Source organism: Mucilaginibacter sabulilitoris (genome assembly GCF_034262375.1).
GTDB lineage: Bacteria > Bacteroidota > Bacteroidia > Sphingobacteriales > Sphingobacteriaceae > Mucilaginibacter > Mucilaginibacter sabulilitoris.
Window position 1 is genome coordinate 7,320,136 of record NZ_CP139558.1, and the last position, 115,343, is coordinate 7,435,478.

96 protein-coding genes and 1 tRNA gene (1 of these 97 running past the window's edge) are annotated in these 115,343 nt (G+C 42.1%); 19 read left to right on the forward strand and 78 right to left on the reverse strand.

Annotation, left to right across the window (positions count from 1 at the left end; genetic code table 11):
* Nucleotides 1-352 precede the first annotated feature (352 nt).
* The 8 genes from SNE25_RS30860 to SNE25_RS30895 all read right to left on the reverse strand — a co-directional run bounded on the left by SNE25_RS30860 (nt 353) and on the right by SNE25_RS30895 (nt 16,944).
* Complete coding sequence (locus tag SNE25_RS30860; RefSeq protein WP_321562856.1) at nt 353-2,185, reverse strand: glycoside hydrolase family 35 protein; 1,833 nt, start codon at nt 2,183-2,185, stop codon at nt 353-355.
* Between the two features lie 63 nt (nt 2,186-2,248).
* On the reverse strand, nt 2,249-3,358 hold the full coding sequence (locus SNE25_RS30865) for a glycoside hydrolase family 43 protein (protein ID WP_321562857.1): 1,110 nt from the start codon (nt 3,356-3,358) through the stop codon (nt 2,249-2,251).
* A gap of 15 nt (nt 3,359-3,373) precedes the next feature.
* Nucleotides 3,374-4,360: a family 43 glycosylhydrolase gene (locus SNE25_RS30870; RefSeq protein ID WP_321562858.1), complete on the reverse strand. Its 987-nt coding sequence runs from the start codon at nt 4,358-4,360 to the stop codon at nt 3,374-3,376.
* Nucleotides 4,361-4,366: 6 nt separating this feature from the next.
* Nucleotides 4,367-5,701 (reverse strand): BNR repeat-containing protein, encoded by a 1,335-nt coding sequence (locus SNE25_RS30875; protein WP_321562859.1) that lies wholly within the window; start codon nt 5,699-5,701, stop codon nt 4,367-4,369.
* A gap of 243 nt (nt 5,702-5,944) precedes the next feature.
* Entirely contained in the window at nt 5,945-10,012 is a 4,068-nt protein-coding gene (locus SNE25_RS30880) for a hybrid sensor histidine kinase/response regulator transcription factor (protein WP_321562860.1), read from the reverse strand.
* A gap of 217 nt (nt 10,013-10,229) precedes the next feature.
* Nucleotides 10,230-11,855, reverse strand: coding sequence for a RagB/SusD family nutrient uptake outer membrane protein (locus SNE25_RS30885; protein WP_321562861.1), 1,626 nt, complete (start codon nt 11,853-11,855; stop codon nt 10,230-10,232).
* A gap of 16 nt (nt 11,856-11,871) precedes the next feature.
* A complete protein-coding gene (locus SNE25_RS30890) occupies nt 11,872-14,925 on the reverse strand; it encodes a SusC/RagA family TonB-linked outer membrane protein (protein ID WP_321562862.1) in 3,054 nt (1,017 codons plus the stop codon).
* 810 nt (nt 14,926-15,735) lie between these two features.
* Nucleotides 15,736-16,944 carry an ATP-binding protein gene (locus SNE25_RS30895; RefSeq protein WP_321562863.1) on the reverse strand — a complete coding sequence of 403 codons (1,209 nt, stop codon included), beginning with the start codon at nt 16,942-16,944 and terminating at the stop codon, nt 15,736-15,738.
* A 72-nt stretch (nt 16,945-17,016) separates the two neighbouring features.
* Here SNE25_RS30895 and SNE25_RS30900 point away from each other — a divergent pair, with 72 nt between their 5' ends.
* On the forward strand, nt 17,017-17,277 hold the full coding sequence (locus SNE25_RS30900; RefSeq protein WP_321562864.1) for a DUF6922 domain-containing protein: 261 nt from the start codon (nt 17,017-17,019) through the stop codon (nt 17,275-17,277).
* Nucleotides 17,278-17,853: 576 nt separating this feature from the next.
* On the opposite strand, the gene SNE25_RS30905 is transcribed toward SNE25_RS30900, so the two are convergent.
* The 6 genes from SNE25_RS30905 to SNE25_RS30930 all read right to left on the reverse strand — a co-directional run bounded on the left by SNE25_RS30905 (nt 17,854) and on the right by SNE25_RS30930 (nt 26,980).
* The gene (locus tag SNE25_RS30905) at nt 17,854-19,563 is read right to left on the reverse strand and encodes an FAD-dependent oxidoreductase (RefSeq protein WP_321562865.1); all 1,710 of its coding nucleotides are present in this window, start codon (nt 19,561-19,563) and stop codon (nt 17,854-17,856) included.
* Nucleotides 19,564-19,622: 59 nt separating this feature from the next.
* Complete coding sequence (locus tag SNE25_RS30910; protein ID WP_321562866.1) at nt 19,623-21,191, reverse strand: RagB/SusD family nutrient uptake outer membrane protein; 1,569 nt, start codon at nt 21,189-21,191, stop codon at nt 19,623-19,625.
* Entirely contained in the window at nt 21,124-24,510 is a 3,387-nt protein-coding gene (locus tag SNE25_RS30915) for a TonB-dependent receptor (RefSeq protein WP_321562867.1), read from the reverse strand. Before SNE25_RS30915 ends, SNE25_RS30910 begins: the two co-directional genes overlap by 68 nt.
* A gap of 144 nt (nt 24,511-24,654) precedes the next feature.
* A complete protein-coding gene (locus SNE25_RS30920) occupies nt 24,655-25,866 on the reverse strand; it encodes a FecR family protein (protein WP_321562868.1) in 1,212 nt (403 codons plus the stop codon).
* Nucleotides 25,867-26,163: 297 nt separating this feature from the next.
* Nucleotides 26,164-26,790: an RNA polymerase sigma-70 factor gene (locus SNE25_RS30925; RefSeq protein WP_321562869.1), complete on the reverse strand. Its 627-nt coding sequence runs from the start codon at nt 26,788-26,790 to the stop codon at nt 26,164-26,166.
* Nucleotides 26,791-26,906: 116 nt separating this feature from the next.
* Nucleotides 26,907-26,980 (reverse strand) — tRNA-Ala (locus SNE25_RS30930).
* Nucleotides 26,981-27,716: 736 nt separating this feature from the next.
* Between SNE25_RS30930 and SNE25_RS30935 the strand changes: the two genes are divergently transcribed.
* The 4 genes from SNE25_RS30935 to SNE25_RS30950 all read left to right on the forward strand — a co-directional run bounded on the left by SNE25_RS30935 (nt 27,717) and on the right by SNE25_RS30950 (nt 29,666).
* The gene (locus SNE25_RS30935) at nt 27,717-28,913 is read left to right on the forward strand and encodes an MFS transporter (RefSeq protein WP_321562870.1); all 1,197 of its coding nucleotides are present in this window, start codon (nt 27,717-27,719) and stop codon (nt 28,911-28,913) included.
* A 217-nt stretch (nt 28,914-29,130) separates the two neighbouring features.
* Nucleotides 29,131-29,307 carry a hypothetical protein gene (locus SNE25_RS30940; protein ID WP_321562871.1) on the forward strand — a complete coding sequence of 59 codons (177 nt, stop codon included), beginning with the start codon at nt 29,131-29,133 and terminating at the stop codon, nt 29,305-29,307.
* Nucleotides 29,308-29,338: 31 nt separating this feature from the next.
* On the forward strand, nt 29,339-29,467 hold the full coding sequence (locus tag SNE25_RS30945) for a hypothetical protein (RefSeq protein ID WP_321562872.1): 129 nt from the start codon (nt 29,339-29,341) through the stop codon (nt 29,465-29,467).
* A gap of 37 nt (nt 29,468-29,504) precedes the next feature.
* Nucleotides 29,505-29,666 (forward strand): hypothetical protein, encoded by a 162-nt coding sequence (locus SNE25_RS30950; RefSeq protein WP_321562873.1) that lies wholly within the window; start codon nt 29,505-29,507, stop codon nt 29,664-29,666.
* 58 nt (nt 29,667-29,724) lie between these two features.
* Here SNE25_RS30950 and lpxB read toward each other — a convergent pair whose 3' ends face one another.
* The 9 genes from lpxB to rpmB form a co-directional block, all read right to left on the reverse strand.
* Nucleotides 29,725-30,837 (reverse strand): lipid-A-disaccharide synthase, encoded by a 1,113-nt coding sequence (lpxB, locus tag SNE25_RS30955; RefSeq protein WP_321562874.1) that lies wholly within the window; start codon nt 30,835-30,837, stop codon nt 29,725-29,727.
* The gene (locus SNE25_RS30960; RefSeq protein ID WP_321562875.1) at nt 30,834-31,103 is read right to left on the reverse strand and encodes a hypothetical protein; all 270 of its coding nucleotides are present in this window, start codon (nt 31,101-31,103) and stop codon (nt 30,834-30,836) included. Before SNE25_RS30960 ends, lpxB begins: the two co-directional genes overlap by 4 nt.
* The gene (gene surE / locus SNE25_RS30965) at nt 31,096-31,869 is read right to left on the reverse strand and encodes a 5'/3'-nucleotidase SurE (protein WP_321562876.1); all 774 of its coding nucleotides are present in this window, start codon (nt 31,867-31,869) and stop codon (nt 31,096-31,098) included. Before surE ends, SNE25_RS30960 begins: the two co-directional genes overlap by 8 nt.
* 151 nt (nt 31,870-32,020) lie before the next feature.
* Nucleotides 32,021-33,640 (reverse strand): bacillithiol biosynthesis cysteine-adding enzyme BshC, encoded by a 1,620-nt coding sequence (gene bshC / locus SNE25_RS30970; protein ID WP_321562877.1) that lies wholly within the window; start codon nt 33,638-33,640, stop codon nt 32,021-32,023.
* A 142-nt stretch (nt 33,641-33,782) separates the two neighbouring features.
* Entirely contained in the window at nt 33,783-35,117 is a 1,335-nt protein-coding gene (gene rimO / locus SNE25_RS30975; RefSeq protein WP_321562878.1) for a 30S ribosomal protein S12 methylthiotransferase RimO, read from the reverse strand.
* A 129-nt stretch (nt 35,118-35,246) separates the two neighbouring features.
* Nucleotides 35,247-36,212 (reverse strand): signal recognition particle-docking protein FtsY, encoded by a 966-nt coding sequence (ftsY, locus tag SNE25_RS30980; RefSeq protein WP_321562879.1) that lies wholly within the window; start codon nt 36,210-36,212, stop codon nt 35,247-35,249.
* Nucleotides 36,213-36,433: 221 nt separating this feature from the next.
* On the reverse strand, nt 36,434-36,598 hold the full coding sequence (locus SNE25_RS30985; protein WP_310103329.1) for a DUF4295 domain-containing protein: 165 nt from the start codon (nt 36,596-36,598) through the stop codon (nt 36,434-36,436).
* Between the two features lie 102 nt (nt 36,599-36,700).
* Nucleotides 36,701-36,883: a 50S ribosomal protein L33 gene (gene rpmG, locus SNE25_RS30990; protein ID WP_121246452.1), complete on the reverse strand. Its 183-nt coding sequence runs from the start codon at nt 36,881-36,883 to the stop codon at nt 36,701-36,703.
* A 103-nt stretch (nt 36,884-36,986) separates the two neighbouring features.
* Nucleotides 36,987-37,220 carry a 50S ribosomal protein L28 gene (gene rpmB / locus SNE25_RS30995; RefSeq protein ID WP_022830076.1) on the reverse strand — a complete coding sequence of 78 codons (234 nt, stop codon included), beginning with the start codon at nt 37,218-37,220 and terminating at the stop codon, nt 36,987-36,989.
* A 241-nt stretch (nt 37,221-37,461) separates the two neighbouring features.
* On the opposite strand from rpmB, the gene acs reads away from it, so the two are divergent.
* The 3 genes from acs (at nt 37,462) to SNE25_RS31010 (ending at nt 40,278) form a co-directional block, all read left to right on the forward strand.
* Nucleotides 37,462-39,363 (forward strand): acetate--CoA ligase, encoded by a 1,902-nt coding sequence (gene acs, locus SNE25_RS31000; RefSeq protein ID WP_321562880.1) that lies wholly within the window; start codon nt 37,462-37,464, stop codon nt 39,361-39,363.
* A gap of 37 nt (nt 39,364-39,400) precedes the next feature.
* Nucleotides 39,401-39,985 carry a hypothetical protein gene (locus tag SNE25_RS31005; protein WP_321562881.1) on the forward strand — a complete coding sequence of 195 codons (585 nt, stop codon included), beginning with the start codon at nt 39,401-39,403 and terminating at the stop codon, nt 39,983-39,985.
* A 107-nt stretch (nt 39,986-40,092) separates the two neighbouring features.
* Complete coding sequence (locus SNE25_RS31010) at nt 40,093-40,278, forward strand: CsbD family protein (RefSeq protein ID WP_321562882.1); 186 nt, start codon at nt 40,093-40,095, stop codon at nt 40,276-40,278.
* A gap of 51 nt (nt 40,279-40,329) precedes the next feature.
* Here SNE25_RS31010 and SNE25_RS31015 read toward each other — a convergent pair whose 3' ends face one another.
* From SNE25_RS31015 to SNE25_RS31060, 10 genes are all read right to left on the reverse strand, one after another.
* A complete protein-coding gene (locus SNE25_RS31015; RefSeq protein ID WP_321562883.1) occupies nt 40,330-41,265 on the reverse strand; it encodes a hypothetical protein in 936 nt (311 codons plus the stop codon).
* 4 nt (nt 41,266-41,269) lie between these two features.
* Complete coding sequence (locus SNE25_RS31020) at nt 41,270-42,199, reverse strand: hypothetical protein (RefSeq protein ID WP_321562884.1); 930 nt, start codon at nt 42,197-42,199, stop codon at nt 41,270-41,272.
* A 90-nt stretch (nt 42,200-42,289) separates the two neighbouring features.
* Entirely contained in the window at nt 42,290-43,474 is a 1,185-nt protein-coding gene (locus SNE25_RS31025; protein ID WP_321562885.1) for a M20 metallopeptidase family protein, read from the reverse strand.
* Nucleotides 43,467-43,931, reverse strand: coding sequence for an SPOR domain-containing protein (locus tag SNE25_RS31030; RefSeq protein WP_321562886.1), 465 nt, complete (start codon nt 43,929-43,931; stop codon nt 43,467-43,469). Before SNE25_RS31030 ends, SNE25_RS31025 begins: the two co-directional genes overlap by 8 nt.
* Nucleotides 43,932-44,042: 111 nt before the next feature.
* The gene (gene secA, locus SNE25_RS31035; protein ID WP_321562887.1) at nt 44,043-47,351 is read right to left on the reverse strand and encodes a preprotein translocase subunit SecA; all 3,309 of its coding nucleotides are present in this window, start codon (nt 47,349-47,351) and stop codon (nt 44,043-44,045) included.
* Nucleotides 47,352-47,525: 174 nt separating this feature from the next.
* A complete protein-coding gene (locus SNE25_RS31040) occupies nt 47,526-48,449 on the reverse strand; it encodes a bifunctional riboflavin kinase/FAD synthetase (RefSeq protein ID WP_321562888.1) in 924 nt (307 codons plus the stop codon).
* A 76-nt stretch (nt 48,450-48,525) separates the two neighbouring features.
* A complete protein-coding gene (gene truB, locus SNE25_RS31045) occupies nt 48,526-49,323 on the reverse strand; it encodes a tRNA pseudouridine(55) synthase TruB (protein ID WP_321562889.1) in 798 nt (265 codons plus the stop codon).
* 86 nt (nt 49,324-49,409) lie between these two features.
* Complete coding sequence (locus tag SNE25_RS31050) at nt 49,410-50,204, reverse strand: undecaprenyl-diphosphate phosphatase (protein WP_321562890.1); 795 nt, start codon at nt 50,202-50,204, stop codon at nt 49,410-49,412.
* 35 nt (nt 50,205-50,239) lie between these two features.
* Nucleotides 50,240-50,521, reverse strand: coding sequence for a DUF3098 domain-containing protein (locus SNE25_RS31055; RefSeq protein ID WP_321562891.1), 282 nt, complete (start codon nt 50,519-50,521; stop codon nt 50,240-50,242).
* Between the two features lie 142 nt (nt 50,522-50,663).
* Nucleotides 50,664-51,542, reverse strand: a complete 879-nt coding sequence (locus tag SNE25_RS31060; RefSeq protein WP_321566270.1) for a cell division protein FtsX — start codon at nt 51,540-51,542, stop codon at nt 50,664-50,666.
* 332 nt (nt 51,543-51,874) lie between these two features.
* On the opposite strand from SNE25_RS31060, the gene SNE25_RS31065 reads away from it, so the two are divergent.
* Nucleotides 51,875-52,108, forward strand: a complete 234-nt coding sequence (locus SNE25_RS31065; protein ID WP_321562892.1) for a hypothetical protein — start codon at nt 51,875-51,877, stop codon at nt 52,106-52,108.
* A gap of 106 nt (nt 52,109-52,214) precedes the next feature.
* Here the strand turns inward: SNE25_RS31065 and SNE25_RS31070 are convergent, their stop codons facing one another.
* The 3 genes from SNE25_RS31070 to SNE25_RS31080 all read right to left on the reverse strand — a co-directional run bounded on the left by SNE25_RS31070 (nt 52,215) and on the right by SNE25_RS31080 (nt 55,686).
* Nucleotides 52,215-54,014: an ABC transporter ATP-binding protein gene (locus SNE25_RS31070; RefSeq protein WP_321562893.1), complete on the reverse strand. Its 1,800-nt coding sequence runs from the start codon at nt 54,012-54,014 to the stop codon at nt 52,215-52,217.
* Between the two features lie 111 nt (nt 54,015-54,125).
* Nucleotides 54,126-54,923: a tRNA pseudouridine(38-40) synthase TruA gene (gene truA / locus SNE25_RS31075; protein WP_321562894.1), complete on the reverse strand. Its 798-nt coding sequence runs from the start codon at nt 54,921-54,923 to the stop codon at nt 54,126-54,128.
* Nucleotides 54,924-55,155: 232 nt separating this feature from the next.
* Nucleotides 55,156-55,686 carry a DUF892 family protein gene (locus SNE25_RS31080; protein WP_321562895.1) on the reverse strand — a complete coding sequence of 177 codons (531 nt, stop codon included), beginning with the start codon at nt 55,684-55,686 and terminating at the stop codon, nt 55,156-55,158.
* 136 nt (nt 55,687-55,822) lie between these two features.
* Between SNE25_RS31080 and SNE25_RS31085 the strand changes: the two genes are divergently transcribed.
* Both SNE25_RS31085 and SNE25_RS31090 read left to right on the forward strand, forming a co-directional pair.
* Nucleotides 55,823-56,290 (forward strand): DUF4293 domain-containing protein, encoded by a 468-nt coding sequence (locus SNE25_RS31085; protein WP_321562896.1) that lies wholly within the window; start codon nt 55,823-55,825, stop codon nt 56,288-56,290.
* Nucleotides 56,291-56,658: 368 nt separating this feature from the next.
* A complete protein-coding gene (locus SNE25_RS31090; RefSeq protein WP_321562897.1) occupies nt 56,659-58,497 on the forward strand; it encodes a DEAD/DEAH box helicase in 1,839 nt (612 codons plus the stop codon).
* Nucleotides 58,498-58,702: 205 nt separating this feature from the next.
* Here SNE25_RS31090 and SNE25_RS31095 read toward each other — a convergent pair whose 3' ends face one another.
* From SNE25_RS31095 to SNE25_RS31105, 3 genes are read right to left on the reverse strand one after another with little or no spacing between them, the layout of a single operon-like run.
* A complete protein-coding gene (locus SNE25_RS31095; protein WP_321562898.1) occupies nt 58,703-59,029 on the reverse strand; it encodes a hypothetical protein in 327 nt (108 codons plus the stop codon).
* A gap of 40 nt (nt 59,030-59,069) precedes the next feature.
* On the reverse strand, nt 59,070-59,381 hold the full coding sequence (locus tag SNE25_RS31100) for a hypothetical protein (RefSeq protein WP_321562899.1): 312 nt from the start codon (nt 59,379-59,381) through the stop codon (nt 59,070-59,072).
* Nucleotides 59,382-59,412: 31 nt separating this feature from the next.
* On the reverse strand, nt 59,413-60,417 hold the full coding sequence (locus SNE25_RS31105; protein WP_321562900.1) for an NAD(P)H-dependent glycerol-3-phosphate dehydrogenase: 1,005 nt from the start codon (nt 60,415-60,417) through the stop codon (nt 59,413-59,415).
* Nucleotides 60,418-60,555: 138 nt separating this feature from the next.
* Here SNE25_RS31105 and SNE25_RS31110 point away from each other — a divergent pair, with 138 nt between their 5' ends.
* From SNE25_RS31110 to SNE25_RS31120, 3 genes are all read left to right on the forward strand, one after another.
* A complete protein-coding gene (locus SNE25_RS31110; protein WP_321562901.1) occupies nt 60,556-61,749 on the forward strand; it encodes a hypothetical protein in 1,194 nt (397 codons plus the stop codon).
* A gap of 58 nt (nt 61,750-61,807) precedes the next feature.
* Nucleotides 61,808-61,969 (forward strand): FeoB-associated Cys-rich membrane protein, encoded by a 162-nt coding sequence (locus tag SNE25_RS31115; protein WP_321562902.1) that lies wholly within the window; start codon nt 61,808-61,810, stop codon nt 61,967-61,969.
* A 66-nt stretch (nt 61,970-62,035) separates the two neighbouring features.
* Nucleotides 62,036-65,494: a glycosyltransferase gene (locus SNE25_RS31120; protein ID WP_321562903.1), complete on the forward strand. Its 3,459-nt coding sequence runs from the start codon at nt 62,036-62,038 to the stop codon at nt 65,492-65,494.
* Between the two features lie 248 nt (nt 65,495-65,742).
* Here SNE25_RS31120 and ispF read toward each other — a convergent pair whose 3' ends face one another.
* Together ispF and porV are read right to left on the reverse strand one after the other, a co-directional pair.
* Nucleotides 65,743-66,225, reverse strand: coding sequence for a 2-C-methyl-D-erythritol 2,4-cyclodiphosphate synthase (gene ispF, locus SNE25_RS31125; protein ID WP_321562904.1), 483 nt, complete (start codon nt 66,223-66,225; stop codon nt 65,743-65,745).
* Nucleotides 66,225-67,382, reverse strand: coding sequence for a type IX secretion system outer membrane channel protein PorV (porV, locus tag SNE25_RS31130; RefSeq protein WP_321562905.1), 1,158 nt, complete (start codon nt 67,380-67,382; stop codon nt 66,225-66,227). Before porV ends, ispF begins: the two co-directional genes overlap by 1 nt.
* A 229-nt stretch (nt 67,383-67,611) precedes the next feature.
* Here porV and SNE25_RS31135 point away from each other — a divergent pair, with 229 nt between their 5' ends.
* Nucleotides 67,612-69,345, forward strand: a complete 1,734-nt coding sequence (locus SNE25_RS31135; protein ID WP_321562906.1) for an SUMF1/EgtB/PvdO family nonheme iron enzyme — start codon at nt 67,612-67,614, stop codon at nt 69,343-69,345.
* A gap of 241 nt (nt 69,346-69,586) precedes the next feature.
* On the opposite strand, the gene SNE25_RS31140 is transcribed toward SNE25_RS31135, so the two are convergent.
* The 30 genes from SNE25_RS31140 to SNE25_RS31285 all read right to left on the reverse strand — a co-directional run bounded on the left by SNE25_RS31140 (nt 69,587) and on the right by SNE25_RS31285 (nt 99,688).
* A complete protein-coding gene (locus tag SNE25_RS31140) occupies nt 69,587-70,990 on the reverse strand; it encodes a RagB/SusD family nutrient uptake outer membrane protein (protein WP_321562907.1) in 1,404 nt (467 codons plus the stop codon).
* A 15-nt stretch (nt 70,991-71,005) separates the two neighbouring features.
* Nucleotides 71,006-74,050 carry a SusC/RagA family TonB-linked outer membrane protein gene (locus SNE25_RS31145; protein WP_321562908.1) on the reverse strand — a complete coding sequence of 1,015 codons (3,045 nt, stop codon included), beginning with the start codon at nt 74,048-74,050 and terminating at the stop codon, nt 71,006-71,008.
* Between the two features lie 128 nt (nt 74,051-74,178).
* Nucleotides 74,179-74,679 carry an acetyl-CoA carboxylase biotin carboxyl carrier protein subunit gene (locus SNE25_RS31150; RefSeq protein ID WP_321562909.1) on the reverse strand — a complete coding sequence of 167 codons (501 nt, stop codon included), beginning with the start codon at nt 74,677-74,679 and terminating at the stop codon, nt 74,179-74,181.
* A 111-nt stretch (nt 74,680-74,790) separates the two neighbouring features.
* Nucleotides 74,791-75,453 carry a DUF4159 domain-containing protein gene (locus tag SNE25_RS31155; RefSeq protein WP_321562910.1) on the reverse strand — a complete coding sequence of 221 codons (663 nt, stop codon included), beginning with the start codon at nt 75,451-75,453 and terminating at the stop codon, nt 74,791-74,793.
* Entirely contained in the window at nt 75,450-76,160 is a 711-nt protein-coding gene (locus tag SNE25_RS31160) for a 16S rRNA (uracil(1498)-N(3))-methyltransferase (protein WP_321562911.1), read from the reverse strand. The genes SNE25_RS31155 and SNE25_RS31160 overlap by 4 nt, the downstream gene beginning before the upstream one ends.
* 113 nt (nt 76,161-76,273) lie before the next feature.
* On the reverse strand, nt 76,274-77,614 hold the full coding sequence (locus SNE25_RS31165; protein WP_321562912.1) for a hemolysin family protein: 1,341 nt from the start codon (nt 77,612-77,614) through the stop codon (nt 76,274-76,276).
* A gap of 3 nt (nt 77,615-77,617) precedes the next feature.
* The gene (locus SNE25_RS31170; protein ID WP_321562913.1) at nt 77,618-78,166 is read right to left on the reverse strand and encodes an inorganic diphosphatase; all 549 of its coding nucleotides are present in this window, start codon (nt 78,164-78,166) and stop codon (nt 77,618-77,620) included.
* 19 nt (nt 78,167-78,185) lie between these two features.
* Entirely contained in the window at nt 78,186-78,827 is a 642-nt protein-coding gene (locus SNE25_RS31175) for a DedA family protein (RefSeq protein WP_321562914.1), read from the reverse strand.
* A gap of 57 nt (nt 78,828-78,884) precedes the next feature.
* The gene (locus SNE25_RS31180; RefSeq protein ID WP_321562915.1) at nt 78,885-80,264 is read right to left on the reverse strand and encodes an NADH-quinone oxidoreductase subunit N; all 1,380 of its coding nucleotides are present in this window, start codon (nt 80,262-80,264) and stop codon (nt 78,885-78,887) included.
* A 22-nt stretch (nt 80,265-80,286) separates the two neighbouring features.
* Nucleotides 80,287-81,756, reverse strand: coding sequence for a complex I subunit 4 family protein (locus SNE25_RS31185; protein ID WP_321562916.1), 1,470 nt, complete (start codon nt 81,754-81,756; stop codon nt 80,287-80,289).
* 24 nt (nt 81,757-81,780) lie between these two features.
* On the reverse strand, nt 81,781-83,691 hold the full coding sequence (nuoL, locus tag SNE25_RS31190) for an NADH-quinone oxidoreductase subunit L (protein ID WP_321562917.1): 1,911 nt from the start codon (nt 83,689-83,691) through the stop codon (nt 81,781-81,783).
* A gap of 104 nt (nt 83,692-83,795) precedes the next feature.
* Complete coding sequence (nuoK, locus tag SNE25_RS31195; protein ID WP_321562918.1) at nt 83,796-84,125, reverse strand: NADH-quinone oxidoreductase subunit NuoK; 330 nt, start codon at nt 84,123-84,125, stop codon at nt 83,796-83,798.
* Nucleotides 84,125-84,622, reverse strand: coding sequence for an NADH-quinone oxidoreductase subunit J family protein (locus tag SNE25_RS31200; RefSeq protein ID WP_321562919.1), 498 nt, complete (start codon nt 84,620-84,622; stop codon nt 84,125-84,127). The genes nuoK and SNE25_RS31200 overlap by 1 nt, the downstream gene beginning before the upstream one ends.
* Before the next feature lie 59 nt (nt 84,623-84,681).
* Nucleotides 84,682-85,179, reverse strand: coding sequence for a NuoI/complex I 23 kDa subunit family protein (locus SNE25_RS31205; protein ID WP_321562920.1), 498 nt, complete (start codon nt 85,177-85,179; stop codon nt 84,682-84,684).
* 4 nt (nt 85,180-85,183) lie between these two features.
* A complete protein-coding gene (gene nuoH / locus SNE25_RS31210) occupies nt 85,184-86,227 on the reverse strand; it encodes an NADH-quinone oxidoreductase subunit NuoH (protein WP_321562921.1) in 1,044 nt (347 codons plus the stop codon).
* On the reverse strand, nt 86,227-87,216 hold the full coding sequence (locus tag SNE25_RS31215) for a 2Fe-2S iron-sulfur cluster-binding protein (protein ID WP_407666972.1): 990 nt from the start codon (nt 87,214-87,216) through the stop codon (nt 86,227-86,229). The genes nuoH and SNE25_RS31215 overlap by 1 nt, the downstream gene beginning before the upstream one ends.
* A 172-nt stretch (nt 87,217-87,388) precedes the next feature.
* The gene (gene nuoF / locus SNE25_RS31220) at nt 87,389-88,747 is read right to left on the reverse strand and encodes an NADH-quinone oxidoreductase subunit NuoF (protein WP_321562923.1); all 1,359 of its coding nucleotides are present in this window, start codon (nt 88,745-88,747) and stop codon (nt 87,389-87,391) included.
* Between the two features lie 7 nt (nt 88,748-88,754).
* Nucleotides 88,755-89,279, reverse strand: a complete 525-nt coding sequence (locus tag SNE25_RS31225) for an NADH-quinone oxidoreductase subunit NuoE family protein (protein WP_321562924.1) — start codon at nt 89,277-89,279, stop codon at nt 88,755-88,757.
* Nucleotides 89,272-90,483 (reverse strand): NADH-quinone oxidoreductase subunit D, encoded by a 1,212-nt coding sequence (locus tag SNE25_RS31230; RefSeq protein ID WP_321562925.1) that lies wholly within the window; start codon nt 90,481-90,483, stop codon nt 89,272-89,274. The genes SNE25_RS31225 and SNE25_RS31230 overlap by 8 nt, the downstream gene beginning before the upstream one ends.
* A 104-nt stretch (nt 90,484-90,587) precedes the next feature.
* The gene (locus SNE25_RS31235) at nt 90,588-91,091 is read right to left on the reverse strand and encodes an NADH-quinone oxidoreductase subunit C (protein WP_321562926.1); all 504 of its coding nucleotides are present in this window, start codon (nt 91,089-91,091) and stop codon (nt 90,588-90,590) included.
* A complete protein-coding gene (locus tag SNE25_RS31240) occupies nt 91,091-91,633 on the reverse strand; it encodes an NADH-quinone oxidoreductase subunit B (RefSeq protein WP_295712790.1) in 543 nt (180 codons plus the stop codon). The genes SNE25_RS31235 and SNE25_RS31240 overlap by 1 nt, the downstream gene beginning before the upstream one ends.
* A 124-nt stretch (nt 91,634-91,757) precedes the next feature.
* Complete coding sequence (locus tag SNE25_RS31245) at nt 91,758-92,129, reverse strand: NADH-quinone oxidoreductase subunit A (RefSeq protein WP_321562927.1); 372 nt, start codon at nt 92,127-92,129, stop codon at nt 91,758-91,760.
* A 76-nt stretch (nt 92,130-92,205) separates the two neighbouring features.
* Nucleotides 92,206-93,915, reverse strand: a complete 1,710-nt coding sequence (locus SNE25_RS31250; RefSeq protein WP_321562928.1) for a tetratricopeptide repeat protein — start codon at nt 93,913-93,915, stop codon at nt 92,206-92,208.
* Nucleotides 93,916-93,942: 27 nt separating this feature from the next.
* Complete coding sequence (locus SNE25_RS31255) at nt 93,943-94,848, reverse strand: PstS family phosphate ABC transporter substrate-binding protein (RefSeq protein WP_321562929.1); 906 nt, start codon at nt 94,846-94,848, stop codon at nt 93,943-93,945.
* A gap of 224 nt (nt 94,849-95,072) precedes the next feature.
* Nucleotides 95,073-95,903 (reverse strand): energy transducer TonB, encoded by an 831-nt coding sequence (locus SNE25_RS31260; protein ID WP_321562930.1) that lies wholly within the window; start codon nt 95,901-95,903, stop codon nt 95,073-95,075.
* 54 nt (nt 95,904-95,957) lie between these two features.
* Entirely contained in the window at nt 95,958-96,491 is a 534-nt protein-coding gene (locus SNE25_RS31265) for an ExbD/TolR family protein (RefSeq protein WP_321562931.1), read from the reverse strand.
* A 6-nt stretch (nt 96,492-96,497) separates the two neighbouring features.
* Nucleotides 96,498-97,115 carry an ExbD/TolR family protein gene (locus SNE25_RS31270; protein ID WP_321562932.1) on the reverse strand — a complete coding sequence of 206 codons (618 nt, stop codon included), beginning with the start codon at nt 97,113-97,115 and terminating at the stop codon, nt 96,498-96,500.
* A gap of 89 nt (nt 97,116-97,204) precedes the next feature.
* Complete coding sequence (locus tag SNE25_RS31275) at nt 97,205-98,041, reverse strand: MotA/TolQ/ExbB proton channel family protein (RefSeq protein ID WP_321562933.1); 837 nt, start codon at nt 98,039-98,041, stop codon at nt 97,205-97,207.
* A gap of 415 nt (nt 98,042-98,456) precedes the next feature.
* Nucleotides 98,457-98,792 carry a translation initiation factor gene (locus SNE25_RS31280; RefSeq protein ID WP_321562934.1) on the reverse strand — a complete coding sequence of 112 codons (336 nt, stop codon included), beginning with the start codon at nt 98,790-98,792 and terminating at the stop codon, nt 98,457-98,459.
* Nucleotides 98,793-98,803: 11 nt separating this feature from the next.
* Nucleotides 98,804-99,688, reverse strand: coding sequence for a diacylglycerol/lipid kinase family protein (locus SNE25_RS31285; protein WP_321562935.1), 885 nt, complete (start codon nt 99,686-99,688; stop codon nt 98,804-98,806).
* A gap of 217 nt (nt 99,689-99,905) precedes the next feature.
* Here SNE25_RS31285 and metK point away from each other — a divergent pair, with 217 nt between their 5' ends.
* Nucleotides 99,906-101,156 (forward strand): methionine adenosyltransferase, encoded by a 1,251-nt coding sequence (gene metK, locus SNE25_RS31290; RefSeq protein WP_321562936.1) that lies wholly within the window; start codon nt 99,906-99,908, stop codon nt 101,154-101,156.
* A gap of 310 nt (nt 101,157-101,466) precedes the next feature.
* Here the strand turns inward: metK and fabF are convergent, their stop codons facing one another.
* On the reverse strand, nt 101,467-102,711 hold the full coding sequence (gene fabF, locus SNE25_RS31295) for a beta-ketoacyl-ACP synthase II (protein ID WP_321562937.1): 1,245 nt from the start codon (nt 102,709-102,711) through the stop codon (nt 101,467-101,469).
* A gap of 180 nt (nt 102,712-102,891) precedes the next feature.
* Here fabF and SNE25_RS31300 point away from each other — a divergent pair, with 180 nt between their 5' ends.
* Together SNE25_RS31300 and SNE25_RS31305 are read left to right on the forward strand one after the other, a co-directional pair.
* Nucleotides 102,892-103,632, forward strand: a complete 741-nt coding sequence (locus SNE25_RS31300) for an SDR family oxidoreductase (RefSeq protein ID WP_321562938.1) — start codon at nt 102,892-102,894, stop codon at nt 103,630-103,632.
* 101 nt (nt 103,633-103,733) lie between these two features.
* Nucleotides 103,734-104,222 (forward strand): GNAT family N-acetyltransferase, encoded by a 489-nt coding sequence (locus SNE25_RS31305; protein WP_321562939.1) that lies wholly within the window; start codon nt 103,734-103,736, stop codon nt 104,220-104,222.
* 2 nt (nt 104,223-104,224) lie between these two features.
* Here the strand turns inward: SNE25_RS31305 and SNE25_RS31310 are convergent, their stop codons facing one another.
* The gene (locus SNE25_RS31310; RefSeq protein ID WP_321562940.1) at nt 104,225-104,797 is read right to left on the reverse strand and encodes a Crp/Fnr family transcriptional regulator; all 573 of its coding nucleotides are present in this window, start codon (nt 104,795-104,797) and stop codon (nt 104,225-104,227) included.
* Nucleotides 104,798-105,331: 534 nt separating this feature from the next.
* Here SNE25_RS31310 and SNE25_RS31315 point away from each other — a divergent pair.
* Nucleotides 105,332-106,198 (forward strand): NmrA family NAD(P)-binding protein, encoded by an 867-nt coding sequence (locus SNE25_RS31315; protein ID WP_321562941.1) that lies wholly within the window; start codon nt 105,332-105,334, stop codon nt 106,196-106,198.
* A 103-nt stretch (nt 106,199-106,301) separates the two neighbouring features.
* Here the strand turns inward: SNE25_RS31315 and SNE25_RS31320 are convergent, their stop codons facing one another.
* From SNE25_RS31320 to SNE25_RS31340, 5 genes are all read right to left on the reverse strand, one after another.
* Nucleotides 106,302-106,643, reverse strand: coding sequence for a hypothetical protein (locus SNE25_RS31320; protein WP_321562942.1), 342 nt, complete (start codon nt 106,641-106,643; stop codon nt 106,302-106,304).
* Between the two features lie 36 nt (nt 106,644-106,679).
* Nucleotides 106,680-106,910 carry a hypothetical protein gene (locus SNE25_RS31325; protein ID WP_321562943.1) on the reverse strand — a complete coding sequence of 77 codons (231 nt, stop codon included), beginning with the start codon at nt 106,908-106,910 and terminating at the stop codon, nt 106,680-106,682.
* Between the two features lie 36 nt (nt 106,911-106,946).
* Nucleotides 106,947-108,914 (reverse strand): OmpA family protein, encoded by a 1,968-nt coding sequence (locus SNE25_RS31330; protein WP_321562944.1) that lies wholly within the window; start codon nt 108,912-108,914, stop codon nt 106,947-106,949.
* A gap of 11 nt (nt 108,915-108,925) precedes the next feature.
* Entirely contained in the window at nt 108,926-109,927 is a 1,002-nt protein-coding gene (locus SNE25_RS31335; RefSeq protein ID WP_321562945.1) for a PorP/SprF family type IX secretion system membrane protein, read from the reverse strand.
* 78 nt (nt 109,928-110,005) lie between these two features.
* Nucleotides 110,006-115,343 carry the end of a gliding motility-associated C-terminal domain-containing protein gene (locus tag SNE25_RS31340; protein ID WP_321562946.1) on the reverse strand. Its footprint extends 6,647 nt past the window's final position, so the window shows 5,338 of its 11,985 coding nt (coding positions 6,648-11,985); its start codon lies off the right edge, out of view; the stop codon is at nt 110,006-110,008.

The following is a 115,343-nucleotide window of genomic DNA, read 5'->3' on the forward strand; positions in this document are numbered from 1 at the left end:
AGATAAACACTTTCAACCCTATTAATACGTAAATGCTCATTCAGTAAATGGGTTTAAAATAGTTGTTTGCCGCTTTGCATAACAACTAAAAAATATGGACATTAAAAGCCTCTCAATATCGTCCATTAACGATATTAATCCGGCGTTGGTAGATATTGAGGGTGCAAAGTACCCAGTATTTCGAACAAGCTCAAAAATGTTTAGTTTTTAGCAATGGTTTAGAATAACATAAGTCAATCATTTTAGGCATGTTACATTTATAATTTTCCCGGCAACTCAATAACGAACAGAAGCCATGTAACTTTAATTAAACTATTTTCATAAAATAACTATATGAAAATTGATGGCTCCGTTATTTAACCTCATCGAGTATTGGTTTCGCTAAACCTGTTAATTGTGTTTGTTGTGGTTTAAGTAATTCTAGCACCACCATTTCGTTTTTGCCCTTATTAAGCCACTCTGCTGGCAAATAAAGGGTTTGCTGTGGACCAATACTCCAATATTTACCCAAATTATGACCATTAACCCACACCATGCCTTTACCCCATTTTCGCATATCCAGGTAAGTGTCGGCTATATTTTCCAGATTGAATAAACCCTTTTTAATTACAGGAGCTGTACCCTGATATACTGTCGAACTATATTTAATGCCATCCAAATTTTTAAAAGGCAAACTATACATCTTCCAGTTGTTAAGCTCCTTGTTATCAAAAATTACTTTATCGGTTATGCCCTTTTTATTTTGGAGCAGGTATTTGCCAAAATTAACACGGCCCATGTTTTCAACCAGAATATCTAATGTTACTTTGCCGGCAGGCAGGGTAATATTAATAATATCCTGTTTTAGCCGCCTATCCAGTGTAGTAACGGTTTTACCGTTAATCATAATAATGGCGTAGTCCCTCAACTCACTAAGTTTAAGCAGGCCTTTTTTGCCCCCCTGCAATGTGGTGCGATACAGCACAAAACCATAATCCTGATTCAGGGTTTCAAAAGTAAGCGGCTTAGGATTTGTTTTTGGTGCTGGAAGATTGTTGAGCAAACTACCTGTTTGAGTTAACAATATAACCGGAATTTGCATTGCAGGCTTAGCTACAGGAACAGTAGGCAAATGCTGACCAGCAGGCAAGTACTTTTCAATAACACTCCTGAACGCCATAAACTTTGGTGTGGCGTTACCAGCCTCATCAAGCGGTGCGTCGTAATCATAACTGCTTATTTGCGGCTCATACGGGGTTTCATCTTTAAAATTCGCACCGTTCATGAATGCCCGGGTGCTACCACCGTGAAACATATACATATTGATGGAGATACCTGCAGCAAGGACAGAGTCTAACCGGCCTGCGTATTTTTCGGCAGGTATGGTGTGATGTTTTGTTCCCCACCAGTCAAACCAGGCTGGGTACCATTCTGCTATATAATAAGGGCCTTTCCCATCATGATTTTCGTTAATAATCTTTTTAACCTTAGCCGGATCGTCTAACCCGTTTACAGCGGGCAGCAAGCCCGGTAAATGACCTTTCATAAGATCAGGAGCCGGATCGCAGGTATAAAGCAAGCCGTCAAAACCGGCTTCCTTAAACAATTTCTGATTAATTTCCAGATATTGCTTATCACTGCCATAAGAGCCATACTCATTTTCTATTTGCACCATTAGGATGTTACCCCCATGATTGATCTGTAAAGGAGCCAGTTGCTTACCTATCTCCTTAATATACTTTTCATACTCATTTAAATACTGCAGCTCTTTACTGCGCACTACAAGGCCTTTTTCATTTTGAAGCCAATAGGGATAGCCGCCAAATTCCCACTCGGCACATACATAAGGGCTGGGCCTAAGGATAACCCACAAACCCTCCTGCTGGGCAATTTTCACAAATTCGGCCACATCATTGTTACCGGTAAAATCAAATTTCCCTTTTTCAGGTTCGTGCAGGTTCCAGAAAACATAAGTACCTATGGTATTTAGCCCCATTGCTTTAGCCATTTTCATACGTGCGCGCCAGGCTTCACGAGGCACCCGGGGATAATGCATTTCGCCGCTGATCATTTGAAAAGGCTTGCCGTCGAGCAGGAAAGCAGAATCGGCCAGGGTAAAAGTATGTTTGGTTTGGGCGCGGGTGCTCAGGCTTGTTAAGATGAGAACACCGGCAAATAATGCCCTCCATTTATTTCTTGAAAACATAAAATTATTTTGTTGTATTATCTTTAATTAAGGTTAATGTGCTTTGTTAAAAGTATCCGCATTTTATTTTTTAAAATCGTTTAAACTCCAGCTATCTCTCCAGTTAATGCTGATATCATCGCCATTAAACTCAATAGGCAGCCAAAGGTAACGTCCGTCAATAGCATTCTTAGGAACCCATTTATCCGCTATAAATATAAAAGCATCCTTTTTACCTTCAACCGGTAAAACATGAGTACTTTGCCCGCCATAGGTAATTTCGGATTCGTTGCCTTTACAAGGATTTCCTTTATAGGTCCACGGCCCCCATATTGACTTGGCTGTAAACCAGCGGGCAGCATTGGGAGCCCAGCCGGTACAACCCGATCCTATCATATAGTATATGCCATGGCGTTTAAATAATGCCGGGGCTTCGGTTTGATGACCAATGTACACCCTAACAAACTTCCCGGTATGGCTCGTGTAATCATCTGTAAGTTCGGCAATGTCCAGCGTAAAATTTTCTTCGGATGAAAATACGTGGTAAGCTTTGCCATCGTTATCAACAAACACGGTCATGTCGCGGGCCATTTGTCCGCCCGGCATATCCCGGCAGAAAAATCCATCGCTTTTATTTGCCGGATTAGCTACATTGACCTTTTCGCTTTCGGGTGTCCCGGCAGGATAGAATGGTAATTTGCCCGGATTAGGCCGGTAACTTTTAAGGAACCGATATGGCCCCGTGACATTGTCACTGATAGCTACGCCCGCCCTTGCCGCGCTATAACCTTTTCCCAGCAACTCCAGGTGAAACCACATCACGTACTTACGGGTCTTTTTATTATAAATCACTTTAGGTCTTTCCAGTATGCAGCCCTTAGCGATATCGTTGGTGGGATCGGAAGATACAGACAGTGCTATTCCTTCGTCCTTCCAGTTATAAAGATCTTTTGATGAATAGCAATGTACCCCTACCTGGGCGCGGTTACCGGCGTCGCCTTCTACTTTATGTTCCCCAAACCAATAGTAGGTTCCGTTATTATACAGTATACCACCTCCGTGTGCATTAATATGTACTCCGTTATTATCGGGCCATATCTTACCCGGGTTAAATTTTTTAAGCGTAGTTTGCGCCAAAGTAAGGTTACCTATCAGCAGCAAACCAGGTATGAGTAATTTGTAATATTTTTTCATTGCTTTTATTAATACTTACCGTTTTAATTTAACCGGCTTTATTTTTTCAAAAACATTTACCGGGAGGATATTGCCATTTGCATCAAAATGCATTGATGAAATACAGGTTTCACGATTATAGCCATTGCCCCCGGGTATTTTAAACCGGTGATAAGCTATATACCATTCATCTTTACCCGGAACCTGCACTACCGAATGATGGCCAGCGCCTTTAACTACACCGCTCCCTTTTAATACCGGCCCGGTTTCGGCTTTTTTGAATGGACCCAATGGCGATGATGAGGTAGCATAGGCTACAGAATACCTGGGATCGCGGGTATCATACTCAGACCACATCAAATAATAAATTCCTTTACGCTTAATTACAAAAGGGCCTTCGTTATAGCCAGACGGCTTAAAAGAGATCATTTTTGCCGTATCAAAGCTCACCATATCATCATTAAGCTTAACCGCATTGCATTGTCCCTGCCCAAAATACAGGTATGCAGCACCATCATCATCCATAAACACCATCGGATCTATCATTTGCCCCGGATAGCTGCCTTTTTTAACCAGCGGCTTCCCCAATGCATCTTTAAAAGGCCCTGTTGGTTTATCCGAAACGGCAACGCCGATGTTGCCATCGGCAGCGTAGTAGTAATAATATTTGTTGTTTTTAACAGCGATGGCAGGCGCCCAGGCGCGCTTATCGGCCCAAGTCAGGTCATGCGGAAGATCAAGTATCACGCCCTCATTTTTCCATTTTACCAGGTTGGCAGATGACCAGCAGGTGAAAGAGGTAGATAGCCAGCCTTCCGAGCCATCGGTTGTAGGATAGATGTAAAACTTGTTATTAAATACAGCGATATTAGGATCGGCATAAACCCCGGGCAAGACAGCTGCCGGAGCTACGGTAGTGTCAACCGTTTGCGCAAAACTATCAATGCTGCTGCATATTGTGACCAGCAACAAGATCAGAGCGCTTAGATAATTGAAAGAATGAATTTTGAGTCTCAATAACATCGGGTTTTATTTTAATATAGGTTTCCATTCCAGCACCTGTACTGGTTCCGGCTTTGCGTCAGCACGGCCTTCGCCATCAATTTGTGTTACATTTTGCAGAAAAATATTCAGGATATGCTTATTTTTCCATAATTCGGTATCATAAGTTGGTTCCCAGGAACCAACGGAGCTATTGGTCAGGCTATGAATTGTCCAGCGGTTTTGAGCAATATCAGCACTCACAGCTATGGATACTTTATTCCCTAATTCTTCGTCTCTGAAGATTAAAGCAACAGCCAGTAACTTGCCATTTTGCCAGGCCAGCACCTGCGGGCGCGATATAGATATCCGCTTGGTGCCTGTACCGCTCAAACTGAAAGCCGTTTTACGAAACAAAAGATTATTTATTTTCCAGCCTTTGCCTGTGTTATATACAATGTGGTACTGAGGTATGGCCTGCCCTGCCTCTTTCCAGTAGGTTGCTATAAAAGGGTGCCCTTGCGCGTTGGCAAACATAGAGGTCTGGTTAATCAGTTCACTTTTCTGCGGGATTTTACAAGAATATTCGGCACTGGCAGCGTTTATGGGTAACTGATAAGTTTGCCCTGTTGATTTTTGCCACGTCTTTCCACCGTCTTTTGAACAGGCATAAGCCAGATCATGATTACTGGCTACGTCAGGCGTTTCGCGCCAAACCCATGATACGTGAATAATACCGGAAGCATCAACAGTAACCTGCCAGTAGGCGCTCCGCTGGCCCTCACCATCTATCAGGTTATCCTGCAGGCGGGTCCATTTACGTAGCTTAACATTGTACCTGTTAAGTATCAGGTTGCCATTACCCGATCCTCCATCACGATAAAAAAACAACAGATCGCCATCGGGCAATTTATAAAACTCCGGGTAGCTCAGTTTATTTTCCTTGTCGCCAAGCATCGTTTCTTTTGCCGACAATGTAAGTGAGCCCGGCGCAATACTCCTTGCATAGTTTATAGGGTTATTGTGCTGCCCCCATACAATATGTAATATTCCGGCACCATCAACCATTATACTGATGGATTTATGGGCATCTAAGGCATCGCCTTTATATGGGGTGCGCAGCGTTTGCCATATCCGTGAATTAACAATCCGTTTGGCCAGGACCACATTTTGAGCGGTATCATAATAAGCGGTATACTGGTACTTTTTGTAAGTAACCAAAGCATTTTTGCGAAAGATCACGGTGTTAACCGAATTATTTGCCCAACCATTATTGGCTACTGTTGTTATATTCTCGCCACTTTTCTGGGCATTAGCAATAGTAATAAAACCAAAACACACAACTATCGTGAGCCTTATACAGATACCTGAAATCTTAAACACTTCTTCTGATTTATAATTTATTCTGCTTAAACCAATTAGTCCTTGGTGCAGTTTGTTAAGTTATTTTATAATTGATTTTGCTAAAATACATGCTTTTCGAGGTAAAGAGCAGGGGTAAAATCGCCAATTGCAGGGGGGTATTTTAAATAAAGCAAGAATGTTACATTAAAGAGCCCTGAATTAAACTCCTGTGTACAAGCCGGTTGGTTTTCCGGAATGAAAAGACCTTAGTCAGGCTCCCTCTTAATGTGATTTTTCCTTTGTTTTTGAATGCCCGTAGGATTTTTGAAAGGCGATTCTGTGGCGTTTGATAAACTCAGAGGGGTTAAGCCCAAACTGTTTGTTAAAATGTTCGCGGAAATATTTGATATCATTAAAACCTACCCTTAAAGCCGCTTCATTTACATTACAATTGGTATTGATCATAATCTCGGCAGCTTTGCGGAGCCGGACAAACCTGATAAAGCCGTTTATAGATTGCCCGGTAATACTTTTTATCCTTTTATACAGGTTGGAGTAACTCATGTTTATTTTATCAGCAATGGCGTTTACATCAAGTTCCGGATCCATTAAAGAGTTTTCAATAATCTCAATACACTTGTATAAAAATGCTTTATTTTCTTCTGAGATATTACGGCTATTTCCTTTGAGTGTAACTTCGCTAAAAAAGTAATTTTGAAGTTCGGATTTGTTTTTAATGATGCCCTTTACCCTGGCCACCAGCAGTTCCTTATCAAAAGGTTTACTTAAAAAGTCTACGGCGCCCTCTTCAATACCTTTTAAACGAATATCCGGTGTTGACTCACCCGTAAGCAGGATAATTGGAATATGACTCAGGGCAGTATCCTGTTTAATTATTTTGCAAAGTTCAAGTCCGCTTAAACCAGGCATTACAATATCGCTGATAATAACGTCGGGTAAATACTTCCTGATCATTTCTAATCCCATTTCGCCATTGGATGCCTCAAATACGGTGTATTCTGCAGTAAATATTTTCTTAATATAGTTCCTGATCTCTGTATTGTCATCAATAATCAATATAGTCTGGTGATCGGAAATCATTAACTCCAGGTTGTTTGGCAGTTGCTCCTGCGGTGTGTTAACTGTACTATCCAAATCAACCAGTTCATCTATAAAAGAAGCACTTTCATCAACCGCCTCGTTTATAGTGTATGAGTTTAAATGTGTTTTTCCTTTTGGCAGGCACAATGTGAACGTTGTTCCTTCTCCGGATGTGCTTCTATAGTTAATGGTACCCTGATGGTTCTCTATATAGGTTTTCACCAGGTATAGCCCTATACCAAAACCAGTTTTTAAAGAATTAGCGTCTTTTACCTGGTAAAACTTGTCAAATAATTTCTCACCAACATCGGCTGTTATGCCAATCCCGCTATCGGCAATTTCAAAGTATACCGAGGAATAATTTTCCTTTATAACGATATGGATGCTGCCGCCTTCCGGCGTAAACTTTAACGCGTTTGAGATTAAATTAAACAACGCTATTTCTATTTTTTCACGATCAGCATACACTTCTATCTGCGGATCGGCACTTTCAAAAATATAATTGATCTTTTTTATTTTCGCCTGATGTGTAAAACAGGTATAAACCTCCCTGCACAGATGGGTAAAATTAACCCGACATATTTTTAAGGTGGTATTTTCACTTTCGGTTTTCCGGAAAAGCAGCAGATGATCTACCAGACCAAGCAAACGCCGGGCATTCCGGTAAACAATATTCAGCTCTTCATTAGCACCTTTGTTCTGATTCAGCAGATCTTTAATGGGATTGATGATCAGCGTTAACGGTGTACGGAATTCATGTGATACATTGGTAAAAAAAGACAGTTTCTTTTCATTAGCCTCTTTCTCTTTTTCAACTTCAAGATTGGCTATCTGAACCTCATACTTGAGTTTTGTTTGCCTGATACGGTATAACCAAAACCAATAAATAACTGCTCCTATAGCAGAGGCATATAACAAATAAGCCCCCCAGGTACGATACCATGGCGGTAAAACAGTAATATAAATAACAAGTGGCTTTGAATTCCAGGACCCTTCTGTATTGGTTGATTTTATTTTGAGAACATATTTTCCTTCGTTCAGCCGGGTATAGTAGGCTGATTTTAACTTGCCTACGTAGTTCCAGTTATGATCCCAGCCTTCCAAATAATAGGCGTATGAAACCTTTTCGGGAAAGGAGTATTCCAGCGCTGTATAATTAACAGCAATTGTAGCCTCGCTAAAAGGAATGGTTATTTGCTGTAGAGCATATAAAGACTGGTTGTTGCTGTAATTGCCATTGTTCTCAAAGGAAATATTATTGATCTTAAAATCGGTAAGTTGTAACCGGGGCTGATGTACGAATAATGCGATACTATCCGGGTTAAACAGGTTGAATCCTTTTATACCGCCAAAAAGCATATCGCCAGATGATAGCTTCAATGCCGCGTTATAATTAAACTGGTTACTTTGCAAGCCATCTGATGCAAAGTAATTGGTAAACCTGCCCGTTTTTATATTAAAATTTGAGAGGCCATTATAAGTACTACACCAAAGGTTATGCTTTTGGTCAACAAGCACACTGAGTATGGAATTACTCGGCAGCCCTGATGTTTCTGTGTAGCGTTTAAAGGTATTGTTTGTGGTATTATATAGTAACAGCCCGCCGCCTTCAGTCCCAATCCATAAATTATGTCCTGTTTCTTCTGTTATTGAGCGTATGGCCTGCCCTATAAAATAGTATTTATGTTTTTTTTGAACGGTATCAACCTTAATAAGTTGCACATAATTGCCCGCCCACAAGGTGCCTTCATGATCTTCATAAAAAGTATGAATATTAACAAGTCTGTTATCAAAAAGCTCAAATTTATCTTCAGCCCTATTGTAGAGATACAGTGCCCCACCCCAGGTACTGCCGGCCCAAATGCGATGATGTGAATCTTCAAACAGTTTCCAAAAGTTTTTTTCCCCGGCTTTGGTTGCTGAGTTGTAACAGGTATAATGCTTAAAGCTATTTGTTGCCTTATTAAAGGCATCGATACCACCGCTAAATGTGGCCACCCAAATTTTATTGGTAAAATCCTTTAGTATACTTACTACAAAGTTGCTGCTTATAGCCCCTGTCCCCGGTTGGTGTACGTAGCCCGAATAGGAATTTGTTTTAGTATCCCAGTAGCTAAGCCCTCCACCATCGGTACCTATCCAAATATTGTGTTCTTCATCTTCGCAAAATGAGAGTATAAAATTATTGATAACGCTATTTTTGTTAAAGGCGTCATGGGTAAACAAGTGGAAAGGGGTATTTCTGCTATCGATAATATTTACACCGCCCCTGAGTGTGGCAATCCATTTCCGGTTTTCGTTGTCTTCATAAACTGTTGATACAGCACCGCTGCGTAATGAGTTTTGGTTTTCTGCAGGAGTAATGTAACTTAACTTCTTTAGGCGGTTATTCCATATATTGATACCCCCTCCATTGGTTGAAATCCAGATATTACCGTCGCGGGTGAGTGTTAAATCGAATATATTGTTGGATGTAAGTTTATGCCGGGCATCATCAAACCTTGATACTTCTTTTGTATCGGGATGGTAAGTATATAACCCCGCCCCCGTGGCTGCCCAGATGTTATTATTATTGTCGCATATGAGGCTGCCTGAAGCAGCACCAATGGTAGAAACAATATCTACCCGGTTTTTCAACGGATCATACAGCCCCAAGCCTATATCGTCAATAGCAAGCCACACCCGGTTGAGTTTGTCAACCGTTATTGCCCGTATGTTATATGATTTATTATTGATGCGATATTCAATCTGTTTACCTATGGTATCTGCCTGATGGAATTTCATAAGGCCCAAAGTTTCCGATATCGCGTACGTATTACCAGTGTTATCAGTGGTAACCTGAATAACGTTAAACTTAACTTTTTGGAGACTTGAATGCTGATCTTTTGAACAATACAGGTTATGAAAATGAGAATCGGCATAATCAAAAAACATCAGTCCTTTTTGCGTGCCCACATAGATCCTGTTGCCGACGGCAGTAACCGTTTTAATATGATTGTGTACCAGGGAGCTCGAGTTACCCCATATATTTCTGAATGTTTTGAATTGGTAACCATCATAACGGTTAAGGCCATCATAAGTACCCATCCACATAAACCCATATTGATCTTGTGTAATGCAGGTTACCGCATTATTTGACAGCCCTTGTTCAATACCTAAATATTTGATGGGTATTTCACCCGCGTACAGTGAAGTAGTGAAAAATACGCTTAAGCATATTATTATAAACAGGCACCGCCTTTTTCTCATTGTTATTAATATGCAGGACTAATCAGGGTTTAACCGGGAATCAATTTTAAGTAAAAATATTTGCATTATATCAATTAAGTCAAAAAATGGTTGTTCCAAATTATACGCAGGTAACTTTTACGGTTAGCTCTGTTATAAAACAAAACAAGGCCTGAATAATGAATATTCAGGCTTTGTTTTGTAAAAACCGGAACCCCAAATCAGAGGGGTTGTTTTTTTAATATCCCGAATTTTGATCTATTTTGCCATCCTTATTTAACTGAATTTCGGTTAGCGGAATAGGCAGCAACATGTTTTTTGCTGCTAAACCTGTTGTAGGATGTACCGCGTCATTACTGTTAAGCCTCAGGGCGCGGTCAACAAGTGTTCCTGTACGCATCAGTGTCATACGCCTGTTCTCCTCCCCAATCAGCTCGCGGGCACGCTCGTCCAGAACAAAGTTCAAAGTCATTTGATCTGGCGTAACCCGCGGGGCATTTGCCCTGGTCCTTAGCGCATTTATAGCGGCGGCGGCATCTGTAGTTTTACCTTGTTTTACCTGCGCTTCGGCTAAAAGCAGGTAAGTTTCGCCAAGGCGCATCATTCCAAAATCTTTTATCATGGCATAGCCAAAAGTATCATTAGGGTCAAAAGCGCCCCATTTCAATGTGCTGGGGCAAATCCTGAATGCAGTATCGGCACCGGCGAAAGGCACCGGTTTACCTAATAATGCAGGGAATGCAGGGTCATTATAATAATATTGCCTTTTAATGCTGTATTGCGAATTACGCATGTCGCCAGCGGGATATAAACCATAAAGTACCCAATTGCTTAATCTTAACCTTGCTATACCGCGGCCGCCCAATGAATCGCAGGGAAGCATACCCGGAATGGCATAATAGGCCGCACCCCAAACACGGCGTTGCTGTGCATTATCTACGTTACCACCTACTACAACCGCTGCGTTTTCCTGCTCAAGCACCCATATAGCTTCGGTATTACCTTGCGAACGGCGTTGGTTACCATAAACAAACATATCAGAATAGTAGTCGCCCGCGCCACTTGCCCTGACACCATAACGCGCTTTAACCAAACTAAATTTACCACTGTTTATAACTGCCTGCGCCTGCTGCTCGGCCAGATCATTTTTACCCATACGTAAGTATACCTCGGCCAATAATTGCATTGCCATATATTTATTGGCACGGCTAACCGGTTTGCCCTGGGCGTTGGTTTTAGCATTACCGGCATTTAACTCGTAAAGATTGGCGCTGGCATAAGTTAAATCACTCACGATCTGCGCGTTTACATCATTAAGCGACGCACGGGTAAAATCTGTTTTTGGAGCAGATAACGCATGTGTAATAAGCGGAACCCCACCGAAAAGTGTAGCCAGGTTATTATATGCATACGCTCTGAAAAACTTTGCCTCAGCTTCAACCTGCTTTTTGCCAAGTGCCCCTATTTTTGTTGTGGATGGGTTTTCGGTATTATCAATAATTATATTGGCATTATTGATCAACGCATAGTATTTACCCCATATATATGATGCCGCGCCGTCAGTCGAAGTGAGCTGGCTATAGTTGTAATAAGGTACTTCAATACCCTGTTGTTGGGCCGTTGCATTTGCCACATCGGTACCTACCTGCCACACACTGGGCCAGCCTTGTGCGCTGGAGTAAGTTAATATACCCGTCTCCAGGTTATATAAGCCTATAGCAGACGCCTCAAGACCTAAAGAGTCGGTAAGCGTTAAAGGGGTATATGACGAATAAGGTTTCTCGTCAAGAAAGGATTTTTTACAAGATGCAAGCGCTGTTGCCAACATCGCTGCAAAAATTAATATGATTGAATGATTTTTCATGTCGTTACGTGTGTCTTTATTTTAAAGAAATATTGGCACCTATAATAATTGTGCGTGTTACAGGATAATTGTTAGTCCAATCAGCAGTATAAGCCGACTGATTAGCTCCGGAATTTGATGTGCCTCTGGTATAAAAGCTTTGCTCCGGATCCCAGCCAATCCAATTTGTAAAGGTTTTTAAATTACGCCCGCTTGCATAGAGTGTTAAACCGGCTATATGCGCTTTTTCCAGTAGTTTTTGCGGCACAACGTAGCTAAAGGTTATATCCTTGATACGGGTATAGCTGGCATCGCGCGGATAACCATAGCCACGGGTATTAGTGTATGATAACGACTGGAACTCCTGGTTGCCGTTAGTTGGTGTCCAGTAGCCAATAGCCGCCGGGGTATTTCTTCTGCCCGATTCATCGGCGTAATTAAGGTCAGCATTGTTCTTTAACATTCCCTGGGCGGTTTGTATAAATATGCTCAGGTTGAAGTTTTTATAATGGAAGGTATTGGTTAAGCCACCTGTCCATTTGGGTGCGGTTTGCCCCTGAATTACTTTATCGTCGGCCGTGATTTTGCCATCGCCGTTCGTATCAGCAAACTTCAGATCGCCTGGTTTGGCGCCGGGGTCCTGTTTTGAAGCATCCTCTCCCGTTTGCCAAACACCAGTCATTTTATAATCATAAATTACCCCGATTGGCTTTCCAATGAACCACCTGTTACCGATGTCATTTTTTCCATCGCCATACAGGTCAACAATTTTATTCTTATTGGCGGCGAATACAATGGTGCTTTCCCATTTAAAATTTGGCGCGTCGATATTACGGGTATTCAGGGTAACCTCGACACCTTTATTGGCAACTTTGCCTATATTATCAACCACCTGCGAATAACCTGTAATAAGCGGAAGGGCACGATTTAACAATAACCCATAGGTGCGGGAATCATAATATTCTACCGTACCGGAAAGACGGCTGTTCAGTACCGAAAAATCCGCGGCGATATTACCTTCATTGGTAGTTTCCCAATGGAGATTCCTGTTACCAAGGTTGCTGGCCTGTACGCCTATGTTGCTTACACCATTAAACGGAAACCGAACGGTACCATCAGATGTTATTGTTCTGTATACGCTAACCGCTTCATTACCGGTTTTACCATAAGATGCTCTTAGCTTTAAATTATTCACCCATTTAGAGTCTTTCAGAAAACGCTCATTGCTCACATTCCAGCCAGCAGCTGCTACCGGGAACCAGCCATATTTTGAAGTATTGGCTCCAAAAACAGAAGAACCATCACGACGAACGGTTAGTGTTAATAAATAGCGGCTGTCATAAGAGTAATTTAAACGGCCCATTTGTGAATTAAGCGCATACCTGTCAGAATAGGTTCCCGAAAATGAACCATTTACCGTTGCACCCGATATGGTCGAGCCAATCCCGATCTGGTTAAATGAGAGCCCATCGTTAATGTAGCCTGTTCCGGCTATACCCGAAGTAAAGTATTTTCTTTGCTGCGTGCTGTAAAGCCCGGTAAAATCAATGCGGTGTTTACCAAAGTCCCTTGTATATAATAGCAAGTTATCCAACGTGTAGCTATTGGTTTCGGAGCTTAATGCCGTAGCCGAACCTAAAGGAGTGTTTGCCAGCCTGCCGCTATAGCTGTCTACTCGTGTAGGCAAATAAGTATAACCTGCATTTAAGCGGTACTTTAATCCTTTAAGCACGCCGCCAAATGTTATTTGGGCATAACCATTCCCGCTAATGTTTACACTGCGGTTAATCTGATCGGTAGTTAAACCCAGCAATGGGTTAGTATATAATTGTTCGGGCGCCATCGGGTAAATGGTATAGGTCCCATCGGCATTATATTCATTACCGTATGGGCTCATAGCGGTAGCGTTGAGTAAATTGGCCCGGCCGCCATCATAATTATTATTAGCGAAATACAGGTTTGCTCCTACGCTCAGGAAACTGGTTACATTCACATCCAAATTTGAACGTACGCTTGCCCGGTTATACTGATAGCCTTTTATTACCCCTTTTTGTTTCAGGTAATCAGCAGACAAAAAATATTTCACATCTGGCGTGCCGCCGCTTACGCTCAGATTATGATCCTGCATAATACCCTGTTGGGTGCTTTCTTTTACCCAATCAATAGTATGCCCGGCAGCGTAATTGGCCCGTTCGGAGTTGTTATATACGGGTTCAGGAAATTGCTGCTTTAAATTATTTTGCGCTTCATAATCCAAAAACTTCTGGGTGAAAGCTGCCGGACCCCTTGGCTCCAGAATATGACCCAGGTTTTCATAACCGCCATAACCATTATAGCGAATAACCGGTTTACCTGTTGTACCACGCTTGGTAGTGATCAGGATAACCCCCTGCGAACCATTGGCACCGTAAATAGCTACCGCCGACGCGTCTTTTAATATCTCCATAGAGGCAATATCATTCGGGTTGATATCATTGAGCGAGCCGCCGCTTTTGGTAAGCGGAATACCATCAACTACCACGAATGGTCCGGAAGCGGCTGAAATTGAATTTTGGCCCCTAATAGTGGCAGTTGGTTGTGAGCCAGGCACAGATGATGGGGCAGCAACCGTAACACCGGCAACAGCTCCTTCAACAGCCTGCAAAACATTGGTAACCGGCAGTTGCGACAGGCGCGCTTTTGGCACCGAGGTTACAGAGCCGGTTACGTCCGACCGTTTTTGTGTACCGTAACCTACCACTACTACCTCGCTCAGTTTTTTGTCATTGTCGTCAAGCACAACTACAATGTTGGTATTGTTTTTATCAACCTGCACTGTTTTAGTAGTGAGGCCAACGAATGATATACTTAAAGTAGCGCCATCATTCACCGTTAGACGAAACAACCCATTAACGTCTGAAACAACACCCTGTCCTGTACTTACTACTTTGATGCTTGCACCAGGCAGCGGGCCGCCGGTTGCATCTTTAACAATACCTTTAACAGTAATTGTACCGGGCGATTGGGCATGACCCGGCTGGCATATTCCAACGAGCAGCGTCATAAATAGCCATGCTAAATAGCGATTAAAATGAGTAAATTTTACTTTCATAAATTTTAGAAGTTTAAATTGGTTAATAAGAAGGTTTTTAATAATTGTTATTTTAACACATATACTTTTTGATATAAAAGGTCAATAGAAAATACGTGCCGTAATTCCATGCTTTATTGTTTGATGTTTATAAATTGGACTGGGTAGCCGAAAGTAAAGCCACCTATTTTATTAATTGGATAAGACGAAATAAGGGCAAAATAAATTAACAAATGGGGGGTAAATCATCAAAGAGTAGGGGGGTAAATTAAAAGTGCACAGCCAATTGAATAAAAAGCCTCGCATTTTTCATGAGAGGCTTTCTGGTGATAACGGTGCAAAGCTCGAACCATTTTATTGCCGAATTGATTAAAGCAGATCGTTTTTCAAACTTTCGGGCAGAAGTTAAAGAAGCCTGGTAAAAAAAATAGGCCTATTATGGACCATTCGAAAGAATCTAATGGAAATTTTGGTCCATGCACAGTTCTCTAACATCGAACTTGCCATGTCCCGCCTAAACAGCTTCCGACAGCGCTATAAGAAACAACTGATCGACCAGGCGTATTGCAGGAAGGGAGTATTAATTATCACAATCAGATTCGCGGGCCTTTTCTTAAGTTACACCATTTTGTGGAATTTATTAAGAAGTACAGGAAACGGACTAAGACAGGGTTCGAACTTATATGGCAACGGGTTTTAAATCCTCGAGTGAAAATTGGGATTATCGAATAATTTTTCGCACGTCGCCTGCACTTCAGGTAATATTTTTAACATTAGCGGAAAGCGTGCGCGAAAAGCAATGACTCCGAAATGCACACTTTTTCGCAGTCATTACTTTGACAAATATTGATGGGCAGGAACTACATGAACAACTTTGCCATTTTTCTCCAACCGATCGGTTTGATCAAGCGTTACGATAAAGCCTTCATCAGCATTGAAAAAGGTAAGCGTTTCGACCACACCATCCAACTCACGGTTGATATTATCAGGGTTTAATTCAAAACAAACCTGAACGGCCTCTACTAATTTGCCGTTATTCGCGATAACGAAATCGCATTCATTCTTTTCAGCAAAATAATAGATCTCCCGGTGTTTTTGACGTAGGTGCAGGTAAACCAAATTCTCGAACTTTCTGCCATTATCTTCTGTAAAAGAACCCGAATTAACATTGATCAAGCCTGTATCTATGGCATAAACTTTTCTGGGATTAGCAATTTGCTTTCTTAAAGAGTAGCTAAATTTTGGCACGAATTGTAATAGATATGAATATTCCAGGTGCGACAAATACTCCATAACTGTACTGGTAGACCCGATCTCAAACAGCGTTTTGAGCCTGTTACCTGTGATCAACTTTGAAACATTAGAGAGCAGATAAAATGCCAACCGCTGCAATGTTTTAACATCCCTGACGCCGTAGCGCACTGCAATATCCCGGATTAGTATATCCTCAAATAGTTGGTTTAATATTTCAGGTATCCCTTGCTTTAAATATTCCGGAAAGCCGCCTAATTCTAAATAGCTCAATAAGGAGGATTTATCGTAAGATAATCCCTTGAAAACGCAAAATTCGTGATAAGAAAAAGGGAAAAGCTCTTTTGTGATATGCCGCCCGGTTAATCTGGTGCCCAACTCTCGGCTTAATAAAGAGGCATTAGAGCCTGTTATTACTAATTTATAATCCTCATCCAGCTTTTGCCTGGCATATCTTTCCCATTCCGGAATAATTTGGATCTCATCAAAAAAAAGCACATTACTTCCGCTGGCCTTTATAGATTCATCCAGCCTGGCAAAGTCAGTAGGACCGAATTCATAAAGTCGTGGGTCTTCAAAATTAAGATATAATGCATCAGGATATCTCTCTTTGAGTAGTTGGAAGAGCAGCGTGCTTTTCCCGCATCTCCTTATTCCCGAAACAATTAATGCAAATGCCGAAAGGTCTGGTAATGTTGCCAGCGCATCTCTTTTCAGACCAGGATCTTTTTGGGCCAGGTTCGCTTTTTGTGTTTCGATAACCTGGTTAATTGCAGACAGAAGTATCATAATAATTTATTTGATACAAACATACAAAATTGTTTGTTGGTAAAATACAATTTTGTCTGATACGATACTACGTTGGTTAAACTTAAGATCGGCAATATTAATCGTCCTGATATATCCAAACTTCGCAGGATATTATTTTGGGACACCGATTTTGATAAAATTGATTGGCAACGGCAGAAAAATGCCGTCATCCGACGGGTGTGGGAACGTGGTAATGAAGATGAGAAAAAAGAGATACAAAGATTTTACGGCATTGATAATATACATGCTACCATTAAGGATTTAAAGCCTTTTCGTCCGCCCCCTTCATTTTTAAGACGAAAATCCGACTAATGCTCCATTGGAATACGGTATCAGTGAATACGTGTAATTTATAAATAGAGGTTACTAATACCAATTTCTATTCTCATAGCTATTTTAAACCGTTTTATGCTATTTTAAGTAAAATTAGGTTGTTTTAAATCATTTGGAGTGCACTGAGGTTACTGGAATGTATGCAAGAGGTCTATAACGCAAAAAAAGCACTTACCTTTTATTTGTAAGTACTTAATAATCAATGCGTGGAGAATATCGGAGTCGAACCGATGATCTCTTGCATGCCATCCGAAGGTCGGCACGTTTAAAATAGTTTTAAATAAATATAATATATTGATTATTAGCTCATTAATAATTTTTGAAAACTTAAATATTACCGTTTAAAACCCCTTTTAACCGCCTTTGGAGGTCATCAAGAGGTCATCAAAAAAATGCAGTTCTTATGAATAGTTTTTCATTGCTTTGAGATGGTAGGTGGATAAACTGCGTTATATCTCGTTATATCTCCCCTTTTCACTAATTTTGAGTTGATCACTAATATTAATACACAAACTGGTTTAAAACATATGCAGGTTAATTTCATAGCGTGCAATGTCAGGATTTATCATTATTAATCCAATGCTTCTCGTCCCGGTTCAGTATAACACCACCTTTTTTTAGTACTTGCTGCAATTGATTTACATCAATGTCCTGTACTGGCTTCTTAGTCTTTGCAGCAATTGTTGCGGCAATGCCAGCGGCCTGACCAAGCTGCATCCAGGTAACTTCAACCCTTACAGAACAAAAACCAACATGAGAAGCTGAAACGCAAACAGGTACAAGTAAATTTGTACATTCATTCTCTTTAGGGATGATAACACGGTACGAAAGTTCATAAGGTTGTTCGACTTTAGCCCAGATACGGCCTTCATTTATGTATTGTGTTTTGGATATAGCTACTTTTTGCACATGATGACAATCCACAAAGTGGGAACCTAATGCGATAGCATCAGTTTTTTTAGGTTCTTCAAAAATGTCCTTCTGCGTTTGTACATAGCTTCCTACCATTCGACGCGCTTCCCGGATATATAAATAATATGGAAAGTTATGATTGTCCTTAAACTCATCGGGAGCCAAACCGTATCTGTTTGCCTCATCGTGTAGTTGTTTTGGTACGGACTGATCATGCTGCAAAAAATAGAGAAGGCCTAATGTCCAATCCTTATGATCCTGGAAAATTTGTTTCCGCTTTTCGTATCCAGCGTCCGGATAATTGGTGTTACCGCCGAAAAGCCCAAGTGAGATAACCGAATTTTGTTTATTATTGGCTTCAAACTTTCCTGGTGGGTAATTCCAGGAATACAAATCAATGATATCCGATAGTTTGGTATTAGGATGTTCAGCCAGCAGGCGTTTAAGCGTAATGAAGCGGTTTGCATAGTAATGCAATGGCAAAGGAAACGGCACTCTGTCGAAGTTGGTAGACATCATCAACCGAAAATTGTAATTGATGATCCTTTTACTAGCTTCCCCGTTGGATAATTTTTTTGCTTCTATAAACCCTGGAAGCAATTTTTCATTGTCATCATATGGCGAAACGTCGATAGGCTTATCCAACAAACGAATCCCAGCAAGCGATTCATTATATTGTGCCCTACTTTCCCGCCCATAGGTGTACGATACTCCTGCTCTTGCCATCAGATCGCCTTCATAAGTTGCATCAATAAAAGTATCACCACTAACTGTTTTTCCATTGGTCAATGTTATACTTTTGATGGCATCATCTCTTTTATTTACTTTGTTAACAAAAGCCTCGTAGATAACAGAGACGTGTTGTTCTGCCAGCATATCCACAAATATTTTTTCTGCAACATGCGATTCAAAATAAAAAGCAGGTTTATTCATTCCATAAGCTTTACCGATGCGGGTATAAATCTCCAACGGAATTCCAGAGATAGTTTCCTCAATCATATGTTCGGTTTCCGCAGTTCCAATCCCACTTGTATTCATACCGCCTACATGACGGGTCTGCTCAATTAAAATGACCTTAGCGCCTTGCCTGGCCGCCGCTACCGCAGCTGATATGCCCCCGGGTGTACCACCATACACCACAACAGTGGGTTTGTCGGCGGCATTTAACTTAAAAGCGTAAAATATTAGGAGTGCAATTACTATATGTATTTTTTTCATTTTTTCAATTATAGTACTGATTTCTTTATCAATAAGTTGCAAATTAGGTTTGCGGGACAATAAGTAGTTTTCAACATCATGATAGTTCGGTTTCAGAGCGAATGACGACAACTCATTTCCTTCGTTATTGAGCACGGATCACATTGTAAAACAACAAACAAAGTGCGCCGGCGCGCTTTGTTTGTTAAACGATATTAAAAGCCTGGATTTTGTGTAAGTGCAGAGTTTACATCCATCTGGTGTTGCGGAATGGGGTAAAGCAGATTTTTTTGTGAAACCGGTATCCCTGCAGCTTGCAGAGTGCTTACGTATTTGCCAGTCCTTAACAAATCCCAGCGGCGATGGCCTTCAAAGCAGAGTTCCCACCCCCGTTCTTGTAAAACCGCATCCCTAAATTGAGCCTGCGATAAGCCGGTCAGGTTTTGAGGATTAGCTGATGAATTGCCATTTCTCGCACGAGTCCGCACCTGGTTTATGGCATCATAGGCATCAGGAGTTGGTCCATTGATTTCATTAATTGCTTCGGCATAGATAAGAAGCACGTCAGCATACCGTATAATCATGAAATTATTCCGCGCATCGAATTCCGCGCAAGGTGAAGGATCCCAGTATTTGTCAACACAAGGTCCGTTGCGCGCAAACACCAATTGGCTGTTTGCCGGATTCACCTTTTGCGTGATAATAGTAACTTGTTTACGATAGTCGCCTGCCAGATAAGAATTAACATATGAGGGTTCGACATTGTATGACCCGCCACCCTGATTAATAGGATATGAAAAATAAATTGAAAAAAATTCAGCCATCGGACTGCCGTAAGTGGTTTTTATGCAACTATATTGTGCTGAAAAAATATGCTCCTGACCATTCTTATTTTCGGGTGGGAAAATGTTTTTATAATCCGGAAAAAGACTGTAGACTTTTGAATCAATTACCTGTTTGGCATAAAGGGCAGCATTTGCATAATCCTTGTGGGTAAGATAAACTTTTGCCAAAATTGATTTAACAGCGCCGCTTGTTGCCCGCCCGATTGTCCCGGCGGCAGTATAATTTGCTGGGAGATTTGCGGCATCTGCATCTTTTAAATCGTTAATGATTTGACTATAGATGTCATTGGCTGCTGTCCGCTTTATACTGACATTTACGACATCCGAAGTCGGTGTGGTAACCAATGGCACATCACCAAATGCCTGCACCAAGTCAAAGTAAGTCAGTGCCCTCAGAAACTTTGCTTCCCCCATTACCTGCGCTTTAGCGGTGGCATCCATGGTAATCCCGGGAACGTTTTTGATTACACGGTTCGCTCTGTCAATCAACAGGTAACAATTTGTATAAAAGGAATCAAAAGTAGGGTTGGAGGGCGAATAATTATTAGTTTTAAGATCTAATATAGTCGCCCCAATAGTCGACTCAACGTTCAGTTCTTCTGAATTGACATCCGCCAGGTTGATCATTGTCATACCATATATAGTTCTCAATCTGTCATATATAGCATCAAGTGCAACAGTGGCGTCACTTGCAGTTTTGAAAGAGTTTTCCTCTCCCAAAAACGAATAAGGCTTCTCAACGAGATTATTTTTACAACTCCCTCCAAGAGTTAACACTATAGCCAGTAAACCGCACAGAAGAGTGCGCCCCTGTAAAAGCAGCATTTTGTTCGATAACTTATATTGTGGTTTCATGTTTATCAGATTTAATTTAAAATGTAGTAGACAAACCAAGCATGTAGATCCTTGATGGCGGATAGTTGAAATTATCCCTGCCATATGTGGTGTTACTATTGAAGTCACCGTTGACTTCAGGATCATAGCCGGTATATTTAGTGAAAGTAAGCAGGTTTTGTGCGCTAAAATAGATTCGGGCTTTCTTAATTACCTTCGTGAAGGTTGGCAACTGGTAACCGAACGTAACATTTTTTAAGCGTATGAACGAGCCGTCTTCTATCGCAAAATTCGAAACTGCCGGCAAAACCCACTGACGTATGCCGCCAACCGTGTTACTCGGATTAGTGGCTGTCCAATGATTCACATAGTATGATTTCAGGTGGTTATACTGAGCATCTATTAGGCTAGTGAAAGTATTATAAATTTTATTGCCTTGTACGCCCTGTAAGAAAAAGGAGAAGTCGAATCGTTTGTACGAGAAATTGTTGGTCAGGCCGAAAATAAATTTAGGAAGGCCGTTTCCCAGCACCTGGCGATCAGTTGACTCATTGTAAACGCCATCGCCATTTACATCTTTCCAGCGATATGCGCCCGGCAAGCTACCTGCTTGTGCTAAGGGACCTGCGGCCGCGATCTGTTGCGTCGTTTGCCATACGCCATCAAATACATTACCGTAAAAGGACCCGAGGGGCTTTCCAACCTCTATTATCGTTAATCCGGAAAAATAATGATCCACGCCATTAGCAAGCGATATAACTTTGTTTTCGTTGTAGGAGATGTTGCCAGCCGTTGTCCATTTGAACCCATTTGCTCCCTTGTCAATATTTACTGAAGTAACAGCCAGTTCAAAGCCCTTGTTTTGAACACTGCCAATATTACGCAGTACACTGGTGGCACCTGTAGTTGCCGGTAAATCCACATATAGCAATAAACCGCTGGTTTTTTTTAGGTAATAATCGCCAACAACGGTGAGACGGTTATTTAAAAACCCCACATCCAGTCCAATATCCAGTTGCGCTGTTTTTTCCCATTTCAGATCGGGATTTTCAATACGTGAAACTTGATTGGTAAGTACTTCGACATCGTTAAATACCGTTTTGCCAATAGTGTATTGCGAGAGGGAATTATATAAGCCAATTCCATCATTACCGGTAATACCGTAACTGGCCCTAAACTTAAGGTCACTTATAACAAGATTATTTCTTAGGAAATTTTCGTCAGACACGCGCCAGGCAAATGCGCCGGAAGGGAAAAAGCCATATTTATTATTTGCGCCGAAGCGTGACGAGCCGTCTTCCCGTGCACTAACCGTGAACAAATAACGGCCTTTAAAGCGGTAATTTATCCTGGCCAAATAGGAATTGAGCCCCCATTTTTGCAAGCCGCTGCTCGTGATATCGAGTGTACTGGCTGCTGATAAGTTATTGGCACCTAATACATAGTTTGGAAAATTTTCTGCTTCCTGATAAGTTGTTTGCAGTCTGTTGCTTTGGAATGTTACGCCAGCAAGTATATCAAATGAATGATTATCATTTATTTTCCTGGTATAGGTAAGCGTGTTTTCATTTAAAGTATTGATGTTTTCAGAAGTGCCATTACTGCCGTACCCATTTCGACCACTGCCAGCAAGCGTTTGCGGTGTGAAGAACACATTTCTAAACGAAGTTTGAATATCTGCACCAAAACTTATATGTGCCTTCAGGCCTTCGATAATGTTGAAGTCGCCAAATACATTGCCCAGCATTCTGTCGGTTGTAAGCAAATTTGTTGATGTATTTTGCACAGCAACTGGATTAGGAGTACTCGCAAAACCTGTCCCGGGGCCTAAATTCAATAACTGATAGCTACCATCCGCCGCATAAACGGGGCTGGCTGGCGATATCGTCAACGCCTCGTATATAGGACCCGCAACCAGGTCCTCTGACACACCGTTATTAACTGTTCGTGACGCCGTAAGGTTAGACCCGATTTTAACGTGGTCACTCAAGGTAGCATCCAAGTTTACCCTTGATGCGTAACGTTTAAAGTTATTAGCTATGATAATGCCGTCCTGATTTAAATAGTTCCCACTAACCAGATATTTTACTTTATCCGAGCCGCCAGTAATAGACAATTGATAACTTTGCATCGGCGCGGTCCTAAAGATTTCTTTTTGCCAGTCGGTACCCTCGCCATAAGAAGCAACTGGTCGGGGATAAGGTCCGGTAGGGTTTCCAAATCGTAGAGCGAAGCCAAGATTGGCAAGTTGCTCATTTTTCAAATTAAGATGATCCATAGCATTGCCTAATTTCAATTGTTTTACAACCTGCTGTTCACCGGCATAGGTTTCAAACTCAATATTAGGTTGTCCAAGTTTTCCACGCTTGGTAATTACCAATACCACACCATTCGCTCCCCTCGAACCATATATTGCAGTAGCTGAAGCATCTTTCAAAACCTCTATTGACTCAATATCATTCGGATTAATGGTAGAAAGGGGGTTAGCATAGCTGGCTCCGCTACCACTCGCACCGTTTGCAGCGGTAGGAACCGAAATTGGAAAACCGTCAACAACGTACAAAGGATCATTGCTGGCAGAAATAGAATTGCCGCCACGCACCCGAATAGTTATCCCTCCGCCGGGCGCATTGGACGCCTGGGTAATCTGCACACCGGAAACTTTGCCTTGCAATGCCTGGTTAAACGAGTTAATGGGCTGTGACTTGATCTCATTCGACCCTATTGAGGAAACCGAGCCCGTAAGATCTTTTTTGCGGACCGTACCGTAACCGATCACGACTATTTGATTTAATCCTTTTGACTCTGCTTTTAACTGAATATTAATCACAGTGCGTCCTTCGATCGGAATTTCCTGGGTTAAATAACCGACACAACTAAAAACAAGTGTACCTTTGCCGTCTGGAATATTAAGGGAATAATTGCCTTTGAAATCTGATATCGTTCCTAAATTAGAATCTTTTAATTTAATACTTACCCCAGGTAAATTTCCTTGTTCATCCGTCACTTTTCCGGTTATTTTAATAGCGGCCACAGATTCATTGATGATAGGGGCGGGCAATTTTGCCGCTGTAATTAATATTGTTTTTTGATTAATTACATAATTAAGAGGCTGATTGATAAAACATATTTTTAAGGCATCTTCTAACGAACCATCTTTTATTCTTATAGTAACAGATTTTGCGCCGATTAAAATATCAGGGTCACAAAGAATACTATAACCGCTCTGTCGACGAATGTCATTCAAGGTTTCCCACAATGGGGCATTCCTTTTATTAAGGTTTATCTTTTGAGCAAGTGACGAAGCGCTCACCTGGACAAAAGCGATAAGACAGATAAAAAAAGAAAGTTTCATTACTCTCCATAATTTAGGATGAACGCGGAATATACGCCCGCGTTCAAATACAGTATAAATTTTATACATTTGAATCTTAGGTTAATTAAATAATTGGTTGTTAACAGCGATCATAATGATTACCCTACTTATACAGCTCCCAAGGCTGTGTTCTCACCAGGAGCGGTTGCAACGCCCCTGGTGATTCTTTCCGGTAATCTCTTTTTAGTAAGATTAATTCATCAATATGACCCTCCTTCCTTCTATTTTATAGTGAATCCCGGATGTTATTGTTATATTATCAAGCAATTCTGTAATGTTTTTGTATTTAGATACAATGCCCCTTAGTTTCTTTTGGCCCGCATCCGTGTGGTATTCCACATCCACATCATACCACCTTGCAGCTATTTTTAACACGTCCTCAATCCGTTCATCATTAAAGACAAACAGCCCGTTTTTCCAACCCATGACCTCGTCCAGATCGGCATTTCTGATAGTTAAAGGCTCTTTCAGATTATTAATGGCCATCTGGCCGGGTTTTATAATGATATTGCTGCTTTTAGAGCTTACTTTTACGGAGCCTTCCAGCAAAGCCGTTCTGATATCGGAATCATCAACATAAGCCTTGATATCAAAATGTGTCCCCAATACTTCCACTGTCTGCTTGCCACCGACATTGACCTGAAATGGTTTATCGGGATTCTTGGCCACTTCGAAATAGGCCTCCCCTGTTAATTTAACCCGGCGTTCTTTTCCTTTGAAGGCAACAGGATAGGTTAATGATGAAGCTGCGTTAAGCCAGACATGGGTGCCATCCGGAAGGGTCAGCTGATATTGCCCCCCTTTGGGAACATACAAAGTGTTTAACTCACTCTCAGTGCCTGATTGAGCGGCTGCAGAGCCGGCGCCCTGATAATCTATCTTACCATCGGCCTGTTTACTCACCGTTATCCCACCCTGATTAGCGATATTCCCGCTTCTTGCCGCTTGAAGATCTATTTTATTCCCGTTGGATAAAACCAATATAGCTTTATTGACACCTGGCGTAATCTCCGTCTTTTTAACATGAAATGACAGCTGCTCTGTCCGCGGCTTGTCTTTATATAGCCAAAAACCAACGGAGAGCGTCACAAGGACCGTTGCAGCTGCGGCAATCCTTATCGCATAGCTTCTTAATTTACCAGATCTCAACCCGGTATATTGGTTATCGTCGATCCGGGTTTTTACATCCCTTAATGCGGTTTCTGCATCAAATTCACGCAGGTGTCCGATGTCTTCGCTACGAATACTTTCGTTCAACAACTTTTCAAGTATTTCCCTGTTGCTAACGCTCTTATCTAACCACATTTCCAGTTCAGCCTCTTCCGTTGCTGTAAGGGTATTATTAAGCTTTCCCACTAAAAGTGTGCTTATATGAAACGAATCATACAACTTTTTATCCGACATGGTTTATTAATTGGTTTTAATGTAATAGAAACAATACGCAAGCGAGTTTCCTCTAAAGGATTGAAAAAAAAATTACCTGCTTAAAACTTTCCCGAAAATCATTGCAATTACCCCGGGAAACTTAATATAAGTTTACAATTAAGGCTTTGAATTATTAAAAAGCATACTAACTGAAGAAATAAGTAAAAACCTTATTGATAGAGGAGGGTATTGCGGGAAGGCTGAAAGAAAGTATGTGATTGGGAAATTATCACATGAAAGCGTGTAACTATAAATAGTGATCTTGGAAAGAACTTCTTATCTGAAACAGATTGATAATATCACGGCAGTCAGGGTACTAAATCCCCTTCCCGAAAGGCGTTTCTTTAAAATCGAAAGCCCGCGCATTTTTTGATTGTAAACAGTGCTTATCGTTATATTAAGTTTGTCAGCAACCTCTTTAGGTTGTAATCCGTCTTCAAAGATCATTTTAATGATTTTCGCACATTGTTCAGGAAGGGCATTTACTTCAATTGCAATCTCACGTAATACCTCAGTGTAAATAATCTCATTAATTACCGGTTCCTGAAATTCATCTTCCAGCAAGCCGAACTCAACGTCATGCTTTATTTTTCGTTGTTCTTTGTTTAAAAAATTAATCGAAGCATTACGTGTGCTTATATAGAGAAAAGCTTTTATCGAGTTCAGGGTGGTAAAATCTGCATGCTTATTCCATAGTTTATAAAAAATGTCCTGAACAATTTCCTCCGCGACAAACCTGTCTGACGTTAACCTGGTAGCAAAAAAGCATAGGGCGCTATAAAATTTTCCGAAAATATAATCAAAAGCTTGTATGTCGCCGAGTTGTAACCTGTGCAATAATTCATTTTCATTCAGATTTTTTAATTGGTCAACCGCCATGGCGTTAGGGGAAAGTACATCCAAATACAAATTTAGGTAATTAAAGTTGGAAATATCCATGCTTTTGCGTGAAGCCAAACCGAAAGGTCATCGAAAAAAAAGCCACTTACGGATTGGCGTAAGTGGCTGACTATCAGTCGTGGAGAATATCGGAGTCGAACCGATGACCTCTTGCATGCCATGCAAGCGCTCTAGCCAGCTGAGCTAATCCCCCGAATTGGGTTGCAAATATATTATATTAAGTAATAAAATGAAACCCTTAATGATTTATTTTTTACAATTCTCACCATTTATAGCTTAACCTTCTTTATAAAGATACCTGGTTCGCAATTGTTAAACCCGGGCAAAACCAAACCGCTTAAAATAAGTAAAGCCCCTGATGGGCAGGGGCCTTTACTAACCAATTATAAACCTAAATTATGAGAAGACTTTTTTGTATTGATATTATAGTGTAAAAGTAACACTAAGTTTTTAAATTACACTATAATCAATTGTAATATTTTTGTAACATTTATCAAATAAATCCATATCATCTATTTGATTGTCAAAAATAGGAATAATATTTTATTAAAATCGCAATTTTTTAATTTTTCAACATAAAACTAAATATGAAACAAAAAAATCACCATATTATTGCGTATCATCTCATTTTTTTTGATAAAAACTGAAATTTTAACAAAATTTAACATACAAAGCCATCTATTCTAGGCAAAAAGACGATTTTTAATTAAAAGTTAGTTAATAAACCAGAAAATTGTTGTTTTTCATCAAGAAATGCACTTAACTAAGAACTTTTTTAAAAAAACCATACCAGGCAGGTTCATTTTTCCAAAATATAAAACTCTCAAAATTTCATCTTATTGTACACTGCCAGATAAAAATTACTTTCAACAAGCATCATTTAAAAAACGCTTCACCATTTTTGCAGGCGAATTTTTATCTTTTTAATAATGACGGCTACACATACTCCTAAAATCCATCCGCATCTACCGCAGTTAACTTTATGGGTAATGACTATTGCAACAGGTTTGGTAGTAGCCAATATATATTACAACCAACCTCTTCTTGCCGACATCGCACACACCTTCAATATAAGCGATAGAAAAGCTCAGCAATTATCGCTGTTTACGCAAATTGGCTATGCTTGCGGGTTATTATTTATTGTTCCGCTTGCCGACATGGTAAAACGAAAACGGCTGATACTGATAGATTTTGTGCTCATGATATTCGCCTTACTGATCAGCGCTATTGCCCCTTCTATCCTGGTGTTAACTATAGCCGGGTTTCTGCTTGGACTATCGTCAATAGTGCCGCAGTTATTGATACCTATGGCTGCCCACCTTGCCTCACCCCACGAACGTGGCAAAAAATTAGGGTTCATCATGAGTGGATTATTAATAGGTATCCTGCTCTCCCGTACATTAAGCGGTTTTATAGGCGAGCACTTTGGATGGCGGTCGATGTACTATATAGCCACCGGCTTAATGCTGGCTATGTGGATAATGATATTTTTCTTTTTGCCCGAAGTCGAACCTGATTATAAGGGCAACTATAAAAAGCTCATGACATCGCTTATTCACTTAATTAAAACACAACCTAAATTACGAATGGCTTCTTTCAGGGGCGCATTGTGCTTTGCAGGATTCAGTGCCTTTTGGACAACCCTTGTATTCCTATTAAAACAACCTCAGTTTAATGAAGGCAGCGCTGCCGCAGGAGCCTTTGGTCTGGTTGGCGCATTCGGGGCTCTTGCAGCAGGCTTAATGGGGCGCCTGAGCGATAAAATGGACTCTTACAAGCTATCAGGTTATACTTTATTACTGGTGTTTATCTCTTACATTGTTTTTTATTTTTCAACCAGCAGCATTGCCGGGTTAATTATTGGTGTAATTATATTAGATATGGGCGTGCAGGCTACACATATCTCCAACCAGTCCATCATATTTGCATTAATACCGGAAGCGCGCAACCGTTTAAACACAGTGTACATGGTGTCTTATTTTATAGGCGGTGCTTCCGGAACGTTTTTAGCCAGCCTTCTCTGGAAAAATTACGGATGGAGTGGTGTATGTGTAATTGGAGGCGGTTTAGCTTTAATTGCACTGGCAGCACACTTACTAAACTATCAAAAAAACGTACGAAAATAGTACTACTGTACGCAAAGCGACCACTGAAAACTGCATCGGTTTTATAAGGGTATGGACACCTGTATAAAAAAACCAAATTTTTATTTGGTACAAAAACCGCCTAAAACCACCAATTTACATTGCATTGTAAAAAATTCCATACGCTGCAATGGCTTTTTTTTAATCCAACTAAATTTTTGGCATTGATTTGGAATAGTACCTATCAAACGTAACTGTTATGGAAGCTATTAAAAAAACGGTTAAGAAGGAAGAAGAGAAGGAATGGGAAAATCCGGTAGAGCCTACAAAAACATCCGATGAGCGCGATGAGGAACAGATACTAAGGCAATACAAGGAAGCCAAACGCCGGAAAGATAACCTTACCGAAGACGAAGACGATAACAAGAAAAATTGAAAAGAATTTAAACGCACTAAAAACTAAAACTATGAAAAGCAATAAAAAACCATCAATCAGCAAATTAGTAACAAGCTTTGATAACCAGTTGAAAAGAATCATCATGAACGATTTGAAAGCTATAAAAGCTAAAACACTGTTTCTACCAACGGCTGCTTAATAAAACAATAAACTCAACACTTACCTACAACACCACTATGAAAAATTATAAAACAATTTCACCAGGTAAATTAATTGCCCGATTTGACAATCAGTTATTAGATATTTTATTAGAGGATCTTAGAAATTCCAGAGCGAAGAATAAAGTTAAAAGCATCAATCACCAGGCTACCAAACAGCACACACTGTCTGCTGCCTGATCAACATATATTACATCAAACACCTATGAAAACGATAGAGCCCTGCCAAAACAGGGCTTTATTTATTTTGAGCGTATTTTATAATCAACTCAGCAGTTCTGGCTGATGCCCCGGGTTGGCCCATACGTTTATCCAACTCATCATAATTGTAAAGCATGTTTTCACGATAAGTAATGTCATTGACGATCAGATGAAGCTCAGCGCTAATTTTTGCGGAGGTACAATCTTCCTGTATAAGTTCCTTCACCACCGCTTTATTCATAATCAGGTTAACCAGTGATATAAAATCTAATTTTACCACCATACGGGCTACCGCTATGGTAAGTGCATTTCCTTTATAAACCACTACCTGGGGCACGTTAAACAGAGCGGTTTCGAGCGTAGCCGTTCCCGATGCCACTACAGCCGCTTCGGCATTGCTCAATAAACTATACGTAGCATTAAATAATACAGGGATATTTTTGTCGCCTAAAAACTGTTTATAATACGCCGGTTCAAATGACGGGGCACCAGCAATAACAAACTGATGATGCGGGAACCGGGCCACAACATTTATCATTTCGGGCAATAAGTTCTTAATTTCCTGTTTACGGCTACCGGGCAGCAGGGCAATTATCTTTTTACCAGTAAGCTGATGTTGTTGTAAAAATTCCGGGTCGGGTTTAAAGGCGGCAATAGCGTCCAGCAATGGGTTGCCAACATAGTCAACATCCATACCCCAGCTCTTGTAAAAATCAACCTCAAAAGGCAGGATGCAAAACAAGTGATCAACTATCTTTTTGATCTTCAGCACCCTTTTCTGGTTCCAGGCCCATACTTTGGGCGATATATAATAATTTACCTTTAAACCTATGGTTTGAGCGTAGGCAGCAATTTTCAGGTTAAAACCAGGAATATCAATCAATATCAGTACGTCGGGCTGCCAGGCTTTAATATCGGCCTTACACTGTTTAATATTCCTGAGGATAGCAGGCAGGTTCACAATTACCTCAACCAGGCCCATATAGGCCATCTCCCGATAATGTTTTACCAGGGTACCACCTTCAGCCAGCATCAGGTCGCCGCCAAAAAAACGGAACTCCGCATCAGGGTCGCGCTCTTTCAGGGCTTTCATGAGATTAGCACCATGTAAATCGCCCGAAGCTTCGCCGGCTACCAGGTAATATTTCATTTTATAGGCTGCAATTTAAATACAAACACCGCAATCAAAAATAAAAACGTAACGGCTACCAAACCAATTACTGTTTTATCCAATCCTTTCCTGCCATAATAGCGAATGATCAGCAAATTGAGAGCTACAGCTACCAGATAAGGCGTTCCCGGCTTATTAAATACAATAACGCTGCCTTTTAATATGTATAGAAAAATGAACACACTAATGGCCGGCAATATCAACCCTAATAATGAGCCGGCAGCTACGGTATTACGCTTAAACATTAAATTTCCAGTTATGTAAGTAAGGTATAGCGTGGTGTGCCGTCATATCAAACTGAACCGGTACAACCGAAGCGTAATGATGTTCCAGTGCCCAAACGTCGGTATCCTCACCGCCGTCATTTAATTGAAAAACGCCGGTTAACCAATAGTAAGGCCTTTTATGCGGATCTATCCGTTCATCAAACTCTTCGGCCCATTTGGCGCTGGCCTGCCTGCATATCTTGATACCTTTTATGTTATGGGTGTTAGGAAAATTTACATTAAGCAGCGTAGCCACTGGTAAGCCATTTTTCAGTACCTGAAGCACCAGTTCCTTAACAAATTTTATACAATGACTAAAATCTGCCTGCAGGGTAAAATCATCCAGAGAGAAACCTATTGAAGGGATACCCTCAATAGCTCCTTCAACGGCCGCCGACATGGTACCTGAATATAAAACGTTGATGGAATTATTTAAACCATGATTGATACCCGACACGCACAAATCAGGCTTTTGTCCCTTAAATATTTTATTTACGGCCAGCTTCACACAATCAACCGGGGTGCCTGAGCAGCGGTACATTTCGACACCTTCGTATATGTCTACTTTATCTAAACGCAACGGTTTACCTATGGTAATGGCATGGCCCATGCCAGATTGAGGACTATCGGGTGCCACCACTACCACGTTACCAATCTCACTCACAGCATTCATTAAGGCTTTTATTCCGGGAGCCGTTATTCCGTCGTCGTTTACAACAAGAATGGTTGGTTTAGCTTTATTCATGGTGCGAAATTACTGATATTTGATTGATGTGAGGGAATAAAAGAAGGAAGAGAAAGAAACTAAAGGGTGTCATGCTGAGCCCGTCGAAGCATGGTGGACAAGGCCTTTACGCGCTATGCTTCGACGGGCTCAGCATGCCTGGCCGCCTACCTTACGCTTCCGCTAAAATAGTAAACTCAAAATCGAGCGGCTCAAAATGACGAATAAGCTCGTCAATGAATGATTGCCCCCATTTTACATACATGAGCCCGAAATTTTCGGTACGTTCCTGCAAACTATCTTTAGGGAATAATTCGGCTTTTACTATGGCTAATTGTTCCAGCCTTACTTGGTAGTTCCGTTTCTCCGCTTTAATCAGTTTCTTTTCCAGGTTATCAACTGCATGTTTCAAACGGGCCTGCACCGCGGCGGCCGATGACGACAATGTAGGATCTATTTTATAGGAGCGTAATTTTATTTTTTCAAAAACGGAGCTCAGCTCACGCCACTCTTCATCAAGCGAAAGATTATGGTCGCTGTGTTTTTTTATCCATTCAGTTTGCAGCGCATCAGTCTGTTTAAACAAAGCTGCAACGTCAAGATCCATACGTTCAATCTTGGCAGCTTGCTCTTTACGCACCACTATAGCTGAATTACGCAATATTAAAACAGGAAAATCAACCTTATAAAAATCAAAGTTCGATTTTAACTCCAGCCAGTAAACTATCTCCGCACCGCCACCTATGTAAGCTATATTGGGCAGAATACACTCCTGGTAAAGCGGGCGCATCACCACGTTAGGGCTAAAGCGTTCCGGTGTTGTTATGATTTCTTGTTTCAACTCCGCTTCCGTAAAACGGATATCGGTATTCATTACCTGATAACTATCCTGCTCAAAAACAATGCGCTCACGAAGGCTATCCTTCAGGTAAAAAAAGTTTATTTCGCGCGGGTTTACCTGTATATGCACACCCAGTTTTTGCAATTGCTCATTGGTGGCAGTGATATTTTTAAAGCTGTGCTGGCCGATAATGTCCTGCTCCATGATTGGGGCAAACTGCTGTTTAAACTCATGGTCGTCGGCATCTATAATTACCAATCCGTATTGGCCAAATAAGGCATTAACCAGGTAGCGGGTAGCATCGGCCAGTTTATCAAACCGCGCATAGGCTGTTTCTACAATCTCGGCCAGTTCCTGCGAATGACCTTCCATTCCTAAAACACCTTTATATTGGTTAAGAGCCTGGCGCATGGTATCGGGGTTTATACGCCCTGTAGCACCCGATGCCTCATACCACCAGTGTACTTTTTTACCACCAATGTTGGTATAGTTAATTTCGGCAAAGTCATGATCTTCACTGGCCATCCAGTAAACCGGTACAAAATTTTTATCGGGATGGGCTGCTTTTAGCTGTTGTGCCAGTTTAATGGCAGTAGCAATTTTATAGAGGAAATATAGCGGACCAGCAAATATATTGAGCTGGTGACCAGTGGTAATGGTATAGGTGTTATCAGCTTTTAGCAGATTGATATTATCCGCTGCAAGTTTTGAATTTTGAATTTTGAATTTTGAATTTTCTTTCTGCTCATTATGTGCATATTGTTTTGTTAACACACGATGCAGTATTTCACGATCAGCAACAACCTTTTTGTTTTTTAACAGTTGGGCAAATCCGTCCATATCCGGGCGGTAACCATAAAAAGATCTGAGCTCAGCCCGGTTTTCGAGGTAATCAATAACCGTGGGCGAAAAAAAACCGGTGTCTTTATAACTTATACAGGAGGCTTCCATCTTTAATTTCGGATTTCGGATGTTCGATTTCGGATATAAGAAATCAGTTATCGAACATCGGCCAGGTATGAAAATATTAAATGCTGGCGTCGAAATTAGATTTTAAATCTTAAATCACTTAATAACAAGCCACAAATTAGCATTATTTTACAATTTGTCCATAAAGGTCAAAGTCTTCTGCGCTGTGTACCTTTACGTTAACAAAGCTTCCTACGGTTGCGTAGTCAATGCTGGCATCAATCAAAACTTCGTTATCCACCTCAGGCGAATCAAATTCGGTTCGGCCAACAAAATAGTCGCCGTCTTTTTTATCAACCAATACTTTAAAGGTATGCCCTATCTTTTCCTGGTTTTTATCAAACGAAATACCCTGCTGAATTTCCATAATAGCATCAGCACGTTCTTGCTTCACTTCATCAGGTACATCATCAACCAGAGAATGGGCATGTGTTTTTTCTTCGTGCGAATAAGTAAAACAACCCAGGCGGTCAAATTGAGTATCTTCTACCCATTGCTGCATTTCTTCAAAATCCTGTTCGGTTTCTCCCGGATAACCGGTTATTAAAGTTGTACGCATGGCAATACCCGGCACTTTATCACGGATCTGGTTTACCAGATCAATGGTTTTTTGTTTGGTGATACCACGGCGCATCGATTTCAACATATTATCGCTGATATGCTGCAATGGCATGTCCATATACTTACAGATATTGTCGCGCTCGTTCATCACATCCAATATTTCCATAGGAAAACCAGAAGGGTAAGCGTATTGCAACCTGATCCATTCCACACCATTTACATCAGATAAACGGCGCAGCAATTCGTCGAGGTTACGTTTGCCATACAGATCCAGACCGTAGTAGGTAAGGTCCTGGGCAATTAATATCAGTTCTTTGGTGCCATTTTTAACCAATGCCTGGGCATCTTTAACCAACTGGTCAATTGGTGTACTCAGGTGCTTACCGCGCATCAGCGGGATAGCGCAGAATGAACATGGGCGGTTACAACCTTCAGCAATTTTAAAGTAGGCAAAATGCGATGGTGTGGTCAGCAAGCGTTCGCCAATCAGTTCATGTTTATAATCTGCCCCAACAGAATGCAATAGGTTTTGCAGATCATTGGTACCAAAGTAAGCATCTACGTTGGTTATCTCAGCTTCCAGTTCGGGCTTATAGCGTTCGCTCAGGCAACCGGTAACGATTACCTTACCCACTTTACCCTGATCTTTCAGTTCGCTGTATTGTAAAATGGTATCTATTGATTCCTGCTTGGCATTATCGATAAAGCCGCAAGTATTAATAACAATAATATCATTACTGTTTACTTTATCAGCCTCATGCACTACATCAAACTGGTTGCCTTTTAACTGCCCCATTAATATTTCAGAATCATATATGTTTTTGGAGCAACCCAAAGTAACCACGTTAACACGGGGTTTTACTATTTTCTTTGGCTGATAAATTTCTTTTGTCTTCATAACACACAAATCATTGCAATGAAAAAATTGTCATTGCGAGGAACGAAGCCCCTCTAAATCTTCCCCAAAGGGGGAACTTTTAAAAAGTATCTTAAAGCCCTCTCCTTTGGAGAGGGTTGGGTGAGGCAATTATTCCTTAAAAAGCGAGTTCACAAATGCCTGCCTGTCAAACAGCTGTAAGTGATCCATTCCTTCGCCCACACCAATATATTTTACAGGAATTTTAAACTGATCAGATATCCCAATTACCACACCGCCTTTGGCTGTGCCATCGAGCTTGGTAAGGGCAAGGGCATTAACAGCGGTAGCCTCGGTAAATTGCTTGCACTGTTCAATAGCATTTTGCCCGGTTGAGGCGTCAAGCACCAGCAATATTTCATGTGGGGCACCTGGAATTACCTTCTGCATTACATTCTTGATCTTGGTGAGCTCGTTCATTAAGCCTACTTTATTATGCAAACGACCGGCGGTATCAATAATAGCTACATCATCGCCATTGGCAACCGCTGAACGCAGTGTATCATAAGCCACAGATGCCGGATCTGATCCCATCGCCTGGGCTACCACTTTAACGCCAACACGTTCGCCCCACAACTTTATCTGATCAACCGCGGCAGCGCGAAAGGTATCAGCAGCGCCTAAAACCACCTGGTTACCGGCTTGCTTTAATTTATGGGCCAGCTTGCCAATAGTAGTAGTTTTACCAACACCATTAACACCTACCACCATTATTACATACGGTTTATGATTGCCGTATTCAAAATTCCTGAAATCGTTACTGTTATTTTCGGCCAGCAGCTGTTGGATCTCGTCTTTCAGCAGCGTATTAAGTTCGCTGGTGCCAACATATTTATCGCGGGCCACGCGGGCTTGTATACGCTCAATTATCTTTAAGGTGGTGCTCACACCAACATCTGATGTTACCAGTACCTCCTCCAGCTCATCAAGTACATCATCGTCAACGGTTGATTTTCCGGCAATTACCTTGGTGATCTTTGAAAAAAAGTTATCCTTGGTTTTTTCTAAACCGGTATCAAGTGCCTGCTGCTCCTGTTGTGTATTTTCCTTTTTCTTAAAAAAATCAAATAATCCCATAGTTTTTCAGATGTGCAGATTTTAGATGTGCGGATGTGCAAATTTAAATACGCCGATTTTTGATGCTTAAATTTAACTATGCAAATATGCTGATTATCACCTTAACACTTATCAGCTCAAAGTTATATTGTGTCCATATCTGCCCAATCAGAAACATAGCTATCAACAAAAAAAGCCCTCTCGTAAAAACAAGACGGCCTTATATGTTTGATCAAAAGTTATTACAGGGTTTTACCTGCAATTGCATCCTTAACAAAATCGTTAGGGACAATTTGCTCTTTAAATGAGTAAGCACCGGTTTTAGGTGATTTGCTCATGGTGATCACTTTTGAATATTCTTTGCCTTTACCTGCTACTTTCAGTGTTGCAACTACTTTCTTTGCCATGTTATTTTTGTGTTGTACGTTTTACGTGTTACGTAATACGTATTTGTTAAACATTCTGTTATAAGTTGATTTGCGTATAACGTAAAACGTTGAGCGTAAAACTTATTTAATTTCTTTATGAAGAGTTACTTTCCTTAAAACCGGGTTGAATTTTTTCATTTCCAGTCTTTCAGTTGTATTCTTTTTGTTTTTGGTGGTAATATAGCGAGACATGCCTGGCATACCGCTTGTTTTGTGTTCAGTACACTCTAAAATAACCTGAACCCTGTTGCCTTTTTTTGCCATTTTCTTTTTATGTTGTACGTGTCACCTCACGGCTTACGCAATTTTTCAATTATTACTGCACGCTTTACATTTTACGCTATGCGTAAAACATTAACGGCAACTACTAAATGTATCCTTTTTTTACAAATTTATTGATACAAGCAGTTATACCATTTTTGCTGATGGTTTTAACAGCCGATGTAGATACCTTTAAGGTAATCCACTTATCTTCTTCAGGGATATAAAACTTTTTAAGTTTTAAATTAGGATGAAACCTGCGTTTTGTTTTAACGTTTGAGTTAGAAACGTTATTACCTACTATAGATCCTTTTCCTGTTAGATCACAAATTCTTGACATGACAAATATTTTTAATTATCAACCCTTTATTCAAAAAGAGTTTGCAAATATCAGACTTTTTAATCAAATATTCAACAGTGTTTCTAATTATTTTAAAATTCTTTTTATAAGTACCCCAAAGGTATTATTTCAGCAGGTTAATATCCTTACTACACCACTTCTTAAATAAATTTAAAAAGTAATAATTTTTTAATTTATCATAGCAGAGAAATTATTAATTTACGCCTCCATTTAAACCGATATGAAAATTAAATCATTTGACGAATATAAGCAGGTTTATCAGCAGAGTGTTGAACAGCCTGAGCAATTTTGGGCTGGTATTGCCGACAACTTTTTATGGCGCAAAAAGTGGGACAAGGTATTGGACTGGAATTTTAAGGAACCGAACATTAAGTGGTTCCAGGGCGCTAAGCTCAATATCACCGAAAACTGCCTTGACCGTCACCTGGAAACCCTGGGCGATAAACCCGCCATAATCTGGGAACCAAATGATCCGCAGGAAAATCATCGTATTTTAACTTACAGGCAGCTGCATGATAAGGTTTGCGAATTTGCCAATGTGCTTAAAAATAACGGTGCAAAAAAGGGCGACCGTATCTGTATATACATGCCTATGGTGCCCGAACTGGCTATTGCCGTTTTGGCTTGCGCTCGTATTGGCGCTATCCATTCGGTAGTTTTCGGCGGTTTCTCGGCACAATCAATTGCCGACAGGATAAACGATGCTGCCTGTAATATTGTTATAACCGCCGATGGTGGTTACAGAGGCACTAAAGAAATTCCGCTGAAATCAATCATTGATGACGCGCTGGTACAATGCCCTTCTATTCAACGGGTAATTGTGCTTACCCGCAGCCGTACACCTGTATCAATGATCAAAGGCCGTGATGTTTGGTGGGAAGATGAAATTAAAAAGGTAGAAACCCAAGGCAATACAGCATGCACGGCCGAAGAAATGGATGCAGAGGATATGTTGTTTATCTTGTACACATCAGGCTCAACAGGCAAACCTAAAGGTGTTGTGCATACCTGTGGCGGCTACATGGTTTATACCGGGTACACCTTTGCTAACGCTTTCCAGTACAACCAGGGCGAAGTTTATTTCTGTACTGCTGACATCGGATGGATTACCGGACACTCTTACATTGCCTACGGCCCGCTATCTCAAGGTGCAACTACGGTATTGTTTGAGGGTATCCCTTCATGGCCTACTCCGGGCAGGTTTTGGGATATAGTTGAAAAATACAAGGTAAACATACTATATACAGCCCCTACCGCCATCCGCTCGCTGATGAGTTTTGGCGATGAGGCATTACAGGGTAAAGATTTCAGTTCGCTCAAAAAACTGGGCTCCGTTGGCGAACCTATTAACGAGGAAGCATGGCATTGGTTTGATGAAAAAATTGGTCATAAACAATGCCCAATTGTTGATACCTGGTGGCAAACCGAAACCGGTGGCTTTATGATATCGCCAATTGCGGGAGTTACCCCTACCAAACCCGGCTACGCCACATTACCACTACCAGGCGTACAGCCTGTACTCGTTGATGAGAATGGAAAAATTATTGAAGGCAATGGCGTAAGCGGAAACCTTTGTATCAGGTTCCCATGGCCGGGCATGTTGCGCACTACCTACGGCGATCACAACCGTTGCCGCACTACTTATTTTGCAACTTACGAAAACCTGTATTTTACAGGCGATGGCTGCCTGCGCGATGAAGACGGTTATTACCGTATAACCGGCCGTGTTGATGACGTGCTGAACGTATCCGGTCACCGTATTGGAACAGCCGAGGTAGAGAACGCTATTAACATGCATAGCAGCGTGGTAGAATCGGCCGTTGTTGGTTACCCGCATGATATTAAGGGACAAGGCATTTATGCCTTTGTAGTATGCCCTAAGCATCATGCTGATGATGACCTTACCCGTAAGGATATCATGATGACTGTATCGCGCATAATAGGTGCCATTGCCAAGCCCGATAAGATACAATTTGTAACCGGCTTACCCAAAACGCGTTCAGGGAAGATCATGCGCCGCATATTGCGCAAAATAGCGGAGGGGGATACATCTAATTTAGGCGATACCTCTACCCTGCTTGATCCTGCTGTTGTGGAGGAAATAAAAGCCGGGGCATTGTAATGCATTAAGACAAAAGAACAATAGCTATTTTAAACAAATGAACACAGGAGGCAAGGTATGGAGAAAAACAGGCGTTAATGCTTTCTCTTTGATTCCTTGCCTCCTTGTTCTTCTGTCTTTTGTATTTCTTGCTTTTAAATCTGATCCGGGCACAAAATACCGGCTCGATTTTTTCACCTCGCATAACCAGTTTTACCTTTGCGATTCGGCTTATAAAAGTAATACCGGTGCTAATACCTTCTGGACACCCCAGGCCTATCATGACAGACTCGCGACAGCATACGACATTTTAGGCATCACCACCGAAAGTTACGGCCACGTAAAGGCGGAGTTTGAGCTGCTGACCAAGGCCGATTCTCAAACCGATTTTAGCAAATATGATCATGTGGTTGAAGCAGGCATCACTATTCAATCGGGTATTTTGCAAATACTTAATTTTCCGGATTATAAATCATATCTTAAACTAATAGTAACTCCCGGGAAATATCGCGTAAGGGTTTATTCGTTCAGCTTAAAAAATGTAGATAACGAAGCCGATGAAGGGCCGGATCATTACAAAATAGAAATGTGGCCTGATAATAATATGGGACAAAAAGTACTGAAACAATTTGTAAAGAATTAAGCGTTTCTCATCATCCCTCCCCGATACAATTTATCATTATCCATTTTCGCAAAAACCAAAAGTCTTTCCGATCGTTCCTTTAATACATCTAACTAAAAGAAACATTTATGGACAGATTAGAATTAAAAGGTAGCTGGAACGAATTAAAGGGAAAGATGAAACAAGCCTACGGCGATTTAACAGACGATGACCTGATACGTGAAGAAGGCAAAGATGATGAGCTGCTGGGAAAACTTCAGCAAAAAACGGGAAAATCCCGTGATGAGCTGGTAAAATGGATCAACAGTTTATAAAATAATAAAGCCCCGATAATCGGGGCTTTATTATTTTAACTTTATGTAACCTTAGATGTCAAAGTATAATTCGTTACGCACCTTAATATATTTCCCTTCGAGATCTTTTTGCAGCTGACGCCATTTCCTGCCCGATAATGTGCCTGCCATGTATAAATCACTTTTAAAATCGTTGGTTATTATTCTTAACGAATAAGGCATTTTAGAATGCTGCTGTTCAAAAACTACTTCCTGTATATCAGTAAGCCGGTATTTTGTTTTAGCCCAAAACAAGTTAGGGTTTCGTACCATAATACAATCATCTGATGTACCGAAGCAATACATAAAGGCCGAAAACGCCCAAAAACAAACAACACCAACACCAAACAGAAATACCATTAAGCTTACATGACTTGCTGTGATAATAGCATACAGCAAAAGCCCAAGCACCAGCCATAAAACCGCTCCCCTGAAGTTGAGCAATTGCCTGCCTTCATACCACACAAACTGCTCATTATTCAAAGGCAACTTATTTGCTTTGGTTATTATACTTGGTTTATATGACTTATTAAGAATATGACGGGTAATAAACTGCTTAACAGCAGCGGTATTGGCATACATATCGTCGTAAAGATAAATTTCCCGGCTGCCTTTAAATTTAAGCATCATACCCTCCCGCGGGTAATCGAGCATAAAACTAAAGGGTTGTTTACCCGACAATTGAACACGTTCCAGATCCTTCCAAAAAAGGGCATTCTTACGGGTAAACTTTATAGAGTTTGTATTAACATGAAATTTCGGAATATTTTTAAAGTACCGAATTATGGTGTAAACCGCCATAATTACCAGGCATGAGCTTATCAGTATTATAAATATTTCACCTGCAACTGTCAGTGCTTCTTTATAAAGGAATGTAGTCACAAATGCTAACAGCAAGAAATAAAGTGTTAAAATAAACACATTTAAATAGAATTTTTTCCAATGCCGCCGGCTGGTAACTTCTTCCATTTAATTATTCTTTCTTGTAATCTTTATGCACGATTAAAAAGCTGGCGCGCTCTTCTTTGTGGAAAGGGATATTCCAGTTACCCTGGTAAGTTATTTTAGTGGGCAGTAGTTCTCCCTCAAAATTATTAAGTTCAATATTCATTTGCACGTCGAAATCAACAAACATATTACTAAACTTCATATCAATATATCGGCCCAGAATCTGGAAGGTACGTTCATCAAATATAGTAGTCATTTCCTTAATCATGGTATCGCCGTCAGATGTACTTGGTTTGCACCTCACCCTGAAGCGGTAAACCGGGATAGTATCCAGATACTTGCCACGGGCAAATTCGTAATAGTAATACTCCCGCATATCACCGGCAAATATCTCCGTTTTACTGCTGATGAACGGGATACCCTTCACCTTACGCCCCGGACTAAAAATAAGCGTTTTTAGTTTATCCTTATATGATTCATTTTTACCGCCCGACCCCGGCAGGGCATCACCCTTAACAAAATCGGAGTTATAGGCGTTCATAAAAATATAATCAAACATCTCTACCGTGTACAGCTGATACTTCCCGTTCTTTTTAAACATGTTGCCGCTATCAAGCTTGGCTAAGTACTCCATTTTGTGCTTGCCTGCTGCATTGCTGTGTACTATTTTCCGGTATATTTTGCCGTCGACTTTATTCTTTTTGTCGTAGGTAAAAATGCGGTTCTCGGCAGTAAAACCGTACCGTTTCATATTTTGAAAAGCCTTATAAAAACTGGTATCGGCCAGTACAGCATCAATAAAATCCTGTGCGTTTAATTTATGCGACTTAATATCAACCAACGAATCAATAACAATGGTGCGGATAGTGTCAGGATTAAACCGGTTAATTTGCTGCGCGAGGGAAGATAATGTTCCTATTGTACAGAAAAAGAATAATAGCAGAATTTTTTTCATTGATTGTTCATTAGTTCACGCGTTATTTATTCACTGGATTAACATTTTTACTAACGAACCAGTGAACAAATGAACCGATGAACTTATATATTAATTCCCCAGCTGCTTAATGGCCAGGTATGCCATGAGTCCTGTGCTTATTTTAAACGCATCCTCTTCCACATCAAAAGTTGGGGTATGTACTGATGAAGTAATGCCGCGGCTTTCATTACGGGTACCTAAACGATAAAAACAAGAGTCGGCTACCTGTGAGTAGTAGGCAAAGTCTTCTGCAGCCATCCATATATCAAGGTCAAGCACATTTTCTTTACCCAAGTAGTCTTCAGCATGGCCACGAGTCGCCGCTGTCAATTTTTCTTCATTGATCAGGAAAGGATAACCGCGCATAATATTAAACTCGCAGCTTCCGCCCATGCTTTCGGCAATACCTTCAGCCATTTTCTTCATGCGTTTATGAGCTTCCTCACGCCATTTCTCGTCCATGGTACGAAAAGTACCCTCCAGGTAAACTTCATTTGGAATCACATTGGTAGCGCCATTGGCAATCACTTTACCAAATGATAATACCGACGGACTTTTAGGGTCGGCAAAACGGCTAACCACCTGCTGCAAGGCGGTTAATATATGAGCGGTAATAATAACCGGGTCAATATTTTGCTGTGGCTGCGCGCCATGACCTCCCTTACCTTTAACGGTAACATAAAGCTCATCTGTCGAGGCCATGTATTTACCTGCACGGAAACCCACCTTACCGGCCTCAATAAGCGGCATTACATGCTGGCCTAATACGGCATGTGGTTTAGGGTTTTCAAGTACGCCTTCCTTGATCATGATACTGGCCCCACCCGGCAATTTCTCTTCGGCCGGTTGGAATATCAATTTAACTGTACCAGCAAACTGGCTTTTCAATTCGGTTAAAATGCGGGCCGTGCCCAGTAATGACGAGGTATGTGCATCATGCCCACAGGCGTGCATTACACCTACATTTTGCGATTTGTACGGCACATCATTAGCCTCAGTAATAGGCAGTGCGTCCATATCGGCACGCAGGGCTACTACATTATCCGAAGGCTTATCACCCTTAATGAGGGCTACCAAACCGGTATCGGCCATTTTATGATATTCCAGGCCAAGTTCTTCCAATTTGTTGGCTACAAAAACCGAGGTCTGCAACTCATGAAAAGATAACTCTGGGTGGCTATGCAAATGGCGGCGATTGGCTACCACATCGTTAAATATTTTGCTGGATAATTCTTGTATTTGCTCTTTAATCATTATCGGATTCCGTTTTAGGGAGGTTTATTTTTTCGGAAATGATGAACAGGCTCGAAAATGAAGACCGAAGTTCCTGCATCAGTTTTTGCGCTTCCAGACGGGTCCTGAAATCGCCGGCGCGAACTTTAAAATTAGGTTCGCTGTAAATTATATAGGTACGCAACTCAGGATACTGATCCTGCAAACGGGCTTGCGCGTTAAAGGCATCTTTACGGTTTGAGCCGCTGAATATCTGTACCCGGTAACCGTATGAGGAGAATGTAGTTGGCACACCGACCGCGTTATTCATTTCCAGCCTTTTAGCTATCAGGGTATCAACAAGCGGGTCTTTAATTACCTCCACTTTGCCGCGGGTTTGCTGCGCAAAGGAACGGGAAGATGCAATTAGCAGTATAAAGAAAAAGCAGTATTTGATGAGGCTAAAATTAGCTTTATGATCAAATACTGCTTTTTTCATTTTGTTATCTTATTAAAATGAGCCTGTCATGCTGAACCTGTCGAAGCATGGCGGGCAGGCCTCTACTCACGATCCTTCGACAGGCTCGATGACAGGCCTTACATTAGATTCTTAATTTTGCCCTACGCCGTGGCAATTTTTATACTTTTTGCCGCTACCGCAAGGGCATGGGTCATTACGACCTATTTTATTTTCCACCCTAACAGGGGTAGCTTTTTGCGGCTCGCGGAAATCGTCCATTGGTACACCTCCGCTTTCATTTACCAGTTCGGCTTTAGTGGTTTTCATTTTACGCAGATCGAGCTTTGGCTCTGGTCTTGCTTCCCTTACCTCATCAGCCTGCTGCTGAACTGGGATACCACCTCTGAACAGGAAGCTTACAATCTCTTTATTCACATTGGTAAGCATGCCCCTGAACAATTCAAAAGCTTCAAATTTGTAAACCAATAATGGGTCTTTTTGCTCATAAACCGCGTTCTGTACAGATTGTTTTAACTCGTCCATTTCGCGCAGGTGCTCTTTCCAGGCATCATCAATCATGTACAGGGTTACGTTCTTTTCAAACGATTTAAATACCTCAACACCATGATTTTCTACTGCCTTTTTCAACGGAACTGATACCTGTATGCCATGAATACCATCGCTAAACGGTACCACTATATTTTCAACATATTGCCCGCGGGTATCAAATACATCTTTCAGAACAGGGTAAGCTTGTTGAGCTACCGCTTCGGCTTTACGTTTGTAAAAGTCCATCACCGTTTGGAAAGTCCTGTCGGTTAGCGCGGCTATATTTTTTGAGGCAAACTCATCAATATCAAGTTCAATGTCAACTGAGAACAAACGGATCACCTCCAGGGTAAACCCTTCGTAGTTATTTGATTCTTTATATTCGGTAGCAATGTCTTCAACAACATCAAAAATGGTATTGCTCAAATCAACGTCCAAACGTTCGCCAAATAAAGCATTTTTACGTTTTGTATAAATAACGGTACGCTGTGAGTTCATCACATCATCATACTCGAGCAAACGTTTACGGATACCAAAGTTGTTCTCTTCTACCTTTTTCTGAGCACGCTCAATAGATTTGGAGATCATAGAGTGCTGAATAACTTCGCCCTCCTCAATACCCATACGCACCATCAGGTTTGATATACGCTCTGAACCGAACAAACGCATCAGGTTATCCTCTAACGATACGAAGAACTGAGATGAACCCGGGTCGCCTTGCCTACCTGCACGGCCACGCAACTGCCTGTCAACGCGGCGCGACTCATGGCGCTCCGTACCAACAATGGCCAAACCGCCAGCGTCTTTAACGCCAGGCCCCAGTTTAATATCCGTACCACGACCAGCCATGTTTGTAGCGATAGTCACTGTACTTGTTTTACCAGCTTCGGCCACAATATCAGCCTCTTTCTGGTGCATCTTGGCATTCAGCACGTTATGTTTGATGCCGCGCAGCTTAAGCATACGGCTCAGTAATTCTGAAATTTCAACCGAGGTTGTACCAACCAACACCGGCCTGCCGGCTTCTGTCAGCTTAACAATTTCTTCAGCTACGGCGTTATATTTTTCGCGTACTGTACGGTAAACAAGATCCTGCCTGTCGTCGCGGCTTATTTTGGTATTGGTTGGTATCTCTACCACATCAAGTTTATAAATTTCCCAAAACTCACCGGCCTCAGTAACAGCAGTACCTGTCATACCACAAAGTTTGTGGTACATACGGAAATAGTTTTGCAGGGTGATGGTAGCGAAAGTTTGTGTCGCATCCTCAACCTTTACATTTTCTTTAGCTTCAATAGCCTGGTGTAAACCATCAGAGTAACGACGGCCATCCAATACACGGCCTGTTTGCTCATCAACAATTTTCACCTTGCCTTCGTCCAAAATATACTCAGTATCTTTTTCAAACAGGGTGTAAGCTTTTAACAGCTGGTTAACCGAATGAATACGTTCAGATTTTATAGAAAAATCGCGCATCAGCTCATCCTTGCGGGCAATCTTCTCTTCGGCGCTAAGGTTTGATTTTTCGATCTCTGCAATCTCGGTACCTACATCAGGCATCACAAAAAAGTGAGGATCTTCGCCGGAAGAAGTTATCAGTTCGATACCTTTTTCGGCCAGTTCAACCTGATTGTTTTTTTCGTCGATAACAAAGTAAAGCTCGGCATCAACCTTTGGCATATCCTTACCCTGATCCTGCATGTAGTGGTTTTCAACCTTCTGCAAAATTGTCCGGTTACCACCCTCGCTCAAAAATTTGATCAGCGCTTTGCTTTTCGGCAATCCCCTAAAGGCGCGCAATAAAGCTAAGCCACCGCCATCAGCATCGGCATTACCTTCGCTAATGGCTTTTTTAGCTTCGTTCAGCACGCCATTAACATAAGCTTTCTGCGCATTAACCAAACGCTCAATGCGCGGTTTTAACTCATAAAATTCATGTTCATCACCACGCGGAATTGGGCCTGATATAATTAAAGGGGTACGGGCATCATCAATTAAAACTGAATCGACCTCATCCACCATTGCATAGTGCAATTTACGCTGAACCAGTTCTTCAGGGCTGCGTGTCATATTGTCACGCAGGTAATCAAAACCAAATTCATTATTGGTACCAAAAGTAATATCAGCCAGGTAAGCAGCACGACGCTCTTCTGAATTCGGCTCATGTTTGTCAATACAATCAACCGATAAGCCATGGAATTCATACAACGGCCCCATCCATTCACTGTCACGACGGGCCAGGTAATCGTTCACGGTTACAATGTGAACGCCTTGCCCGGCAAGGGCGTTTAAGTATGCAGGCAGCGTGGCTACCAGCGTTTTACCCTCACCTGTGGCCATTTCTGATATTTTACCTTGATGCAGTACGATACCGCCTATCAGCTGTACATCATAATGTACCATATCCCAGGTTACCTCGTTACCGGCAGCAAGCCAGGTATTGTGGTGTATAGCTGTATCACCTTTAATTACTACGTTATTTTTACGCGCGGCAAGTTCACGGTCAAACTGAGTGGCAGTAACTTCAATTGTTTTATTGCCTGCAAAACGGCGTGCGGTTTCTTTTACCACGGCAAAGGCCTCTGGCAAAATATTCATCAATATATCTTCAAGCTCTTTATTGCGGTCTTTTTCCAGCTTATCTAACTGGGTGTAAAGCTCCACTTTTTCGCTCACATCCATGTCCAGCTCGGTTTCGGTACGGTCTTTAATAGCTTGTATTTCACTATCAATACCCGAAAGCCCCTGGGCAATGGTTTCTTTAAAATCTATGGTTTTAGCTCTAAGCTCATCATTACTGATGTTGTCGAGTTTTGCAAATTCAGCCTTAATTTTTTCAACTATAGGCTGTATTGCTTTTACATCCCGTTCTGATTTGCTTCCAAAAAGCTTACTGATAAAATCTAACATATTAATTTGATATGATCCTACAAACTCAACAATTGCGCCAAGGCAACTTACTGAGCCATATTGACAGGTAAAGGTACAAAACCCCCTCTAAATCTCCCCCGATTGGGGAGACTTTTTAAAAAAACTTGGATTAATGTCTTAAAAGTTCTCCCCTTTGGGGAGGGTTGGGTGCGGTTACAGCAAAGCCAGCACGTCCTCTTTATCTTTTGCCAGTTGTACTTTAAGTTCATCAAGTGATGAAAACTTAATATCACCGCGTACATAATGGTGGAAATTCATACGGATGGGTTGGTTGTATATCTCCTGGTCAAAATCAAAAATATTCACCTCTATGTTGTGGGTAAGGCCATTAACAGTGGGACGGGTGCCTATATAAGCCATTCCTTTATGTTGTTTGCCGCCTACATTTACTGTTACAGCAAAAATACCGTCAGACGGAATGAGCTTATACTTTTCTTCCACTACGATGTTGGCTGTCGGATAACCCAGTTGCCTGCCCAGCTGGTCGCCACGGATCACAGATCCCGTAATGAAGAATGGATAACCTAAATAAGAATTAGCCAAATCAATTTTCCCTTCCAACAAAGCATTTCTGATACGGGTTGAGCTGATGGCTACCTCGTTTATGTCCTGCTCAGGTATTTCAACTACATCAAAACCATACACCGGACCAAGTCTCAAGAGGTCTTCCAGACCGCCCTGCCTGTCTTTACCAAAACGGTGGTCGTAACCGATTACAATTTTTTTGGTACCTATTTTATTGACCAATACATCGCGGATATAGCCCTCAGCGGTCTGATTTGAAAAATCTCTTGAAAACGGCGTAATGATCAGGTGGTCCACTCCGAGCTGCTCCATCAACTGCGCCTTTTCGGTAATGGTAGTGATCAGTTTCAGGCTTTCATCCTCCGGGTGCAGGATCATGCGGGGATGGGGGAAAAAAGTTAAAATAACTGTTTCGCCATTGGTACTGTCGGCCAGCTCTTTTATTCCCGAAATAATTTTGCGGTGACCAATATGCACCCCATCAAAAGTACCGATGGTTACCACTGCATTTTTTACCGCTGTAAACTCGTCAATATGATTATATACCCTCATTGTATGAGTAAAAACACAAAGTTAATTTTTTAGTTGATCGTGTTAAATCAGGCTGATATTTTGACGCAGAAATGTATTATTCGGCCGCTGGCTCTTGCGCTATTTTCAGTCCTTTGATCATGTTTACCAGTTCCATAACCTCCCAGGCATCAGTTATATTGAAATTACCGCTGCGGGTTCGCTTTAACCTTGACAGGTATGCACCGTTGTTTAATGCAGCGCCAAAATCATGTACCAGCGACCGGATATAAGTGCCCTTGCTGCAAACCACCCTGAAATCAACTTCTGGTAGTTCAACGCGGGTTAACTCAAACTCCGAGATGGTTACATTACGCAGGCGCAGTTCTACGTCTTCGCCCCTGCGGGCTTTTTCATATAAACGCTCTCCGTCAATTTTTATGGCAGAGTGCACAGGAGGGTACTGCTGTATATCGCCGGTAAACTGTTTGCAGTTATTACGCAGCAGTTCTTCGGTAAGTTGGCTGATGTCGAATTTATTATCAGGCTCCGTTTCCATATCATAAGACGGCGTGGTAGCTCCAAGGACCATAGTACCGGTGTATTCCTTTTCTTCGGCCTGAAAGGTATCTATCTGCTTGGTCATTTTACCGGTGCAAATAATAAGCAGTCCGGTAGCCAGCGGGTCAAGCGTACCTGCATGCCCCACCTTTAATTTAAGCGGTTTAAATGAATTGCGAATTTTGCCCACTACATCAAAGCTCGTCCACTTGTAAGGTTTATTAACCAACAGCAACTGACCTTCGGCAAATTCTTCTGGTCTGGTATAAGTTTTTTTCAATATGATTCTTTTTACCGGATATCCCCGGGTATTTGGGGCAAAGGTAGGGATTTTGTGTGAATCAGGATTTTTCATCTGAACCATCATTTACGTGATTAAAGGCCTAAAGGATAAATCATAATAATCCTTTAATCACCTAAATCACGGTTCAGACAATAAGACTAAATAGTTTCCAATTGATGCCCGGTCAGTATCAAACCGATAATTACCGCGCCAATCACAATACGGTACCAGCCAAATATCCTGAAACCCTTACGCTCAAGAAAGGTAATAAAGGTTTTAATAGCCAGCATGGCTACTATAAAGGCTATTATATTACCAATAGCAAGCAGCTTAATCTCTTCGCCACTGAATATATGGCCTTCTTTATGAAAATCGTATAGCTTTTTAGCGGTTGCCGCAAACATGGTTGGCACCGCCAGGAAGAAAGAAAACTCGGCCGCGGCCGTACGGGTTAATTTTTGCGACATGCCACCCACAATGGTTGCTGCCGAACGTGAGGTACCGGGAATCATAGCCAAACACTGGAAAAAACCAATTTTAAGCGCGGTGAAATAATTGATATCCTTTTCTTCTTTAACAGTTGGTTTATTAAACCATTTGTCAACAAACAACAATATAATACCACCCACAAACAGGGTAATACCTACGGTAAGCGCGCTTTCTAATAAAGCATCGATCTTTTTACTGAATAGTACGCCAAATATTGCCGCGGGGATAAACGCCACTAACAACTTCAAATAAAAATTAACCGACTGTAAAAATCGCTTATGGTACAACACCACTACAGATAGTATGGCGCCCAGCTGTATAGCAATGGTAAAAAGTTTAACAAAAGGGTCGGCAGCTATGCCCATTAGTGATGAGGCAACAATCATGTGCCCGGTTGACGAAACCGGTAAAAATTCTGTTATCCCTTCAATTATGGCAAGGATAATAACGTGAATAATATTCATTTGTAGGGTAGATGTGAAGATTTAGCTAATTGCAGTTAGTTAGTTGACGGCTTTTTTAATATCGCGAAAAAGCCCAATGCAAATCCTCCTAATACCACAATTGGTGCGATAACAATTTTAGTTGTGCTATAAATATCTGTAGTGCCCGACATGAGTACAAAACCAAAAGCTACTACAGCCACACTGATGATCAGCAACCTGTAATTGCTTTTATCAAATATAAACTGTACCGACTCGGTAGCGGTTGTTTTTGATGCTGGTTTTGCAGCTTGTGCTGTTGTTTTCACAGTTGAAGCCGGCTTAAATTGCTGTGCCATATTTTTAATTATTGATTTATTGAGTTTGTGGGTTATTGATTGAAACCCTTTTCAAACTCACAATTTAATTCTTTATTTACTATATCGCTGATCATCACCCTTGCAGGTTTTGAATTTTGACTTTTTAATTTTGACTTAAAACTTATCTGTATAAATCATATATTTTTAAACGTAAAAACTTATTAACCGCCAAAAAGGTACTAAAGGCCGAAATAAATATCCCAATGCCTATAACCCCTAAAAACACTATGCCAAACTCAGTATAGTTTTGCAGCATTACCAAATCGGGCACTTGCTTGTAACCCAGGTAAAGGGTGGCTACCAGTATAATTATGGCTATTAAACCGCCCAAAAGCCCATGCCATATACCATAGAGTAAAAATGGTTTGCGGATAAATCCTTTGGTAGCTCCTACCAGCTGCATCGATTTGATCAGGAAACGTTGTGAATAAATAGCCAGTCTGATGGTATTGTTTATTAAAGCTACAGAAAGTACCACAAATATACCTGCAAACACCAAAATCACCAAACTGATGGAAGTCACATTCTGGTTCATCTGGTCAACCAGTGATTGCTGGTACTTTACTTCTTTTACCAACGAATTTTTCAGCAGGTCAGCTTTAAATTTTTCAATGTCTTTATTATTGGCATAATCGGCTTTTAAGTATACGTCAAGTGACTGTGAAAGAGGGTTATATCCTAAGAATTTTACAAAATCCTCGCCCAAGTCTTTTTGCAGATTACGTGCGGCCAATTCCTTGCTTACATACTGGGTCTGCTTAACCATTGGGTTAGCATCCAGCTGTTTCTGTAATTGAAGCACATCGGTTTCATGGGCGGCATCATCCACAAAAATGTTGAGCACAATGTTTTCCTTTACATAGCGCGACAAGTTATTGGCGTGTACCAGTATAAGCCCTAATAAACCTATCATTACCAGCACCATAGCAATACCAAATACAGTAGATATGTATATGGTTTTTATTTTTTTTGTCGATGCGCTTGCTTCAAATTCTTCCATGTCTGAGATTTGAGACATGAGATTTGAGATTTGAGATAAAACAACTTGCCTGAAGCTGTCTCATATCTAACATCTGATATCTCACATCTATATTTGTGCGAAAATAAGAAACCCGCCCTAAAGGTAAAAGTTTATTGGTTATAAATATTGTTTAATACCTTATTACACCAATAGTTTTAACATTTATTAACGCTTTTGTCTGAACCCTGATTAAATAAGTTAGGAGTTAATACGATTTCACTTTGCAGGTCAAAATCCAAAAATCTGATTAATCCGCCTAATCCCGGTTCAGACAGCCTTAAACAAAGCATTGATCCATTTGTTAATACCATATGACAAAGCCAGCAAATTCATCTGCCAAACCATCGCCCTCAGATACGCCTACCAACCGGCCGCGTGACGACGGCGGCAAAAGCAAAGTACGTAAGGAAGACAAACAATACCATGCCGATAAACCCCACGGAGGCAATATCGCCAAAAAGCACGAGAAGGAAGAGCAACCTGTTGACCCGATAAAAAACCCGCCCAAGGAAAAGGGAATGGATAAGGGCAAGGTGCAGCCGTAGTTACGAATTGTGGCTGTCATCCTGAGCTCGTCGAAGGATGGTGCGGAGAGGCCGTTACACGCGAGTCTTCGATAAGCTCAGACTGACACCCGTATTTTTAAAACCTCTACCTCGCTATACCTGCTGAGTTAAACTGCAGATCGTAGAGTTTACGGTAGTGGCCATTTTCAATTTTAAGGAGTTCCTGGTGGGTACCGCTTTCCATGATCTCGCCGTGATCGAGCACTATGATGCGGTCGGCGTTTTGTATGGTTGACAGACGGTGTGCAATTACTATGGCCGTACGCCCTTGCATCAATTTATTAATGGCATTCTGTATCAGTATCTCCGTTTCGGTATCAACAGATGAGGTAGCTTCGTCCAGCACCAATATTGCCGGGTTGTATACTAGCGCCCTGATAAATGAGATGAGCTGTGCCTGCCCTGCCGAAAGCGTAGAGCCCCTTTCCATCACGTTATAATCGTATCCGCCGGGCAGGCGTTCTATAAATTCATGCGCGCCCACATCTTTAGCGGCAACTATGATCTCTTCCCGGGTAATGCTAGTATTGTTAAGACTGATGTTGTTGCCAATGGTATCGGTAAATAAAAATACATCCTGAATAACAGTGGCTATCTGCGAGCGCAAAAACTCCACCTGGTATTCGCGTATATCGTGCCCGTCTACCTTTACAGTGCCGGCTCCAATTTCATAAAAGCGGTTCAGTATATTAATGGTAGATGATTTACCGGCACCGGTAGCACCAACAAGGGCCAGTGTTTCGCCCGGTTTTACGCGAAAGTTGATGTCCTTTAATACCCAATTTTCATCATTATAAGCAAACCATACTTTGTTAAATTCAATATCGCCCTGCAAACGACCGGTATTGATCTGTCCGTTATCAACAGCTACTTCGTCGGTATCAAGCACCTTAAATATGCGGTCGGCGCCTACCATACCCATTTGCAGGGTATTAAATTTATCGGCCAACTGGCGTATAGGCCTGAAAAGCATATTGAGCAATACAATAAAGCCAGTGATAACACCCGGGGTGATACCGCCGGGGCGTGCCGAAATAGCCGACAGCTGACTATCAGACAGCATGCGCTTACAGCCGTACCATACCAACAGACCCATACAAATGGCAAACAATATTTCAACAACGGGGAAAAATATGGAGTAATACCAATTGGAGCGGATGTTGGCATCCCTGTATTTTTTGTTAACCGCCTTAAACTTGCGCATTTCCTGATCTTCGCGGGCAAACAGCTGTATAATACTGATGCCCGAAATATGCTCGGCCAAAAAGGTATTTAAGCGGGCAACCTGCGTACGTACTTCCTGAAAAGACGACTTAATAGCCTCTTTAAAAACATAGGTTGAAGCAAACAAGAATGGCATCGGGATAAGCGTAATAAGGGCCAGTTTCCAGTCCTGGTACAGCATGAAACCAATTACCGCTAATACCAGAAGCATATCGCCCATGATAGAAATAAGCCCTTCCGAAAATATATCAGCAATGGTTTCCAGATCAGACACGGTACGGGTAATCAGCATTCCGATAGGTGTACGGTCGAAATATTTAAGGCGAAGACTGGTAATGTGGTTAAAAATGTCTATCCGCAGATCGCGGATAACAGATTGACCTAACGAGTTGGTTAAGTAGGTCTGATAATATTGCGCTACGGTTTGTACAATAAGCTGCGCTATCATGAGCGCCACCATGAACACCAGTCCGTCATAATCATCATTCAGGATATTAACATCAAGTGTACGCTGAATAAGAATTGGCTGTATGAGCGCGCTTACTGCTAAGAAAATGGTTAAGAACGCGGCTACCACAAATGTGCCGTTGTAGGGTTTTACGTAGTGCATCACCCGTTTTAACAGTTTCCAATCAAGCGCTTTTCCGGTTACTTCAGACATTTTTTATTTTGGATTTCGGATGTTCGATTTCGGATTTATACAATAATACAACTCTTAAATATTTATCTATCACAATTCCGAAATCGAAATTCCGAAATCCGATATAACCACCTACAGGTAGGTATACTTCACCTCCGTTAAATACAACCCGCAGGCGGGTACGCTGGTACCGGCATTTGAGCGGTTTTTACTTTCAATTATCTGGCGCACGGCTTCGGGTGCTATTTCCTGCTTGCCTACCATCATCAGCGTGCCCACGATGGCCCGCACCATGTTTCGTAAAAACCTATCGGCCGAAATATGGAAAACCATACCCTGCTCCGTTCTTTCCCATACGGCCCGGCTTATTTTACAATTATTGGTTTTAACCTGTGTATTTGATTTACTGAAACAGCTAAAATCAATATATTCCATCATGATGGCAGCGGCCTGGTTCATCAGGTCTATATCGGGCACATCACGCAATTGCCATGAATATCCGCGTAAAAAAGGGTCTTTATTAAAATGTATATGGTATTGATATGATCGTAGAGTAGCATCAAACCGTGCATGCGCACAGACATGAACCGGAATGATATTTTTTATGGCGATATCTGGCGGAAGAATTGAATTTAAACTGCGAATTTTTAGTCCATAATCGATGACCGATGGTTCATGGTTATTGATTTCACCACCGCCTGTGGACAATGGATTGTAGGGCTCCACATCAAAATGCGCAAAAAATTCACGGGCATGCACGCCTGTATCGGTACGGCCGCAGCCAGTGGTTTCAACAGGTTGCCGCAAAATAGTTGCCAGGGCCTTATTCAGTACCTCCTGCACACTTTCAGCATTTTGCTGTACCTGCCAGCCATGATAGTTGGTGCCATCATAAGCCAGTTCAATAAAATAGCGTTGTTTAGCCGTCACGCGGCAAAGTTAACAATATGCGGGGTAAGGGAATTCATTATTTGGTCAAAGTTGAGGGGGCAGGTGAAGACTCACCCCGGCATCGCTTCGCTCGCCGACGCTCTCTACGCCTGCGGCGCAAAGAGGGGATTTTCTTTTTTGGGGGAGGGATAAAAAATTGCATTTTTCCAAACCCTCTTTGCGGCGGAGCCGTAGAGGGTGGTCCAGCGAAGCGCAGATCGGGTGAGTCGGCTTACGGAGCCGGCTCGCTGATATATTCTTTATAGATAGACTCAAACATGATCCTGTCTTCCACCGCCTGGTTAAAAGGTTTATCTAAAAAAGTATTGCTGTACCCTATGGCCCTTGCCAGGTTTTTTAATACCTTAAAATAAGTAACCTCAATACCTTCAATTAACTGCAGGTAAAAAACGATAAAAACATCGCGCTCCATTGGAGTTTTACCCGCCTTAATGGCCGATATATAGGCTTCAAGGGTCATGGCCTTCATCCCCAAAACACTGATTTTAGACTGATCTTCGCTGATGGAATTAAATATGCCGTCGAGGTGCTGCAATTGTTCTGCGGCGTCGTTAGTACACTCCTGAATAGCGTTTTTTAAAAACTGCAGTGTTGCCAAACCTTTAATCTCTTCAAAAAAATTTATCAGGTGTTGTTTGCCGCAATAAATGCTGTTGAGGTGTTCCAGAAATATTTTTTTTAAATGCTCGTCTTCAAACTTCACATCCTGTGGAGAAAGGTCATTAACTGGGGGTCGGGTCATTGCACTAGTTATTTAATCGGAAAATCATTATAAATATACAGCATTAATTTATCATTAAAAGCAAATTCACCGATCAATAAAAATGCCCTGCGGCAATAATTAAAACAATTATATTTGCCTTTATAATTTTACTATCATGCTGCAACGAATACAAAGCGTTTACCTGTTATTTGCCAGCCTTGTGCTGTTTGCCCTGTTCTTTTTTCCACTGGCGCACAATGTTTATGTAGCCGGCAAACCAGTAAGCATTATGGTTACAGGAATTCTCCAGGACGATAATGGCGCGCAAAAACATACCGAATCTTTTACAGCCCTTACGGCCGCAACTGCCATTGCGGGGTTAATACCGCTGGTCATTATTTTTCTGTTCAAAAACCGCAAACAACAAATAATGCTTTGCTATGCTGCCATAGTGATCTTAATTGGTTATAGCTTTTGGATGGCCCAAACCGTTAAAGGCGCAGTAGGCAGCATCCAGCTCGATGCGCGCACCATGGGTATTGGATTATTCCTTACCTCGATAAGCATTGTATTGCTGATCATGGCTGCCAAAAGCATTCAAAGAGATGAAAAGCTGATAAAATCGGCTGATAGGTTGAGGTAAAGATTTACCCGCCTGTGCTTCGCTGGGCAACCCTTTAAGCCTGCGGTGGAAAGAGGATTAAGAACTAATAAAAGAACTAAAGATAAAAGACATTATACTTAACCCTCTTTGCTGCAAAGCCAAAGAGAGGATCGGTAAGTGAAGCGATGCCGGGGCGAGTTTAAACCGCAGAACCCGCCCAAGCCCTATATTCCTGATACAAAGCAAGTTTTGCCCCTCACACAAGTATCAAAACTGCAAAAAACAGCTGCTTTTTGAGCCAGAAAATCCCATATTGGCAATAAATAAAAAAGGCATAGGAATTTAAATTTAAAGTTGCTATCTTTGCGCCCGATTTGGCGATGTTGCCAAATTCGTTATTTTAATTCATGAACCCATTTATTCAACTGGGAATCCGTCATGATATTGTTAATGCCATCTCTGAGTTAGGATTTGAAAATCCTACACCAATCCAGGAACAGTCAATCCCGGTATTGTTAACAGGCAGCAACGATTTTGTCGGATTAGCCCAAACCGGGACCGGTAAGACTGCTGCCTTTGGCCTACCATTATTAGAGCTGTTGGATTTCGAAGAAAATCATCCACAGGCACTTGTTTTATGCCCAACGCGTGAACTCTGTTTACAGATCACGAACGACATTAAAAACTACGCCAAACAAATGAACAACGTTCACGTTGTTGCCGTTTATGGTGGTGCAAGTATTTCAGATCAGTTACGCCAGATTAAACGCGGTGTACAGATCGTTGTGGCCACACCAGGCCGTATGCTTGACATCATCAACCGCAAGGCGATAGATTTTTCGCAGGTAAAATACGTAGTATTGGATGAAGCTGATGAAATGCTCAACATGGGCTTTCAGGAAGACATTGATAATATTTTATCTACCACACCCGACGAGAAAAAAACCTGGCTGTTTTCGGCTACCATGCCTGCTGAAGTTAGGCGCATAGCAAAAAAATACATGGATGAGCCTTTTGAGCTTACCATGGGAACAAAAAATACCGGCAATGCCAACATTGAGCACGAATACTACATTGTACGTGCCCGTGATAAGTATGCCGCATTTAAACGTATTGTTGACTTTAACCCTGATATTTTTGGTATTGTATTTTGCCGCACCAAAATAGAAACCCAGGATATTGCAGAGGCCCTTATTAAAGACGGTTACAATGCCGACTCTTTACATGGTGACCTGTCACAGCAACAACGCGACAAAGTAATGAAACGCTACCGTGAGCGCAACCTGCAGCTGTTAATTGCTACCGATGTTGCCGCCCGTGGTATTGATGTTAATGATGTTACACACGTTATCAACTACTCGTTACCTGATGAAGTCGAAAACTACACCCACCGCAGCGGCCGTACAGCCCGTGCCGGTAAAACCGGTGTATCTATAGCCATTGTTAACGGTAAAGAGCTTGGTAAAATACGCCAGATTGAGCGCGTTATAGGTAAAAAGTTTGTAAAAGCCGAAATACCTACAGGTTTTGACGTTTGCGAAAAACAATTGTTCTCGATAGTACATAAAGTACATAACGTAACTGTTAACGAAGAGCAGATTGAACAATACCTGCCGCGCATCATTGAAGAGTTTAAAGATGTAAGCAAAGAGGATTTTATAAAACGTTTTGCTTCCATTGAGTTTAACCGTTTCCTTGATTATTACAAAAACGCGCCAGATCTGAATGCTGGTGTTGAAGAAGGTCGTGCCCGTTTTGAAGAACGTGGAGATCGCGCATCAGGAGGCAAGTCAGCTTACACCCGTTTATTTATAAACTTAGGTTCTGTTGATGAATTTAACCGCGGCGATTTGCTTGGTTACATTTGCAACACTACCAAAATAAGCGGCCGTACTGTTGGTAAAATTGATGTTAAAGGTGTTTATTCATTTTTTGAAGTTCCGCATGAGGACGTCGAAAAAGTAATGACCGCTTATAAAGAGATCGAATACAAAGGTCGCCCTGTAAGGATAGAGATATCTGGCGAGGGAACCAGCGAACGTCGTGAAGGCGGAGGTTACCGTGGTGGCGGCGAACGTCGTGAAGGCGGCTACCGTGGCGGCGAACGCCGTGAAGGTGGTGGAGGTTACCGTGGTGGTGACCGTCGCGAAGGCGGTTATCGTGGTGGCGAAAGAAGCAACAGCGGTTTCCGTGATTTCTCTGGCAAAAGCCGTGAAGATCGACCTGAACGTCGCAGAAGATTCTAATAAAGAGAATCAAGACTTTTAGAATCAGGAATCAAGACAAAACGCCTCAGCTATTAAAGCAAATGTCCTGGCTCTTGATTCTAATCTCTTGACTCTGAATAATAAAGATTGTTTTCATAGCTTCCCTGGTAAAGAAGCATTAGTTTTAGTTTAGTTTTGTTAACAAAGCCTTCAACCTGCCGCCAGCAGCGAAGGCTTTTGTTTTTTAACGCGAAAATTCTACAATATCCGAATCCGGATAAAACAGTGTAAGCTTATGGTCGTCCAGGTTTTTGATCAGGAACTTGGTAAAAGGCCTGCTGCCTTCGTATGATGTAAAAATGGTATCATTTAATACAAAATAATCTTCGGTAACAGGCTTGCCGTCGTCCATGGTAAATCCCTTATCGGTTATTTCCAGCCGGGTATCACCGTTTTTTGACATCCATTTACCTACCAGTTTCTTATTAACCGGGTGCTCGGGCTCAGCGCCGCAGGCGGCGACAAATAATAGTAATCCAAATACCGGGACCATTAAAGCGTTTTTTTTCATAATGCGTTTCTTATGCCCTTAGCCGGTGCTGTTGCTTTTATTATTGAGCGGGCTTATCAACCAGGTTTGCTTTTTTAACATATACTCGGTGGCCCTTTTTGTTGATGTAATAATAGTAAGAATTTTTATCGATATAAATAGTTTGGCCGCCCGGACCAACTTTACCTTCATATTTTTTATCAACCACACCCGATGCGCCCTTAGCCGCTATTTCGGATGTTTTATGCCCAACTTTTTTTGCGGTATTGCCAATTTTATGGCCCAGTGTTGAATCCTTGTGGGTTTGGGCAAAAGCCGGCGAAATCATGAAAGTTCCGGCAGCAAACATGGCTATTTTGAATAAATTTTTCATAAGAGGCTGTAATTAAGTTTATTTATAATAATCAGCTCAATTTTTCTGCCAAATTCTTCATTTCAAATACGGGCGGGCTTTTTTGGTATAAAATAGCATAAACAGCATCACAAATAGGCATGCTTACCTTGTATTGTTTATTTACCTGCTGTAGGCAATTTACTGCATAATAACCTTCAGCTATCATATTCATTTCCAGTTGGGCCGATGTTACCGTGTACCCCTTGCCTATCATATTGCCAAAGGTGCGGTTGCGGCTAAACTGCGAGTAAGCGGTAACCAGCAAATCGCCCAGGTAAGCCGACTCTTTAATATCTCTGTCAATCGGATGTACCGCAGCTACAAACCTTTCCAGCTCACGTATAGCGTTTGATATGAGTACCGCCTGAAAATTATCGCCATATCCTACTCCGTGGCAAATGCCGCTGGCAATAGCATACACGTTTTTTAATACCGCGCCATATTCGGTGCCATAAATATCGTCAGACACTATGGTTTTAATGTAACGGGTATTGATCATGCCGGCAAATTCAGCGGCAAGCGCCGTACCGCGCGAGGCTATGGTCAGGTATGATAGCTTTTCCAGCGCTACTTCCTCGGCATGGCACGGTCCGCTGATCACCATAAAATCATCGAATGAAACATCCATTTTGCGGTTTAAAAACTCGCCAATAATTAAGTTTTCATCGGGCACAATCCCCTTTATAGCCGATACTATTTTCTTGCCGGCCAGGTCGGCAGGAGTTATACTGCTCAGCGCCTCTTTTAAAAACGCCGCGGGTACGTTAAGCAGTACAGTATCGGCAAGCTGTATAATATCCTTTAAGTTATTGGAGATATTTTCTTTAGGTAATTTTACTTCAACCGAGCTTAAGTAATGCGGGTTATGCCCAAATTTATGCAAATGCTCAACTGCCTGGGCGTTACGCATCCACCAAAAAATTTCCTTTTCTGTAGTGTTATCAGCCAGCATTTTAATATTGGCTGTCGCCCAGCTCCCTCCGCCGATAACCGCTATCTTATTCTTTTTATGCATTAGGTAGTGTGGTCAGGTTTTAATTGACACAGCAAATTAATGAAATATTATGCAGATTTTTCAAGTAGGCAATATCATACCAAACACAAAGAGTTAAAATAAACTAAATTGGTTAAGTTTGGTTAAGCTATATTACTTATGCACCCATCTGCCCGCAAAACATTTAATGAGGATTTCACTCCCCAAAAGTATCAGGCTTTCTTAAACCGGTTAAATAGCGGTTTGCACACTGATGTACCGTTCAGGGTAGCCGAAACGCCGGTTTTCATGACTGCCGACTTTACAAACAAGCTCATAGCCGCGGGTGACGATATTATTGATACCATTTTACAACCCGGTTTTAAGGAGCTTACAGAACGTGCTATACCCGATAAATGGCGGGTGGCCAACGAAACCGGGCATCCTCATTTTATAGCCCTTGATTTTGGCATTTGTAAAAACGCCGATGGCCACATCGTTCCGCAGCTTATCGAGCTGCAGGGCTTTCCGTCATTGTACGGCTTTCAGGTTCATTTGGGTGATACCTATCGGGAGGTTTTTGAGATTCCCGCCGATGAAACTGTTTATTTTAATGAGCTTGATAAAGATTCGTATATGTATCTGCTCAAAAAAACCATCCTCGGCCCCTTCCGGCCCGACGAAGTGGTGCTGATGGATGTAAACGCCCCCGAACAAAAAACCGCGGTAGATTTTTATCTTACACAGCAATACCTGGGCATTCCGGTAGTATCACTGAGCGACCTTCAACAGCTGGGCAATCAACTTTTTTATGAGACTGGTGGTGAAAAAAAACGCATCAGGCGTATTTATAACAGGCTGATATTTGATGAGATAGATGGCGATGATACCATTTTTGACAGGGTGGTTGATATCCGCCGGCCACTTGATGTAGAGTGGATAACCCATCCCAACTGGTTTTACCGCATCAGCAAGTTTACCATGCCTTTTTTAAAAGGCGATTACATACCCCAAACACATTTTTTGCATCAAATAAGTCAAATTCCTGCCGATCTGGAAAACTATGTGCTCAAACCGTTGTTCTCATTTGCGGGCCAGGGGGTAATTATTGATGTTACGGAAAATGACATCAGAAATATAACCGATCCGGAAAACTGGATTTTACAGCAAAAGGTAAACTACGAGCCTGTAGTGCAGGCGCCCGATGGCGGTGTAAAAGCCGAAATACGCCTGCTGTACCTGTGGCCAGATGGAGACGCGAAGCCTACACTGGCCATTAACCTGGCCAGGCTAAGCCGTGGAAAAATGATAGGGGTGCGCTATAATAAAGATTTTAACTGGGTTGGCGGAACAATTGCCTTTATGCCACGTTAAACCTTATACTATTTGGTGCATCTAAAACGTATAAATTAAAAATGTGTATTTTTGCATTATGAATATTCAGGCCATTATAGTAATAGTTCTTTTTGCTGGCGCGATTTTCTACATCGGTCGTATGATGTATAAGAGCCTGACTGCCAAAAAAGGGTGTGGTAGTAATTGTAAATGCGGTGTTGATTTTTCTGGTATTGAACCTGGTAAAACACAAAAATAACCGGCAAATACCATTCATTAAATCTTCATCTGTAAACAATACTTTTAATAAAAGTAATTTCACTTAATGTCTTCAAACAAGCACAAGCAAGTTTTTCAGGCCGATTCTCCGGGTAGATGGAATAAATTCAAGTGGCTCAGCCGTGTACTCCTTGCAGTTCTTATTATTGGGATAGTAGCCGTTATAGTTACCATAAAATCAACTTACTATCCCGATCTACCAAATCTGAACCCGACACCAAAAAAAATGTCGAAAGAGGAACTGGAACAGTTAAAAAAATCAACCAAGTTCAGATCTTTCCGCATACAAAAGTCGGAGATTGAGGCTATGGAGCGCGCCAGGCGCCTGCATCAGATCAAACATCCTAATAACAAAGATGGCATTAACGCCGCCTTCTACCGTGCCTGGGAACCTCAGGCCTATAATTCCTTAATAACCAACCTGGGTCACCTGGATATGGTGATCAGTGAGGGCTTTTCTATTGCCCCGGGTGTTGATACCGTAATTACCAAGGTTGATACCGGCCTTACCAATCTGAATAAAAAATACAACAAGCCTGTTTTACTTACCCTCTCCAACTATGTGAATTACAATAATGTGAGCGGTGGTTATGACACTAAGGATGTTGAACGTATCATTAAGAACAAAAAACTCCGCGACGGCTTTATCAATAGCATTGTTAACGCGCTTACCAAAGGTAAGTTTAAAGGCATAAATGTTGATCTTGACGATATCAAAGACCGGAACAGCAAAACCTACCTAGCTTTTTTGAAGCAGCTTTATACCACCCTGCATGCTAAAAATTTCCTGGTTACCCAAAATATAGTACCCGAAGATGAGGCCTATGATATCGTTAAACTGCAGCATTATAACGACTACTTGTTTGTTATGGCTATTGATGAGCATAGCGAAGCGAGCAATGCGGGCGATCTTTCGAATCAGCATTGGGTAGAGCAGATACTTGATGACGTTTGTTCAAAAATACCCAGCGAGAAGGTTATTTTAACCTTTGCGGGTGGCGCCTATGACTGGCCTGAAAACAGCGTAGGAAAATCAATAGGCTACCAACAGGCCATTAGTACGGCCGAGGAGAAAAAAAGCAAGATCACCTTCGACCCGATGTCTGCAAACCTCCATTTCAATTATATTGATCAGGACAGCCTGCAACATACCATTTATTTTACTGACGCTGCCACCAACTTTAACATCATCCGCATGGCCGACGACTGGGGAACCGGCGGTGTGGCGTTATGGCGCCTGGGTGTAGAAGATCCGCGCCTGTGGTCGTTCTTTCAGAAAAACCTGTCTATCGATTCTTTAAAGAAAACAGGTGTCGATTTGAAGAAACTGACCTCCGTAGGTTTAAATAACCGCGTAAATGTTGATTATGATGGCGACGGAGAAGTACTTGATTTGATAACCACCCCAACTACCGGCGAGATCAACGTAAAGCTGGATACCTCCAACTATACCATTACCGATCAGCAATATATTAAGCTGCCAACCAAATATGTGATCCGTCGCTATGGTTATGCGCCTAAAAAAGTTGTTTTAACTTTCGATGATGGCCCGGATCCGGATTTTACGCCACGTATTTTAGATATATTAAAAAAAGAAAATGTACCTGCGGCATTTTTTATAGTAGGCTCCATGGCCGAAAAAAATATGCAGTTGGTGCGCCGCGAATACGAAGAAGGCTATGAAATTGGTAACCACACCTTTTTCCATCCGGATATTTCAACCATCAGTCTTGACCGTGTTGTGCTGGAGCTCAACTCTACCCGTAAGCTCATCGAATCTATAACCGGACGCAGTACCATATTATTCAGGCCGCCGTTTAATGCCGATGCCGAGCCGCAGACCCTTGCTGAGGTTATACCCGTTGCCGAAAGCCGCCGCCAAAGCTACATTACCATTGGCGAATCAATTGATCCCTGGGACTGGCAGCCCGGCGTAACCGCCGATAGTATTATTGCCCGCACCATCAGGCAAAAGGATAACGGCTCCATGATATTATTGCATGACGCCGGCGGCGATACCCGCGAAGAAACAGTAAAAGCCCTGCCTGCAATAATAAAATACTTTAAGGAAAATGGTTACCAGTTTACCACCATTGCCGATGTATTGGGTAAAACCAAGGCCGACCTGATGCCGCCCATAAAGAACGATCCGAACACCGGCATATTTGGCCCTGTTTATGACGCCTTTGTACATGGTTATTATTACATCAACTGGATACTGATATATGTATTCCTATCGGCTATTTTCCTGGCTATCGGCCGTATTGTACTCATTGGCATACTGGCGGTAAGGCAGCATAGCGAAAATAAAAAGATGGTACGCCAGCGCGGCACCGATATTCCGCTGCCGCCGGTAAGTATTATAGTGCCCGCCTACAACGAGGAGGTTAACGCAGTTGCAACCATCCAAAGTTTATTAAAAACCGAATATCCGTCATTCGAGATCATTTTTGTAGACGACGGATCAAAAGATAAAACTTACGAGGTAGTTAATGCGGCTTATGAAGGTAACCCGCTGGTTAAAATATTAACCAAGCCAAATGGCGGTAAGGCATCGGCCCTTAACTTTGGCATTACCCATGCTCAAAGCGATTATGTAGTTTGTATTGACGCCGATACCCAGCTCAAAACAGACGCCATCTATCACCTGATGACCTATTTTACTGATGAAGAGATAGGCGCGGTGGCAGGTACCGTTAAAGTGGGTAACGAAACTAATATCATTACTCGCTGGCAGTCTATCGAATACATTACGGCACAGAATATGGACCGCAGGGCATTTGACCTCATTAACAGCATTACCGTGGTACCTGGTGCCATAGGCGCATTCCGTAAATCGGCTATATTTAAGGCAGGTGGATTTACTTATGACACCCTTGCCGAAGATTGCGACCTCACCATGCGCATACTAAAACAGGGCTATATTGTAAGGAATTGCGCGGAGGCACTCGCCTATACCGAAGCGCCCGAAACTATTAACATGTTACTAAAACAGCGTTTCCGCTGGAGCTTTGGCGTAATACAAAGTTTCTGGAAAAACCGGGATGCGCTGTTCAATAAAAAGTATAAGTTCTTTGGGATGGTGGGGATGCCTAATATCCTCATCTTCCAGATCATATTACCGCTGTTTTCGCCCCTGGCCGATCTGATGATGATACTCGCCCTCTTTGGCGCCAAACCCGAAAAAATGCTGTTTTATTATTTAGCATTTGTTCTGATTGACTTTGTGGTGGGTATCATTGCTTTCCGTATGGAAAAAGAAGATTACAAAAAGCTCATTTACATTATACCTCAGCGTTTCATGTGGCGGCAACTGATGTACTACGTGCTGTTTAAATCGATCAGAAAAGCGCTAAAAGGTGAGTTAAGCAGTTGGGGTGTACTGAAGCGCACAGGTAATGTAAATGTTAAAACCAAAAAGGCCAAAACACAGCCGATATATATTGTTGTAATTGTCCTGGTATTGGCCTTAGTGTCATACTTGTTATTTAAGCGGTTTAGTTAGGCGGTAATAACACATTGCGCCCAACGCAACAAAAAAAGGCTAAGGTGATCACCTTAGCCTTTTTTGCTTAGAGCTACTTTGCTTCCTGGGAAGACTCACCCGATCTGCGCTTCGCTGGATCACCCTCCTACGGCTTCGCCGCAAAGAGGATTGGGCCAAGTATTACTTTTAATTTATTTCCCCTTTTGCTATTCGAAGTCAGAAGACTTCGAATAATTATGCCTGTAGTCTTCAGACTACAGGTTATATCAATCTCTTTCAATAAGACAAACTGCGTAAGCTACCACGCCCTCCTCGCGGCCTATAAAGCCCAATTTTTCATTGGTAGTAGCTTTAATGGAGATATCATCTTCGCTTATAGACGCTGCTTCTGCTATATGCGTTTTCATAGCGGGTATATGCGGGTTTATTTTGGGCGCTTCGAGGCATACCATAGCATCAATATTACCAATGCTGAAACCTTTCTCCTTTATAAGCGCAACCACATGCTGTAGCAAAACCAGGCTGCTGATGCCTTTCCAGCGATTATCGGTATTTGAAAAATGAAAGCCTATATCGCGCAAATTGGCGGCCCCCAGCAGGGCATCGCAAATGGCGTGTAACAATACATCGGCGTCTGAATGGCCATAGGCACCGGCATGGTGTTCTAAATTTACGCCGCCTAAAACAAAAGGGTGTTGCTCTTTTAACTGGTGTACATCAAACCCAAAACCTACCTTAATTTTACCCATTATCTTCTGCTCGCATTTGTGGTACCGCCAAAATTTGCCGACAAGGTAAAGCGCAACGTATTGGCCAAAGCGCTGTTTTGCTGGCTGGCAGCCAGGTACGAAAAATCAAAATTAAAAATATCATATTTCAGGCCAAATCCCAGCGTTAGGTAGTGCCTGCCGCCCTTTGACGGGTTTTCATAAAAATATCCGGCCCTTAGGGCAAATTGTTGATTATACCAGTATTCGGCACCCGGCGAAAGGCTGATCTCCTTAAGCTCTTCGCTCAAACCGCCCCGTGCATCGGTAAACGACCTGAAAATACCCGACGGTACGGATACATCAGTTATAATACCTGTTGAATCGCGCCCGGTAGGCACCAGTAATTTATTCAGATCAAGCGTAAGGGTAAGTTGATTGGTTTCATCAAAATTCCAGGTATTTGCTGCGCCAATTTTTAAATTTGCCGGTAAAAAGTAGGCTGGCTCCACATCGCTATAGCTTATTTTCGATCCTATGTTTGATATATGCGCCCCAAAGGCAAAAAGGTTATCATCACCATACGGCTTTTTATAGTATAAAGAAACATCGGCAGCAACCGCGTTACCGGGTTTGTTAACCTGACCCGAGCCACCGGCAAAACCTATACTGGAAATGTTTGACCTGATGTAACGCATAGTTAAGCCCAGTGAAAGATTCTCACCAAACGTACGGGCAAAAGATACATCAAACGAAAGTTCATTAGGGGTGTAGGTGCCCAGATCATTAGCATTAATGTCTGTAAGCGGCACCGATCCATAATTAAAATAACGCAGTGATGCACCCAGTGTGTTACGCTCGCTTAATTTATGCGCGTAACTGAGGTATGACAGGCTGATATCGGGCACCAGATGCCTTAGCCATGGGCTGTATGATAAAGCAAGCGCATCGTTGTTTTCGAGGAAGGCCAGCTTTGCAGGGTTCCAGAAATTAGCATTAACATCGGGCGATATTGCCACACCTGCTTCACCCATAGCACCCGACCTTGAATCGGGGGCGATATTCAGGAAAGGTACCTGTACAGGTATTGCATTAACATTACTTCCGTTTGGATTTGTGCCCCCTGTTTGCGCAGCAACCGCAAAGGGAAGCAAAAACAGCACTAAATGAACAATACAGCGAAAGGTAAAAAGCTTCATTGGGTGCAATTTAGCTTTTATAATTTAAAAGCTATATAGACTTACTACACAATTTAGAGAAATAATTTACACAATTGCATTACCAAAAAAGTAAACATATGCAACCAATTTTGCCAAATCCTCGTTCAAGTGCCTGATAATAGTTTGATTTATTTTTAATAATAGCTTAGGTACATTAGCATTATATTCATTTTTTTCTAAATTTACCTGACAATATAACTGTAAAAATATGAAAGTACTTTTTACTAAATCTGCTTTGGTGCTGTTGGCTTTAGGTGCCCTGGTAAGCAGCTGCAGTAAACGCGAACAGTCGCAAAAAACCGGGATCACATATAACGACAAAAACAATGGTGGTTATGTGCGCTTCAGGCAAACCCACCCCTCTCCGGGCCCGGGTTTGGTGCCTATTGAAGGCGGTACTTTTGTAATGGGCGGCAGTGCCGATCAGGACGTTGCCTATGATTACAATAATGTGCGGCGCAGGGTAACTGTTCCATCGTTTTACATGGATGAAACTGAGGTATCAAACCAGGACTGGCTTGATTACCTGCACTGGACAGCCGTCACCTTCCCTAATGACCGTGAATTATATTATGATGCTTTGCCCGATACCCTGGTATGGCGTAAACCACTTTCGTACAATGAGCCTTATGTAGATAACTATCTGCGGCACCCGGCTTTTCAGGATTATCCTGTGGTGGGTGTAACCTGGGAACAGGCGCAGGATTACTGCCAATGGCGTACAGATCGCACCAACGAGAACATCCTGCGCGAATCAGGCAAAATGGTAGCCTGGAAAGATTTAAATGGTAATGGTAAAGCAGGTGCAGGTGGCGCAGCTGCTACAAATGCGGCCAACGCCAATACAGCTAACGGAGCAAACGGCGCCAACACAACAGCTGCTGCCACTAACGGGGGTCAGGAGCCATTTAATACTGAAATATACCTTAACGGTCAATTGAAAGGTCCAGGATATGATGGCAAGAAGATGATGCCCGATTTGAGCCCTAATGCACAAGCAGGCGCCGGTAAGGGTGGCAAACCTGTAAGGCCGGTACGTATGGAAGATGGCATCCTTAAACAAGGTTACAGGCTTCCGTCAGAAGCTGAATGGGAATACGCAGCGCTGGCACTGGCGGGCAACACCCAGTTTGAAAACATTGACGATGGCAAAATGTATCCATGGAATGGTTTAGGCGTACGTTCGGCTAAAAGCAAAACCCGTGGTTTGATTTTAGCTAACTTTAAACGCGGCAACGGCGATAATGCCGGTGTTGGGGGCTATCTGAATGATAAAGCCGATATTACCGCTCCGGTAAGGGCCTACGCGCCAAATGACTTTGGTTTATACAATATGGCTGGCAACGTGAATGAGTGGGTGGCCGATACTTATCGCCAAACCTCATTTGAGGAGTTTGATGATTTTAACCCTTTCCGCGGTAACGAGTACACCAATAAACGTTTGGCCGACCCATCAAAAGGCCTTTACGCTAAAGACAAATATGGCCGTCCTATTAAAGATCCGGCTAAATCGAATAAAAAATTAAAATACAGCGAGCTTTTGGCAATGCAAGGCCAGGCCGATTCGGCCAGTGCGGCGGCCGCAGCTCCGGCAAATGGTAACGCTGCTGCCAACACTGCTAATGCAAACGCCCAGCTTGCTACTAAAAACTCTGGCAAACCCTTTAATGCCGATTTGAGGGGAGAAAGGGATACGGTTAACATGGCGCTTTATGGCAACACTACACTGGTTAATAACCGGTCGAAAGTTTATAAAGGCGGTTCATGGAACGATATGGCCTACTGGTTAAACCCGGCAACGCGCCGCTTTATGGACCAGGATGAGGCGAGTGCCGAAGTTGGTTTCCGCTGCGCGATGACTTTGGTTGGTGCCCCTGAAATTTACCCGGCGGGTAAACCGCATTACAGTATTAAAAAAGCTAAGGCCTTTAAATCAAGATAAGAGGCTGCATTATAAAATAATAAACAGGAAAGGCCGTTCGATAAAGAACGGCCTTTCCTGTTTATAAGTTCTCTGGAATGAAACAACCGGAGCCTAAGAGTTACTTGAAGCAATGCAATCATCAGGATGATATCTGACAAAGATCCAATTATTATCCCGAGGCTATATCAAAAGAACCGGGACACAAAAAACCCCGGCATCTTTTACTAATACCGGGGTTACAGCTTATAATCGGTTCTGATTATTGATAACCATCGTTTTGAATTAAGTTAGGATTGGCATCCCTTTCACGCTTAGGTATGGGGAATATGAGTTTTGCCGAATCCCAATTAAAAGTAGCAGTTATATTGCCATCTTCGTCTTTCGTTACGGTACTTTCTTTATAGCGTTTTAAATCATTCAATCTAAACCCTTCAAAAGCAAGTTCCACACGGCGCTCATGTTTAACGGCAGCAAACAAGGTAGTAGCATTGTTGGCCGTTGTATTAGGTAATTTTGCCCGTTTACGAACTATATTGATGTCGGCAGCAGCACCTGCTAAATTAGGTGCTGGTCTTCTTATTCTTGCTTCCGCTCTTATCAAATAAATTTCGGCTAAGCGTATCAATACAACATTGCCATACACATTATTAAACTTGGCCGTATAAATATCACCATCATCAAAAAATTCATTGGCACGGTCGTCGCCCTTTTCATAAAGATCAAAATGCTGATCGTTCATGATAGTTTCACCACGGCCGCCAAATTCCGAACCTGCAAAAATTTCGTTAAGCGCATTAAAGCCTGATTGGCTTGACATTTGAATAGCAAATATATCTTCGGAGGTATTGAATACGTGTGTTGGCTGCTCCGGATTCTGGAACTCATCTGCAAATAAGGGCACCAAACTATAAATGTCGCTGCTTATTATTTTTGTTGCCTCGGCTTCTGCCTGGGTAAAATTCTCTTGGGTAAGATAAATTCTCGCCAGCACTGCTGATGCTGCTGATGAGCTGGCATAAGTTGACTTAGCAACTTCAAGCTTGCTCTCGGCGGTTGTTAAATCTGATATAGCTTGTGCATACACTTCGGCAACTGTATTACGTTTAACTAATTGTATGCCCGGTATTGTAGTTGTAGGTGTAAGTACAACTGGCACCCCTAAATTTGATGATGGAGTACCATCATTCCAGGCTTTGCCAAAAGTTCTGGCAAGATCAAAATACGTCATACCACGCAAAAACCTCGCTTCACCCTCTACCTTGTCCTTTTTATTTGGATCAACCAGGTTTAAATTGGCCAAAACAGTATTACATACATTTATAGTATTATAACCGTCATCCCAAACCCCTTCAACATAAAAGTTATTGATGGTTATCGCTTTATTACTAAGCTGAGTGTAGTCAAAAAATGACCCAAAATAAGAAAAGTCACCATCATCCGCCAAAAAGTCGGTGGTTGACATCAGCCGGCCTCCATAAACACCTCTAAGTGCCGCAGCTGTATATGCGCCAATCAGTACGCCTTCCACATCTTTTGACGTTTTTATAGCCAAATCCTGCTCAACATTATCTACAGGCTTAATATCTAATTGTTTTTTACAGCCCGTGTTATAAAGCATCATGAATAAACTTAATGCTATTAATATATATCTAATTTTTTTCATCGTCTTCTGCTTAATTTAAAATCCCACGTTAATTCCAAAAGTTATTGTTTTAGCCTGAGGAGCAGCATAAAAATCATATCCCTGGGTTATATTACCCGAAAAGGCATCAGAGTTTAGCTCAGGGTCCCAACCTTTGTACTTAGTCCACGTTGCCAGGTTAGTGGCCTGCGCATATATTCTTAAACTTTGGAGTTTTATTTTAGAAAGCAGCTCTTTAGGGAAATTATAACCGAGAACTATATTTTTCAAACGAACGTATGACCCATCTTCAATGTATCTTGAGCTTGGGTTTATACCATTACCTCCAAACAAACGGGCCTGGGGCACCATAGTAATATCACCTGGTTTTTTCCATGAAGCTAACTGATCAATAGTTTGATTATCATAACCATTACTGCCGCTTGCCGACATATATTGGCCAGCGCCGTTATAGATATCATTACCATGAACAGACTGTAGTAAAAAACTAAAATCAAAATTTTTGTAGGTAAACGTGTTAGTTAAACCCGCTATATAATCAGGGTTAGGGTCGCCAACTTTTACCTGTTTAGCAAGGTTATAATCGTTTGTAGTGGTCCTGTCGCCAGGGGTCGCATTTACGTACCAGAGCGCATCGCCATTAGCCGGATCGGCACCGGCAAATTCGGCCGTTACGAATACGCCTAATGGCTGACCTTCAACCGCTTGATTCACCGCGTCTCCGCTTCCCTGTATTATTTGTCCTTTTACGTCAGTAACTTTGTTACGGTTGAGTGAAAAATTGAAGCTGGTTGACCAGGTAAACGCTCCAACAAAATTTTTCGAATCTATCTGAAATTCGAAGCCTTTATTTTGCAGTTTACCAAAATTTTGGGTGATAGTTGTATAACCAGATGTAGCCGGTACCTGTACATTCAATAACATATCCCTTGTTTTCTTTTGATAGACATCAAATGTTCCAGATAATCGTCCCTGAAAAAAACCGATATCCAAACCCAGATCGGCCTGCGCGGTAGTTTCCCATTTCAAGTCGGGATTAGGCAGCTGCGTTGGCCTTGCTCCTGCCACACCGGCATATCCAAATGCACTGAACAGTCCGCGGGCAGGAAAATTCCCGATCTCTGAGTTACCTGTAAGACCGTAACTTGCCCTTAACTTCAATTCAGAAACCGTGTTCTGTTCTTTCATAAAATTCTCTTGCGAAATAATCCAACCAACAGAACCTGCGGGGAAAAACCCATAACGGTGGTTAGCGCCAAATCTTGATGAACCATCAATACGGCCGCTTAATGATACCAGGTATCTTTCATCAAAGCTATAGTTAACCCTCGTAAAATATGATAGTAAAGAATAGGCGGTAGAGGTTGACGAACCGGAAGTAAGATCGGCCGCGCTGGTTATCTTTTTATAAGCGTCACTCGGAAACTGGGTACCAGTTAGCTGATTAAGATCATTTTGCTGCCTTTGATAGGTCATACCGCCAACCGCGCTTATATTGCTTTTGCCAATGTCCTGGGTAAACTGCAAAAAGTTATTGGTATTAAAGTTCATTGAAGTTACGGATGAACTAAAGCCGGTTCCGTTTGATGTAGTAGAATTACGCACTGTAAGACTTCCGTTGTAAGTATCCTCCCCGGAGTTTAATATATCAACACCAACTTCAGATCTGAACTTTAAAGAAGGTAATAATTTCACCTCAGCAAAAACGTTCCCAAGATTGCGGTAATCGGTGGTTTTATAATAACTGCTGATTACATTTAACAGCGGATTAAAATATGTTGGATAATTACTGTTTGGCTCGCCGGTGGCAGGATCAAGTGCACCACTTATTAAGCCTGTACGCGGGTCAATGGCCGGTGTAATAGGCGCTAAAGCAACAACCTGTTCTGGTGTTGAAAAGGCATTGTCATTATCCAAACGGTTATTCCGGGTACGTGATAAGCTCAGGTTAGCTCCCACATTTAACCAACTGGTAGCCTGATTTTCGAGATTTACCCTAAAGCTGTACTGATTAAGCGAGTTACTTATCAAATAACCTTTTTGATTGTTGTAGGTACCAGATATATAAAACTTGGTTTTATCGTTGCCTCCTGAAAACACAAGGTTGTAGTTTTGTACAGGGGCGTGCTGGGTAATTTCATCCTGCCAATCGGTATTTACCTTGTAAGTTTTATAATCATCGTTACCGGCAGAATATCTTTTTAACCGGTCTTCTATGGTGGCACTTGAGTATCCCCCATTTTTAGCAGCTTCCCTCATGTAAGCCACATACTGCCTGGCATTCATAAATTTGCGTTCACGGGTAGGTTTACTAAAACCCCAGTATTGATTGTAGGTAATATTAGTTTTACCGGCCTTGCCTTTTTTAGTTGTTACCAGCACAACTCCATTTGATGCCCTTGAACCGTATATCGCGGCAGCAGATGCATCTTTTAAAATTTCTATTGATTCGATGTCATTTTGGTTCAAGTCAACCAGCGGGTTGGTTGATGCGTCGTTGGTTGAAAAATTATCAACTGTAATAGGCAATCCATCAACAACATACAAGGGTTGGCTACCAGCAGATATAGAGGATGCTCCCCGGATGCGCACCTGTATACCTTGTCCTAATTTTCCGTTTTGGGCCTGTATATAAACACCCGGCGTTTTACCCTGAATGGCCGATTCCAAGCTGGGCACAGGAATGTTTGCAACATCTGAACCCTTTATTTTTGATACCGAACCGGTTAACGAACGCCGGCTTTGCGTACCATAACCAACTACCACAACTTCGGTAAGCTGTTTGGCATCAGGTTCTATCTGTGCGTTGATTACATCGCCGGTTATGGCAATCTCGGCCGGCTTATAGCCAACAAACCCAAAAACAAGTATTTTGGCAGTAGCAGGTACTGTTAGCTTATAAGAGCCACTAATATCAGTTTGAGTTCCGGTGCCCGAAACTCCTTTCACGGTTACACTTACCCCAGGCAAGGGCGCCCCGTCCTTTTGGTCTGTTACCTTTCCTGATATAACTCGATTTTGTGCAAAAACAAATGAGATACAGGAGAATAACAACAAAATTGTTAGTAAGTTTTTCTTCATAAGGGGGAATTTTCAGATAAAAAGAAGTAATATATTTATAAAAAGGCACAAAATCAACCGCGCCTTATCAAATTAAGGTGTTTATAACAATATTGGTATAAATTTTGGTTAAAAGTATGCCAAAAACACTAAAATTCAATTAAAATTTGCCCTTTTTCAACCTTGTCGCCAGCTTTTATTTTTAGCTTTCTTATTACAACAGCAGCCGGCGACTTAATAATGTTTTCCATTTTCATGGCTTCAAGTACAAACAGGTTATCACCTTTTTGTACACTATCGCCCTCGGCAGCAAAAACCTTAAGTACCATACCCGGCATGGGGGCTTTTATTTCGCTTACCTTTGCACTATTCAGGTTGCTTAAACCAAGCTTATCAAGTAATAAATCAAACTGGTCTTTTGCCGAAATAGCGTAGATAGTGTTATTCACCTTTATTTCGGCCGTTTTTTCGGTACAGTTAAAAGTTACTACTTCTACGTTGTATGATAACTGATTGTTACCGATAACATGATATACGTTGCCTGCTATATGCTTAATATCTACATTAGCTTTAGCATTATTAACCAGCAAGTCTGATCCGGTCCGGTTTATCTCAAAATCATATTGGGTATTTACTTTTAACTGGTACATTAGAGCGATGAGTTTTGCAAAATTTAAAGTTATTGGTTTTTATTGAAAGGCTGCAAAAAAAATCGAGGTGATTAATTTTAGGGGAGAATAGAAAAACAACCAACTACAAATCTATTGGGTAAATACATATTGGACAAGGTTAGCACCCATCCTTAAGGCTTTTAAGCGACTTTCCTGGGTATCACCGGCATAGGTACCATAATCTTCCCAACCGTTGCCCAAATCGCACTCATAGGTATAAAAGCATACCAATCTGCCTTTATATATCAATCCAAAACCCTGTGCCCGTTTACCATCATGTTCATGAATTTTGGGCAGGCCGTTAGGAAAACTATATTTTTGATGGTAAATCGGATGATTAACCGGCAGCTCAACAAAGTCAAGCTCGGGAAAAACCTTTTTCATTTGCGGACGAATAAACTTATCAAGACCATAATTATCATCGATATGCAAAAACCCTCCGCCCGTTAAATATTTGCGCAAATTGTGGGCTTCCTGATCGGTAAATATCACGTTGCCATGGCCTGTCATAAAAACAAAGGGATAGTTAAATAAAGAAGCACTGCCGGCTTCAACAACATCATCTTCGGCCTCAAAATTTGTTTTTAAATTCTCGTTGCAAAATTTTACCAGGTTTGGCAAAGCAGTACGGTCACCATACCAGTCGCCTCCTCCATTATACTTGAGCCGCGCAATTTTATAGGCTGGTGTATTAAAACCGCTCATGGCTACGACGGCAATAAAAGCAATTGTAATATATTTAGCCAATTTCATATCCGGTTTAAAAAATTCACCTCAAAGCAGGCTTCCAGTGCAGCAGTTTCAGTACGCAGCCGGCTTTCGCCTAAAGTTATTGGTTTAAAACCGTTCTGCAAAGCAGTTTCAATTTCGGTAGGGGTAAAATCACCTTCCGGGCCTATAAGAATGAGATAGCGGCTCTGTAATATTAACTCATTACGCAGGCTTAGTTTTTTTCCGGGTTCGCAATGGGCCATAAATTTTTGCCCGTCAAATGGCCGCGATAAAAGCTCACTGAGCTTTACCGGTTCATTTAAAACAGGGTGATATGCTTTAATGGATTGTTTAATGGCCGCGGTGATGATCTTGCTGAGGCGATCAACCTTAGCTTCTTTGCGCTCCGACCGCTGACTGATAATGAGTGAGACCTCATCGATACCTATCTCCGTAGCTTTTTCTAAAAACCACTCCAGGCGTTCAATATTTTTTGTAGGGGCTACCGCTATGTGCAGGTGATGGCTACGCTTGTTAAATCCTTCTGTAACCGATGTGATGTTTAAGATGGTACGTTTGGGATGGGCATCATGGATAACTGCGGTATAAAAACCTCCCTTACCATCAATCAGCTGCACTTCGCTGCCTGTTTCAAGCCTTAAAACACGTATAGCGTGTTTGCTTTCCTCTTCACTAAGAAAATATTGCGGGTGCGTGGGTTCAATATCAGGAGTATAAAAAAGTTGCATATTGATAGAAGTATCAAGTAGTTAGCATCAAGTATCACGACATCCGTATCTGTTTCATGAAGCTTAAAAAATCCTGATACCTGATACTAACTACTTGATACCATATTTTGATACTAATGTAAATCTACCGCATCTTCTTCATTTATAAGCAGCTCGAGCTTAACCGACTCAATATTCTGGTCTGATTTTCTTAATACGGTAATATTATATCCGTTTGATTCTTTTTGCTCGCCTACATCGGGGATCTTGCCAAATATATCGCCCAGCCAACCAGACACCGTATCAAAATCGCCATCCTCGGGCAGGTCATGCGGTAAATGCTCGTTCACATCGTATATCGGCGCAAGGGCGTTAACTATAAATTCGCGGTCGTTTACTTTTTCAACAATAGGCTTTTCCTCATCGTACTCATCCTGTATCTCGCCTACCAATTCTTCCACAATATCCTCCAGGGTAACCATACCTGCAGTACCGCCAAACTCGTCAAGCACAATGGCAATCTGTATGCGTTTTTGCTGCAGTTCGGCCATCAAATCGTTGATCTTTTTAGTTTCTGGTATAAAGTAGGGTTTCCTGATGATATCTTTTAATACGACCTCTTCATTACGGGCTAATAACGGCAGAATATCTTTGGCATGTACAACGCCAATTATCTTGTCAATCACATCATCATAAACCGGCATGCGGGAGTAACCTTCGGTAATGATCATATCAAGCAACTCCTCCTTGGTTGATGCTATGTCAATACCTGATATCTTGGTACGGGGCACCATGATATTTTTAACAACACGCTCATTAAAATCAAACACATTCTGGATCAGCTCGTGCTCGTTTGAATCAAGCGCTCCTGTTTCGCGGCCCTGCTCAAGCAGGTATTGAAGCTCTTCTGAACTATGGTGAGCCTCGCCGCCGGGTAGGGTCTGTATGCCCAACAACTTCAATATAAAATTAGCAAAGGTGTTCAGTGTCCAAATGAACGGCCGGAAGGTAACGTAAAATATACGGAGTGGTAATGAAACGGTCATTACGGTACGTATTGAACGCTGTATAGCCAGCGATTTGGGAGCGAGCTCGCCAAATACAATGTGAAATACCGTAATGAGCGTAAATGCTGTTATATGGCTTATATTTATAATAATGTTAGAGGTAATTGTTAATCCCATTTCTGAAAATAACCTCAGCATAATGGTAGTCATCACCCCCTCGCCAACAACACCAAGCCCCAGCGAAGCAATGGTAATACCCAGCTGCGTGGCAGCCAGGTAACCATCTAAATTATACATAATGCCCCGCGCCACCTTGGCCATGCGGCTTCCGGTTTTGGCCTGCAGTTCAATCTGCGATCCCCGTACACGTACCATGGCAAACTCGGCGGCTACAAAGAACCCGTTAAGCGCCACCAGTGCAAGTGTAGCAGCTATATAAAAGCCATTTATTTCGAGGTCGGGGGCCATTAATTAAAAATTGTGCGTCGGAAAAGTAGTTTTATACAATTCCAAACTTTCCTGTATCACTTTATGCGCATAACGTAAACCTAACAGGTGTTCAATGGTTACATTTTTGCCTTCCAGCTTTTTATAATCTTTAAAGAAACGAACTATCTCGGTCATGGCATGAGGGGGCAGCTCGTTCAGATCATTGATGTAGTTTACAGACATATCATTCTTTGCTACGGCGATGATCTTATCGTCCTGCTCGCCATTATCAACCATGTGCATCACGCCAACAACCTTTGCTTCGATGATAGACATAGGAAATACATCAATAGAGCAAAGAACAAGAATATCCAGCGGATCTTTATCATCGCAGTAAGTTTGAGGGATAAAGCCATAATTGGCCGGATACATAACCGATGAAAACAATACGCGGTCTAATTTCAATAAACCGGAATCCTTATCAATCTCATACTTTGCTTTTGAGCCTTTCGGTATCTCGATTATTGCATTTACAATTTCAGGGATATTTTCACCGGGAGAAACCTGGTGCCAGGGGTGCAGTGTACTCATTTAGTATATTATATTTATATTATTTCTTTTCTTTTGCTTCTAAAATCTTCTTCCTTACATAAGCCACAATAAGCGGTATTGAGGTGGCTATTATAAGCCCTAACACTATGTACTGCAGGTAATCTTTTAACTGCGGAAACCTTTTACCTAAAAAAAAACCGCTTAACGTAAATGTACATACCCAGGTAACGCTACCTATAAAGTTAAATAAAGTAAACCGCTTTATATCAACCTTTACAACACCTGCAAATATAGGAGCAAATGTTCTAACTATGGGGAAAAATCTGCCTAAAATCAATGCCATGCCACCGTACTTGTTGTAAAACTCGCTGGCAAGCGTTACATAGCGTTTCTTAAAGAATAATGAATCGTTCTTATTAAAAAGTACAGGACCAGTGCGGTAGCCAAACCAATAACCGGTAAAGTTTCCCAATATCCCGGCTCCAATAAGCGATAATACTAATGTGGATATAGATACATCAACCTTGCCTGCTGAGCACAGCAGGCCTGCCATAAATAACAGATAATCTCCCGGCAGAAAAAAGCCAAAAAACAAGCCGGTTTCAGCAAAAACAACAATAAGCAAGAGATAAAAGCCTCCCCTGCTTATGATGGATTGAGCGTCCGTTAAATTTTGAAGGTATTCCCAAAAACTTTCCATTCACTATATCTGTAAAACTACAAATATTAAATCAATTTGCAGTTATCCGTTTACTGATTAAATGAACCGGGCGATAAAATCAGGATAGATACCTATAATGATGGTTACCAATGCCGCAACGGCAAATACGATTTTATAATAAGCAGGTACAATCAGTTCTGAGCGATCGGCAGAGCGGAAATACATAGCTATAATAACCCTGAAATAATAGAAAATACTGATAATAGCATTTACTACTGCAATAATAACCAGCCAAACCTGGTACTTAGCCAGCGCACCCGAAAACATAAAGAACTTACCTATAAAGCCCGCTGTTAATGGTATGCCGGCTAACGAAAGCATAGCAATGGTTATTACAAACGCCAGGAATGGGTTACGCTTTGCCAGGCCATTAAAGCTTTCAAAATTATCGTTGCCATTTTGCTGTTGTACGAGTATCAAGCCCCCGAAGGCGATGATAGAGGCGATAGAATAAGCAGTGGCATAAATAAATACCGAATTGGCCGAACCTGCACCCAAAGCTACAATAGCAAAAAGCAGGTAACCGGCATGTGATATACTTGAAAATGCCAGCATACGCTTAAAGCTTTGCTGATACAACGCCGTGATATTACCAATAAATAAAGTGATCACTGTAATGATCAATAGTACTGGCACCCAAAAGTCAGATAGCGGGGCAAAACAAGCTGAAAATAAACGCAGGAACGCGGCAAAGCCTGCGGTTTTAACCACGGTTGACATAAACGCTGTGATAAGCGTTGGCGATCCTTCATACACGTCTGGTGTCCAGAAATGGAAAGGGGCTGCGCCTACTTTAAAGCAAAGGCCAACAATGATGAGCGCTATGCCTGTATAAAACATCGGGTCGATGTGGTGTGGGTGCGATATAACCCAATCGCGTATTACTTCCAAACTGAACGTGCCGGTTGATCCATATATGAGGGTGATACCAAACAGCAAGAAACCTGTTGAAAAAGCCCCCATCAAAAAGTATTTCAAAGCAGCTTCGTTTGACGCGAAATCGTTTTTCTTGATACCAGCCAGAATATATAAACTTACCGACATGATCTCGATACCGATAAACAGCATCACCAGGTTATAAAAAGAAACCATTACAATAATACCGGCCAGCGAAAACAGGATGATGGCATAATACTCGGCCACATTCTTACTGATCTTTTCAAAGTACCCACCCGATAACATCAGGATAAGGATTGTAGTTATAATGGTGATACCCGAGAAAGCGATGGAGAAATTATCAAACATCATCATACCATGGTAAATAGGCTCAGCAACATTATTCCATTGGGCAATGGCTAAACCTAAAGCGGCTAACAGGCCAACAATAGTAACCGGCAATAATGATTTTGTAGCCTTATACAAGCCGAGGTACAAAAGCACTATAGGTAAAACAGATATGATGATTAAAGTATTCATTTATTTCGAAATTCTAAATCAATTAGAGTTTTGCGTTTATTGATTGTATTAAATTATGAACTGCCGCCTCAGATATATGCATAATAGGATGCGGATAAACACCTATAGCAATGATTAGGATGCAAATAATACCCAATGTTAATTTTTCTGATGCGGTAATGTCGGTAAATGTGGCGGTAAGTTCGTTTGTTTCGCCTTGCATTACATTTTTGTACATACGCAGCATATACACCGCTCCAAAAATAATGGTTAAACCAGCAATGGCCGATATCGTAATGTTCATATAATGAATAGCGCTGTAGTTGAACACGCTGTTCAATAACAAGAACTCACCTACAAAACCATTGGTTAGCGGCAAGCCAACAGTCCCCAGTACAATAATTAAAAATGCTATAGAAAACTGTGGTGCTACTTTAGCTATACCACCCAACTCGCTTATTTCACGGGTATTCATTCTGCGGCTGATGATGTCCCAGATAAAGAACATACCTACAACATTAATACCGTGGTTGAGCATTTGTATCAGCGCTCCCTGAACACCTGTAGCATTCCAGGCAAATATGCCCGCGGCTATAAGCCCAACGTGCGCTATAGATGAGTAAGCTACCAAACGCTTACCATCTTTTTGGTTAAATGCTATTATCGATGCATATACAATACCAATAACAGCCAGTATCATTACCAGACTTTGCCAATGTAAAAAGCCCGCAGGTGCATTAGGTATTAACCAGCGGATAACTCCATAAATTCCCATTTTAAGCATTATACCTGATAACAGCATGGTACCGGCCGTTGGGGCTTCGGTATAAGTATCGGGCTGCCAGGTATGGAATGGGAACAGCGGCATTTTGATAGCAAAGGCCAGGAAAAACGCCCAGAACACCAGCGACTGGTGATGCACGTCTAAACCTATCCGGTAAAACTCATGCAGATCATACGTTTTGCCTGGGTTTTGCAGGTACATATAAATAATGCCCACCAGCATAAATAACGAACCGGCGAACGTGTATATAAAAAACTTAATAGTGATGCGGATGCGGTTTTCACCGCCCCACAGGGCACATATAAAATAAATAGGTATCAGGGCAGCTTCCCATCCTACGTAAAATAAAAATCCGTCTAAAGCGGTAAATACAACCAGCAGGCCGGCTTGCATAAACAATATCAAGCCATAAAATGCACCTGCTTTTTTGTGCTGGTGTTCAAAGGTCGATAAAATGATAAGCGGTACAAGCAGCGTGGTAAGCAATACCATGATCATGCTGATACCGTCAATACCGGCACTAAAGTAAATACCAAATTTGGCTATCCATGGCACATCAATGGCAAACTGCGTGCTTGCATCAGGTGTAAAACGGCTTAAAAATATACCCGCTATTACCAGTTCGGCAACAGAAAAAAACAATGCAGCATATTTGGCAACCCCATTTTTTAATAAGGCTACAATAATTGCGGCAACTACTGGTAAAAAAATTAATATACTAACAGTCATTGTTATATGGTAAACGCTTATCGTTTATTTAGTTAATCCCAATATGCTATATGCCAATACAGCAATAATGCCCAGCACCATGATAAATATGTAGAAACCTACGTTTCCGGTTTGCAGTAAACGCAAACCCTTGCTGGTTTCAACAGTACCTTTGCCTATGCCATTCACCAGACCATCAATACCCAAACGGTCCACCACATTGTAAAAGAAATTCGACAGGAAATCTAATGGCTTGCGGATGATCATATCATAAAGCTCATCAATATAAAACTTGTTGTACGACAAGCTGGTTAATGCAGGGCGCTCCTCGGTATCTGCCGCCGGCACACTGCCTCCCTTTACATATTTAAAGTAAGCGTAAATCATGGCAACCAAAGCCAATACTACCGAAATACCCATCAGCATAAACTCGGTATTAGCTTCTAAATGATGTTCGCCCAGTATGGCGTTTGATTTTTCAAATACCGGTGCCAGGAAATGCTCCAGTTCGTGGTGACCGCCTAATACTTCAGGTACGCCTATAAAACCACCAACTATAGAAAGTATAGCCAGCACAACAAGCGGAATGGTCATGCTTGCAGGCGACTCATGTACATGATGCTCTTGTTCATGTGTACCGCGGAACTTACCGTAAAACGTGAGGTACAGCATCCTGAACATGTAGAAAGAAGTTAACATGGCCGTAAATACGCCTATTACATAAAAAGTTGTGCTATGCGCGTAGGCATGAGCCAGAATTTCGTCTTTTGAAAAGAAACCTGAGAACGGCGGAATACCTGATATAGCAATAGTACCAATCAGCATGGTTGCAAAAGTAATTTTGATCTTTCCTTTTAAACCACCCATTTTACGCATATCCTGTTCATCGCTCATGGCGTGGATCACCGAACCGGCGCCAAGGAACAATAAGGCTTTAAAGAAAGCGTGTGTTAGTACGTGGAAGAAAGCACCTGTATATGCGCCAACGCCCAAACCTAAAAACATATAACCCAACTGCGATACTGTTGAATAAGCCAGTACCTTTTTAATGTCAGTCTGCGTTAGGGCAATCAGTGCCGCAAATAAGGCTGTTGCTAAACCAATTATCGCCACAATCTCCATGGTATCGGGAGACAGTGTATAGAATATGTTAGAGCGGGCAATCATGTAGATACCTGCTGTTACCATGGTAGCAGCATGTATCAGCGCCGATACCGGTGTTGGACCGGCCATCGCATCGGGTAGCCAGGTAAACAACGGCAACTGGGCAGATTTACCAACCGCGCCTACAAACAGCAATATCGTAATTGTAAAAAACGGCGCTGAGCCAACTTTCATGGTTGCCGCTTTTGGAAATATAGTAGCAAACTCAATGCTTCCAAATGCGTATATGATCAGGAATACGCCTAATAAAAATCCAAGGTCGCCAATACGGTTCATGATAAATGCTTTCTTGGCAGCGTCGGCATAACTTGGATTAGTATACCAAAAACCGATAAGCAGGTATGAGCATAAACCTACACCCTCCCAGCCAATAAACATAATCAGGTAGTTTGAGCCCATTACCAGTAGTAACATAAAGAACACGAACAGGTTCAGGTAAGCGAAAAACTTTCCAAAGCCATTATCATGATGCATATAACCTATAGAGTACAGATGGATCAGAAAACCCACACCGGTAATAATGAGTAACATGATAGCACTTAACTGGTCAACCAAAAACGCGAATGGTATTTTCAATGCCCCAACTGATATCCAGTCAAAATAAGTAACATTAACAGGATGACCTGTTGATTTGATTTGGAAGAAAACAGCCAGGCTCAAACCAAAAGAAACCAGTACCAGGAGGCTGCCAATAAAGCCAATTACGTTTTTCGATAATGAATTGCGGCCAAGTCCGTTAATAATAAAACCGGCTAACGGTAATATAGGAATAAGCCAGATGTATTTATCCATGTTTGCTATACGTTGTACGTGTTACGCTATACGTTTTTATATTTATTATATATTTTAATCTACTTTTCAAATCCGAAATCGAAACTCCGAAATCCGAAATCAAGCTACCATTTAAGCCTGTTGAGCACGTTGATGTCGATGGAATTGGTATTCCGGTATATCATTACTATAATAGCCAGGCCTACCGCTACTTCGGCTGCGGCCAGCGCCATAATAAAAAATACGAAAACCTGTCCGCTGGCATCGCCCCTGTACACAGAAAATGCAGTAAGCAGCAAATTAACCGCGTTAAGCATTAGCTCAACCGACATAAATATCACAATGGCGTTGCGGCGGATCAATACGCCAATTACACCTATCGAAAAAATAATGGTACTTAATAATATGTAATGATTAAGCGGTACCGCGTGTATGGTATTTATTAAACTTTCCATTATGCAGCTTTAGGGTCTTTTGTAGCCAGCAGAACCGCGCCTACCATTGCCGATAACAGCAATATTGACGATACTTCAAATGGCAGTAAAAATTCATTAAACAATACTTTACCTAAGTTTTTTACCAGGCCCAAACCTGGATCTTTCAAAACAACCGGGTTTGAAACGCCCATCGATTTTAATGAAGCTACCAGCGCCACTATCAAAATGCCACCGCCAACTACACCGGCAGCTTTTACCATGAAGGGTTTTATAGGTTCGCTTTCCTTATTCAGGTTAATGAGCATCAGCGTGTACAGGAACAATACCAGTATAGCCCCCATATACACTATAAAGTTCACTATCGCCAAAAACTGCGCGTTCAATAAAATGTATTGAATGGTGAACATAAAAAAGGTCAGTACCAGATAAAGGATACTATGTACCGGATTTTTGGCCGAGATAACCAGTATCGAAAAGAATATGGACAAAAACGCGATGAAGTAAAATGTACTCATGTTTATATTTACAAAATACCCTGCCCGTTAAAAGAGTTGGGCAAAGGTATAAAACTTCTTTATTGATTTAAGGGCGCCTCTACTAATTTGTCTTTACCGTAAATAAAATCCTTGCGTAAGTAGTCGGCAGGTACAATATCACCGTCAAGATAAATAGCTTCTTTCGGGCACGCCTCTTCGCACAAGCCGCAGAAAATGCAGCGCAGCATGTTTATTTCATAAACGGCAGCATATTTTTCTTCACGATACAAATGCTCCTCGCCCGGCTGGCGTTCGGCAGCTGTCATGGTGATGGCTTCTGCCGGGCATGAGAGGGCGCACAATCCGCAGGCAGTGCAGCGTTCCTTACCATTCTCGTCGCGTTTAAGCGAGTGCATACCACGAAAGTTTTCAGAAAATTCACGTTTTTCTTCAGGATAACTGATGGTTACCGGCTTTTTGAAAAAGTGTTTCATGGTAGTGGCAAGGCCGCCCATAATGGCAGGCAGGTAAGCGCGCTCTAAAAAATTGAGTGGCTTAACCTCCAGTACTTTTTTCTTATTGCTTAATGATTCCATTTTATTAAAATCCAAAGTGTGTAAGTGCTGTGCTTACCAATCCGGTAAGTACAATGTTGGCAATGGCCAATGGTATCAATATCTTCCAGCCCAAATCCATCAGCTGATCATAACGGAAACGCGGTATTGTCCAACGTACCCACATGAAAAAGAAGATGAACAGGAATATTTTTAAAAAGAATACGCCAACTCCGATAAGCGGTCCCAAAGCCGGTCCAGTATGAGCAGCAACCCAATCCATGCCCGGATAGTTATAACCACCCCAGTATAAGGTTGCCATCACCGCCGATGATATGAACATATTGATATACTCTGCAAACAGGTAAAAACCAAGTTTCATGGATGAATACTCAGTATGGTAACCACCCACCAGTTCGGTTTCGCACTCAGGCAAATCAAAGGGCGTACGGTTGGTTTCGGCAAAAGCGCAAACAATAAACAGTACAAACCCCAGTGGTTGTCGTAGTACGTTCCAGTGCCAGCCATGTTGCTGCTCGGCAATTTCGCGTAAGCTCAAAGTATTGGTAAGCATCAGCAATGCTATGATGGATAAACCCATTGAAATTTCGTAGCTTATATTTTGTGATGCCGCGCGGATAGCGCCAAGCAATGAGTATTTATTATTTGATGCCCATCCGCCTATCATTACGCCATATACGCCTAATGATACCACGCCGAAAATATATAGCACACCAACATTAATATCAGTAACCTGTAAATCAAAAGTATGACCGCCAATGATCATCTTTTGCCCCCATGGAATAACCGCCGAACCTATACAGGCTGTTAATATAGCCAGTGACGGGCCAACAATGAACAGAAACGGTGTTGCATTAGTAGGAATGATCTCTTCTTTCAGGAACATTTTACCACCATCGGCCAGCGGTTGTAAAATACCCCACGGACCGGCACGGTTTGGGCCAATCCTATCCTGGAAAAACGCGGCAACCTTACGCTCGGCATAGGTAGAATACATGGCCACAACAAGGCTGATAGCGAAAATGATCACGATCAGTATAATCCTAAATATTAAGTCAGTAGTTTCCATTATAAGCGTGTGTCCCTTTCAAATTGTTCTTTGTTCGCTTCCATCAGTACCGGGTTGGTTTTAACTACCGGCAGCGGTGTAAATTCGTAATGATTTGAGCTGATAACCGATTTATGTGATATCTTACGCGGGCCTTCAATTACCCAGTCGGCTGTTTTCTTTTTATCAAAACGGCAGGTATTGCAAATAAACTCCTCTACCTCGCCATAAACATCCTTACGCCCGGTTACCCTGATCACATCTTCGCCTTTATACCATAAAGTTGTTTTGCCACAGCATTTATCGCAATCGCGGTGGGCATCAACCGGTTTGGTGAACCAAACACGGTTTTTAAAGCGGAAAGTTTTATCGGTTAACGCGCCTACCGGGCAAACATCAATTATGTTACCTGAAAAATCGTTATCAATAGCTTTAGAGATGTAAGTAGAGATCTCAGAATGATCGCCCCTGTTCAGGATACCATGCAAACGGGTGTTGGTGATCTGATCAGCAGTGAATACGCAGCGATAGCACAGAATACAGCGGGTCATATGCAGCTGAATTTTATCGCCAATGTCTATCTTTTCAAACGTGCGGCGGTCAAATTCGTAACGGGTTTTAGCAGCGCCGTGTTCAAAACCTAAGTCTTGGAGGTGGCATTCGCCGGCCTGGTCGCACACAGGGCAATCAAGCGGGTGATTGATCAACAGCATTTCTACTACGCCTTTACGGGCTTCAATCACCTCAGGCGATGTAATATTTTGCACTTCCATGCCATCCATAACGGTGGTACGACATGAGGCAACAAGCTTTGGCATAGGACGAGGGTCTTTTTCAGAGCCCTTGCTTACCTTAACCAAACAGGTGCGGCATTTACCGCCACTGCCTTCAAGCTTGGAGTAATAGCACATAGCAGGCGGAACAATATCGCCACCTATCTGCCTTGCGGCATTAAGTATGGTTGTTCCTGGTTCTACTTCAACGGGTATCCCGTCTATTGTTACTTTCATTGACATTTTATATAACGTCCTTGTGTATAAACTCTAAATCCTAATTTCTAAACTCTAATTTTTAGAAACCCACATGTCATTGCGAGCGCAGCGTGGCAATCTCCTTATACATGTCTTTCGCCATTGTCCTTTGAGATTGCTTCGTTCCTCGCAATGACAAGGTGATAATTATTTACGCTGTCTCCAACTTCGGTAACGGATCTGCGTAATGTGCTAATCCGTAGTTCCTTGTTGTGGCTTCACTTGCGTTTGTTACGTGCCATTCAAACTCATCCCTGAAATGGCGTATGGCGCTGGCCACCGGCCAGGCTGCCGCGTCACCCAGCGGACAAATCGTATTACCTTCAATCTTTTTAGAAATATCAACCAGCAGGTCCATATCGCTTTGCCTGCCATGACCGTACTCTAAGCGGTGCAATACCTTCTCCATCCATCCGGTACCCTCACGGCAAGGCGAACATTGTCCGCAGCTTTCATGATGATAAAAACGGGCGAAGTTCCATGTATTGCGCACAATACAGGCATCCTCGTCATATGCTATAAAACCACCTGAACCCAGCATGGTACCGCTCACAAAACCACCATCGCTTAATGATTCATAGCTCATTAAACGCGGCTCGTTGTTAACAGTCTTCAGGATCAGGTTAGCTGGCAAAATAGGTACAGATGAACCACCGGCTACAACAGCCTTTAAGCGTTTACCATTGGCAATACCCCCACAGTACTCATCTGAATATATAAATTCTTCAACCGGCAGGCCCAGATCAATTTCGTAAACGCCTGGTTTTTTCAGGTTACCACCAGCTGAGATCAGCTTGGTACCTGTACTGCGACCAATGCCCAGTTTGGCATACTCATCACCGCCTTCGTTTACAATTGGTACCACCGCAGCAATGGACTCCACATTGTTTACCACTGTTGGGCAACCATACAAACCAGCAATAGCCGGGAATGGTGGTTTTATACGCGGGTTACCCCGTTTACCTTCCAACGACTCCAACAGGGCGGTTTCTTCGCCGCAGATGTAAGCGCCGCCGCCGGGCTGTACATAAAGCTCGAGGTCGTACCCTGAGCCTAAAATATTTTTACCAAGAAACCCTTTTGCTTTTGCTTCGGCAATGGCTTTTTCCAGGATCCTGATCTGCGGCATCATTTCGCCGCGTACGTATATGAACGATGTATTGGCACCTAATGCAAAGCTCGATACGATCATCCCCTCTATTAATAGGTGAGGGATATAAGTCATCAGGTAACGATCTTTAAAAGTACCGGGTTCCGATTCATCTGCATTACAAACCAGGTAACGTGCTACGCCTTCGGGCTTGGCCAGAAAGCTCCACTTCATACCGGTAGGGAAACCGGCGCCGCCACGGCCACGTAAACCAGATTTTTTTACTTCCTCCACTATCGCATCCGGCGACATGGTTTTTATAGCTTTTTCAACAGAAGCGTAACCACCCTTTGAGCGGTAAACATCAAATGTATTGATGCCGGGTACGTTTATATGTTCTAATAGTAATTTCCGTCCCATGATACTGTTAATTTTTTGCCTTTGCTGTTAAGTCCGTTATCAGCTTATCTACCGAATCGTTGGTTAAATTTTCGTAGAAAGTATATTCGGGGCCAATTTGTAAAACCGGGCCAAAACCGCATGCAGCTAGACATTCTACACCGCGCCAGCTAAACAGGCCGTCGGCAGTTACTTCACCTTCTGGCACACCCAGCTTTTGCTCAATATGATCCATGATCTTTTCGGCTCCTACCAGGCAGCAACCGCTGGTACGGCAAACCTCCAGCACATATTTACCCTGTGGGCGTAAAAAATACATGGTATAAAATGAGGCTACTTCATACACCTCGATAGGTAATATTTCAAGATAGGCAGCTACCTTATCCATTGCAGGTACGCTTACCCAGCCAAATTCAGCCTGTACCAGGTGCAGTATCGGCAGTAAACCCGATTTTTGTTTTCCCTTGGGATAACGGCTTACTATATCATCAAACTTACTAATCAGTTCCGGCGAAAAATCAACCGGTACCTGAGCATCTTCAACTCTAAGCATCTAACTCTCCGGCTATAACGTTTAAACTACTCATGTTAATAATAGCGTCTGATAATAACATACCGCGGCTCATTGGTGCATACATCTGGTAATTGATAAAGCTCGGCCTGCGGAAGTGCAAGCGGTACGGGCTGCGCCCGCCATCATTCACCAGGTAAAAGCCCAGTTCGCCATTGGCGCCCTCAACCGAATGATATACTTCGGTATTCGGGGTTGGTATCTCGCCCATCACAATTTTAAAGTGATAAATGAGCGCTTCCATGTTATTATAAACTTCTTCCTTGGGGGGCAGATAAAACTCAGGCACATCGGCATGGAAAATATCCGTTGGCTCTTTCTCCAGTTTTACCAGGGCTTGTTCAATAATGCGCAAGCTCTGCCACATTTCTTCGTTACGCACCAAAAAGCGGCTATAAACATCTCCATTGGTACCAACAGGTACTTCAAAATCAAAATCTTCGTATGATGAGTACGGGTTCATCGCCCTTACGTCATAATCAACGCCGGCAGCACGTAGCAAAGGACCTGTCCAGCTATAGCTTAACGCAGTTTCGGCAGTAACAGCAGCCACATCTTTAGTGCGGTCAACAAAAATGCGGTTACGGTTAAACAGCGACTCAAATTCTTTCAGCGTAACAGGGAAGTTCTTTAAAAACGCACGCAATTTGGCAAAAGCTATGGTATTAAAGTTACGTTCAAAACCGCCTATACGACCTATATTGGTGGTGAGGCGCGATCCGCAGATCTCCTCATATATTTCATAAATAGATTCCCGGTGCTCCATCATGTACAGGAAACCTGTAAATGCGCCGGTATCAACCCCCAATACACCATTACAGATGATGTGGTCAGATATACGGGCAAGCTCCATGATAATTACACGCAGATAGTCAACACGTTTTGGGGTTTGGATACCCAGCAGTTTTTCAACGGTCATATGCCAGCCCATGTTGTTAATGGGCGATGAGCAATAGTTTAAACGGTCGGTAAGCGGGGTGATCTGGTAAAACGGCCTGTGTTCGGCAATTTTTTCAAACGCGCGGTGTATATAGCCTATGGTTGATACGCCGCTTACAATTCTTTCGCCATCAAGCTGCAGCACATTTTGAAACACGCCATGGGTTGCAGGGTGTGTTGGCCCCAGGTTTAGGGTTGAAAGTTCGCTTTGCGGATCGTTGTCTGTATATACAGGATGATTTTGCATCAGTATAATTTTTATTAGAATCAAGAGATAAGAATCAAGAGCCAAGATATAAGATAAGCTCTACTACATAATCTCTTGATTCTTACCTCTTGATTCTATATATGTTATCTTCCGAAGAAGTAATCCTTTTTATCAACACGGTTAGGGTCTTCCAGCGGAAACTCTTTTCGCATCGGGAAAGCCGTCATGTCGTCAACGTTTAATATACGGCGCAAATCGGGGTGGCCGTCAAACAATACGCCAAAAAGGTCATACGTTTCGCGCTCCATCCAGTTGGCACCATCCCACAACACGGTGGCAGTAGGGATATGCACATCACCATCTGCCAAAAATACTTTTATGCGGATGCGGGTGTTGGTGGTAAGGCTATGCAAATGGTAAATAACCCCAATAGGTTTTTCCTGCTCAGGGTAATGCACACCGGTAATATCTGTTAAGAAAATGAATTTTAAGGCTGGGTCGGTCTTTAAAAAAGTAAGCAGATCTATAATCTGTTCGCGCCCGGTTTCAACAGTAAGCAAACCATAAGGTTCGCCAACAACAGTTACCTGCTGGTCAAACTTTTCACTAATTCTTTTTAAAAGCTCTTCGTTAGGTATCTGGGCCATTATTGAATTCCGTATTTAGCTAATAATTCCTGATACTTAGGCTCGTTTCTACGACGTAATGATTCCGTTTGTACCAGTTTCTGAATATTGATAAAGCCATCAATAATAGCTTCGGGGCGGGGCGGGCAACCGGGCACGTAAACATCAACTGGTATCACTTCATCTATACCCTGTAAAACAGAGTAAGTATCAAATATACCGCCGCTCGATGCACATGCTCCAACAGCCATAACCCAGCGGGGTTCGGCCATTTGCAGATACACCTGCCTGAGTACAGGGGCCATTTTTTTTGCTATGGTTCCCATAACCATTAAAAGATCGGCCTGACGGGGCGAAAAGCTTAAACGCTCGGCTCCAAATCTCGACAAGTCATAATGAGATGCCATGGTAGCCATAAACTCGATGCCACAGCATGAGGTAGCAAATGGCAGGGGCCATAATGAATTTGAGCGTGCTATGCCTATAACTTTATCAAGCGAGGTAGCAAAAAATCCGGCGCCTTCAACTCCAGCGGGAGCATCAACTATTTGAATATCACTCATTGAACTATTTTAATAGAAATTTACTATCTCCAAAAAGATGGACAGCAAGCGCAAATTTACAATAATAACGATGTAAAAGGTACACTATGAGCGCGCAGGAGACATATTTAGAATCAATCTAAACTCAATCCCAGTCTAAAGCTCCCTTTTTTATTACGTAGATAAAACCCAGTAAAAGTGTAGCCATAAATATGAACATTTCAATCATGCCCTCTTTACCCATCGCCCTGAAATTAACAGCCCATGGATACATAAATATCACTTCCACATCAAATAGCACAAACAATATGGCTACCAGGAAATATTTGATGGAAATTGGCGTACGGGCGTTACCAACCACCTCAATTCCCGATTCAAACGGGGTTAACTTATCTTTGGTAACACGTTTCGGACCAATTTTATGCGTTACAAACATAGTGGTTACCACAAACCCTATAGCCACCAGCATTTGAAATATGATGGGCAAATAATTAACCGGCAAACTTTGTAATTCCATGGTGCAAATATACTAATGCATCTAAAATAAAAAAGGCCTCTTTTGCAAGAGGCCTTTAATTGTATATTAATTTTTATTATTTGCTTTTACTCGCACCGCCTTTACGGGCAAAGTATGCAACAGCCTGTTTATTGGTAGGATCATTTTCACGGGCCTTGGTAAAGTTTTCTCCCGCTTTAGCATCGTCCTTTTCTTTGAACTCATAATAAGTTCCTAAGTAAGCATAAGCTTCACCCAGGAAAATTTTATCAGCATCGGCAACTGGTTGTTTAGCAGTTACCAACTGGATATATTGCTCATAGTATGGTTTAGCATATCCCAGCGTTGTATTACGGCTTGGCTCCCTGAAATCATTAGCGCGGGCCTGATAAAGCGCTACAGTAGCAATTGGGGCAGCGGCCTTATGCTGGATATAGCTAAATGCAGTATCGGCTTTTATTAATAAGGTGGTATCAGCAACTGGTTTAGGGGTTGCTGTACTAAAATACTGCTCCCTGAATGCATAAAAATAACTTACGCCTTCTTTCAGGTAATCATTCAGTGTAGCTGTACGTGATTTAGCTATAAATACTTTATAAGCATCACCAGCTTCGGCATATTTCTTTTGAGCATATAAGCTTTTAGCAATTTCGCCATAAACATCTGCCTGTGTAGTATCAAGCTCTAAAGCTTTTCTTAAGGTATTGATACCTGACGAATCCTGACCTGAAGCGATTTGCAAACGGCCCAGGTAAAGATAATCACGAGGGATTATGCGTTTTGGATCGGCCTTTTGGAACCAGGTATTCAAAGCGGTTAAGCCTGCAGGATAATCTTTATTTTCATAAGCTGCATAGCCCAAATAACGATAAACCCTTGGGTTTGTATTTGCTGCTTGTGACAGTGTTGATACTTCTGTTTGCAGGGTTTTATAATCGCCAGATAGTATCAGGAAGTCGGCATAACGCATTCTTGATTCTAAAGACAGATCTGTTAAACTCAAATATTTTTTATATTCATCTGTAGCTGCTTTGATTTTAACAGAAGCCATTTTTGGATCGTTTAATGACCAACGCAAATCTGTTTCGGCCCATTCACGGTATGCAGGTCCGTAATTAGGATCAATAGCTAAAGCGTCCTGAAATTGTTTTTCAGAATCTTCAAAGTTGTTGGCAAATTTCCATAAAACACCTGTAGCTACTTTGGCAGCCGGGTTTTTAGGATCAATGGTTGACGCATCTGAATACGCCTGGTAAGCTTCGTTGCTCTTCAATTGTGAGCGGTAAGCGTTACCCAGGGTAATTAATAATTCGGCGTCTTTTGCGTTTACTGTTTTTCCTTTTTGTAAAACAGCAATAGCCGCGTTTGCATCAGCCGGAGTTACTTTTGCTTCGGGTGTAAGTGGAAGCAGGTAAGCCTCACCTACGTATTGATATGGTTTGGAATTTTTACCTGCCAATGTAATGGCCTGGTTAAAATTGTTTGTTGCTCCTGCATTGTCTTTATCCAAACGGGCAACTGCACCTAAACCTGCATAATTTAAGGCTGATTTTGCGTTTACTGCTATACCTTTAGTAAAAGCAGCTTTCGCCGAATCGGCATAATCCTGTTTAAGGTATACCCATCCCAGATAAAAGAAGTTCTCATCCTTATCGGCTTGCGTCGCCGTAAGGTTTTTTAGCATCGATTTAGCCTTCTGGTACTGTTCGGCATCAATAGCTTTTTTGGCATCGGCTATACTCTGCGCAAAAACTGACGAACCTACTAATACCAGCCCTAATGATGCGGTGGCTATTCTACTGATCATTTTCATCGCTCGTTATATAAATTTTAGTTAGTGTTTAATGTTAATTTCTCTCCCGGGCACGGCTTCTGGCGTCAAGTTTGACTTTAATATAATCCGTTGCCCCCTCTCACTTAAAACAAATTCCGAAAAACCTGTACCCAATCCCATTTTACCTGTGCTGTTTATAATATATAGTTCCCTGCTTAGCGGGTACTGTTTTAAGACAAGCGAACTTTGCGATGGTTTAAAATACTCATCCTTAAACTTCCTGTTATCTTCGTCTTTAACAGCTATAACTTTAACCTTACTCACAGCATCCGCATAATCTTTATCAGGGTCGCTCAGCCAGTTAAAGCCTACAATACCAATAGCATTGGGGTGTTCGTTCACATATTTAAGCACTTCAATGTTTGATTTCAGCGCATAAATATTTTTTTGTTTTAATTCCTTATTACCAGATAAATCCTTCAAATACCTTACCAAACTTGAATTTGGATTGTCGAAAACAATGTTTTTATCTGTTTTAGCATTTCCGTTAAGCATTTTCTTAATATCGCTCACGGTTATTAATGTATCATTTGATGCTTGGTTTACAATTAAAGCCACTGCATCTATAGCAAATGCCCTTATAACCGGGGGCAATGTTCTTCTTTTTAGTACGCCTATTTCGCCCGTATCCAATGACCGTGCCAGTATGGCTACCCGTACACTGTCATTTAGCAAAAGCCGCAGGGCATCGTTTTCTGACTTGTAGATGATATTTGGCTTAGCTTCGGGGAATAGGCTCTTAAAAACATATTCCTCTTCGCTAATAATCGGCTTAAAAGACTCATCAGCAACCAGGCTTACACTACCGGTTACAAAGGTATCAGATGGTGTTTTGGTCTTATTTTGACAGCTTTGGAAAACCACCGCCGTTATAGCCGCTAAAGCTATTTTTAAACTATTTGTCATCCGGGTTATCTTTAAACAGCCTTGAAAACCTAATTAAACCGTATATCAGAAAAAGGGAGCCAAATATGATGCGCTGAGTTTGGGACAATCCAAGATCAAGCCTGTCCCAAAACATGATCATTATACCCATTGTACATACACATACAAGGGTGACGACTCCTAAAATAAGCAAAAACCGCCTTTTGGGCGATTTTTGCTTGTAATTAAAATTAAATGGCATTATCCTAATTATCGCTTGCTAATGTAAAGCTGATTGGAACGCTGTACTGTACACGAACCGGACGACCGTTCTGTATACCAGGTTTCCATTTTGGTGAATTTTTCAATACACGCACTGCTTCCTCATCACAACCGCTGCCGATACCTCTTGTAACTTTGATATCAGTTAAAGAGCCGTCTCTTTCCACAACGAAAGTAACGATTACACGACCTTGTGTTCCGTTTTCACGGGCAACAGCAGGATACCTGATAGCTTTACTTAAGTAAGCTCCAAATTTATCCAAACCTCCCGGAAACTCAGGAACTTGCTCTACCGAAGTAAAGATCTGGTTAGGATCGGCCTCAACAACTTGTTTAATATCTGAGTTACCTACCGGTTCATCAATTCTGATGTCGGCATTAGGGTCACCTTTCTGATCCTTTTGTCCAGGATCCGCTACCTGCAGCTCTTTTACTGTAGGTGGTTCTTTTTCCCTTACCTCATTATCCGGCTTTACTACCGGAGGCGGGAAACGCACCTGGTCAACCTTTGGTTTAGGTGGTTCTGGTGGCGGCGGAGGTGGTTTTTTGGTCTGATCTACTGGTGGTGGTGGTTGCAGCACAACATCGGTGACTTTCACCTTCTCTTGTGCTTTCGGAATGAAGCCCTCAATTTTATTGATAATGGTTTTCAATGAAATAAGAAAAACAAAAAGTACTACACCAATGATCAATGCTCTGTTGGTATGTCTTGGATTGTCTTTTCTTAGTTCATACGCACCGTAACTTTTGTTACGATTGGAAAAAACCACATCGATCCATTCCGGTTTTAATATGTCTAATTTTGATCCTAACATTATAGGTTTTTATTTTAGTATGATGTTAACGTTCTCTCTGGTTATTTATTACAATTAGTACAAACCGTCTTTTTGCAATAAAGCAATTTCAGCAGGAGTGATATCTACAATACCATAACCCTGTATGTTCGTTATGTTAATTTCATCAAGCACGTCAACCAAATTTTTATAATTTGATTTGTCGCTTGGCTTAATTACCACAAACATGAACTTACCGGTGGCGGCCTGTACGTCTTTGCCTTTTTCAATCAGCGTTTTGCGCAAATCGTCTTTACCATAACCTTCAACAGTAGGGGCCGATTTTCCCGGCTCGCCTAAATACCATTCAAGCCTGTTATTGCTACCCAGTAAAAGGGTTAAAGAGCGTGATGCTGCAATTGGCAACTGATCTTTTGTTTTCTCATCCTTATCCGGCATTGCCAAGTCCATTGCCTTAGGCTTAGCAAGGGTTGTGGTAAGCATAAAAAAGGTAATTAATAAGAAGGCAAGGTCAACCATTGCAGTTAAATCCACGCGTGTTGAGGCTTTTTTACTTCTTACTTTCCCGCCTTTGTGCTTACCCCCGCCGGAGGTATCTAATTCTGCCATGTCTTTTTATTTTTTAGGCGCGGCTCTCAGCGCTGTAATTAAACTGAATTTGTTAACTTTTTGCTTTTGTAAAATACCTATTACCTTTTTAATGGTAGGATATTCTTCTTTGCTATCACCTTTTATAGATACCCTCAGCTCTTTATTATGAAGTACTTTAGCCGCAACACGCGCTTCACGTATCCAGTTAAAAAGCTCATTATTTGAAGTGGTATCGTTAGGTATTCCTGGTTGTTGATAGGTTTTCTTCTGTTCCGAAGTTAACGCTAAAAACTGGTGCAGGGCGTTAAAAGGCACACCAAAAACTTCGGTTACGGCAAATCTGTCATATTCTGCCTGCGAAAATTTTTCTTGGTATTTTTCAGCCATTTGCTGTAACAACTGCTTCCGTACATCTGTACCATCAACACTAAAGAAAACCTTTCCCTGACCTACGGTTAAAGTAGCCATGTTATCGTCGGGTACCGGCTGGGTTATGATTGACTGAGGCACTTCTGCCTTAATCGGATCCTCCGGCTTTGGTTTTGCTGTTAATATGAAGAAGGTAAGCAACAGGAAAGCTACGTCGCACATGGCGGTCATATCTATGGCTGTACTTTTTCTTTGGACTTTTACTCTTGGCATCTTTCTGTCTGTTTAAAAATATGTAGTGTTATTGATAATTAAACTTCGTTACTACCCTAAGTATTAACGAATTAACCACTATTATATTTTTATTTGTTTTTGTGTGATGCAGCGAATGTTTGTACAATGCTGAATCCTGTTTCGTCAATAGCGTAAGTCAGTTTATCAATTTTTGATGTAAACACGTTGTACATTACAATTGAAATAGCTGATGTACCGATACCCAACGCTGTGTTGATCAAAGCTTCAGAGATAGCCGCAGATAATGCAGTTGTGTTTGGAGCACCTTGAGCTGATAACGCCGCGAACGCACGAATCATACCGATTACCGTACCTAACAGACCAGTTAATGTACCGATTGATACCAGCGTAGCGATAATTGTTAAGTTTTGCTCTAACATCGGCATTTCTAATGCTGTAGCTTCTTCAATGTCTTTCTGAATAGCCAAAGTTTTTTGATCAACGTCAAGATTTGGCTCTTCTTCCATTTCTTTATATTTCTTTAATGCAGATTTGATAACGTTTGCAACAGAACCTTTTTGTTTGTCGCACTCTGCAGAAGCGGCAGAAATGTTACCTGAATTTAAGAAACCTTGAATTTTTTTAACAAATGCATCTACGTTACCTGTTCCTGATGCTTTACCGATTACTACGAAACGCTCGATAGTGAAAACGATAACCATCAGCAAGTATGACATAATAAGAGGTACAATGATACCACCTTTGTGTACTGTTCCGAATAAATCCATTGGTTCACCTTTTTCTACATCTCCGCCTTGATAGTGACTTGGATCACCCAATATGAAGATAAAAATACAGATTGCTACGATGATACAAATTGGAATTGTCAAAGTCGCAAACATGCCCGATGCACTTGAGCTTTCATTCTTAACAGGAGTAGTTGGTTTTGTTGGTGCGTTTGCCATTACTTTTAATTTTTAGTTTTAGTTTTTGTTTATATTATAAGTTATTTAAATGTGCTTTTAATTAGCGAATAACAAAAATAGAATTTTAATGAAATAAAAAAATCTTTTATGTTATTCTTTACAATTTTTTAATACCAAATTACATTTTGTCTCTAATTGGTCATTATTAACGTAACAATGCATAAATATTGTGTGTTGCCACTACAATTATTTGCAATGAAAACCATTTTTTTTTATATTATCAAGCAATCCCTAATAAAAATTATGTTACTAATCTGTTACAACAATGTTTTTTACCGCATTTATAAAGCCTGCGGCGTTATACAACAGAGGGGCAATGTTTTTGTTTTAGTGTACATTGTACGCTTTGCCGGTAAATAATGAGGGTAAAATTGCCGGCATACATCATTAAAAATTAGCCGCCGGCTTTTTTTGCTTTATAACCATCAGTTTGCAGCAGGGTTAATATTTTATCCCTGAAATCGCCCTGTATCAATATTTCACCATCTTTTACCGAGCCGCCAACACCGCATTTCGTTTTCAGTTTTTTGCCAATAAGTTCCAGATCGGCTTCGGTACCTATAAAACCGCTTACGCGCGTAACCAGTTTACTGCCCCCCTTCCGGTCCAAATAAATTTTAAGGTTTTGCTGCTGAGGTGGCAATGTCTCTTGTGCCCGCCCCCCATTTTCCTGGTATTGAAAATCCGGATCGGTTGAATAAACTACGCCTGTAAAATTCTTCTTAGCCATAATATCAGTTTTTAATTATAGGATTGGCCCACTATTACCTTTAAAGAATTCGGTACTACATTAATATGTATAGCTGTACCCATTACCTGTGGCTCGCCGTCAAGATGTATGGGGCCCTCAGTTTGCCGCGTTACATTAATTTCTTTACCGCGTATAATTTCAACATAGTTGGTACCTTCAGATGTTTTGGTAAGCATCCTGACGCCCATTTCGGGAAACCGCCATAGCGGGAACTTCCTGATCAGGCAAACATCAAGCAACCCGTCCTGTACCGATGCTTTAGGTGATATGTGCGCGTTGTTGCCATATTGCGATGAATTGGCGATGCTGAGCATAAAGGCCTTACGATTATACACCTTTCCATCAATTTCAATATGATAGTCCTGTTCATTATAAGTGGCTATCTCCTGCAATGATGATTTGATATAGGATATAAAGCCACGTTTTTTTCCGTGCGAGAAAACCTCACTGATATGCGCGTCAAAACCCATGCCTGCCATATTAAAAAACGGCTGCCCGTTCACCATGCCCGAATCAATACTTTCAACCCGGCCGGAGCTTAACGTTTTTATGGCCTGCTGCGGATTCATCGGGACACCTAAAAAACGTGCAAGGCCATTCCCCGACCCATAAGGTACTATCCCCAATGCTGTATTACTGCCCACAATGGCCGATGCTATTTCATTTACAGTGCCATCGCCGCCTACGGCCGTTATAATATCATATTTATTTACTGCTTCTGAAGCAATTATACGTGCATGCGATACGCCATCGCTAAAAACAATTGTGGCATCAAACACTCCTTTTTCAAGGTTTTGATCTATCAGCTCCGGGACACCGTCCTTTTTCTTGCCGCCCGATATAGGGTTTATTATAAATAACGCTTTACGTTTCAATTATATTAATTATTTCAGCCATCAAAAGTAAATGTATTTTTGGCTTTGTGAAATTTGTTTTATTTTAGTCGCCGAAAGTGGAATGATTTAGTTGTCCGTCAGCAGGCGGACTGGATTGCAACCACGTAAAAAAGTGCTAAAACCAATGCTTCTTTTTACAACGATCCGTTAAAACACTCCCCTTTCCTAATTTTTTTAAAAAAATCATAAAATTTATATGGCATATTTATTTACTTCAGAATCCGTATCAGAAGGACATCCGGATAAAGTTGCTGACCAGATATCAGACGCGCTTATTGATCATTTCTTAGCATTTGACGCCGATTCGAAAGTTGCCTGTGAAACCCTGGTAACTACCGGGCAGGTATTTTTAGCCGGCGAAGTAAAATCAAAAGCCTATTTAGATGTTCAAAAAATTGCCCGTGAGGTGATTAACAAAATTGGTTACATCAAAGGCGAATATATGTTTGATGGCAGCTCATGCGGTGTGCTGTCTGCTATTCATGAGCAATCGCCAGATATTAACCAGGGGGTTGACCGCCAGGCCAAAGAAGAGCAGGGCGCGGGCGACCAGGGTATGATGTTTGGTTACGCTACTGTTGAAACCGACAATTATATGCCTTTGGCGCTTGATATTGCACATGCGCTGTTAATTGAACTGGCAGCTATCCGTCGCGAAAATAACGAGATCAAATACCTTCGCCCTGATGCAAAATCACAGGTAACACTGGAATATAGCGATGATAACAAACCTCAGCGCATTGATGCTATTGTAATATCAACCCAACATGACGATTTTGATGATGAAAAAGCCATGCTGGCCAAAATCAGCGAGGACATCATCAGCATCCTTATTCCACGCGTAAAGGCTAAATATCCGAAATACGCTCACTTCTTTAATGATCAGATCAAATATCACATTAACCCTACCGGAAAATTTGTTATTGGCGGGCCGCATGGCGATACCGGCTTAACCGGCCGTAAAATCATTGTAGATACTTATGGTGGCAAAGGCGCACATGGCGGCGGTGCTTTCTCTGGTAAAGACCCATCAAAGGTTGACCGCTCTGCTGCTTATGCAACCCGTCACATTGCCAAAAACCTGGTAGCTGCCGGCATTTGCGACGAAGTATTGGTGCAGGTATCATACGCTATTGGTGTAGCCCAGCCGATGGGTATTTATGTAAATACTTATGGCACTGCTAAAGTTAACCTGCATGATGGTGAGATAGCTAAAAAAGTAGAGGCCATTTTTAATATGACCCCTTACGCTATTGAAACCCGCTTTAAACTGCGTAACCCTATTTATAGTGAAACCGCTGCTTATGGTCACTTTGGTAAACCAAGCGAAACCGTTACCAAATCATTCATAGCCCATGATGGCAGCGAACTTAAACGCGAGGTTGAACTGTTTACCTGGGAAAAACTGGATTATGTTGATAAAGTAAAACAAGCTTTTGGTTTGTAGTCAATATTATATAATATAAAAAGCGGCGGATGAATATCTGCCGCTTTTTTGTTTTGCAACGTTTTTATCTTTCATAACAGGTATTCACATTTTTGAAGTGCGAACCCGCGAACACTGCGAACACGACACTCTTTACTGCTTATGTCATTGCGAGCGCAGCGTGGCAATCTCATAGGAAAGGCAACTTGCTAAGCAGGACTGACTTGCATAATGAGATTGCCACGCTGCGCTCGCAATGACATGGCTTTTTAAGTTCTTTATCAGACTTTCGAGGTTTTGAAAACTTCGCAAGTCTTTATACAGGCAATATTTACACCTTACCAAACACCACAATACCGTTATGACCGCCAAAGCCAAAGGTATTGCTCATGGTTAAATTAACCTGATGGTCAATTGCCTCCTTTAAAACAATGTTAAGGCTTTGCGGCACTGCCGGGTCTAACGTGGTTGTATTTATGGTAGGCGGAATAACGCTGTCGCGCATGGCCAGTAAACATATAATGGCTTCGATAGCGCCTGCAGCTCCGAGCAAGTGCCCGGTCATTGATTTGGTAGCGCCAATTTTGATCTTGTTTTCTTCGCCTTTGGTAAGTGTCAATATGGCCTTAAGTTCCGAAAGATCACCTACGTGCGTTGAAGTAGCGTGCATGTTCAGGTAATCAACATCGGTAATAGAAACGCCTGCTTCCTGCAAAGCCAGCTGCATCCCTTTTGATGCGCCTAAACCTTCGGGATGTGTGGCCGTCATGTGATAGGCATCGGCCGTCATGGCCGCTCCCCTAACTTCGCCATAAATATGGGCACCTCTTTTTACGGCATGTTCATATTCTTCCAGCACCAAAGCTCCCGCACCCTCGCCCATCACAAAACCGTCACGTTCTGTATCAAACGGGCGCGAAGCTCCTTGCGGATCATCATTACGGGCCGACATAGCTTTCATAGAGCTAAAGCCGCCAAATGATGCCGGGGTAATAGGCGCTTCAGAACCACCTGTAATAATAACTTTTGCCTTCCCCAGCCTGATGTAGTTAAAAGCATCCATAATAGCTGTATTTGACGTAGCACATGCCGACACGGTAGTATAATTAATACCCATATAACCATTGCGAATGGAGATCATTCCGGAAGCCATATTAGTAATAAGTTTAGGCACAAAAAACGGACTAAACCGGGGATGGCCATCGCCAAGGGTATAATCTCTTACCTGTTCTTCAAAGGTTTCCATACCCCCTTGTCCTGAGCCCCATATTACGCCCACATCAAACGGGTCCATGGCATTTAAATCAAATCCCGAATCTTTGATAGCTTCGTCAGCAGCAACAAGGGCATACTGGGTAAACGGGTCGGTGCGTTTAATATCCGCCCGGTCTAAAAAATCCGAAACATTAAAATCTTTCAGCTCACAGGCAAACTGCGTCCTGAACAAGGAGGGATCAAAATGGGTAATGCGTGCAGCACCGCTTTTACCGTCCACAACATTTTGCCAAAAATCTTTTACTTTATTACCCAGCGGGGTTAACGCGCCCAGGCCTGTTACCACAACTCTTTTTAACATCGTTTTAACTGTTAAATAATTTGCGCAAAAGTAATTATAAATATACCACCTGGTATATTCATAATGTAAAATAAGTTCACCTTCAAAAGAAGAAAAAACAACCTCTCATTTTGTTTTTACCATTTGGTAAGTGGATCCGGAATTATTGCACAGAGCTTTGTGCCATCAAATAATTATATCATGAACACACAAGTTAATAACAGCAAATTGCAAGGTAAAAGAGTTATATTATTAGGGGCCAGTTCGGGCATTGGCCTGGCTACAGCTAAAGCAGCCGCAGCAGAAGGAGCGAATGTCGTTATAGTATCAAGCAACCAGCAACGTATTGATGAAGCATTAACAACTTTACCCGGCACCGCAAAAGGTTACGCGATAGATCTGAGTAATGAGGAAAATATCAAGACCTTTTTTAAAGGTATAGGACAGTTTGACCACCTGGTATACACCGCCGGCGAAAATCTTAGTTTAATTTACCTTAACGATCTGGAAATGAAAAAAGCGCACAGCTTTTTCAACATACGCTATTGGGGAGCAATTGCTGCCTTAAAATATGGCGCACCGCATATTAATAAAGGTGGCTCCGTTTCTTTAATGAGCGGTACGGCTAATCATCGCCCTGGGGTCGGATGGCTGCTTGGTGCCAGTATTTGCGGTGCTATGGATGGTCTTACACGCGCTATGGCTGTTGAGCTTGCTCCAATCAGGGTAAACACTGTTTCGGCCGGGGTAATCAAAACTAATCTTTGGAACAGTATTCCTGAAACCGACCGCGAGGGCATGTATCAATCGCTTAGTGATGCCTTACTGCTAAAAAGAGTTGGCGAAGCCGAAGATGTTGCCCTTGCCTTTATCTACTTCATGAAACAATCACACGGAACCGGCCAAATACTAACGGTAGACGGCGGCACCTTACTGGTTTAACCAGCCATCTCTCCAGCGAAGGATCTGTCAATAATAGATTCTTCGCTCCTTAGAGCCGCAAAATTGGTATTATCTCTGTATAATTGCCAATAGTACAAAACATGATGACTATTAGGGAAGCCACTCTCAACGACACTAACGGTATCTGGGAAATTTTTGAACAAGTAGTAAAACCAGGTGATACGTACGCTTTTGACCCCGACAGCTCCAGGGATGATATGCTCAAACTATGGTTTGCGCCAACCATGAGCGTTTACGTTGCCGAAGAGAACAATAAAATACTTGGCACCTATTTTATTAAACCCAACCAGGTTGGCCTGGGGGCGCATATTGCTAATTGCGGCTACATGGTGCACGCTGAAACCCGTGGCCGGGGATTAGGTAAGCAATTGTGCGAGCACTCTTTAGTTACAGCCCGGGAAAGAGGGTATAAAGGCATGCAGTTCAATTTTGTGGTAAGCACTAATACAACCGCTGTAAAACTTTGGCAAAATTTAGGCTTTAGCATTATCGGCACCATTCCGGGTGGTTTTAAACACCGGCAGCTGGGGTATGTTGATGCCTATATTATGTTTCAGGAGATAAATTAAGCTTAGCGGATATTTTTACGGATACGGCTGAGTGATTGCGGAGTAATACCTAAATAAGACGCGATATCTTTTAGCGGTACCCGCAGCGCTATATCGGGCTGCTGCATAATAAACAACCTATACTGGTTCTCAGCATCCTGGCCAAGGTAGCTATTGCGTACACGCACCTTTTCAATCAAATGCTGCTGGTTTATACGTTCAATAATCTCCTTTATATAAGGCAGCCGCGCATACAATGCCAGTAATTTGCTTTTGCTGATCACCATTACTTCGGCATCACAAGCGGCTTGTATGCCCGGCTCTGTAGGGGTCTCGTCGTTAAAGCTTTGCAGTATGGTACATATCTGGTTTTCTTTGAAAAAAAAGTGCGTAATATCAATACCCTTTTCGTTAGTGGTTACAATACGCAGCACCCCCTTGCATACAAAAAACAACTCATTACAAACCCGGTGACCTTTAAACAGGAAATCGCCCTCTTTAAAAACCTTATGCTCAAAATGTGAAGTGATAACGGCCGCATCCTCTGCTGGAATATAACGTAATAGCTGCAAGAAGTTAATCAGTGGATTGCTCATGAAAGTAAAATTCCTGGGGTAAAAATATATTCAAATATATCAAAGGTTTTATTTCTCTTTCTTCACCGTTAATGATCACCGAAAACCGGTGCTTGCCCTGAAGAAATGAACGGATAACATTCATGATATTAGTCTCGGCCCACATATCCCAACGTACTGAATTATTGATAACCACCTACATATCAAGTATATAAAATAATATAAAATAAATATAGCGTACAAATAATACCGCCCTGCACCAATTACTATAATCATTAAAAATCGCTAAAACGCCTGTTGATGACCGGGCGTTTCTCCTAAAAATCAAAAAAGGAAGGTTTTTTCTATAAATATTAATTGTTAAAGACGTTTATATCAAACATATTTTACGTATCAATAAGCCATTTAAACTACTGTTAATAAACGTTTTTTTAACACTTATTAACACCTTGTTAACAGTAAATGAATACTCAGGAAAGTTAAAATTGTATTTGGATTAATCTTTGCTCTATAGAGAAACAACCACAAACCGAATAAATTTTAATTTACAAAGATATGGATATTATTATGGGAGCTTCGGGCCGGGTAGGCTCGGCAATTGTAACTAATCTGATAAAAAAGGGCCGTACCGTAAAAGGTATTGTAAGAAATAATGAAAAAGCAGAGCCGCTCAGGAAACAGGGCGCTGATTTTGTCCTTGCCGATGCCTTTAATCTGCCCGCTTTAACCGGGGCAATAAAAGGTGGTACTACACTTTTTATTATAACGCCGGAAACCGGAAAAGGTGACGATGTAATAGCCGACACCAAAAAGATTCTTGAAAACATCAGAAAAGCGATAGAGGAGTCGACCATTAAAAAGATTGTTGGCCTGTCATCAATGGGAGCTCAATATGATAAAGGTACCGGTAACCTGCTGATGTCATACCTGCTCGAACATGAATTTAAAAACACAGAAGTTGAGCAAACGTTTATCAGGCCTGCTTACTACTTCAGTAACTGGCTCGCTTATCTTCCGGTTGTTAAAGAATTAGGAACCCTGCCAACATTTTATCCGGTTGATTTGTCGATACCGATGGTATCCCCTATGGATGTAGCCGAATTTGCCGCAGACATTATAGCCGGTAATGACGGCGAATGTAAAATTTACGAGATATTCGGTCCGGCCGAGTACAGCTCGGTAGATGTTGCCAATGCCTTTGCTCAAGCGCTTCATATCAGCGTAAAAGCACAGCAGATACCGCGCAATAAATGGGATGATACGCTAAGAAAAATAGGCTTTTCGGATGATGCTATTAAGAATTTTATCGCCATGACAGAAGTGGTAATATCCGGCGATGTACATGCTGAAAACAACGGAAAAACCATTGCTTTAAACGGAAAAACAACCTTGCAGCAATATATCAATCAGGCTGTAAAATAAAATAGCATTCAAAACAAAAAGCAATGAATGTATGCCTAACTGCCTCATTGCTTTCTGTTTAATAATACCAGATCAGTTAATAGCAACCCTGAGTTGCAATTTCTTATTCATAAAACTTAGGAGCTATAGCCGTTAACAACAGCTCGGCTTTATGTTTATTCAAAATCTTTTTCCACCAGAACTGAAATTTACGCGGATATACAACCCGTTCTGTAAAATCGGCCTTATGAAGATCTTCCATTGCCAGTAACTTATACATTACTTTACGGGAGTGGTCAACTACGGCGTGTGATCGTTCTGTGTACCCCAGTATCCTGTTTATTTCCCGGTTGGTTTTGCCAATAAGGATATATTCAAATATTTGTAAATGCAATGTTGAAAAGCCTTTGGTTTTGAGTAACGGCCTGCTTAATGCTAATCTGTCCTGTTTTACCATAACCTTCATTTTTAAAATTCCTACATTATTTTATAGCTCACCCAATTACATCGCAATAAATACAACTGTATAAATTGCAACTACACTGATAACTACATTAAATAAACCTATAATAAATCTGTCTGATTGTTCAATATCCGACTGGTAATCCGGCACCCTGAATGCCGCGCTGCTTAAATTCACAAGACCAAAGGTGCAGCTGCCCATAGCCAATATCAGTATAATAACCAGATAAATATTTGACAATCCGTGCGGATTCCCTACTACTGTATTCATATGCGTATAAAAAATTAACTCCCGTTATTCTGCTTATCAATCTGCCTTAAGTACCTTAAATTCTGTACGCCTGTTTAGCTGACGGCCAGCGGGGTTATCTTTGCCGTTAGGAAGCGCATTGGGTGCTATTGGTTTTCTTTCGCCGTAGCCTTTTGCGTATATACGGCTCTGTTCAATGCCTTTTGATATAATATAATCAACGCATGATTGTGCCCTGGCCTGGGATAATTTATCATTGTATTTATCAGAACCTATCCAATCGGTATGCGAGCCCAGTTCAACCTTTATTTTAGGATTGTCTTTCAACACAATGATCAGGGTATCCAATACTATTTTTGATTCGGACCTTAATGTAGCCTTATTAAAATCGTACAATACGTTTTTAATAACTATCGGCTTATCAACGGTAAAGGCCTGCAGGCAGATGTCTGGGTTGTTCAAAGTATCGTTGGTCATTCTGCCCGAAGCAGGTACAGGAACATTTTTTGCAAAATAGCCGTCTTTCTCCAACCGGAGGCTGTATGGACGCTTTGTTGTTACATCAAAAGCGTAACGCCCGGTTTTATTGACAACCATTTGCTTTACAGTATCTTTTGTAAGTGAATCAATGAAACTTACTTTGGCCCCTTCCAATGGCTTCTGCGTATCGCAATCAAGCACTACGCCCGATAATACATGTCTTTTATCAACCGCCCCGAACAAGGCTAAACAGCAGTCAGATTCGCGGTCGGAGCTTAAGTAAAACTTGCTGGCATCATCGGCGTTCGGTAAATAATAAAGATCATCCTTAGCCGAATTCATTGGGTAGCCCATGTTCTTAGGTTCGCTCCACTTATCCAGCTTGCTATAGCTTTCAAAAAAATCAAAGCCACCCAAGCCAATAAAACCCTTTGAGCTATATATCAACTTCTTGTTAGCCATATCATAATAAGGCGCTTCTTCGTCAAATGAGGTATTGATAACACTGCCCAGGTTGGTTGAGTTCGAGGCGTCGCCGTTAAAATCAAGGTAGCTCACCCAAATATCGTCACCACCCTGGCCGCCGGGTTTGTTCGACGCGAAAAACATACGCAAGCCATCGGCTGTAATAAATGGCTGTATGGAGTTAAAGCCATCCACATTCACATTGCTGTTCATTTTCTTAGGGGAAGTCCAGGCATTATCTTTCCATTCGCTGTAATAAATAGCATGTATGGTTTTGCTGCCTTCTTTATACCAGCGGGTATAGTACATGCGTTTGCCGGTTTCATTTAATGAAGGGGTTCCGTATTCCAGCTCCTTTTTACCTGCCTCGTCTTTAAAATTAACAACAACCGGCACACCCGGTTTATCTTTCGCAATAGTGTAAACCCTGTTCAGGTGTACCTTATCGTTTTTTACAAACCTTGATGAAGTAAAATAGCTGCTGCCATCGCGCTGGATCAAGGCATAGTCAGACCCGTCAGATGAATATGGCTCTTTCAGCTTTTCTGCATCAATCAGCAACGGATACTGATATTGCTCTTTGGCAAACTTGCAATTCTTAATTTCCTTTTGCGCTATGTCATTATACTTGCTTTCGCCTTTATAATTAGCATTAAACTGCTCAAGCTGTGTTATGGCTTCGTCGAAATGCTGATTTGCCCTTAAACACACGCCATACCAAAGACGGGCCAGTGGATATTCTGTTTCAAAGTTTTCAGTAAGTACTTTATTGTACCAGCCCTCGGCCTCCAGGTAATTTTCATACATCCGGTACGATTCGCCAAGCCGGTAACACAAATAGGCCCTGTCGCTTTTTTTTGCGGGCTTTTTGGTCTTTTTTTCGCCTGCCTGATAGGGTATGGCCTGCAAAGTGGTAAGGCTTAAGCCATCCGCTGCTTTCTTATAATAAAAAGCGGCCTCATAATAATCTTTGTTAGTAAATGCCTTATCGCCGTAAACTTTAGGATTGTCCTTAGCGTATTGGGCAAAAGCCCCTTTAACCACAATCAATACAAGTAGCGTAATAAATATTTTCTTCATGTTGATAAAAATTAAAGCCTTGGACAAATAGCTTCTGGTTCCTGTATGCGTTTACGGAATACATAACTTATGGATAGTTCAATACCTCCCTGACCAGATGTGGCCCTGTTTAACGCGGTGGTATTGAAATCATAACTGGCCCCTATAATAAGACTGTTAACATGATAACCCACATTGGCTATCGCAGCATCTTTAAAGCGGTACATACCGCCAAAAATCAACCCTTTATCATCCTGCAGTTTTAATTCAGAATAGGCGCCCACAGCCTTTTCCTCAGCTTTTTGTTGCCTGATATATATGGCGTGCGGAATAACATCAAAAAAGTCGGAGGCTTTTATACGAACACCTGCGTGTATGGTATAACGTATAGGTAATTTGGTAGTGCCGCCATCAACCGCGAAGGGATCTTTTGAACGGGCAAGGTGCGCTACACTCACACCACCAAATAAATTGGCATTATGCAAGGGGTCTCCGTCATAGTAAAAAACGCCCGCGCCCGCGTCAAAAATGGTAGCGTTGGTATTTAAAAAATTCTCGTTACTTGGCAAGGTGGGGTCAAATCCGCTGCTGGGATTAAACTGGCTACCGAATTGTGCTTTTGAAGGATCAAAGCTGCGGTTGATAACGCCGGCCTGCACACCAAAACTTACCTTTTTATAACCATCGTTTGATACCGCAATGGCATAACCGAGGGAGCCGTAAGCCGAAAAATAGTTGTAACCTACATCGCCGGCAGCCTGGTTGAGCACATTAAAGCCTACGCTGAGTTTCTCGGTTGGCCTGAAATCAACAGATACGGCGCCGGTTTGGTATGCGTTATTGATAGTTGCATATTGATTTTTGAAATTCGCATTGATACGGGTATCGCCATTTATTACCCCGGTTAACGCTGGATTTAAGTACAGGGGATAAGCGTAGTACTGCGAAAAGTGCGGATCTATCTGCGCTTTTAATTGACTTATTGCCCCAATCTGAAGCAGTATTGCCAGGGTAACTATAATTCTTTTTTTCATGTGTAGATTTATTAATTGTGACGCGGCCATAAGGTGCTGTATCATACCGGTAGCATGATACAGCACCTTATGAGAACCTTATCGTAATAGCGTAACTGTACCTTTCTTTTTCACCACCTGACCATCATTCATGGTGGCTTCAACGTAATAAACATATACCCCTACCGGCTGCTTGGTACCTTTATATGTACCATCCCATCCGCTGGCTTTATTAGTTGTCTGGTATTGGAGCTCACCCCACTGATCATATATCGACAGGGTTAAACTCTTGATGGTATTACCATAAACCTGTAGCAGGTCGTTATTACCATCACCATTAGGCGTAAACACGTTTGGTATGAATAGCCCGTTTCCAAATGGATTGCTGGCAGTGCCGGTTACCGCAGCTGAATTAGCGCTTAGCTGGCAATCCGAGTTTCCGCTTGCACGTACAATGATGGTTACACTTTCGCCCGGTTGCAGATTGCTTACTACATGGGTTAAACCATTGGCTCCGGAGCTTGGCGCAACAAAATGCTGCCCGTTGTCTAAACTTACCTGGTAGCCTGTTGCACCTGTTACTGCAGTCCACTGGAAGCTTACACTTGATGTGGTTGTTGCGCTTACCGATGGTATTGGAGCAGCCAGCGGACCAAGAATGGTAACCGTTACCAGGGTTCTTACTGTTGACACACAACCACCGGCTGTTTCAGCTTCGGCATAGTAAGTGGTATTGGCCGATAGTACAGGTGTTGTAAAGTCGGTACCGGTAGCAAGCGCTGCGCCGCCTGTATCATTAGCATACCATTTTATGATTGCACCCGGTGTAGCGCTTGTAGCAGATATGGTTGTGCTTAATCCAGGGCATATTGAAGTACCCTGCGCACTTGCCTGCGGAGCAACCGGCGCCGATGTTACAGTAACCTGGGCGCTGGTACGTGAAGCTGACGGACAACCAGTAACATTTACCGCTTCTACGAAGTAGATGGTATTTACTGTAAGCACCGGAGTGGTATAGGTTTTTCCTGAGGCTAACGATGTGCCCCCGCTTGCGGTACTGTACCAGTTATAGGTAAAGCCTGTTTGCGGATTAGATATTTCTAATGTTACCTGTCCGCCCTGGCATCCCGCAACCGAGCCGCCGTTAACCAGTACCGGAGCGCCCGGAGCATCAACCACATTTACTTGTATGCTGGCCAGCGACGCGCTTTCGCATGAACCGTTCACAGCCTCTACATAATATGTAGCGTTGGCGTTAACCGGCCCTGTCGGGAAGGTTGTCCCAGTAAATATCAGGTTGTTTTTAGTAGCAGAATCATACCAGTTATAGGTAAGGTTTGCCTGTGGCGACGCAACCGAAATAGTTGTTGCACTACCGCGGCATACCGGTACCGGAGAATTAACTGTAAATGTTGGCGTTGCCGGCTGAGGTGTTACCTTAACATTCGCCGGTACCCTGTTTGAAGGGTTACAGCTTTGAGCGTTTGTGGCCTGTACATAATAAGTAGTATTAGCTGTTAATACCGGTGTGGTATAGGTTGAACCTACATGTATAGAACTTCCGCCGCTTGCAGCTGTGTACCAGTTATAAATTGTACCGGCAACAGGGTTAGCTATACGAATAACAGCCGCACTGTTTTGACAGGTTGTTAAGCCTGCAGCGTCGATAGACGGATTAGGTGCTTTGGTGTTGTCAATTGTCACCTGTACCGAAGTACGGGTGCTTGACGCACAACCGCTTGTATTACTTACCGCTTCAACATAATAAGTTGTAGCTGCTGTAATTGGCTGGGTGGTGTACATAGCACCTGTAAATATTGGCGATCCGCCGGTTGCTGCAGTATACCATTTAAATGATACGTTAGCTGTTGTGCTTGTTGCTATTAATACAGCCGAGCCGCCAGAGCATACAGTTGGGGTGGATGACCCTGCCTGAGTGGTTATAGTTGGTCCGGTAGGCAACTGATTAACGATCACATCAACCTTAGTACGGGTTGCCGAAGTACAACCGGCGCTGTTTGATGCCTCTGCGTAATAAGAAGTATTGGTCGTTAACACAGGGGTTGTATAGGTTACCCCGCTTGCCAATGCTGTTCCGCCTGTAGGTGCGCTGTACCATTTATAGGTAAGCAATACCTGCGGATTTGAAATACTTAAAATAGCCGGAGAACCTGCACATGTTGGCGCGGTAGTTCCGTTGGCGATAACCGGAGCCTGTGGTGCCGGATTAACAGTCACTTCGGCCAGTGTACGGCTACTGCTGCTGCAACCTGTACCATTTACAGCTTCTACATAAAAATCGGTTGTTGCTGTAATTGGCGCGGTTTTATAGGAGTTTCCGGTTGCTAACGCAGTACCGCCGGTTGCCACTGAGTACCATTTATAAGTTATGCCTGCCTGTGGCGTTTTTATTGTTAACGTAGCAGGGCTTCCCAAACATACCGATGGATTAGCCACCGCCAGTACCGGATCGGCAGGCAGCTGGTTAACGGTAACCTTAACCGCAGTACGGCTTGACGAAGTACAGTTGCCCGCATTTGCGGCCTCTACGTAATAAGTTGTAGTAACTGTTAAATTTGGTGTACGGAACACGGTACCGGTAAACAACAGCGTACCATTGGTTTGCGCATCATACCATCTGTAAACAACTCCCGCCTGCGGATTAACAATGCTCAGTGTTGTGAATGATCCCGAACAAACAGTTAAGTCGCCACCTGGTGCCTGAACGGTTGGTGGTGGCGGCACAGGTAATACGGTAATATCGGTACGGGTACGGGTTGTGCTGCTGCAGCTGCTTGCGCTTACTGCTTCAACAAAGTATGATACGTTTGCAGTAAGATTATTCCTGGTGAACGATGTTCCGGTAAATACTGATGCTCCGCCGGTAGCCGCAGTGTACCAGTTGTATTGCAAACCTACCACAGGGTTAGTAACGCTGATAGTCGCGCTGCCGCCGTTACATACCTGGGTTGTGGTGGCGCTCAGTGTTGGCGCTGCAGGTAAACCGTTTGTAGTAATATGAACAGCAGTACGGCCACCTTCGTTTATACACCCTGTTGTGGTGTTGGAGGCCTCGATGTAATAAATTATGTTTTGCGTAACAGCAGGCGTTGTATAGGTTATGCCTGTATGAACAGCAGCTCCGCCGGTGGCCGCAGTGTACCATTTATAGGTAACACCTGCCTGAGGGGTACTCACCGCCAATGCAGCAGGACTGCCCGCGCAAACATCAACATCGTTAGCTTGTACGCTTGGTTTTTGAGGCAATGGGTTAACCTTAACAGTCGCTACGGTTCTTGCCGGACTGATACAGGTGCCATTCGCTGCCTCGATAAAGTAAATAATATCAGATACCGGCGATGTGGTAAAGGTTGCACCGGTATGCACCAGATTACCATTTGTTGGCGCATCGTACCAGTTAATGGTTGCACCGTTGGCATTGGTTACGGTAAAGGTAACGCGCTCGCCGGCGCATATCTCAAATGCTGCTTTTGTAAGTATCGGGTTTTGCGGCGATGGTGTAACGTTAACCGTTGCGGCTACCCTGTTAGGGTTGGCACAACCGCTTGATGCACGGCTGCTTTCCACATAATAAGTAGTGGTTGCTGTAATATTGGTTGGGCTATAGGTTGCCCCGGTATGTACCAGGGTACCTCCTACCGCGTCGGTATACCATTTATAAGTAACACCTGCGCGGGCGTTGCTTACCGTGAAGGTAGCAGTACCGCCCGAGCAAATATTAACTGTATTTACGGCAAGTGTTGGCGCTTCAACCTGTTTGCTGGCATAATAAATGTTAACGTTAGATACTACTGCCAGTAGTGCGTTTAGGCTCAACTCAACCCTATCAAAACCTGCTTTTGGTCTAAACTTGATAATGGCTGTTTGCCCGCCTGAAAGCAGGGTGATCTTCAATAGGTTGCTGCTTAAAGCAACCTGGTCACCATTAGATGTATTGCCATTGAATGAGGTTATCTGTAAAGAGTTAAGGACACCAACATTAATTAAACTCCCCGGGGTGCCTATTTTTACGGTTACCGTATCGCCAACAACACCCGCGTCGCCAAATATTAATTTCTGTGATACGCTTCCCAGCAAGCCTATCGATACTCTAAGCTGGCTAAAGTTGGTGGTATCCTGATCAACTGCGTTATCCGGGTTAATTACGGAGCAGCCTACACAAGCCAAGCCGCTCGTCCCATTCGTTTGAGTTGACGCGAAATCGCAACTGGTTGAGAATATTGGATTCACTTTAACATTAACTGCTGTGCGTGTTACACTGGTACAGCCAGAGCTGGCCAACGTAGCCTCTACATAATAAGTAGTGCTTGATGTTAAAGCAGGTGTGGTGAATATAGCGCCTGTGAATATGGCGGTCCCCCCTGTTACCGAAGTGTACCATTTAAAGGTAGCACCTGCAGTAGTTGAGGTGGCTGTTAAAGTAGCTTTTTGTCCTGAAGTGATCTGTCCGCCCGGAGCATTCGATGTAACAACCGGTGCAACAGGCGTAGGATTAACGATCACATCGGCCTTTGCCCTTGTTGAGCTGGTACAGCCGCCTGCTGTGGCTTCAACATAATAAGAAGTGTTGGCTGTTAAATTTGGTGTGGTAAACTGAGCACCTGTGAAAATCGGGATACCGCCGGTAGCAGTAGTATACCATTTAAAGGTAATGCCTGCCTGGGTTGATGTTGCCGACAATACCGCCGATGAACCTGAACAGGTTGAAACAGGAGTTTGTGATATAACAGGCACCAATGGCGTAGCAGTTACATGAGCGGTTACCTGTGTACGGCTTGAACTGCCGCAAGAACCTGCGCCCTGGGCCTCCACATAATAGGTTGTAGTGGCCGATAGCAATCCGGTTGTAAACGGATTGCCTGTGAATACCGGTGTACCGCCGGTTGCCTGGGTGTACCAGTTAAAGGTAACACCGCCAACAGCTTGTGCCGTAAATGTCGCCGGCTGACCAGAACATACGGTTACATCTGGTGTGTTTACTATCGGTTTTGCCGGTGCCGGTGTAACCGTAACGGTTGCCGGTGTGCGTACGCTCTGGGCGCAGCCATCAGCTGTGCGGCTGGCTTCGGCGTAATAAGTCTTATTGGCGGTTAATACCGGTGTGGTAAATACCGCTCCTGTAAATACCGGTGAGCCTCCGCTGGCAGTGGTATACCATCTTACGGTTACGTTAGCCGGAACAGTAGCGGTCAGCGTAGCCTGTGCTCCCTGGCAAATCGCAACATTTGCAGTTGAAATAACCGGCGCAGCTACAGACTGATAAGCGTCATAAACGTTTACCGCGTTAAGTAGGCCGGCAACGCCTGAGTTAAAGGTAACCTGAACCCTGTCGAAAGTGTGGGTCGACTTAAATACTACTTTGAAACGGCTTGTGCCATTAAGTAAAGTAATTCTCAGTAACGAGCCATTTACAGTA

What these genes read in the sequence shown, in the direction of transcription:
- SNE25_RS31215 (WP_407666972.1), bottom strand. Translation starts at nt 87,216, where the DNA reads ATGAAAGTAACAATAGACGGGATACCCGTTGAAGTAGAACCAGGAACA.
- truB (WP_321562889.1), bottom strand. Translation starts at nt 49,323, where the DNA reads ATGAAAAATCCTGATTCACACAAAATCCCTACCTTTGCCCCAAATACC.
- SNE25_RS31245 (WP_321562927.1), bottom strand. Translation starts at nt 92,129, where the DNA reads ATGGAATTACAAAGTTTGCCGGTTAATTATTTGCCCATCATATTTCAA.
- SNE25_RS31145 (WP_321562908.1), bottom strand. Translation starts at nt 74,050, where the DNA reads ATGAAGAAAAACTTACTAACAATTTTGTTGTTATTCTCCTGTATCTCA.
- SNE25_RS31325 (WP_321562943.1), bottom strand. Translation starts at nt 106,910, where the DNA reads ATGAATACAGTAGTAGGGAATCCGCACGGATTGTCAAATATTTATCTG.
- SNE25_RS30880 (WP_321562860.1), bottom strand. Translation starts at nt 10,012, where the DNA reads ATGAGAAAAAGGCGGTGCCTGTTTATAATAATATGCTTAAGCGTATTT.
- SNE25_RS31110 (WP_321562901.1), top strand. Translation starts at nt 60,556, where the DNA reads ATGCACCCATCTGCCCGCAAAACATTTAATGAGGATTTCACTCCCCAA.
- ftsY (WP_321562879.1), bottom strand. Translation starts at nt 36,212, where the DNA reads ATGGGATTATTTGATTTTTTTAAGAAAAAGGAAAATACACAACAGGAG.
- SNE25_RS31055 (WP_321562891.1), bottom strand. Translation starts at nt 50,521, where the DNA reads ATGGCACAGCAATTTAAGCCGGCTTCAACTGTGAAAACAACAGCACAA.
- SNE25_RS31160 (WP_321562911.1), bottom strand. Translation starts at nt 76,160, where the DNA reads ATGCAACTTTTTTATACTCCTGATATTGAACCCACGCACCCGCAATAT.
- SNE25_RS30935 (WP_321562870.1), top strand. Translation starts at nt 27,717, where the DNA reads ATGACGGCTACACATACTCCTAAAATCCATCCGCATCTACCGCAGTTA.
- SNE25_RS31310 (WP_321562940.1), bottom strand. Translation starts at nt 104,797, where the DNA reads ATGAGCAATCCACTGATTAACTTCTTGCAGCTATTACGTTATATTCCA.
- SNE25_RS31025 (WP_321562885.1), bottom strand. Translation starts at nt 43,474, where the DNA reads ATGATTAAAGAGCAAATACAAGAATTATCCAGCAAAATATTTAACGAT.
- SNE25_RS31205 (WP_321562920.1), bottom strand. Translation starts at nt 85,179, where the DNA reads ATGGAATCATTAAGCAATAAGAAAAAAGTACTGGAGGTTAAGCCACTC.
- secA (WP_321562887.1), bottom strand. Translation starts at nt 47,351, where the DNA reads ATGTTAGATTTTATCAGTAAGCTTTTTGGAAGCAAATCAGAACGGGAT.
- SNE25_RS31005 (WP_321562881.1), top strand. Translation starts at nt 39,401, where the DNA reads ATGAACACAGGAGGCAAGGTATGGAGAAAAACAGGCGTTAATGCTTTC.
- SNE25_RS31120 (WP_321562903.1), top strand. Translation starts at nt 62,036, where the DNA reads ATGTCTTCAAACAAGCACAAGCAAGTTTTTCAGGCCGATTCTCCGGGT.
- SNE25_RS31150 (WP_321562909.1), bottom strand. Translation starts at nt 74,679, where the DNA reads ATGTACCAGTTAAAAGTAAATACCCAATATGATTTTGAGATAAACCGG.
- SNE25_RS31270 (WP_321562932.1), bottom strand. Translation starts at nt 97,115, where the DNA reads ATGCCAAGAGTAAAAGTCCAAAGAAAAAGTACAGCCATAGATATGACC.
- SNE25_RS31070 (WP_321562893.1), bottom strand. Translation starts at nt 54,014, where the DNA reads ATGTCTGAAGTAACCGGAAAAGCGCTTGATTGGAAACTGTTAAAACGG.
- SNE25_RS30920 (WP_321562868.1), bottom strand. Translation starts at nt 25,866, where the DNA reads ATGTCGGATAAAAAGTTGTATGATTCGTTTCATATAAGCACACTTTTA.
- SNE25_RS31030 (WP_321562886.1), bottom strand. Translation starts at nt 43,931, where the DNA reads ATGAAAAAAGCAGTATTTGATCATAAAGCTAATTTTAGCCTCATCAAA.
- SNE25_RS30915 (WP_321562867.1), bottom strand. Translation starts at nt 24,510, where the DNA reads ATGTATAAAATTTATACTGTATTTGAACGCGGGCGTATATTCCGCGTT.
- SNE25_RS31250 (WP_321562928.1), bottom strand. Translation starts at nt 93,915, where the DNA reads ATGATCAGTAGAATAGCCACCGCATCATTAGGGCTGGTATTAGTAGGT.
- SNE25_RS31155 (WP_321562910.1), bottom strand. Translation starts at nt 75,453, where the DNA reads ATGAAATTGGCTAAATATATTACAATTGCTTTTATTGCCGTCGTAGCC.
- surE (WP_321562876.1), bottom strand. Translation starts at nt 31,869, where the DNA reads ATGAATAAAGCTAAACCAACCATTCTTGTTGTAAACGACGACGGAATA.
- SNE25_RS31185 (WP_321562916.1), bottom strand. Translation starts at nt 81,756, where the DNA reads ATGACTGTTAGTATATTAATTTTTTTACCAGTAGTTGCCGCAATTATT.
- SNE25_RS31305 (WP_321562939.1), top strand. Translation starts at nt 103,734, where the DNA reads ATGATGACTATTAGGGAAGCCACTCTCAACGACACTAACGGTATCTGG.
- SNE25_RS30865 (WP_321562857.1), bottom strand. Translation starts at nt 3,358, where the DNA reads ATGAAAAAATATTACAAATTACTCATACCTGGTTTGCTGCTGATAGGT.
- SNE25_RS30950 (WP_321562873.1), top strand. Translation starts at nt 29,505, where the DNA reads ATGAAAAATTATAAAACAATTTCACCAGGTAAATTAATTGCCCGATTT.
- SNE25_RS31170 (WP_321562913.1), bottom strand. Translation starts at nt 78,166, where the DNA reads ATGAGTACACTGCACCCCTGGCACCAGGTTTCTCCCGGTGAAAATATC.
- lpxB (WP_321562874.1), bottom strand. Translation starts at nt 30,837, where the DNA reads ATGAAATATTACCTGGTAGCCGGCGAAGCTTCGGGCGATTTACATGGT.
- SNE25_RS31040 (WP_321562888.1), bottom strand. Translation starts at nt 48,449, where the DNA reads ATGAGGGTATATAATCATATTGACGAGTTTACAGCGGTAAAAAATGCA.
- SNE25_RS31315 (WP_321562941.1), top strand. Translation starts at nt 105,332, where the DNA reads ATGGATATTATTATGGGAGCTTCGGGCCGGGTAGGCTCGGCAATTGTA.
- fabF (WP_321562937.1), bottom strand. Translation starts at nt 102,711, where the DNA reads ATGTTAAAAAGAGTTGTGGTAACAGGCCTGGGCGCGTTAACCCCGCTG.
- SNE25_RS31280 (WP_321562934.1), bottom strand. Translation starts at nt 98,792, where the DNA reads ATGGCTAAGAAGAATTTTACAGGCGTAGTTTATTCAACCGATCCGGAT.
- SNE25_RS31020 (WP_321562884.1), bottom strand. Translation starts at nt 42,199, where the DNA reads ATGAAAAAAATTCTGCTATTATTCTTTTTCTGTACAATAGGAACATTA.
- SNE25_RS30890 (WP_321562862.1), bottom strand. Translation starts at nt 14,925, where the DNA reads ATGAAAGTAAAATTTACTCATTTTAATCGCTATTTAGCATGGCTATTT.
- SNE25_RS31090 (WP_321562897.1), top strand. Translation starts at nt 56,659, where the DNA reads ATGAACCCATTTATTCAACTGGGAATCCGTCATGATATTGTTAATGCC.
- SNE25_RS31135 (WP_321562906.1), top strand. Translation starts at nt 67,612, where the DNA reads ATGAAAGTACTTTTTACTAAATCTGCTTTGGTGCTGTTGGCTTTAGGT.
- SNE25_RS30860 (WP_321562856.1), bottom strand. Translation starts at nt 2,185, where the DNA reads ATGTTTTCAAGAAATAAATGGAGGGCATTATTTGCCGGTGTTCTCATC.
- SNE25_RS31225 (WP_321562924.1), bottom strand. Translation starts at nt 89,279, where the DNA reads ATGCTTAGAGTTGAAGATGCTCAGGTACCGGTTGATTTTTCGCCGGAA.
- SNE25_RS31180 (WP_321562915.1), bottom strand. Translation starts at nt 80,264, where the DNA reads ATGAATACTTTAATCATCATATCTGTTTTACCTATAGTGCTTTTGTAC.
- SNE25_RS31265 (WP_321562931.1), bottom strand. Translation starts at nt 96,491, where the DNA reads ATGGCAGAATTAGATACCTCCGGCGGGGGTAAGCACAAAGGCGGGAAA.
- rpmB (WP_022830076.1), bottom strand. Translation starts at nt 37,220, where the DNA reads ATGTCAAGAATTTGTGATCTAACAGGAAAAGGATCTATAGTAGGTAAT.
- SNE25_RS31240 (WP_295712790.1), bottom strand. Translation starts at nt 91,633, where the DNA reads ATGAGTGATATTCAAATAGTTGATGCTCCCGCTGGAGTTGAAGGCGCC.
- SNE25_RS31105 (WP_321562900.1), bottom strand. Translation starts at nt 60,417, where the DNA reads ATGCATAAAAAGAATAAGATAGCGGTTATCGGCGGAGGGAGCTGGGCG.
- SNE25_RS31095 (WP_321562898.1), bottom strand. Translation starts at nt 59,029, where the DNA reads ATGAAAAAAAACGCTTTAATGGTCCCGGTATTTGGATTACTATTATTT.
- SNE25_RS31275 (WP_321562933.1), bottom strand. Translation starts at nt 98,041, where the DNA reads ATGGCAAACGCACCAACAAAACCAACTACTCCTGTTAAGAATGAAAGC.
- SNE25_RS30885 (WP_321562861.1), bottom strand. Translation starts at nt 11,855, where the DNA reads ATGAAAAATCATTCAATCATATTAATTTTTGCAGCGATGTTGGCAACA.
- SNE25_RS30985 (WP_310103329.1), bottom strand. Translation starts at nt 36,598, where the DNA reads ATGGCAAAGAAAGTAGTTGCAACACTGAAAGTAGCAGGTAAAGGCAAA.
- nuoL (WP_321562917.1), bottom strand. Translation starts at nt 83,691, where the DNA reads ATGGATAAATACATCTGGCTTATTCCTATATTACCGTTAGCCGGTTTT.
- SNE25_RS31335 (WP_321562945.1), bottom strand. Translation starts at nt 109,927, where the DNA reads ATGAAAAAAAGAATTATAGTTACCCTGGCAATACTGCTTCAGATTGGG.
- SNE25_RS31200 (WP_321562919.1), bottom strand. Translation starts at nt 84,622, where the DNA reads ATGAGTACATTTTACTTCATCGCGTTTTTGTCCATATTCTTTTCGATA.
- nuoK (WP_321562918.1), bottom strand. Translation starts at nt 84,125, where the DNA reads ATGGAAAGTTTAATAAATACCATACACGCGGTACCGCTTAATCATTAC.
- SNE25_RS31010 (WP_321562882.1), top strand. Translation starts at nt 40,093, where the DNA reads ATGGACAGATTAGAATTAAAAGGTAGCTGGAACGAATTAAAGGGAAAG.
- SNE25_RS31080 (WP_321562895.1), bottom strand. Translation starts at nt 55,686, where the DNA reads ATGACCCGACCCCCAGTTAATGACCTTTCTCCACAGGATGTGAAGTTT.
- SNE25_RS31015 (WP_321562883.1), bottom strand. Translation starts at nt 41,265, where the DNA reads ATGGAAGAAGTTACCAGCCGGCGGCATTGGAAAAAATTCTATTTAAAT.
- SNE25_RS31230 (WP_321562925.1), bottom strand. Translation starts at nt 90,483, where the DNA reads ATGCAAAATCATCCTGTATATACAGACAACGATCCGCAAAGCGAACTT.
- SNE25_RS31085 (WP_321562896.1), top strand. Translation starts at nt 55,823, where the DNA reads ATGCTGCAACGAATACAAAGCGTTTACCTGTTATTTGCCAGCCTTGTG.
- SNE25_RS31100 (WP_321562899.1), bottom strand. Translation starts at nt 59,381, where the DNA reads ATGAAAAATTTATTCAAAATAGCCATGTTTGCTGCCGGAACTTTCATG.
- SNE25_RS30945 (WP_321562872.1), top strand. Translation starts at nt 29,339, where the DNA reads ATGAAAAGCAATAAAAAACCATCAATCAGCAAATTAGTAACAAGCTTT.
- SNE25_RS31300 (WP_321562938.1), top strand. Translation starts at nt 102,892, where the DNA reads ATGAACACACAAGTTAATAACAGCAAATTGCAAGGTAAAAGAGTTATA.
- SNE25_RS31260 (WP_321562930.1), bottom strand. Translation starts at nt 95,903, where the DNA reads ATGTTAGGATCAAAATTAGACATATTAAAACCGGAATGGATCGATGTG.
- rimO (WP_321562878.1), bottom strand. Translation starts at nt 35,117, where the DNA reads ATGAAGACAAAAGAAATTTATCAGCCAAAGAAAATAGTAAAACCCCGT.
- SNE25_RS31140 (WP_321562907.1), bottom strand. Translation starts at nt 70,990, where the DNA reads ATGAAAAAAATTAGATATATATTAATAGCATTAAGTTTATTCATGATG.
- acs (WP_321562880.1), top strand. Translation starts at nt 37,462, where the DNA reads ATGAAAATTAAATCATTTGACGAATATAAGCAGGTTTATCAGCAGAGT.
- SNE25_RS31235 (WP_321562926.1), bottom strand. Translation starts at nt 91,091, where the DNA reads ATGGCCCAGATACCTAACGAAGAGCTTTTAAAAAGAATTAGTGAAAAG.
- SNE25_RS31115 (WP_321562902.1), top strand. Translation starts at nt 61,808, where the DNA reads ATGAATATTCAGGCCATTATAGTAATAGTTCTTTTTGCTGGCGCGATT.
- SNE25_RS31065 (WP_321562892.1), top strand. Translation starts at nt 51,875, where the DNA reads ATGACAAAGCCAGCAAATTCATCTGCCAAACCATCGCCCTCAGATACG.
- bshC (WP_321562877.1), bottom strand. Translation starts at nt 33,640, where the DNA reads ATGGAAGCCTCCTGTATAAGTTATAAAGACACCGGTTTTTTTTCGCCC.
- SNE25_RS30960 (WP_321562875.1), bottom strand. Translation starts at nt 31,103, where the DNA reads ATGTTTAAGCGTAATACCGTAGCTGCCGGCTCATTATTAGGGTTGATA.
- SNE25_RS30940 (WP_321562871.1), top strand. Translation starts at nt 29,131, where the DNA reads ATGGAAGCTATTAAAAAAACGGTTAAGAAGGAAGAAGAGAAGGAATGG.
- SNE25_RS31320 (WP_321562942.1), bottom strand. Translation starts at nt 106,643, where the DNA reads ATGAAGGTTATGGTAAAACAGGACAGATTAGCATTAAGCAGGCCGTTA.
- SNE25_RS31175 (WP_321562914.1), bottom strand. Translation starts at nt 78,827, where the DNA reads ATGGAAAGTTTTTGGGAATACCTTCAAAATTTAACGGACGCTCAATCC.
- SNE25_RS30910 (WP_321562866.1), bottom strand. Translation starts at nt 21,191, where the DNA reads ATGGCAGGGATAATTTCAACTATCCGCCATCAAGGATCTACATGCTTG.
- nuoF (WP_321562923.1), bottom strand. Translation starts at nt 88,747, where the DNA reads ATGGGACGGAAATTACTATTAGAACATATAAACGTACCCGGCATCAAT.
- nuoH (WP_321562921.1), bottom strand. Translation starts at nt 86,227, where the DNA reads ATGGAAACTACTGACTTAATATTTAGGATTATACTGATCGTGATCATT.
- SNE25_RS30870 (WP_321562858.1), bottom strand. Translation starts at nt 4,360, where the DNA reads ATGTTATTGAGACTCAAAATTCATTCTTTCAATTATCTAAGCGCTCTG.
- SNE25_RS31050 (WP_321562890.1), bottom strand. Translation starts at nt 50,204, where the DNA reads ATGAATATTATTCACGTTATTATCCTTGCCATAATTGAAGGGATAACA.
- SNE25_RS31255 (WP_321562929.1), bottom strand. Translation starts at nt 94,848, where the DNA reads ATGACAAATAGTTTAAAAATAGCTTTAGCGGCTATAACGGCGGTGGTT.
- metK (WP_321562936.1), top strand. Translation starts at nt 99,906, where the DNA reads ATGGCATATTTATTTACTTCAGAATCCGTATCAGAAGGACATCCGGAT.
- SNE25_RS30895 (WP_321562863.1), bottom strand. Translation starts at nt 16,944, where the DNA reads ATGATACTTCTGTCTGCAATTAACCAGGTTATCGAAACACAAAAAGCG.
- rpmG (WP_121246452.1), bottom strand. Translation starts at nt 36,883, where the DNA reads ATGGCAAAAAAAGGCAACAGGGTTCAGGTTATTTTAGAGTGTACTGAA.
- SNE25_RS31060 (WP_321566270.1), bottom strand. Translation starts at nt 51,542, where the DNA reads ATGGAAGAATTTGAAGCAAGCGCATCGACAAAAAAAATAAAAACCATA.
- SNE25_RS31165 (WP_321562912.1), bottom strand. Translation starts at nt 77,614, where the DNA reads ATGGCCCCCGACCTCGAAATAAATGGCTTTTATATAGCTGCTACACTT.
- porV (WP_321562905.1), bottom strand. Translation starts at nt 67,382, where the DNA reads ATGAAGCTTTTTACCTTTCGCTGTATTGTTCATTTAGTGCTGTTTTTG.
- ispF (WP_321562904.1), bottom strand. Translation starts at nt 66,225, where the DNA reads ATGGGTAAAATTAAGGTAGGTTTTGGGTTTGATGTACACCAGTTAAAA.
- SNE25_RS31330 (WP_321562944.1), bottom strand. Translation starts at nt 108,914, where the DNA reads ATGAAGAAAATATTTATTACGCTACTTGTATTGATTGTGGTTAAAGGG.